At 46.2% G+C, this 115343-nt stretch carries 104 protein-coding genes, 1 tRNA gene and 4 pseudogenes (2 of these 109 running past the window's edge); 48 read left to right on the forward strand and 61 right to left on the reverse strand.

Annotated elements, in window-relative coordinates; all coding sequences use genetic code 11:
* The 5 genes from IPJ02_00745 to IPJ02_00765 form a co-directional block, all read left to right on the forward strand.
* On the forward strand, positions 1-2384 hold the 3' portion of the coding sequence (locus IPJ02_00745; GenBank protein ID MBK7374134.1) for a DPP IV N-terminal domain-containing protein. It extends 187 nt beyond the left edge of the window; only the last 2384 of its 2571 coding nucleotides appear in the window; the start codon falls outside the window, past its left edge; its stop codon occupies positions 2382-2384.
* 872 nt (positions 2385-3256) lie between these two features.
* Positions 3257-3700, forward strand: coding sequence for a hypothetical protein (locus IPJ02_00750; GenBank protein ID MBK7374135.1), 444 nt, complete (start codon positions 3257-3259; stop codon positions 3698-3700).
* Positions 3701-3770: 70 nt separating this feature from the next.
* Positions 3771-4601 (forward strand): DUF4062 domain-containing protein, encoded by an 831-nt coding sequence (locus IPJ02_00755; protein MBK7374136.1) that lies wholly within the window; start codon positions 3771-3773, stop codon positions 4599-4601.
* A gap of 624 nt (positions 4602-5225) precedes the next feature.
* Entirely contained in the window at positions 5226-7094 is a 1869-nt protein-coding gene (locus IPJ02_00760) for a DUF1800 family protein (protein ID MBK7374137.1), read from the forward strand.
* Between the two features lie 18 nt (positions 7095-7112).
* Positions 7113-8960 (forward strand): DUF1501 domain-containing protein, encoded by a 1848-nt coding sequence (locus tag IPJ02_00765; protein ID MBK7374138.1) that lies wholly within the window; start codon positions 7113-7115, stop codon positions 8958-8960.
* A gap of 68 nt (positions 8961-9028) precedes the next feature.
* Here IPJ02_00765 and IPJ02_00770 read toward each other — a convergent pair whose 3' ends face one another.
* From IPJ02_00770 to IPJ02_00780, 3 genes are all read right to left on the reverse strand, one after another.
* Positions 9029-9523, reverse strand: coding sequence for a DoxX family protein (locus IPJ02_00770; protein ID MBK7374139.1), 495 nt, complete (start codon positions 9521-9523; stop codon positions 9029-9031).
* Positions 9524-9632: 109 nt separating this feature from the next.
* On the reverse strand, positions 9633-10739 hold the full coding sequence (gene nagA, locus IPJ02_00775; GenBank protein ID MBK7374140.1) for an N-acetylglucosamine-6-phosphate deacetylase: 1107 nt from the start codon (positions 10737-10739) through the stop codon (positions 9633-9635).
* A gap of 21 nt (positions 10740-10760) precedes the next feature.
* Entirely contained in the window at positions 10761-11321 is a 561-nt protein-coding gene (locus IPJ02_00780; protein ID MBK7374141.1) for a hypothetical protein, read from the reverse strand.
* A 346-nt stretch (positions 11322-11667) separates the two neighbouring features.
* Between IPJ02_00780 and IPJ02_00785 the strand changes: the two genes are divergently transcribed.
* Positions 11668-12720, forward strand: a complete 1053-nt coding sequence (locus tag IPJ02_00785; GenBank protein ID MBK7374142.1) for an arginase family protein — start codon at positions 11668-11670, stop codon at positions 12718-12720.
* A 1-nt stretch (position 12721) separates the two neighbouring features.
* Here IPJ02_00785 and IPJ02_00790 read toward each other — a convergent pair whose 3' ends face one another.
* The 4 genes from IPJ02_00790 to IPJ02_00805 all read right to left on the reverse strand — a co-directional run bounded on the left by IPJ02_00790 (position 12722) and on the right by IPJ02_00805 (position 16008).
* Entirely contained in the window at positions 12722-13423 is a 702-nt protein-coding gene (locus IPJ02_00790; protein ID MBK7374143.1) for a thioredoxin fold domain-containing protein, read from the reverse strand.
* Between the two features lie 19 nt (positions 13424-13442).
* Positions 13443-14423, reverse strand: coding sequence for a DUF1028 domain-containing protein (locus tag IPJ02_00795; GenBank protein MBK7374144.1), 981 nt, complete (start codon positions 14421-14423; stop codon positions 13443-13445).
* Between the two features lie 109 nt (positions 14424-14532).
* A complete protein-coding gene (locus IPJ02_00800; GenBank protein MBK7374145.1) occupies positions 14533-15318 on the reverse strand; it encodes an SDR family oxidoreductase in 786 nt (261 codons plus the stop codon).
* 30 nt (positions 15319-15348) lie between these two features.
* Positions 15349-16008, reverse strand: coding sequence for a hypothetical protein (locus tag IPJ02_00805; protein MBK7374146.1), 660 nt, complete (start codon positions 16006-16008; stop codon positions 15349-15351).
* 322 nt (positions 16009-16330) lie between these two features.
* Here IPJ02_00805 and IPJ02_00810 point away from each other — a divergent pair, with 322 nt between their 5' ends.
* The 5 genes from IPJ02_00810 to IPJ02_00830 all read left to right on the forward strand — a co-directional run bounded on the left by IPJ02_00810 (position 16331) and on the right by IPJ02_00830 (position 23096).
* Entirely contained in the window at positions 16331-18223 is a 1893-nt protein-coding gene (locus IPJ02_00810) for a type IIA DNA topoisomerase subunit B (protein ID MBK7374147.1), read from the forward strand.
* A gap of 112 nt (positions 18224-18335) precedes the next feature.
* Positions 18336-19151: a DUF1835 domain-containing protein gene (locus IPJ02_00815; GenBank protein MBK7374148.1), complete on the forward strand. Its 816-nt coding sequence runs from the start codon at positions 18336-18338 to the stop codon at positions 19149-19151.
* 11 nt (positions 19152-19162) lie between these two features.
* Positions 19163-19528 carry a DUF4260 domain-containing protein gene (locus IPJ02_00820; GenBank protein MBK7374149.1) on the forward strand — a complete coding sequence of 122 codons (366 nt, stop codon included), beginning with the start codon at positions 19163-19165 and terminating at the stop codon, positions 19526-19528.
* A 118-nt stretch (positions 19529-19646) separates the two neighbouring features.
* Positions 19647-22163 carry a DNA gyrase/topoisomerase IV subunit A gene (locus IPJ02_00825; protein ID MBK7374150.1) on the forward strand — a complete coding sequence of 839 codons (2517 nt, stop codon included), beginning with the start codon at positions 19647-19649 and terminating at the stop codon, positions 22161-22163.
* A gap of 15 nt (positions 22164-22178) precedes the next feature.
* Positions 22179-23096 (forward strand): alpha/beta hydrolase, encoded by a 918-nt coding sequence (locus tag IPJ02_00830; GenBank protein ID MBK7374151.1) that lies wholly within the window; start codon positions 22179-22181, stop codon positions 23094-23096.
* On the opposite strand, the gene IPJ02_00835 is transcribed toward IPJ02_00830, so the two are convergent.
* The 4 genes from IPJ02_00835 to IPJ02_00850 form a co-directional block, all read right to left on the reverse strand.
* Positions 23088-23849, reverse strand: coding sequence for a 3-oxo-5-alpha-steroid 4-dehydrogenase (locus tag IPJ02_00835; protein MBK7374152.1), 762 nt, complete (start codon positions 23847-23849; stop codon positions 23088-23090). The genes IPJ02_00830 and IPJ02_00835 overlap by 9 nt on opposite strands.
* Positions 23850-23872: 23 nt before the next feature.
* Positions 23873-24859 carry an NAD-dependent epimerase/dehydratase family protein gene (locus IPJ02_00840; protein MBK7374153.1) on the reverse strand — a complete coding sequence of 329 codons (987 nt, stop codon included), beginning with the start codon at positions 24857-24859 and terminating at the stop codon, positions 23873-23875.
* 112 nt (positions 24860-24971) lie between these two features.
* Entirely contained in the window at positions 24972-25301 is a 330-nt protein-coding gene (locus IPJ02_00845; protein ID MBK7374154.1) for an RNA-binding protein, read from the reverse strand.
* A gap of 93 nt (positions 25302-25394) precedes the next feature.
* Positions 25395-25907: a GNAT family N-acetyltransferase gene (locus tag IPJ02_00850; GenBank protein ID MBK7374155.1), complete on the reverse strand. Its 513-nt coding sequence runs from the start codon at positions 25905-25907 to the stop codon at positions 25395-25397.
* Between the two features lie 101 nt (positions 25908-26008).
* Between IPJ02_00850 and IPJ02_00855 the strand changes: the two genes are divergently transcribed.
* From IPJ02_00855 to IPJ02_00865, 3 genes and pseudogenes are all read left to right on the forward strand, one after another.
* Positions 26009-28867 (forward strand): hypothetical protein, encoded by a 2859-nt coding sequence (locus tag IPJ02_00855; GenBank protein ID MBK7374156.1) that lies wholly within the window; start codon positions 26009-26011, stop codon positions 28865-28867.
* A gap of 155 nt (positions 28868-29022) precedes the next feature.
* Positions 29023-29349 (forward strand): hypothetical protein, encoded by a 327-nt coding sequence (locus IPJ02_00860; GenBank protein MBK7374157.1) that lies wholly within the window; start codon positions 29023-29025, stop codon positions 29347-29349.
* A gap of 112 nt (positions 29350-29461) precedes the next feature.
* A pseudogene (locus tag IPJ02_00865) lies at positions 29462-29982 on the forward strand (DUF2911 domain-containing protein).
* A gap of 6 nt (positions 29983-29988) precedes the next feature.
* Here the strand turns inward: IPJ02_00865 and IPJ02_00870 are convergent.
* From IPJ02_00870 to IPJ02_00880, 3 genes are all read right to left on the reverse strand, one after another.
* Positions 29989-30639 carry a YdcF family protein gene (locus tag IPJ02_00870; GenBank protein MBK7374158.1) on the reverse strand — a complete coding sequence of 217 codons (651 nt, stop codon included), beginning with the start codon at positions 30637-30639 and terminating at the stop codon, positions 29989-29991.
* Positions 30640-30716: 77 nt separating this feature from the next.
* Positions 30717-31094, reverse strand: a complete 378-nt coding sequence (locus IPJ02_00875) for a peptidylprolyl isomerase (protein ID MBK7374159.1) — start codon at positions 31092-31094, stop codon at positions 30717-30719.
* A 42-nt stretch (positions 31095-31136) separates the two neighbouring features.
* A complete protein-coding gene (locus IPJ02_00880) occupies positions 31137-31292 on the reverse strand; it encodes a peptidylprolyl isomerase (protein ID MBK7374160.1) in 156 nt (51 codons plus the stop codon).
* Between the two features lie 82 nt (positions 31293-31374).
* Between IPJ02_00880 and IPJ02_00885 the strand changes: the two genes are divergently transcribed.
* The 4 genes and pseudogenes from IPJ02_00885 (at position 31375) to IPJ02_00900 (ending at position 36803) form a co-directional block, all read left to right on the forward strand.
* A complete protein-coding gene (locus IPJ02_00885) occupies positions 31375-32058 on the forward strand; it encodes a hypothetical protein (GenBank protein MBK7374161.1) in 684 nt (227 codons plus the stop codon).
* Positions 32059-32300: 242 nt separating this feature from the next.
* Positions 32301-32996 (forward strand): DsrE family protein, encoded by a 696-nt coding sequence (locus tag IPJ02_00890; protein ID MBK7374162.1) that lies wholly within the window; start codon positions 32301-32303, stop codon positions 32994-32996.
* 161 nt (positions 32997-33157) lie between these two features.
* Positions 33158-33646 (forward strand): hypothetical protein, encoded by a 489-nt coding sequence (locus IPJ02_00895; GenBank protein MBK7374163.1) that lies wholly within the window; start codon positions 33158-33160, stop codon positions 33644-33646.
* A gap of 197 nt (positions 33647-33843) precedes the next feature.
* Positions 33844-36803: pseudogene (locus IPJ02_00900) on the forward strand (pre-peptidase C-terminal domain-containing protein).
* A 128-nt stretch (positions 36804-36931) separates the two neighbouring features.
* Here the strand turns inward: IPJ02_00900 and IPJ02_00905 are convergent.
* A complete protein-coding gene (locus tag IPJ02_00905; protein ID MBK7374164.1) occupies positions 36932-37816 on the reverse strand; it encodes a hypothetical protein in 885 nt (294 codons plus the stop codon).
* Between the two features lie 419 nt (positions 37817-38235).
* On the opposite strand from IPJ02_00905, the gene IPJ02_00910 reads away from it, so the two are divergent.
* Positions 38236-38724 (forward strand): hypothetical protein, encoded by a 489-nt coding sequence (locus tag IPJ02_00910; protein MBK7374165.1) that lies wholly within the window; start codon positions 38236-38238, stop codon positions 38722-38724.
* A 143-nt stretch (positions 38725-38867) separates the two neighbouring features.
* On the opposite strand, the gene IPJ02_00915 is transcribed toward IPJ02_00910, so the two are convergent.
* Positions 38868-40181, reverse strand: coding sequence for a hypothetical protein (locus IPJ02_00915; GenBank protein ID MBK7374166.1), 1314 nt, complete (start codon positions 40179-40181; stop codon positions 38868-38870).
* Between the two features lie 63 nt (positions 40182-40244).
* On the opposite strand from IPJ02_00915, the gene IPJ02_00920 reads away from it, so the two are divergent.
* Both IPJ02_00920 and IPJ02_00925 read left to right on the forward strand, forming a co-directional pair.
* On the forward strand, positions 40245-41423 hold the full coding sequence (locus tag IPJ02_00920; GenBank protein ID MBK7374167.1) for an acyltransferase: 1179 nt from the start codon (positions 40245-40247) through the stop codon (positions 41421-41423).
* Positions 41424-41534: 111 nt separating this feature from the next.
* Complete coding sequence (locus IPJ02_00925; protein MBK7374168.1) at positions 41535-42659, forward strand: sorbosone dehydrogenase family protein; 1125 nt, start codon at positions 41535-41537, stop codon at positions 42657-42659.
* A gap of 160 nt (positions 42660-42819) precedes the next feature.
* Here the strand turns inward: IPJ02_00925 and IPJ02_00930 are convergent, their stop codons facing one another.
* On the reverse strand, positions 42820-44280 hold the full coding sequence (locus IPJ02_00930; protein MBK7374169.1) for a PQQ-dependent sugar dehydrogenase: 1461 nt from the start codon (positions 44278-44280) through the stop codon (positions 42820-42822).
* Entirely contained in the window at positions 44211-45464 is a 1254-nt protein-coding gene (locus tag IPJ02_00935) for a fibronectin type III domain-containing protein (GenBank protein ID MBK7374170.1), read from the reverse strand. The genes IPJ02_00930 and IPJ02_00935 overlap by 70 nt, the downstream gene beginning before the upstream one ends.
* A 429-nt stretch (positions 45465-45893) precedes the next feature.
* On the opposite strand from IPJ02_00935, the gene IPJ02_00940 reads away from it, so the two are divergent.
* Entirely contained in the window at positions 45894-46658 is a 765-nt protein-coding gene (locus IPJ02_00940) for a hypothetical protein (GenBank protein ID MBK7374171.1), read from the forward strand.
* 134 nt (positions 46659-46792) lie between these two features.
* Here IPJ02_00940 and IPJ02_00945 read toward each other — a convergent pair whose 3' ends face one another.
* The 4 genes from IPJ02_00945 to IPJ02_00960 all read right to left on the reverse strand — a co-directional run bounded on the left by IPJ02_00945 (position 46793) and on the right by IPJ02_00960 (position 49193).
* Positions 46793-47215: a hydrogenase gene (locus IPJ02_00945; protein MBK7374172.1), complete on the reverse strand. Its 423-nt coding sequence runs from the start codon at positions 47213-47215 to the stop codon at positions 46793-46795.
* 267 nt (positions 47216-47482) lie between these two features.
* Positions 47483-47782, reverse strand: coding sequence for a hypothetical protein (locus IPJ02_00950; protein ID MBK7374173.1), 300 nt, complete (start codon positions 47780-47782; stop codon positions 47483-47485).
* A 59-nt stretch (positions 47783-47841) separates the two neighbouring features.
* A complete protein-coding gene (locus IPJ02_00955; protein MBK7374174.1) occupies positions 47842-48456 on the reverse strand; it encodes a CDP-alcohol phosphatidyltransferase family protein in 615 nt (204 codons plus the stop codon).
* A 245-nt stretch (positions 48457-48701) separates the two neighbouring features.
* Positions 48702-49193, reverse strand: coding sequence for a CAP domain-containing protein (locus IPJ02_00960; protein ID MBK7374175.1), 492 nt, complete (start codon positions 49191-49193; stop codon positions 48702-48704).
* Between the two features lie 191 nt (positions 49194-49384).
* On the opposite strand from IPJ02_00960, the pseudogene lepA reads away from it, so the two are divergent.
* The 4 genes and pseudogenes from lepA to IPJ02_00980 all read left to right on the forward strand — a co-directional run bounded on the left by lepA (position 49385) and on the right by IPJ02_00980 (position 54598).
* Positions 49385-51174, forward strand: a pseudogene (lepA, locus tag IPJ02_00965) (elongation factor 4).
* Positions 51175-51647: 473 nt separating this feature from the next.
* Positions 51648-53228 carry a glycosyltransferase family 39 protein gene (locus IPJ02_00970; GenBank protein MBK7374176.1) on the forward strand — a complete coding sequence of 527 codons (1581 nt, stop codon included), beginning with the start codon at positions 51648-51650 and terminating at the stop codon, positions 53226-53228.
* A 100-nt stretch (positions 53229-53328) separates the two neighbouring features.
* Positions 53329-54069, forward strand: a complete 741-nt coding sequence (locus tag IPJ02_00975; protein MBK7374177.1) for a glycosyltransferase family 2 protein — start codon at positions 53329-53331, stop codon at positions 54067-54069.
* Between the two features lie 91 nt (positions 54070-54160).
* Positions 54161-54598: a hypothetical protein gene (locus IPJ02_00980; protein ID MBK7374178.1), complete on the forward strand. Its 438-nt coding sequence runs from the start codon at positions 54161-54163 to the stop codon at positions 54596-54598.
* An 8-nt stretch (positions 54599-54606) separates the two neighbouring features.
* Here IPJ02_00980 and IPJ02_00985 read toward each other — a convergent pair whose 3' ends face one another.
* The 16 genes from IPJ02_00985 to IPJ02_01060 all read right to left on the reverse strand — a co-directional run bounded on the left by IPJ02_00985 (position 54607) and on the right by IPJ02_01060 (position 67880).
* Positions 54607-55578, reverse strand: coding sequence for a hypothetical protein (locus IPJ02_00985; GenBank protein ID MBK7374179.1), 972 nt, complete (start codon positions 55576-55578; stop codon positions 54607-54609).
* A 118-nt stretch (positions 55579-55696) separates the two neighbouring features.
* Positions 55697-56248, reverse strand: coding sequence for an HAD-IIIA family hydrolase (locus tag IPJ02_00990; GenBank protein ID MBK7374180.1), 552 nt, complete (start codon positions 56246-56248; stop codon positions 55697-55699).
* A gap of 47 nt (positions 56249-56295) precedes the next feature.
* Positions 56296-56997: a nucleotidyltransferase family protein gene (locus tag IPJ02_00995; protein ID MBK7374181.1), complete on the reverse strand. Its 702-nt coding sequence runs from the start codon at positions 56995-56997 to the stop codon at positions 56296-56298.
* A gap of 96 nt (positions 56998-57093) precedes the next feature.
* Entirely contained in the window at positions 57094-57678 is a 585-nt protein-coding gene (locus IPJ02_01000) for a D-sedoheptulose 7-phosphate isomerase (GenBank protein MBK7374182.1), read from the reverse strand.
* Positions 57679-57686: 8 nt separating this feature from the next.
* A complete protein-coding gene (locus IPJ02_01005) occupies positions 57687-58709 on the reverse strand; it encodes a dehydrogenase (protein MBK7374183.1) in 1023 nt (340 codons plus the stop codon).
* Between the two features lie 125 nt (positions 58710-58834).
* On the reverse strand, positions 58835-59935 hold the full coding sequence (locus tag IPJ02_01010) for a glycosyltransferase family 4 protein (GenBank protein ID MBK7374184.1): 1101 nt from the start codon (positions 59933-59935) through the stop codon (positions 58835-58837).
* Between the two features lie 148 nt (positions 59936-60083).
* Positions 60084-61025, reverse strand: coding sequence for a glycosyltransferase family 2 protein (locus IPJ02_01015; protein ID MBK7374185.1), 942 nt, complete (start codon positions 61023-61025; stop codon positions 60084-60086).
* Positions 61026-61035: 10 nt separating this feature from the next.
* On the reverse strand, positions 61036-61530 hold the full coding sequence (locus IPJ02_01020; protein MBK7374186.1) for a DUF4199 domain-containing protein: 495 nt from the start codon (positions 61528-61530) through the stop codon (positions 61036-61038).
* A gap of 1 nt (position 61531) precedes the next feature.
* Positions 61532-62791 carry a dihydroorotase gene (locus IPJ02_01025; protein MBK7374187.1) on the reverse strand — a complete coding sequence of 420 codons (1260 nt, stop codon included), beginning with the start codon at positions 62789-62791 and terminating at the stop codon, positions 61532-61534.
* A 150-nt stretch (positions 62792-62941) separates the two neighbouring features.
* Entirely contained in the window at positions 62942-63262 is a 321-nt protein-coding gene (locus IPJ02_01030; protein MBK7374188.1) for a DUF2807 domain-containing protein, read from the reverse strand.
* On the reverse strand, positions 63232-63438 hold the full coding sequence (locus tag IPJ02_01035; GenBank protein MBK7374189.1) for a hypothetical protein: 207 nt from the start codon (positions 63436-63438) through the stop codon (positions 63232-63234). Before IPJ02_01035 ends, IPJ02_01030 begins: the two co-directional genes overlap by 31 nt.
* A gap of 38 nt (positions 63439-63476) precedes the next feature.
* On the reverse strand, positions 63477-63776 hold the full coding sequence (locus IPJ02_01040) for a hypothetical protein (protein ID MBK7374190.1): 300 nt from the start codon (positions 63774-63776) through the stop codon (positions 63477-63479).
* Positions 63752-64156: a hypothetical protein gene (locus IPJ02_01045; protein MBK7374191.1), complete on the reverse strand. Its 405-nt coding sequence runs from the start codon at positions 64154-64156 to the stop codon at positions 63752-63754. Before IPJ02_01045 ends, IPJ02_01040 begins: the two co-directional genes overlap by 25 nt.
* Before the next feature lie 110 nt (positions 64157-64266).
* A complete protein-coding gene (locus IPJ02_01050; protein MBK7374192.1) occupies positions 64267-64887 on the reverse strand; it encodes a DinB family protein in 621 nt (206 codons plus the stop codon).
* Positions 64888-65148: 261 nt separating this feature from the next.
* A complete protein-coding gene (locus IPJ02_01055) occupies positions 65149-65730 on the reverse strand; it encodes a Crp/Fnr family transcriptional regulator (protein MBK7374193.1) in 582 nt (193 codons plus the stop codon).
* 32 nt (positions 65731-65762) lie between these two features.
* The gene (locus tag IPJ02_01060; protein ID MBK7374194.1) at positions 65763-67880 is read right to left on the reverse strand and encodes a hypothetical protein; all 2118 of its coding nucleotides are present in this window, start codon (positions 67878-67880) and stop codon (positions 65763-65765) included.
* A gap of 296 nt (positions 67881-68176) precedes the next feature.
* On the opposite strand from IPJ02_01060, the gene IPJ02_01065 reads away from it, so the two are divergent.
* Complete coding sequence (locus tag IPJ02_01065) at positions 68177-68920, forward strand: murein L,D-transpeptidase catalytic domain family protein (protein MBK7374195.1); 744 nt, start codon at positions 68177-68179, stop codon at positions 68918-68920.
* Positions 68921-69080: 160 nt separating this feature from the next.
* Here the strand turns inward: IPJ02_01065 and IPJ02_01070 are convergent, their stop codons facing one another.
* The 4 genes from IPJ02_01070 to IPJ02_01085 form a co-directional block, all read right to left on the reverse strand.
* On the reverse strand, positions 69081-69437 hold the full coding sequence (locus tag IPJ02_01070) for a helix-turn-helix domain-containing protein (protein MBK7374196.1): 357 nt from the start codon (positions 69435-69437) through the stop codon (positions 69081-69083).
* A gap of 3 nt (positions 69438-69440) precedes the next feature.
* Complete coding sequence (locus IPJ02_01075; GenBank protein MBK7374197.1) at positions 69441-69734, reverse strand: type II toxin-antitoxin system HigB family toxin; 294 nt, start codon at positions 69732-69734, stop codon at positions 69441-69443.
* A gap of 301 nt (positions 69735-70035) precedes the next feature.
* A tRNA-Pro gene (locus tag IPJ02_01080) sits at positions 70036-70109 on the reverse strand.
* Between the two features lie 265 nt (positions 70110-70374).
* Positions 70375-70866: a hypothetical protein gene (locus IPJ02_01085; protein MBK7374198.1), complete on the reverse strand. Its 492-nt coding sequence runs from the start codon at positions 70864-70866 to the stop codon at positions 70375-70377.
* A 142-nt stretch (positions 70867-71008) separates the two neighbouring features.
* Between IPJ02_01085 and IPJ02_01090 the strand changes: the two genes are divergently transcribed.
* From IPJ02_01090 to IPJ02_01105, 4 genes are all read left to right on the forward strand, one after another.
* A complete protein-coding gene (locus tag IPJ02_01090) occupies positions 71009-72172 on the forward strand; it encodes a sigma-54-dependent Fis family transcriptional regulator (GenBank protein ID MBK7374199.1) in 1164 nt (387 codons plus the stop codon).
* A gap of 101 nt (positions 72173-72273) precedes the next feature.
* Positions 72274-72921, forward strand: a complete 648-nt coding sequence (locus IPJ02_01095; GenBank protein ID MBK7374200.1) for an alpha/beta hydrolase — start codon at positions 72274-72276, stop codon at positions 72919-72921.
* 95 nt (positions 72922-73016) lie between these two features.
* On the forward strand, positions 73017-74537 hold the full coding sequence (lepB, locus tag IPJ02_01100) for a signal peptidase I (GenBank protein ID MBK7374201.1): 1521 nt from the start codon (positions 73017-73019) through the stop codon (positions 74535-74537).
* Positions 74538-74648: 111 nt separating this feature from the next.
* Positions 74649-75134 carry a cytidine deaminase gene (locus IPJ02_01105; protein ID MBK7374202.1) on the forward strand — a complete coding sequence of 162 codons (486 nt, stop codon included), beginning with the start codon at positions 74649-74651 and terminating at the stop codon, positions 75132-75134.
* 7 nt (positions 75135-75141) lie between these two features.
* On the opposite strand, the gene IPJ02_01110 is transcribed toward IPJ02_01105, so the two are convergent.
* The 5 genes from IPJ02_01110 to IPJ02_01130 form a co-directional block, all read right to left on the reverse strand.
* Positions 75142-75654, reverse strand: coding sequence for a methylated-DNA--[protein]-cysteine S-methyltransferase (locus IPJ02_01110; GenBank protein ID MBK7374203.1), 513 nt, complete (start codon positions 75652-75654; stop codon positions 75142-75144).
* A 206-nt stretch (positions 75655-75860) separates the two neighbouring features.
* A complete protein-coding gene (locus IPJ02_01115) occupies positions 75861-76190 on the reverse strand; it encodes a tRNA-binding protein (GenBank protein ID MBK7374204.1) in 330 nt (109 codons plus the stop codon).
* A 126-nt stretch (positions 76191-76316) separates the two neighbouring features.
* Positions 76317-76610 (reverse strand): DUF952 domain-containing protein, encoded by a 294-nt coding sequence (locus IPJ02_01120; protein ID MBK7374205.1) that lies wholly within the window; start codon positions 76608-76610, stop codon positions 76317-76319.
* Positions 76607-77476, reverse strand: a complete 870-nt coding sequence (locus tag IPJ02_01125) for a transglutaminase family protein (GenBank protein MBK7374206.1) — start codon at positions 77474-77476, stop codon at positions 76607-76609. Before IPJ02_01125 ends, IPJ02_01120 begins: the two co-directional genes overlap by 4 nt.
* 466 nt (positions 77477-77942) lie before the next feature.
* Entirely contained in the window at positions 77943-78233 is a 291-nt protein-coding gene (locus IPJ02_01130) for a hypothetical protein (GenBank protein MBK7374207.1), read from the reverse strand.
* Between the two features lie 186 nt (positions 78234-78419).
* Here IPJ02_01130 and IPJ02_01135 point away from each other — a divergent pair, with 186 nt between their 5' ends.
* A complete protein-coding gene (locus tag IPJ02_01135) occupies positions 78420-78779 on the forward strand; it encodes a hypothetical protein (protein ID MBK7374208.1) in 360 nt (119 codons plus the stop codon).
* 356 nt (positions 78780-79135) lie between these two features.
* On the opposite strand, the gene IPJ02_01140 is transcribed toward IPJ02_01135, so the two are convergent.
* From IPJ02_01140 to IPJ02_01155, 4 genes are all read right to left on the reverse strand, one after another.
* A complete protein-coding gene (locus IPJ02_01140) occupies positions 79136-79939 on the reverse strand; it encodes a methyltransferase domain-containing protein (GenBank protein ID MBK7374209.1) in 804 nt (267 codons plus the stop codon).
* A gap of 210 nt (positions 79940-80149) precedes the next feature.
* Positions 80150-80872, reverse strand: a complete 723-nt coding sequence (locus IPJ02_01145) for an endonuclease/exonuclease/phosphatase family protein (GenBank protein MBK7374210.1) — start codon at positions 80870-80872, stop codon at positions 80150-80152.
* Between the two features lie 307 nt (positions 80873-81179).
* Positions 81180-83762: a type I DNA topoisomerase gene (topA, locus tag IPJ02_01150; GenBank protein MBK7374211.1), complete on the reverse strand. Its 2583-nt coding sequence runs from the start codon at positions 83760-83762 to the stop codon at positions 81180-81182.
* A 188-nt stretch (positions 83763-83950) separates the two neighbouring features.
* Positions 83951-84790 carry an alpha/beta hydrolase gene (locus IPJ02_01155; protein ID MBK7374212.1) on the reverse strand — a complete coding sequence of 280 codons (840 nt, stop codon included), beginning with the start codon at positions 84788-84790 and terminating at the stop codon, positions 83951-83953.
* A gap of 18 nt (positions 84791-84808) precedes the next feature.
* Here IPJ02_01155 and IPJ02_01160 point away from each other — a divergent pair, with 18 nt between their 5' ends.
* The gene (locus IPJ02_01160) at positions 84809-85567 is read left to right on the forward strand and encodes a DUF2520 domain-containing protein (GenBank protein MBK7374213.1); all 759 of its coding nucleotides are present in this window, start codon (positions 84809-84811) and stop codon (positions 85565-85567) included.
* 236 nt (positions 85568-85803) lie between these two features.
* On the opposite strand, the gene IPJ02_01165 is transcribed toward IPJ02_01160, so the two are convergent.
* Positions 85804-86454 carry a GyrI-like domain-containing protein gene (locus tag IPJ02_01165; GenBank protein MBK7374214.1) on the reverse strand — a complete coding sequence of 217 codons (651 nt, stop codon included), beginning with the start codon at positions 86452-86454 and terminating at the stop codon, positions 85804-85806.
* A gap of 265 nt (positions 86455-86719) precedes the next feature.
* Between IPJ02_01165 and IPJ02_01170 the strand changes: the two genes are divergently transcribed.
* From IPJ02_01170 to IPJ02_01195, 6 genes are all read left to right on the forward strand, one after another.
* Entirely contained in the window at positions 86720-87055 is a 336-nt protein-coding gene (locus tag IPJ02_01170; GenBank protein ID MBK7374215.1) for a 2Fe-2S iron-sulfur cluster binding domain-containing protein, read from the forward strand.
* Positions 87056-87201: 146 nt separating this feature from the next.
* Complete coding sequence (gene iscX / locus IPJ02_01175; protein ID MBK7374216.1) at positions 87202-87456, forward strand: Fe-S cluster assembly protein IscX; 255 nt, start codon at positions 87202-87204, stop codon at positions 87454-87456.
* A 97-nt stretch (positions 87457-87553) separates the two neighbouring features.
* Entirely contained in the window at positions 87554-88075 is a 522-nt protein-coding gene (locus IPJ02_01180; protein MBK7374217.1) for a 3-deoxy-D-manno-octulosonate 8-phosphate phosphatase, read from the forward strand.
* Between the two features lie 48 nt (positions 88076-88123).
* Positions 88124-89071, forward strand: a complete 948-nt coding sequence (locus IPJ02_01185) for a geranylgeranylglycerol-phosphate geranylgeranyltransferase (GenBank protein ID MBK7374218.1) — start codon at positions 88124-88126, stop codon at positions 89069-89071.
* Positions 89072-89086: 15 nt separating this feature from the next.
* Positions 89087-89653, forward strand: coding sequence for a septum formation protein Maf (gene maf, locus IPJ02_01190; GenBank protein MBK7374219.1), 567 nt, complete (start codon positions 89087-89089; stop codon positions 89651-89653).
* Positions 89654-89821: 168 nt separating this feature from the next.
* The gene (locus IPJ02_01195; protein MBK7374220.1) at positions 89822-91078 is read left to right on the forward strand and encodes a DUF2851 family protein; all 1257 of its coding nucleotides are present in this window, start codon (positions 89822-89824) and stop codon (positions 91076-91078) included.
* A gap of 42 nt (positions 91079-91120) precedes the next feature.
* On the opposite strand, the gene IPJ02_01200 is transcribed toward IPJ02_01195, so the two are convergent.
* Entirely contained in the window at positions 91121-91528 is a 408-nt protein-coding gene (locus tag IPJ02_01200) for an OsmC family protein (GenBank protein MBK7374221.1), read from the reverse strand.
* Between the two features lie 122 nt (positions 91529-91650).
* Here IPJ02_01200 and IPJ02_01205 point away from each other — a divergent pair, with 122 nt between their 5' ends.
* The 5 genes and pseudogenes from IPJ02_01205 (at position 91651) to IPJ02_01225 (ending at position 96081) form a co-directional block, all read left to right on the forward strand.
* Positions 91651-92445 carry a hypothetical protein gene (locus IPJ02_01205; GenBank protein MBK7374222.1) on the forward strand — a complete coding sequence of 265 codons (795 nt, stop codon included), beginning with the start codon at positions 91651-91653 and terminating at the stop codon, positions 92443-92445.
* Between the two features lie 23 nt (positions 92446-92468).
* Positions 92469-93388: pseudogene (gene lipA, locus IPJ02_01210) on the forward strand (lipoyl synthase).
* Between the two features lie 54 nt (positions 93389-93442).
* Entirely contained in the window at positions 93443-94216 is a 774-nt protein-coding gene (locus IPJ02_01215) for a hypothetical protein (GenBank protein ID MBK7374223.1), read from the forward strand.
* Between the two features lie 53 nt (positions 94217-94269).
* A complete protein-coding gene (locus tag IPJ02_01220) occupies positions 94270-95310 on the forward strand; it encodes a phosphodiester glycosidase family protein (protein MBK7374224.1) in 1041 nt (346 codons plus the stop codon).
* A 234-nt stretch (positions 95311-95544) separates the two neighbouring features.
* Entirely contained in the window at positions 95545-96081 is a 537-nt protein-coding gene (locus IPJ02_01225) for a DUF4382 domain-containing protein (protein ID MBK7374225.1), read from the forward strand.
* 62 nt (positions 96082-96143) lie between these two features.
* Here IPJ02_01225 and IPJ02_01230 read toward each other — a convergent pair whose 3' ends face one another.
* Together IPJ02_01230 and IPJ02_01235 are read right to left on the reverse strand one after the other, a co-directional pair.
* Positions 96144-97115 (reverse strand): ROK family protein, encoded by a 972-nt coding sequence (locus IPJ02_01230; protein ID MBK7374226.1) that lies wholly within the window; start codon positions 97113-97115, stop codon positions 96144-96146.
* A 53-nt stretch (positions 97116-97168) separates the two neighbouring features.
* The gene (locus IPJ02_01235; protein MBK7374227.1) at positions 97169-98863 is read right to left on the reverse strand and encodes an MFS transporter; all 1695 of its coding nucleotides are present in this window, start codon (positions 98861-98863) and stop codon (positions 97169-97171) included.
* Between the two features lie 111 nt (positions 98864-98974).
* Here IPJ02_01235 and IPJ02_01240 point away from each other — a divergent pair, with 111 nt between their 5' ends.
* Both IPJ02_01240 and IPJ02_01245 read left to right on the forward strand, forming a co-directional pair.
* Positions 98975-100396 (forward strand): glycogen/starch synthase, encoded by a 1422-nt coding sequence (locus IPJ02_01240; protein ID MBK7374228.1) that lies wholly within the window; start codon positions 98975-98977, stop codon positions 100394-100396.
* Between the two features lie 8 nt (positions 100397-100404).
* Entirely contained in the window at positions 100405-101682 is a 1278-nt protein-coding gene (locus tag IPJ02_01245; protein MBK7374229.1) for a glucose-1-phosphate adenylyltransferase, read from the forward strand.
* A 10-nt stretch (positions 101683-101692) separates the two neighbouring features.
* Here the strand turns inward: IPJ02_01245 and IPJ02_01250 are convergent, their stop codons facing one another.
* Positions 101693-102418, reverse strand: a complete 726-nt coding sequence (locus IPJ02_01250) for a GLPGLI family protein (protein MBK7374230.1) — start codon at positions 102416-102418, stop codon at positions 101693-101695.
* A gap of 18 nt (positions 102419-102436) precedes the next feature.
* Entirely contained in the window at positions 102437-105214 is a 2778-nt protein-coding gene (locus IPJ02_01255) for an outer membrane beta-barrel protein (protein ID MBK7374231.1), read from the reverse strand.
* A 191-nt stretch (positions 105215-105405) separates the two neighbouring features.
* On the opposite strand from IPJ02_01255, the gene glgB reads away from it, so the two are divergent.
* Both glgB and IPJ02_01265 read left to right on the forward strand, forming a co-directional pair.
* A complete protein-coding gene (gene glgB, locus IPJ02_01260; protein ID MBK7374232.1) occupies positions 105406-107370 on the forward strand; it encodes a 1,4-alpha-glucan branching protein GlgB in 1965 nt (654 codons plus the stop codon).
* Positions 107371-107399: 29 nt separating this feature from the next.
* Positions 107400-108416, forward strand: a complete 1017-nt coding sequence (locus IPJ02_01265; GenBank protein MBK7374233.1) for a tetratricopeptide repeat protein — start codon at positions 107400-107402, stop codon at positions 108414-108416.
* Positions 108417-108518: 102 nt separating this feature from the next.
* Here IPJ02_01265 and IPJ02_01270 read toward each other — a convergent pair whose 3' ends face one another.
* The 4 genes from IPJ02_01270 to IPJ02_01285 form a co-directional block, all read right to left on the reverse strand.
* On the reverse strand, positions 108519-110753 hold the full coding sequence (locus tag IPJ02_01270; GenBank protein ID MBK7374234.1) for a tail fiber domain-containing protein: 2235 nt from the start codon (positions 110751-110753) through the stop codon (positions 108519-108521).
* 327 nt (positions 110754-111080) lie between these two features.
* Complete coding sequence (locus IPJ02_01275; GenBank protein ID MBK7374235.1) at positions 111081-113453, reverse strand: TonB-dependent receptor; 2373 nt, start codon at positions 113451-113453, stop codon at positions 111081-111083.
* Positions 113454-113752: 299 nt separating this feature from the next.
* On the reverse strand, positions 113753-114334 hold the full coding sequence (locus IPJ02_01280; GenBank protein ID MBK7374236.1) for a hypothetical protein: 582 nt from the start codon (positions 114332-114334) through the stop codon (positions 113753-113755).
* Positions 114335-114409: 75 nt separating this feature from the next.
* Positions 114410-115343, reverse strand: partial view of a DUF1684 domain-containing protein gene (locus IPJ02_01285; protein MBK7374237.1) — the 3' portion only. 575 nt of this gene lie beyond the right edge of the window; the window shows 934 of its 1509 coding nt (coding positions 576-1509); its start codon lies beyond the right edge, outside the window; its stop codon occupies positions 114410-114412.

Raw genomic sequence — 115343 nt, forward strand, 5'->3', positions numbered from 1 at the left:
GGTATTCTGTTTCTGTACCGGGGGGAGTGGAATTTGTTTTGATAAACCCGGCCGACGGCAGCCGTAAAACTGGCCCTGATAAAAAATCGATCCTGCCGGATGCTCCTGCTGCAGCAACTGCAGGTCGCCGCAGGGGCGGTGGAAATGAAAGTCTTTCGCCCGATGGCAAAAAAGCAGCTTTCATTAAAGACTGGAACCTGTGGGTAAGGGACCTGGAAACAAAAAAAGAAACCCAGCTAACCTTTGATGGGGTAAAAGATTATGGTTATGCAACCGACAATGCCGGCTGGACACACAGCGACCGGCCCATCATGCTCTGGAGCCCCGATTCAAAAAAGATCGCAACCTTTCGGCAGGATCAGCGTCATGTAAGTGATATGTATCTCGTTAAAACAAAAGTTGGGGCACCAGAACTGGAGCAATGGAAATACCCGCTGCCCGAAGATAAAAAAGTGATTCAGATAGAACGGGTGATCATAGAAGTGGATGTACCCAAACTGGTCCGTTTAAAGATACCTGCCGATGACCGGAGGGGAACCCTGAGTGATGATATCTCATCCGGTAGTCCCTATGATGATAATGAGTGGAATGCCGATGCATCTAAACTCTTTTTTGTTTCCACCAGCCGCGATCACAAAATAGAAAAAGTACGTATCGCCGATGCGGCCACCGGCGATGTAAAAGAGATCTTTGAAGAAAAAGTTGCCACGCAATATGAAAGCGGGCAGGGTACCATCAACAACCGTTTCCTGGATAAGAACAACGAGATCATCTGGTACAGCGAACGGGATGACTGGGGACATTTGTACCTGTACGATGCAACCACCGGCAAGCTCAAAAACCAAATTACCAAAGGTGCATTTGTAGTGACCCAATTATTAAAAATTGATGAAGAAAAACGGGTGTTGTATTTTATGGCGAATGGGCGTGAGCCGGGCCGTGATCCCTATTTTGCACATTTTTACAGCATAAATTTTGATGGCAGCAACCTCAAACTGCTCACACCCGAAGATGGCAATCACAATATAACCCTGTCGCCCGACGGGAAATATTTTACCGATAATTATTCGCAACCCCATGTGCCGCCGGTTTCTGTTTTACGGGATATGAAGGGTAAATTGATTACTGAGCTGGAGCGTACGGACATAAGCAAACTCCTTGCAACAGGCTGGAGGCCCCCCGAGCCCATCAAGGTAAGATCCAATGATGGCAAATGGGACCTCTACGGGCTCATGTTCAAACCCAGGGATTTTGATGCATCAAAAAAATATCCCATTGTCAATTATGTGTATCCCGGTCCGCAGGGCGGGGGAGTTGGTACCCGTAATTTTGGTCCCGCCCGTGGCGATCACCAGGCACTTGCCGATCTGGGTTTCATTGTTGTTATCATAGACGGAAGCTGCAACCCCGACCGGTCCAAATCTTTTCATGATGCCTGTTATGGTAATATGGGTGCCAATACACTCGACGACCAGGTGGCCGGTATAAAACAACTGGCAGCGGCCAGGCCCTATATGGATCTTGATAAAGTTGGTATCTGGGGCCACTCGGGTGGGGGATTTGCCACGGCCGATGCGATGTTCACTTTTCCTGATTTTTATAAAGTAGGTATCTCCGAATCAGGCAATCACGATAACCGCAACTACGAAGACGACTGGGGCGAACGATATATTGGCCTCGAAGAAAAAGGCCCCGACGGAACTACCAACTACGCCAAACAGGCCAACCAGATCAATGCCGGCAACCTGAAAGGCAAACTCCTGCTGGCACATGGTGGTATGGACGATAATGTACCCCCCTACAATACCTACCTGGTGGTGGAGGCTTTACAAAAAGCCAATAAGGATTTCGACCTGGTGGTATTCCCCAATGCCCGCCACGGCTATGGCGCTGATGCACTGTATATGACCCGCCGCCGCTGGGATTATTTTGGCAAGAACCTGATGGGTGCAGAAGTACCCAAAGAGTATAAGATAAATACAAACACAGGTGCTGCACCGGTAAAAAAAGAAGATGCTGTTACACCTAATGCCATGGGCCGTAAGAATACAGTAATAAAACGCATACCGGTATCTGTATCAAACATCACACTCAATATATTTGATAATGGCACGGTGGATGGAGATTCCATCAGTGTGTATTACAACAATAAATTACTGGTGGCCAACCGCGGCCTTACAGAAAAGGCCATTGTTGTAAACCTGGTACTTGATGAAAAAGCCCCGCAGCACGAAATTGTACTCTTTGCACATAACCTGGGCAGCATACCTCCCAATACGGCACTTATTGTGGTAAATGCCGGCGACCAGCGTTTTGAGCTGTCCTCCAGTGCCAGCCTTACGGAGAATGCGGTGCTGGTGTTTGAGTATAAGGGGAAGCAGTAAAAGAAAAAAAATCTCATACGCAAAGGCTGGTACATTTTGTTACCAGCTTTTGTTTTTTAGCAACATCGTTGTAGCTTGCCCCGTCTGCAAGCGGGGTCACTCATTTGTACTGCAAATCTTTAGGAAACTTTAAGTGAGGTCGAAATGGTTCGTGAAGACACGAACCAAGGCAATGGGATATGAGAATTTACAAAATCTACAAGAAGTGCGATACAATGTATCCAAGCGAAAGGCATTTGAGCAATTTTCTGAGAAGTTTCCTCCTTATAATAAATTTAAAAAATTTCTAGTTAGCGACGTGAAAGATAACTGGATCTAAATAAGTTTTATCGATCAAACTCCGATTTACAGAAAGATTTTACTCAACTAGAATACCCCATTGGCGCAAGTGTTCCCATCCCAAATCATTAAATCATAAACGTACAGCTCATGGGATCACTTGACGTCTTTTAATTCTGCCGGGTTACAACTGTAATTTTTAATAACAAATACTAAATAGCTCAAACTCATCTATTTACAACAATAAGTAATGTGCTTTAGTTATTTCATCAGGTAGAATATATTTAATTGGGTATTGATTTTTATTAAATCCTTAAAAGAAAAATTAATTTAGGGTAGGAATCCTCCATAATTTCATCTTGTCCTATCCATTACTCCTCTGAGTCCTCGAAAGTTTGAAAGCATAGAAATGAGTATTAAATCTTAATTGTTTTTATCATGAATGTACCCATGTTAATAGCCGAATACTTAATAATAGGATTCCAGGTTTTACTCTTCTTAACTCTCATCCTATTAAAAATTGAGCATGTCCCTTTAAAATTATTTTTGAATCTTTAAATAATTCCATCTTTAATAATCAATTTAATGTGCTTATGGGCGCAGCGATTTTGGGATTTACATATCTTTTGGGAATGCTGATGGATACAATATGGTATCGAGTTACTCATAAGTGGAGGAAAGGACTTGTAAAAAAGGATTTAAAATTTTATTTCACTAATAGGATTGAACAAGAAAAAACGAAAGAAGAGGACGAAATAAATCAGACACGTAAGTTTACAACTGATGACTTTTATTCCGTTGAAAATAAAATATACGGGCAGGATGGTTTGCGGGAGCGTATTTATCGGAGGAGAGGAAGAATTAGAATATTTAGATCGTCATTATTTCATATTCCATTAATAGTGTTTTCTTTGAGTTTGAATGTTTTTGAATGGTGGATAATTGTACTTGGGATTATACTTGAAATATTTCTATTCTATGCTTTTATGATTGTAAACAAAGAATATATAAAAATGATTGTCTTTTATAAAACATAATTGATAAGATATTTTAAACTTCTTATTATTAAACCAATCTGATTTTACCTTATTTCATAAATTAGTATTAATGAAGGATAAGAAATTACAAGTTTTTGTTTCTTCAACTTTTACGGACCTGATACTTGAGAGACAAGCGGCGGTCGAAGCAATTTTATTGTCTGGCCATATACCTGCTGGCATGGAACTTTTCTCAGCAGGCAATGAATCTCAAATGGAAGTAATAAAAAAATGGATCGATGAATCTGATGTATATCTTTTAATACTTGGTGGTCGATATGGTAGTGTAGATAAAAAGACAGGAAAGAGTTATATACAACTTGAATATGAATATGCAACTTCTAAAAAAAATATGCCTTTATTTTCTTTGGTAATATCTGAAAAGGGGCTTAGAGATAAAGTAAAAGTACTTGGAAAGACTGCAGTAGAGGTCTTTTATGGTAAAGAATTAAAAAAATTTACAAGCAAAGTATCAACTAAAGTTGTTAAATTCTGGGATGATGTTAAGGATATTAAACTTTTCATTTTTACAGCTTTATCTAATTTTAGTGATCGGAATGAACTTGTTGGTTGGATAAGAGCCGACAAACTTGGGAATACAGAATTATTGGCAGGAGAATTTGCGAAGATTTTGAAAGAGAATACGGAGTTAAGGAACAAATTAGAGGGGTTAGAAACAAATGCCAACAAAGAAAATCGATTTGAATTAAAATTTGTTGTTCGACATAATAAAAAGGATAAAATAAATGAGATAATTAAGGAAATCAAGAATTTGGAGGGAGTACAAGATGTAATCGAGGATGAGGGAATCACAGGCAGACGTTATTTGATCATAAAAATTTCAAATAATGCGAATCGCCAGTCTTTGGTTAATAATATCGGTAATATTTTGGATGATTAAAAAGGTACACCCACTGGCCCCCCAACTGGCGCAAGTGTACCTTCGCCGTCGTGGTTGTCCCCTTCCATTCGTAAGCCAACTGGTGCACCAGCACACGCCGCCGTCTGGTCTGCTACCAACGGTGCAAAGCCATGGCATAAAGCAATACCTTCAAAAAAATGTCAATGAGCTGCAGTATAAAATTATAAGCAGCACAATTAAAATCGCCGTTGGTCAGAGACCAGGCGGCAGCTCATGAGTTTAAAAGTGGGTGCAGGTAATGCAATTCTCTCGCCCGGGTTCCTGTCTCCACGAGCCGAAATTACGGGGTGTGGGGATCCGCCAAAAGCGTTTAAGATAAAGACAGGTTAATGGGCGTATCCTTAAAATTTATTTAAGAAATGCCATTGACAGAAGCCCTTTCCCTTTCAAATATTAATTTATTGCCGGTAAGCTAAAATAAGGCGTAAATATTTTTTGATATAACCGTAATTATTTTACCTTCATGGACCTTGATCGTTCAGGAGCAACCCTTATCCCCCCTTTGCCAACTTACCATTAGCATTAAACCCCAATCCCTGTAATGGATTTTAATGCCGGCCTTTACAGGCTGACCAAACATTCATACATATCAAACCATTGTTTATGCCGGAAGAGAAATTAAAGCGCAAAGATTTTCTGAAGAACATTGCAGGCCTTGCCAGGGATACAACAGCAGGCACCCCGGGCGAACCGCCACCGGATGGCCCCGATCCGTTATTCAAAAAATATGCACGGAAGAGCCTGGGCCCACGCCGCTACAGCCAGCGGATGGAAACACCTGTGCCAGGCGGACCGGTATTACTTGAAAGGGTAGGTAATGTTACCAGCGGGCTTAATCCCTATGCAGGGGCCTGGACAACCTGGGAAGTGGCACACCTGCTGCGCCGGGTTGGTTTTGGCGTTAAGAAAACAGAACTGGAAACCCTGCTTGCATTAACTCCATCGGCTGCGGTGGATGCCATGCTTACTCTCAGCGCCCCGGCAAATCCTTCCGCCACGCCTTTGAATCATTACAATAATACAGCAGTGGACAGCAGCGGGGTCTTATTGGGCAACAGCTGGACCACTACTAACCTTACCTATGCCGGTGGAAGCAACGATGGCACTGTTAATTCATATCGCCAGAACAGCCTGATTGACTGGAGCTGGGGATTATGTATCAATGAGAACACCACCATTCGTGAAAAGATGACCCTGTTCTGGTACCATTTCATCCCGGTGAATTTTGACGACGTACGGGGTATGCAGAATAACTCTGCCACCATGTGCAACGATTACATGAACCTGCTTCGTACCAATGCGCTGGGTAATTTCAAGACCCTCATCAAGGCCATTGCAAAAATGCCTGCCATGCTGGTTTACCTCAGCAATCAATACAGTACGGCTTCGGTGCCAAATGAGAACTTTGCCCGGGAATTAATGGAATTGTTCACGCTGGGAAAAGTACCTACGCAGAACTATACCGAACCGGATATCATTGCGGCATCAAAGGTCTTTTCCGGGTGGAGGGTTCCTGGTTTTGTAGCCGCGTACCCGTTCAATCCCGGTTTTAATTCGGCGTATCATAACCAGACCAACAAGACCTTCTCTGCCTTCTTTGGCAATACAACGATCAATAACCAGGCAGGCGCTGCCGGTGCCAATGAATTTGATATCTTCTTTGATATGCTGTTCACCCAGCAGCAGGATACGATCGCAAAGTATATCTGCCGCAGGCTTTACCGGTATTTTGTGTACTACGATATTGATGCAAACATTGAGGCGAATGTAATTGTTCCGCTGGCAGCATTCATGGTGAGCAGTAACTGGGAGATGGCCCCGGTGGTAAGCAAGCTCTTCAAGAGCGAACACTTTTTTGATGTGGCCAATAAGGGCGTGATGATAAAAAGCCCAATAGACTTCATAGCCGGCACCCTGCGGACACTGAATATCAATACAACCGCTGCTCCCGGCGCTTCCGAAGTGATAAACCAGTATGCCATCTGGCAATATTTTCACACCTACGCCAACAGTAACCTGGAGCAGGGTTATGGACTGGTGCCGAATGTATCCGGCTGGAAAGCCTATTACCAGGAACCGATGTTTTACCAGAACTGGATCAATTCCTACAGCATCCAGAAGCGGGCCTCTTTACTCACCAGTTTCATAACCGGGTTCACAACGGGCGGCACCAGCATCAAGATAGATGCCATTGCTTTTGTTCAGCAATTTCCCAGCGCTACCATCCAGGACCCGGATCTGCTGATCGACATCATCATTCAGTACCTGCTCCCGGTTGACCTGCCGGCAACGTATAAGACCGATACAAAGGTGCAGACATTGCTGGGCGGGCAGGTAACGAATAATTACTGGACGACCGCATGGAATAATTATGTGGCCAATCCAACCACCGCCAATACCAATACGGTAAAGACCCGGCTCAATTCCTTATTAACAACCCTGCTTCAACTGGCCGAATACCAGCTGATGTAGTAATAAAATATTCAGATCATGAACCGTAGAAAATTCTTAGGGAACACTGCACTTTTTTCTGTGCCGATGATGATCCAGGGGATCCCCGTCTTTGCGGGAGATGCCAACCTCCATCCGCTGCTGCAGGCGCTTTCCATGCCTACTGCCAATTGCGACCGGGTCTTTGTGATCATCCAGATGAATGGGGGGAATGACGGCCTGAACATGGTGGTTCCATTGGACAGGTATACCGAACTGACCAATGCACGACCCAACATTTTATTGCCGCAGGCATCTGTGTTGCCCCTTACCGGCACAACTACTACCGGGCTGCATCCGGCCATGACGGGATTGAAGAACCTGTTCGATGCAGGAAAGGTGAACCTGGTACAAGGTGTTACATACCCCAATCCCAATTTCAGCCATTTCCAGGCGCAGGATATATGGTTCACCGGTTCTACTACCATCCCTTCACCAAGCACGGGCTGGCTGGGCCGGCAACTGGATATGGCGTATCCTGGTTATCCCACGGGCTATCCCAATACAAACAGCCCCGATCCGCTGGCCATACAGATCGGTGGCGCATTGCCTTTGTCATTGGCCGGTCCTAATATAAACATGGGCTATAATGCACCCAACCCTTCTGCCCTGATCAATGTGGCAACGGGTACCCCTGGTCCGGCGCCATTGAGTGATTATGGAACAGAGTTAACTTTCCTGCGGCTCATGAAGGACCAGAGCAATGCATATACTACCCGTATTTCAACTGCTTACAATGCACAGGCAACACAATCCACCATGTATCCGGCCTCGGGCAATACCTTGGCAGACCAGCTGAAAATCGTGGCCAGGCTGGTAGGGGGCGGATTGAAGACACCCGTTTATATCGTGAATCACCCGAATAGTTTTGATACGCACGTTGACCAGGTAACGGCCGGTAATACGGTGGCTGGGTCCCATGCGGATATCCTTTCCAAGCTTTCCGTTGCCATTTCTGCATTCCAGGACGACATAACGCTGATGGGTAAGGCAACAAAAGTGACCGGCATGACCTTCAGTGAATTTGGCCGCCGGGTGATCAACAATACCAGCTACGGCACCGACCACGGTTCCGGCGCCCCGGTAATTTTCTTTGGCGCCATGCTGAATGGAGGAGTTACCGGCACATCCCCGGTGTTGCCAACCAATCCAACCGGCAGCACACAGGTTCCCTTGCAATACGATTACCGGCAACTGTATTCTACCGTAATGCAGAAGTGGCTCTGCACGTCGGAAACGGAGGCGGCCACCATCCTCAATGGAACTTTTCAGACCATTCCCATCTTCAACGAGATATTGCTGCCCCTGGAAGGAATTGAATTAAAGGCAGGCTGGGATGGCGGCTTTGCCAAACTGGAGTTTGAGGTTTATGAGAACGACCGCTTTGACCGCTTCTGCATTGAACGCTCTGAGAACGCAACCAGCTTTACAGAAATAAATACGGTGAGGAATACCAGCAACAGCACCCAGGAACGATATATTTACATGGATGAACGCATCAATGCCCCCGAGGTATATTACCGGGTGAAGGGTATCTCCAGGCAGGGAGCGCCCACCTACTCAAAGATCGTAAAACTGAAGAATACCGGCAGGCAGGATATACGGGTATTCCCGAATCCCGTGACCAACTTCACCATCAATGTGGAGTTCCTTACAAAAGTGAGCGGCCATGTGGAATTGACCATTTATGGAATGCTGGGCGAAAAATTATATTATAACCAGGTAAACCCGGCAGGCAACCGCACCATAAAATTCAAAGTGCCGAACCTGTTCAGTGTAAAGACCCTTTACATACTGAGTGTATCGTACGACGGAAACGTGGTGAATGAGAAAATAATATTTGAATAAGCGTTCCCATTCCAGGTACTCCTTCCATTTCTCTTCCTGCATTATTTTAAAGAAGGGATCCCCCTTCTTTATATCTCATGCCGGTCTTTTTTGATCCGGGTTATATAATCCTCGTGTTCCTTCTGGTGCTCTTCCGGCGGCATTTTTACAGACAGCGGCCCGTTGCCGATGATCAGGAAATAAATAAGTAACAGGAGGATGATGATGGAAAGGAACAGTTCGGAATAGGGGCTGAATGCATCTTTTGTTGCATTGATGTTGACGAAGACGATGGCTCCCATGAGCACCGGTATCTGGATCAGGCAGGCTGCACGGGTGAACATGCCGATGGTTAAAAAAAGCCCGCCTAAAATATGGGCAAAAGTTACATAGTGCCCGATCAGTATGATCATGAACTCACTGAAAGGGGAAGTATTCTTCATCAGGCTGATGAGCGAACTGGTGTTGCGGAGGAAGTCAACGCCTTTATAACAGAGAAAGATCCCTAAAGCAATGCGGATCAGGTCCAGCCATTTCGGGTGATGCCTGTCACCCCAGTATTCAAATTTTTCGATGAGGTTCATAACGGTTCAATTTAAACGTGAAAAGAAAGAACTGCTATAAATCTAAATCTTTTCGGGCAGAGATGCAAGAGACCGGCGGGTTGTTTTATGATTTTACCAATGATATTGGTCAGGAAAGGAGTTTCACGGCTGTGCTGCCGGGCAATTGCGGCAGCAAAACCATTTCAGCTTTATATCCTTTAGCGATCCTTCCAAGCTTATCATCCATATTCATCACCTGTGCCGGGTAAAGGCTGCACATGCGCAGCGCTTCATCCGGTTCAATACCGCAATGGTTCACCAGGTTCTGCAATGCCTTGTACATGGTCAGTGCCGAACCGCTGAGAATACCGTCTGCAGTAAATTTATCTCCTTCAGGCTTGTGCCGGTAATATCCTTCGGCAGTGGTTGTCACCGCATCGGTAATCGCAAAGAGTCGATGCTGCATTATCTTTTTGGCAATTTTTACGGCTGCAAAATCAACATGATGCCCATCGGGGATAATGCTTGCCATCACAGCCGGATGGTTGAATGCGGCGCCCACCAAACCGGGGCTGCGGTGCTGCAAGGGGCTCATGGCATTATACAGGTGGGTGACGGCCGTGATACCGTGATCAAAACTTTGCATGGCTTCTTCGTATGTTGCATTGCTGTGGCCTGCAAAGATCTTTATCCCGTATGAAAGAATAAGACCGATCACTTCCCGGCTGCAGACCTCCGGGGCGAGGGTGATGATCCTGATAACTCCTTTGCCGTATTTCAATAATGCTTCGGCTTCTTCTTTTGTGGGAGCGTGGATCAATGATTCAATATGGGCGCCTCTTTTAACCTGGTTTATCCAGGGGCCTTCGATATGCAATCCCAATATTCCTTCGCCGCCTTGTTCCCAGTATTCCCTTACCGCATCAATACATTGATAAAATATTTCCGGTTCATTAGTGGCAACAGTGGGCATGCAAAAAGCTGCGCCGCCTTTAGCACAATGATCATTTAATGATTGAAGGGATGCAGGGGTGGGATAGACGGCGAATAATCTTTCATGAGCCCCATATACCTGCAGGTCGATGAATGCAGGGGCCAGTATGCTGCCGGGAAATGCTTCGGCAGGGATATCTTTATCCAGGACATCAACAGGCAATACATCTCTTATCATGCCGTCCTCAACCAGCACGGCATGTGCTTTAAGAAATGTATCGCCTGTAAAGACAATATCCGGGATATACACTTTTGCTGCCATGGCAGCAAAAATAGGATAAGCTTATCTCAATTTGATGATTATACCGCCCTGTATTCGGGTAATATCGTACCCGGCTTCAATATTGAAACCAAATGAAGGAGTGACAAAGTAAGAAGCACCCACAAAGCCGCCAAATACCGGGATCACTTCATTCTGCTTTACATTCCCGTTCCTGTTGTACTCGTACCGGTGAAAACCCACGCCGGCAGAAAGGCCTGCATACGTGTCCAGGTTCCGTACGTTCCAGCCGTGGTGCCAGGCAGAACGGCCCCCAACGATCAGGGTACTTGTTTTGTAATTGTCGTAATAACCTCCGCTCGAAAAGGAAGCGCCGGCTTCAACACCCAGTGTTATTACTCCCGGGCCGGCCTGCCATAAACCGAACTCAAGAGCGCCCTTGGTGCCCAGTGCGGAATTGTAATAATCACTTTTGTATTCCGTGCCGGAACCTATGCCGGCATTAAATGTGATGCTGCCTTTTTGTACAGGCGAAAGGGTTCCCCGGTCTTGTGCAGCGGCTGCTGCAGATAAACTGATACCGAGGATCACTAAGATTGCGGAAATTCTGGTTTGTTTTTTCATACTCCGCACCAAACAAATATTATACCAACAGAATATATTGACAAGAAACAGGCCGTTAATATTATTAAAAAAGTAACCGGCATGAAATGCTGCCCTGTGTTGCCTTGAATACTGCCTGTTTGCTTACGAATCGGTAGTGTATCAGTTTGAAGATTTTGAACCACAAATCCTGTCAGGCTGTCCCGATAGCTATCGGGATGTCGAAGCTGATCGTACTGATAAATCGCCTTCGACACCCTTCGACAAACTCAGGATGACAAAGGCTGACATTTATTTTTTCTAACTGATACACTACCTGCGCATCCGGCGGGCCACCGGATAGTAAGATTTTCCCTAACTTTCCCGGATGAAACATTTTAAGTTTTACAGCAAGGAAGACATTTTATCGCTCACGCGGGTACGCCGTTTTGAAACAAAGATCGGGGAGCGGCTGCAGTACCTGAAAAACGGCGAAGAATGGCCCGAAGTGCTTCAGCAATCCGCTGCCCGCTATGTTGTACTGGGTATACCGGAAGATTTTGGCGTAAAGGCCAACTACGGCATCGGGGGAACCGATACGGCCTGGCTTTCCTTCCTGTCGGCATTTCTGAATGTACAAAGCAATGATCTTATGCCCGGCGAAAATATCCTGTTGCTGGGCCATTTTGATTTTGGCGATGTTAAATTCCTGATCGAGAACAATGCGTACAATGCGGAAGAAAAGATCAATGCCTACCGCCACGCCATTCATATCATTGATGAGGAGGTGGAGAACCTGCTGAAAGTGATCGCATCCCTTAAAAAGATACCCATTGTGATCGGCGGGGGACATAATAATGCCTATCCAATCATTAAAGGCGTGGCCAAGGGGCTGCACAAGGCCGAACTCATTCCGCTATCGCAGATCAATTGCATAAACCTGGACGCACATACCGATTACAATGCAGCCGATGGGCGTCACAGCGGCAATGGTTTCCGCTATGCCGAGGAAGACGGGTACCTGGGGAAGTATTGCATGATCGGGCTGCACGAAAATTATATCGCACAGAATGTGCTGATGGATATCCACAACAATCCATTCATTGACTATATCAGCTACGAGGACATTTTCATCCACGAACGGAAGAATTTCATACAGGCCGTGGCCCATGCAACCGGGTTTACCGAGGATACCTATACCGGCATCGAACTTGACCTCGACTGCGTGGAGAATACCCTCAGCAGCGCCCTCACGCCAACCGGCCTGGGTCCTTTGCATGCAAGGAAGTTCGTGACCTTTGCAGCCCAGGATGCCAAAGTTGCTTACCTGCATATCTGCGAAGGCGCCACCCAACTGGCCGATGGAAGAAAGAATGAATCAACCGGTAAACTGATCAGTTACCTCGTAAGTGATTTTATTAAAGAAAGGACACAGGAGTAGATCATTTTACCTGCTCAGCCAGTTCCTTCTCATCCGCCATGCCATCCCTGCGCCAAACCTGTTTTCCATCTTTAAAAATGATGAACACGGGCAGTGCCGTTACTTTATATTGCTGCAGGATATCCTGGTCGCGGCCTCCATCCACTTTAACCAGGGTGAATTTACCGGGGTTATTTGCCTCCAGGCTTTTCAGTACCGGTTCCATTTTCCGGCAGGGCGGGCACCACTCGGCGCCAAAATCAACCAACACGGTCTTTGAACTGCTGATGGCATAATTGAATTCCTCCCTGCTCATCTGCTTTTCATTGCTGCTGCCTTCCAGGGGTTTGCTGGCAGCTTTCCATGCATTGGTACCCCCGCTCAGTTCATACACATTCTCATAACCCATCTTCCGGAGTTTCCGGGCCGCCGCAGCGCTTCTTCCTCCCGAAAGGCAATATACATACACGGGTTTATTCTTATCAATGAAGGCGATCCTGCGTTCAAATTCTTTGGGGTCGTTCCAGTTGGCCTGTAAGGCATTCTTTATATGGCCGGAAAAAAATTCACCGGGTGTTCGTACATCCAGTATCTGTATGTTCTCTTTTGTGCTGATCTCTTTTTCAAATTCCTCTGCCGATAAACTGGTCTTTGATTGTGCAGTGCAGGAGGATAACAGTACAGAGAAGAGGATGGTTTTTACAAGGCGGAACAGGTCTTTCATTTCATTTTTTTTTGCAAAGTTATTTCAATAATTCCTTCAGGTCTGTTTCTGAAACGTTAAGGAGCTTCACCCTGGGCAGCCGGCGGGTAAGTTCCCGCCAGTTGGGATCCTTTTGATAGATCGCCTGCAGCATTTTTGAAGCTTCACCCACGTTCTTATTATTGGCCAGGGTGATGGCGGTCCAGTATCTCATTTCTAAATTCTCCGGGAACATCTTCATCGCAGTGCCGTATTCTTCCATGGCCAGTTTCATGTCATTCTTTTCCGTGGCCAGGTCGCCCTTGTCCATGTGCTCATAAGCCCGGTACAGCCTGAGCAGCCTGTCCAGTTCATCCAGCGGTGCAGTATCATCGTCAACACGCAGGTCGATCAACCGTTCATTCCATGGCTGGCCCGTGCTTTTGCCAGCCACCACCAGGATAGCGGCCGATTGTTTGCCCCGGATATCACCCCCAACAGCCTGGGCGGCATGCAGGGCAACCAGGATGCGTTCGGCCAGCGGCTTTCCTTCACTGCCTTCAAATGCTTTTGCCATGGCCTCATTCACTTTATCGGTAAGCATCATGTTGCTCTGGACCGAATAGTTCCTGCCAACGATATTACCCGCATGGTCGATACAGTTTTTGCCGGTAAAGGAATTCACATTCCCGTTTGCATCGATCATGGCCACCTGCCGCACTTCCCTTCCTTCATCAGCGGCCAGTAATTCCTTTAAAGCATCGGGGGCCGTTTTTCCCTGCTTCATCAACGCAAGCCCTTTGAGGCCATAACTTTTATTTACAAAAGACTGCGTTGCCACCACGCCCACGCCGGCTTCGCCCCAACTGACAGCCGTACCTACGCTGAACCAGTGCGTTTGCACACCCACGCCCATTTCACCCGTGACCGGGTCTCTTGCCACGATGGAAAATGTATGAGCCAGGCCGGCTTCTTTCTTATAAAAATGGGCGGAGATATCCGTATGGATGAACAGGACGGCAACGAGGAGGATGTATTTCATATTTGGAAGCAGGGTTTGAAGTTTGATGTTTGAAGTTTGAGGTTCATAGCCGGGGTAATCCAGGATCTTGTATCCGGCATCTGGTATCCCGTATCCGGCATCCCTTCCCTTACAGGCAACCCAGCCTTCCTCCGTCAACTGGCAGGTTGATCCCGTTGATATAAGCGGCGGCAGGGGAGCAGAGAAAAGCAACCGCAGCGCCAAATTCTTCGGGCTGCCCGATCCTTCCGGCAGGGATCTCAGCCACCAGGTCCTTCATCACTTCCTCTTCCGTTTTATTGGCGGCTTTTGCTTTGGAAGCGATCACATAATCGGCCCGGACGGTTTTGGTAAAACCCGGTAACACATTATTTACCGTGATGCCAAAGGGCCCCAGTTCGGTTGCCAGTGTTTTTGCCCAGTTGGCAACAGCGGCCCGTATGGTATTGCTTACGCCCAAACCGGCAATGGGACTTTTAACAGATGTGGAAATGATATTGATGATCCTGCCAAAGCCTGCATCTTTCATGCACGGCACTACGGCCTGGGTGAGGTTATGGTTATTGATGAGGTGGTTATTGAATGCAGCCAGGAATTCTTCGGGTTTTGCATTTAATGCAGTACCGCCCGGGGGGCCCCCGGTATTATTGACAAGTATATGAACCGTTGCCTTTTTCACAAAACCATCGATGGCAGTTTTTACGTTGGCGGTATCCGAAAAATCAGCCACCAGGTATTGGTGCTGCTGCCCTTTGGATGTATCCAGCGTTTTTACCGCCGCCCCCAGCTTCTCTTCATCACGGGCCATCAAAACAATATGGGCTCCCAGTAAAGCCAGTTCAGCAGCGCTGGCATAGCCCAGCCCCTGTGTGCTTCCGCAAACCACGGCGGTCTTTCCAGACAGATCAAGGTTCATGTAAATGATTTGGATAAAGCTACTACTATTTTAATTTTTACGCTGCTGTTTGTTATTATTCAGGTCAACGATCACTTTTTTCTTTTGCATATCCTCTATTATCTTAAGCCCGTTCTCGTGGGCCTGGCCGGATGCAGAAGTGGGGTCGAATGAGCGGGTGCGGACAGAATAGATGTGCTTGTCTGCACCCACTTCAAAGAAATTGCTTTCCCAGAAATATTTGGTGGTGGAAGTGTAGTAACCGGGCGTATAGATCTTATCAAACACGCTGGAATAATATTTATCAAACTGGTCATACGAATTGGCCGGTCTTTCCACTATTCTTGCTGGCACATAGATCTCTTCTTTTTCCATACTCAGCAAAACGATCGTTGCCACGGCATCCACACCGGTGTTCTTAAATTCATCCACGATCTCTTTTTCTGTGAATTTTTTAAATGCCCGGTTGCCATATACTTCCATGCTGGAAATGGCATGGTAACCTTTGCTGATGAGGTCATTCATAAGATGTGTTTCCATCTCCCTGCGCAGGGCGCTGTCTTTTTCGGTGAGGATGCCCCAGACCATGATATTGTGATATTCTTTTGTTACCGCATCTTCTGCCCTCCAGGAAGAAACGAGTTTGGTACTGCTGCAGGAAATAAAGAACAGGGCTGAAAAAATAGCAATGGAGCTTTTAATTCGTTTCATGATCATACTTTTCATAAAGGTAAGGCGGTACGCTTTACCCGGGTATGATTTAGCGCAACCGCCCATCAAATTTTTTGCACTCTGAATTTATTGCTGAACAGAACCAGCCTTTTTCTCACATTTAAGGACCCGATGTGGATAATTCGGTCAAAGCATAAGTCCCTGCATTCCGTTATATTCGCAGCCTTGAAGAACGTTATTGGTTAATTGGTTAATCCGTAAATCCGTAAAGCGGCATTTAGTTTTGAGGCTACATCTCCAACCAGTTAACAGATCAACAGATTAACGGATTAACAAATTAACAGATTAACGATCAATAATTATGGCCGAGAAAGATCTATTTGATTATACGGAGGAGTCCATAAAGAGCCTCGACTGGAAGGAGCATATCCGCCTGCGGCCCGGTATGTACATCGGCAAACTGGGCGATGGCAGCAGTCCAGATGACGGCATCTATGTATTGCTGAAAGAAGTGATCGATAACTGCATTGATGAACATACCATGGGATATGGCAAGCATGTGGATGTGGAGATAAAAGATAAAACGATCACCGTACGGGATTATGGCCGTGGCATCCCGTTGGGCAAAGTGGTGGATGTGGTAAGCAAAATAAATACCGGCGCCAAATACGACAGCAAGGCTTTTCAAAAAAGTGTGGGCCTGAACGGCGTAGGTACCAAGGCCGTAAATGCATTAAGCAATTATTTTAAAGTATCGGCTTTCCGGGAGGGCAAGGAAAAAACAGCCGAGTTTGAAAGGGGGGTGCTGATCAAAGAATATAAAGAAGTGAGATCATCGGAGGAGAACGGCACCCTGATAACGTTCATCCCCGATGAAAAGGTCTTCAAGAACTTTCATTTTGTACAGGAATACCTCGATAACCAGTTCTGGAATTACTGCTACCTGAATGCCGGGCTGGTGATGAACCTGAATGGCAAACGCTATGTAAGCAAGAATGGCCTGCTGGACCTGTTGCAGCGCAAGACCAACGAAGACGAGATCCGTTATCCCATCATTCATTTGACCGGCGATGACATTGAGATCGCCATCACACATGAGAATGATTACGGCGAAGAGTATTACAGTTTTGTGAACGGCCAGTTCACTACCCAGGGAGGTACCCACCTGGCGGCTTTCCGGGAAGCCTGTGTAAAGACCATCCGGGAGTTTTATAAAAAGGATTACGATGCGGCCGACATACGTGGAAGCATTTGTGCAGCGCTTAGCGTACGGGTACAGGAACCTGTTTTTGAAAGCCAGACCAAGACAAAGCTGGGCTCACAGGTTGTTTTTGAAGGCGGCCCGTCCATGCGGAATTTCATTGGCGATTTTTTGGGGAAGGAACTGGATAACTACCTGCACCGCAACCCGGAAACGGCGGATGCCCTTAAAAGGCGCATTGAACAGAACGAGCGGGAACGCAAGGATATGGCGGGCATTAAAAAACTTGCCAACGAACGGGCCAAAAAAGCGAACCTGCATAATAAGAAACTGCGGGATTGCAAGTTTCATTACAACGATGAAGCAACGGGCAAGGACAAAGACCGGATCTCGGAGAAACAAAAAGAAAGCACCATTTTCATCACCGAGGGAGACAGTGCCAGCGGAAGCATCACCAAGGCAAGGAATGTGGATACGCAGGCGGTGTTCAGTCTGCGGGGTAAGCCGCTCAACTGTTTCGGGCTGACCAAGAAAGTGGTTTATGAAAATGAGGAGTTCAACCTGTTGCAACATGCCCTCAACATTGAAGAAGGTTATGAAGGCCTCCGGTATAATAATATAGTGATCGCTACCGATGCCGATGTGGATGGTATGCACATCCGTTTGTTGCTGATGACCTTCTTCCTGCAGTTCTTCCCCGACCTGGTGAAGAACGGGCATGTATATATATTAGAGACCCCGTTGTTCCGGGTACGCAATAAGCAGGAAACCATTTACTGCTACAACGAAACAGAAAAGCAGGAAGCAACCCGGAAACTCGGCAATAAACCGGAGACAACCCGTTTTAAGGGTTTGGGTGAGATAAGCCCGGATGAATTTGCCCGGTTCATCGGGGATGATATGAAACTGCAGCCGGTGATGTTATTACCCGAAACGCATATCCAGCATTTACTGGAATATTACATGGGAAAGAATACGCCATCCCGGCAGGATTTTATAATAGAGAACCTAAAAGTAGAACTGGACCTGGCAGATGAAGTAATTAAGAATTAAGAATTATAAATTAAAAATTCTTTTATGACCAGGAATGATATAATGACAAAAGCATCTTTAAAATTGAGAACTGACCATTCTTAATTCTTCATTTTTAATTTTTAATTTTTATATGGTTCACATCGTTTTCCAGGAAGCAGATATTGCTGCATTAGAAAAGAGTTTTGAACTGGACGAAACACTACAGGCTGATATCATACAAATAAAGGATGACTTTGCAGTAGGTCCTTTGACAGGGATTTATACCGAAGCAGGGATCGGGAACCGCAGGCAATGGTGGCGGGATGTACTGGCCGGCGGCGATATGGATGGCCATGCGGATTCCGGTGAGGTGGATGATGTTAAAACGGTGGAAGACCTCAAAGCCCGGCTGGATGCCAATGCGGAAGAAACGATCTGGATATGGGCCGCACAGAACAAGCATGATGTTTGCGGGTATTACTGGCTGATGAGCCAGTTAAAGGATTACCCCGGCAGGATATTCATTCTCTACCTGAACAACCTTCCGTTCCTGAATGAAAAGGGAAATCTTTTTTACCCGGAGAACCTGTCTGAGATACCGGCGAAGGAATTTGTAAAAGCAAAAAAACTTGCCCGTGAAATAACCCTCAGCGAATTTGAAGTGGACCCGGATGAGTGGACAAGACTCTGCAACGAGAACAGGGGGATACGGCTGCTGGAAGGAGGGAAGAAACTGGTCCAGCAGGACTATGATCATTATGATGCCGAGTTAAAGAAGTTCATCACCAGCGACTGGCAGAAGGCATCCAGGATCATTCATCATTATTTGAGTAAGGCAAAACAGAAAACGGGGGATATGTATTTGCTGTGGCGCCTGAAAACGATGATCGCCATGGAACTCTTTGATGTGCAGGGAACGGTTGGGAAAATGAAGGACTTTGAAGTAAAGCTCCATACTGCCGGTTAAACTCATTTTGTATGAAGAATATCATCAAATTGGAAGAAATGGTCATGCTGTTGTTCAGTATTTCCAACCTCTATTTCTGGGGGGTGCCCTGGTGGTGTTATCTGTTGCTGGCACTGGGGCCCGATATCAGTATGCTGGGTTACCTGCTCGGAAACAAAGTGGGAGCGGTGTGTTACAATGTCTTTCATCACAAAGGGCTGGCATTGGCAATTTTTATGGCAGGCCTTTTTTATGCTCATGATCCATTCGCAATTGCAGGGGTCATAATGTTCGGGCATTCTTCCATGGACAGGATGTTAGGCTATGGATTAAAATTGGAGGAAGGCTTTAAATTCACCCACCTGGGTATGATCGGGAAAAATAAACATGTTCAATGAACCATATTCAATATTCAACGCTCAGGTCGGTCCGGGGAATCTGACGAGAATAAAAGCTGCTTCAACTGAACATTGCGTGTTGAACATTGCGTATTGAAAATTTGTATTTAAGACAGATATGGCGAAAAGTAAGAACAAAGAAGAATACGAGCACACCGACTCCGGTATCGGTGGCCAGTACAAGACCTGGTTCCTGGATTATGCCAGTTATGTGATCCTGGAAAGGGCGGTTCCTGCCATTGAAGACGGATTGAAACCGGTACAGCGCCGTATACTGCATGCCATGAAAGAAATGGATGATGGCAGGTTTAATAAAGTAGCCAACATCATCGGGCAAAGCATGCAATACCATCCGCATGGCGATGCTTCCATTGGCGATGCCCTGGTGAACCTGGGGCAAAAGGACCTGCTGATCGATACGCAGGGAAACTGGGGCGACGTACGCACCGGTGATGAAGCCGCCGCATCAAGGTATATTGAGGCCAGGCTGAGCAAATTTGCTTTGGAAGTGGCCTTCAATGCAAAAACAACCGAATGGGCGTTGAGTTACGACGGAAGAAAAAATGAACCGGTGACCCTGCCCATGAAATTTCCCTTGCTGCTGGCCCAGGGCGCTGAAGGCATTGCCGTAGGCCTGGCAACGAAGATACTTCCTCACAATTTCTGTGAACTGATAGATGCATCCATTAAATACCTGCGTGGCAAGCGCTTTGAATTACTGCCCGATTTCCAGACAGGCGGCACCATGGATGCCAGCAATTACAATGACGGTGTCCGGGGCGGAAAGATCAGGGTGAGGGCTATCATTGAAGAGCAGGATAAGAAAACACTGGTGATAAAAAGTGTTCCGTTCGGTGTTACCACCACCCAGTTGATGGAAAGCATTGTAAAAGCCAACGACCAGGGTAAGATAAAGATCCGGAAAGTGACCGATCATACTGCCGCAGAGGTGGAGATCATTGTGGAACTGGCCCAGGGCATTTCACCGGACATTACCATTGATGCCTTATATGCTTTTACCGATTGTGAAGTAAGCATCTCTCCCAACACCTGTGTAATTGAAAATGATAAGCCAAGGTTCTTAAAAGTAAGTGAACTCCTGAAAACCTCTGCCGATAATACCCGTGAGTTGCTGCGCCGGGAACTGGAAATACGGCTGGCCGAACTGCAGGAGAAATGGCACTATACATCGCTGGAGAAAATATTCTTTGAAGAAAAGATATACAAGGAGCTGGAGAAAAAACACGAGACCTGGGAAAAAGTGCTGGAAGCAATTGACAAGGCTTTCACTCCTTTCAAGAAACAACTGAAAAGGGCCATTACCCGGGAAGACATCATCAAGCTGACCGAAAAGCCGGTACGCCGCATCTACCGGCTGGATATTGATGAACTGAATGACCAGATAAAAGCGCTGGAGGCAGACATCAAACAGGTCAAACATGACCTGGCAAACCTTACCGATTATGCCGTGGCATATTATGAGAACCTCCTGAAAAAATACGGCAAAGGCAGGGAGCGCAAAACAGAGACCAGGTTATTTGATGTGATACAGGCCAAAACGGTTGCCATTGCCAATACAAAGCTGTATGCAAACTTTGCGGATGGTTTTATCGGTACCGGGCTCAAAAAAGACGAACTGGTTGCCGAGGTATCAGACTTTGATGACATCATCGCTTTTACCAAGGGCGGGATCATGAAGGTGGTGAAAGTATCCGATAAGGTATTCATCGGAAAGGACATCATTCATGTGGCCGTTTTCCAGAAGAATGACGAACGCACTACCTACAATATGGTCTATGTGGACAGCAAGACGGGCGTGAGTTTTGCCAAGCGGTTTAATGTTACCGGCATTACCAGGGATAAGGAATATGACCTGACGAAGGGATCCGAAAAAAGCAGGGTGCATTATTTTTCGGCCAATGCAAACGGCGAGGCCGAAGTAGTGAAAGTGATCCTGAGCCCCAACTGCAGCGCCCGGATAAAAGAATTTGATTTTTATTTTGAAGAACAGGACATCAAGGGCAGGGGAAGCATCGGCAACCAGGTTACCAAGTACCCGGTCAAATCCGTTAAGTTCAAAGAAGCTGGTAAATCCACACTGGATGCAAAGAAACTCTGGTTCGATAATAAGTTTGGCCGGCTCAATACCGAAGAGAAAGGGGAGTACCTGGGTAAGTTTGATGCCGAAGACCGGCTGCTGGTGATCTACAATGACGGCAATTATGAGATAACCGACCAGGAACTGACCCAGCGTTTTGATACCGAAAAGGTTTTGCTGCTTGAAAAATTCGACCCGGGAAAGATCATCACCGCCGTTTATTTCGATAAAGAAAAACTCCAGTACAGTGTAAAGCGGTTCAGGATAGAGACCTCTACCCTGCACAATAAATTCTTCTTCATCAAGGAAGGGGATGGCAATTATCTTGAAACGGTTACCACCGATGAAGAACCCATACTGGCCATGCAAAGCGGCAGGGGGGCACAGGTGCGTAAAGCAAAAGTTAAAATTACCAAAGTGGTGGAAGTGATGGGCTGGAAAGCGCTGGGCAACAAGCTTGCAGATTACAGCAAGTCAATTGAGATGGAATGGGAGCAGAAACACCCGAACAATTCACAGCCTGAGTTGTTTGAATAAACAGAAATTTATTTTATGAAGTACTTCATCCTGGCCCTCATCAGTTTTTCAACGCTGTGCGGGACTGCACAGGACAGTTTAAAATACACTAAAACGGAGCTCATTTATGGCCGCAAGGACGGCATGGCCCTGACCATGATGATGCTGGCACCCAGGCAGCATGCCAATGGCAAAGCGATCATCTACGTGCTCAGCGGCAACTGGGTCTCTTCCGAAAGGATGCTGGAAGCTTTCCCGGAAAGATCGGGCCTGTATATAGATGCCGGGTATACTGTATTTGGGGTAATGGTGGGTTGCCAGCCTCGCTATGCAATACCGGATGAAGTTACTGACCTGAAAAGGGCTGTGCGTTTTGTACGTTACAATGCAGCAAAATTCAAAATAGACGGGGAACGCATCGGTATCACCGGTTCTTCTTCCGGTGGCCATTTATCTTTAATGATCGCAACGGCCGATGAGGTTGCTGATACAAGGTCTTCAGACCCGGTTGACAAGATTTCTGCCCGCGTGCAGGCTGCTGCCGTGTTTTACCCGCCAACCGATTTCCTGAATTATGGCAAGCCCAATACTTTTTCCACCGTTAGCCAGGCAGGACTGGCACTGATGGGAGTTGCCGGCGCTTTCGATTTTAAAGTATGGAACGATACCACCCGTACTTATGTACCGGTAACCAGCCTGGAAAAGCGGATGCAGATCGCAAAAGAAAATTCCCCCATAAACTTTGTCAGCTCAGATGATCCCCCTGTACTCATCATTTACGGAAATAAAGACATCGTGGTTCCCATGCAGCAGTCAGAATCGTTCATAGCCAGGTTGAGGGAAGCAAAGGTTCCCTGCAACTACATCATTAAAGACGGCGGTGGCCACGGCTGGAGGAACAGGGACGTGGAAGAGAAGAATTTTATAGATTGGTTTGATACGTATCTAAAGTAAAAAAGGGATGACCGCTTTTCGGTCACCGGGATATTCTTCAAATTGTTCTTTGTACCATTTGTGATGGGCCAGTGCCCTGGGAATAAGATTGGCTGATGTCCAGATAAAAAAGGTAAGCGCCGGTAAATTCCAGCACAGTATTGCAAAACCCGCCCACTCGATCAGTTCACCAAACATATTCGGACAACTCACCTGGTTGAACAGCCAGCCCCGGGGTATCTTATAACCTGTTTCATCGGGCCTCCGCAGGTTGATAAGGATATTATCTGACCTCCAGTTTATCCATGCCCCCAGCATGAAGATCAGCATCCCGGCAATGAACCTCGTATCGGTGAGCCAGTCATTCTCATTGACTGCAAAATTGCTGAAATAGTACCCCAGGAGAAACGTATTGCAGAGATTAAAGAATATGCCGGAAGCCATGATGAGCACCGGCATTTTTTTTCCTTTGGTATGCAGCCGGAAAGGGAATATAAAACTGCGGTTGAAATAATGCAGGCAGTAAAGCCCGGTCATGATCCCGATGGCCATCGAATGGGTTGTCATATTCCTGATCAAAACATAGCTCATAACAACAAGCGCCGGGAATTCCATAAAGAACCAGCCGAAGCGGTTATCGATCTGTGGCCCCCAGTTGGCAGAACTATGTCTTCCATAAGGAGCAGTGATACGCAGGAGAAGGAAAAAGATGAAAACAGCGATGCCGATCCATGTATATATGATTGCCTGGTAAGTAGGGAAGGAGATCAGCATGGTAAAACAGTCAGCAGTTTATTTTAGTAACCAAGATAACCTTTATTCTTAAACCATTGTATAGTATCCTGAAGCGTTTCCTGGAGCGGACGGCTTGTGTAATTCAATGCTGTTTTTGCTTTATCACTGCTGATGCAGCGGTTTCCATTGAACAGGGCTTCCAGCGCTTCCCGGGTATAAAGCGGTTCTTTCCGTTGCAGGGAAGCCAGTGCTTTCACGAAAGGCAGGCCTGCTTTTGCAGCAGCGGCAGGCAAGGCAACCACGTTGATGTTTTTGGCAGATACGGCTGAGATCATCTGTACCAGTTGTTTCAGGCTGTGCCACTTTCCGCCCAGCAGGTATGATTCGCCGGGGCTTCCCAGGGTAGTTGCATTCAGGATGGCATTGGCAACATCCCTGCAATCGCAGAAATCAAATCCACCGTTGAAAATAAAGGGAAGCCGGCCCCTGTACAGGTCAATGATCACCTGTCCCATTAAGGAAGGTTTGAAATCATGCGGGCCTATGATGGAAGTGGGGTTAACAACGATCGTTTCCATGCCCCGCCCGTTGGCATCCAGTGCGATCTGCTGCCCGGCCAGTTTGGAACGGTCGTATGCAAAGGCATTTTCATCAACAGGGTCCCGCTGTTCATCTAAAATATGTGAAGAGGGTTGTTGCCGGTAAGCATGAATGGAACTGATGTGGATGCATCGTTTTACGCCGGCCTGCCTGGCAATGTCTATTACCGACCTTGTTCCTTCTACATTTGTCCGGTGAACGAGGCCCCTGGGATCTCCGTTCACAGAAATTACGGCCGCACTATGAATAAGAACATCACAATCCTGCATCAGTTTTTTTAATGAGCCCGTATCAAACAGGTCGCCCTTTACTATTTCAACCGGCAGGTCTTTAAGGGAGGCAGCTTTCTCATCCCGTGACAATGCATTGGCAGGAATATTTCTTTTGCAGATCTCCTGCAGCAGGGCCGAACCCAAATGGCCGCTTGCACCGGTCAACGCAATTCTCATGGAGGCTTTTTCTTTCGGTCAAGGTATTTATTTTTTCTGAACGGGGGCAAATAAAAAACAGCAGGATGGCTGCTGTTCAGTTAATATGATATGGTAAATGGTAATGCGGTGTTTAATACCGGTCGCGGTTATTGGTGAACCGGTTCCTGTTATTATTGAAACCGCCTTTTGCCCCGCCGCCTCCGCCAGATGGCGGACCGGATCTTTCTTCTGCTTCTTTTACAACCAGTGGTTTTTTACCCAGTGAGATATCTTTCAGGTTTTCAATGGCATCTCTTGCTTCTTCGCTGTTTGGCATGTCAACAAAACCAAACCCTTTGCTTTTGCCGGTCTCCCGGTCCATGGCAACTTTTGCGGAAGCGATCGTACCAAATTTTTCAAATATTTCTGTGAGTTCAGCATCATCCAGGTCGTATGGTAACCCGGCTACGAATAGTTTCATGCAGGTGATTTTTGACGAAAATACAAAACTTATTCAGGTATTTGCATTTTAACCGGTTTAATTATTGGGGTATGGGAATGACCGATCCGGGGCTTATCCGGCTGCTTTTTCAAACAGCCTGAGCTCATCCGCATCAACGGAAAGCCTTATCAGCTTTGTGAAATTAAAACCAAGCTTTTCCAGCAAAGCGATCGAGCTGATGTTTTCGGGAGAAGTAATGGCCAGTATGCGTTTCATGCCTAACACAGCATGGGCATGTTTTAATATGGCTTCGGCCGATTCAAAAGCATAGCCCTTCCCGGTGTACCCGGGTAAAAAAGCAAAGCCAATGTCTGCATGTTCCAGTGTATCACGTTGCAGCAGTCCGCACATGCCGATGGGCCTGCCGTCGGTTTTTAATTTAACTGCGTATAGTCCGAAACCAAGCCGGGCATAACTTTTTTGTGGGCCATTTTTGATATATTGCCTGGCATCTTCCAGGGTCCGTATATTCTTGTCGCCGATGTAGCGGATCCAGGATGGATCATTCAGCAACTCAAGGATGAAGGGGGCATCACCGGCTGTGAACCTGCAGATCAATAAGCGGTTGGTTTCAAAAACGGGCATAGTGCATCAACTGTAATAAAGATGAACGGGGTCTTCTATTGTATGTTGTCAAAGTTAATACGGTTTATATTTTCCAGCATTTCTTTTGTTAACTTTAATTTATGGTCTGGAAAAAAATCGTTTCGCTGGTTTTGTTTTTTGCTTTTTTTTCTTTCTGCTGCCAGGCACAGAACTTTGGCGGCAATCCTTCCTCCTTGAAATGGTACCAGGTGAATACGCCGGCTGTCCGGGTCATTTTTTCAAAAGAGCTCGACAGCCAGGCAAACCGCATTGCCAACGTGGTGAAATTACTGGGAGACAAAACCGCGGTAACCATCGGGGGCAAACAACGAAAATGGAATATCGTTCTGCAAAACCAGACCACTTTCCCGAATGCCTATGTACGGATGGCGCCGGTGATGAGTGAAATGTACATGACCCCTTCACAGGATAATTTTTCAAACGGAAGTATCCGCTGGGATGATAACCTCATCATTCATGAAGACAGGCATATACAGCAACTCAGCAATTTCAATAAGGGGTTCACTAAAGTATTTTCATTTATCCTGGGGCAGGAGGGGCAGTTGTTGGCCAACGGGATGACGGTGCCTGACTATTTTTTTGAAGGCGATGCTGTCTGGCAGGAAACAATGGTAAATTCCCACGGCCGGGGCCGCCTGCCTTCTTTTTACAACGATTTTAAATCCCTCTGGCTGGATAACCGGAAATATTCCTGGATGAAATTACGCAATGGTTCTTACAGGGATTTTACACCCGACCACTATAAGCTGGGTTACCTGTTAACGGCATACGGGTATGTGAAGTACGGGGAAGAATTCTGGAAGAAGGTAACGAATGATGCGGTGATGTTCAGGGGAGTTTTTTATCCTTTCAACCGTGCCATAGAAAGATATTCCGGTAAAACTTACCAGGCCTTCAGGGAAGATGCCATGAATTATTTTAAGGAGCAGGCCTTTCCCAGGAAGGTCATTTCTGCGCAGGTAATGAATTACCTGACACCGGCAGTAAAAAATAATGTAGTGAATTACCAGTTCCCGTATTATGTAAGTGACGACAGCATACTGGTGGTTAAAAGTTCGTACAGGCAGATCAATGCTTTTTACCTGCTGGCAGGCGGAAAAGAAAAGAAGATACTAGTGAGGGATCTCGTTCTGGATAATTATTACTCATACCGGAATGGGAAAGTCGTTTATTCGGCTTACCGGTCGGATCCCAGGTGGGGCAACCGGGATTTCAGTGTGATAAAACTGCTTGATATTAATACAGGAGAACAACGGCAGGTCAGTTTTCGGTCAAAATATTTTTCCCCGGATATAAATGCAGCAGGAACGGAGATCCTGGCTGTGCGTGTAAATAACGATGGCACCAATTACCTATGCAGGCTGAATGCAGGGGATGGTGAACTGGTACAAAAAATCCCCAACCCCAGAAACTACTTCTTCACGCAGACAAAATATATTGATGCCCATACGGCGGTATCGGCCGCAAGAAATCCCGAAGGGAATATGGTTTTGGCAAAGATTGACCTTACCACCGGAGCCATTGATAACCTTACCCCTTTCTCCTTCAATGTACTTGGCTATCCTTTTGTAAAAGGCGATATGGTTTATTTCTCCGCCATGCATAAAGATGCTGACAAGGTTTTTGCCGTAAACCTTATTACAAAAAAAATATACCAGGTAACCAATAATACAAACGGGGTTTATCACCCGGTGCTTAATTCAAAAGGAGAGATGCTTGTATCTGCTTTTACTTCATCCGGCTACCGGCTGGCAAGATCCGGTGCGGCTTCCCTGAAAGAGATATCTCCCCTGGATTTTATTACAAGCAATAGCAGCTATGAACCCGATTCGCTGCATACTATGACCGGGGCCGGTATTTTATATACCCTTAATGACAGCAGTTTTGAGCAAACCAGCACAGGGAGTATGAAAAATCCCGTTACCCGGTACAGGAAATCTTTCCGGCTCTTTAACTTTCACAGCTGGCGTCCCGTGATCAGCGATCCCGAATTTGGTTACGCAGTTTTCAGCGATAATGTACTCAGCAGTTTCAGCAACGTGATCAGTTATACCTACAACCGGAGCGATAAAAGCCATACCATCGGGTTTAACGGCGCTTATGCAGGCTGGTTCCCTGTTGTAAGCCTGGGCGCAGAAGAAAGTTTTAACCGTACCCTGGATACTGCAGTGGGAAGGTCAGTAAGTTTTAATTCAGCAAAATTAAATGCAGGCATTTCTGTTCCGCTTCGTTTTGTTGGCGGCCGCACAAATAAATTCTTATATGCCGGTGTTGATTATAATATCGAACAGTACTATTACCGGGGAGTCGGCAAAAATGTTTTCACAAACAATTCCATAAAATACATCAATGCCTTTTTACGCTTCAGTAATGTAAGCCAGCAGGCAAGGCAGCACATCAATCCCCGTTGGGCACAATCCGTTTCACTGAATTACCGGGATGCATTTAATTTCAGCAACAGCCATAAGTTTGTTGCAAACGGATCATTTTATTTTCCGGGATTCTTTGTTAACCACAGCCTGGTGGTCGATGCGGCCTGGCAAAAGCGGGATAGTTTACCAGACCTGTTCAGCAAGAATTTCTCTTATGCAAGGGGGTATGAGGCATTGTCTACGCGACGAATGTATAAACTGGGGGTGAATTATCATTTGCCCATTGCTTACCCCGATTGGGGTTTTGCCAATATCATCTTCTTCCAGCGTATCCGGGCCAATGCCTTTTATGACCATACCAATGCAAAGGCAAGGGTGAACGGCCTGCTTACCGAAATTAAGAACCGAAGTACCGGCGGGGAAGTCTATTTTGACACGAAGATCTGGAATGCATTTCCGCTAAGTTTTGGGCTGCGTTTCTCCCACTTGCTGGATACTGATCTTATCAATCCGCTCGTAAGAAACAGGTGGGAGATCATTGTACCGATCGGGTTTATACCGGATTGACGAGGTCATAGTTGGCTTTCTACATAAAATAAGCAAACGGTTAATTACCAGTAAAGTAATTTTAAATCTTAATGTGGAAATTACTAATATTTTAGGGTAGAATTACTTGTTTGTATCCTTTAACCCATATATTTGGTTACCGAAACCAGGTCAATATGGGAAATTTAGTCACTACCGAAATCGAGCTTACCGGCGAAAGTTTTGTTGAATCATGGCTGTCAGAAAACGGGTACAGTAATATCCAGAAGGAAGACCTGTTCCCAAAGGAAAGGGAAATGAGGGCAACCGGAAAACTGGGTACCATCATCATCCGGGTAAGGACATTCCTTCACCCCAGCCGCCCCTTCAAACTGAGTGAATACGAAGCCCATAAAATAATGCTCCGGGCATCCCGGCAAAAAGATTCAGCATATGCCGCTTACGTGGTCATTGATGAAAATAAGGACCTCGTAGGGGAGATCATCTGGGAGCGGCTTGGCTGATATGATTCTACCGGTAAGGAACTTTCATTTATCTTTATAAGGTATTCATACAGGTGATCCGGGATCATTGACCCTGGTACCTGTTTTTTTGTAACCCCCAAATTTTTACACCATGAAGTACCTGTTTTCTTTCAGTCTTTTCAGCATATTACTGCTGTCTTCACTTGTTTCCTGTGCTCAAAAAGATAAGTCAAGCCGCCCAAGTCCGCCGGCAACAGCCACCCAGAAAGTAGGGGAGGCGACCATCCGGATAGATTACAGCCAGCCATCCCTGAAAGGGAGGACCATTGGCAAGGACATTGAGCCGATGGAAGGAAAAGTATGGCGTACCGGTGCCAATGAAGCAACCGTTTTTGAAGTGGACAAGGATGTGATGGTTGAAGGGAAAGCATTGCCCAAAGGAAAATATGGTTTGTTTACCATTGCAAATGGTATGGACTGGACAATCATCTTCAACAAGACCTGGAACCAGTGGGGTGCTTTCAAATACCAGGAAGGCGATGATGTGCTGCGGGTGAATGTACGGTCAAAGAAAGCAGATACGGCCGCTGAAAAATGTCCTTCAGCATTTCTGCAGAAGGCACGGTCAGTTTGTTGTGGGGCGATATCAAAGTGGACTTTACCGTAAAATAACCGGCGCTATTTATAAGCGGTCTTATCTACATTCTTTCCCATTGTTCCCCTGAACCTTTTCCAGAATGATTCACGGGACGGAAGGGGAACAAAATCCTTGTTGTAGGCCTGCTGGTAATTTATATCCGGGTTGATCATCATTGGCCGCATGGCTTCCAGTGTGTCAAATAAGATGGGTATAAGCGCAACCTCCTTATTTACTTTGACCCTTGCATACCTTCTTAATTGTTTCGCCTGGAAAGGATCAGTGGAAAGGGCAATGCGGTTAAAGCCCAGCTTCCTTGATTTGTGGTAGGAGTAATACAGGTTCTCTGTACTGTGCTCGGCCCTGGTCTCTGAAAAAACATTTTCTTTGGGAATACCAAGGGCGATGGCATACAGGGCCATTACATGCCCCTCATAATAAGGTGAATAAACCGAAGACCCGGAATACATGATGTTTTTGGCAATACCCCGGTCGTAAAGATATTTTGACCAGTATACCCTGGCCTTCATCGTACTGTCCCATCCTTTTTCAGTAAAGGGAACACCGGGCACCACGATCACATCATAGGTATCCCCTTTTGCCTTTTCAAAATAGCGTTCGGAGGTTTTGGCAGAAAATGAACACGATGCGAGATAGATCGAAGCTGTCAAAAATAGAATGTACCTGGTCATGAAATTGCGATTGTATTCCATCATTAACAAAACCCCTGTGAAAAGGTTCAGCAGTAAGAATTCATTGACGGCGGAATTTACATTCTTGCTATTTTATTGATGACGATCTTTTCATCAAATTTATCTCCGTGGCTTTCTTGTCCCTGTATCTTTCTTACCACGGGCATTCCTTTAACCACTTTACCAAACGCGGCAAAGCCCAGTCCGTCTTCGGTTCCCCGGCGGCCCTGGTCAAGGGGGCTTTGGTCGCCGATGCAGATGAAAAACTCGGTGCCTGCGCTGCCGGGAGTGGTGCGGGCAAGGGATATGGTACCCGATTGGTGGGTTAGTCCCGATTCTCCGGTAGGCTCATGCCTGATACCCGGAATGGCCGGTTTTAACCCGGGTTTTGTTTGCCAGATACCTCCCTGTATGATCCCGGTATTGTTATCGCTGGGCAATTCTTCTGTTTTCAACACCCGATAAAAACTGCTGTTGTTGTAGAACCCGGAATCAACTTACGATAAAAAAGCAGCTACCGTGGCGGGTGCTTTTTCCGGGAAAAGTTCCACTTCTATATCGCCCAGTTGCGTTTCTATGAGTACATGTGGGTTCTTATATTTTTCCTGGCAGGAAAATAATATGACCGCCAGCAGTAAGAGTAGAAGCTTCATGCCTGCAAAATAAGCCCTTTTCCGGGTAGTGCAGAACGGGATTTATTTCTGTGTATCTTTATGGAACAAAATGTGGTGTTTTATGAAAAAGATCATCCTGGTTAACATGCTTTTGCTGACCGCTGCTGTTTGCTTTGGCCAGCATATTTCCAAAATAACCATTACGGGGAGCGGCCAGGTGGATGCTTTTTCCGTTGGACTGGATGAAAATGTGGAAGTATATGTCAGCCGGGACGGGAACATCAGCAAGTGGGGATATGATAAATACATCGGCTACCAGGAAAATTATACCGGTGTGCTGGAGCCCTATGTGGGCAGGGTGGAATATTACAACCAACTGGACGACGAATCGCTGCGGGGAAAAATAAAGTATATCGGTAAAACACTCATCACCTATTATGCCTCTTACGAAAACGAAATGCTGAAAGGCAAATTGAAGAGCATCGGCAATATCGGGTTCGATTATTATCTTTCGTACGAGGATGCGGCTTACCGGGGGCTGGTCAGGACCCTTGGCCAGAATAATCTTACCTGGTATGCATCCTATGAGAATGAGGCCCTGAAAGGTAAATTGAAATCTATGGGATCAAGCCAGTTCAGTTATTATGGTTCATTCGAGGACAAGGCTTTCCGGGGTAAAATAAAAAGCATTGACCGGTACAGCTTCACTTACTATTCTTCTTTTGAACAATACAGCGGCAGCATGAAAACCGGTATACAGGTCTTGAACATTAATGGGATAAAATACTACATCAGAAATCACTAGCAATTTTATTACCCGGGAGATCTTTCTTCCCTGTTCTTTTTCCTACATCTTGATCGCAGGTGATCGCCGTATTCAGGTACGGATAAAACTCCATTTGGTTTAGCAGCCTTTGTAATGGACCAGCCGGCATTTTTTACCAGCACCACCAGGCCGGTTTAGCCATGGATCGCAGATCAATATGAACCATATGCAGTATTGTAAATAATTCATTATATTACTCACTAAACCAAAACTAAAAATCAATGCGAAAGATCTCAACGCTCATTTTTGCCTGCATCGTCTGCCTGGCTGGTTTTTCTCAAACATCCAATTTAGACAGCATATTGGCTGTTCGAAAATTTCAAAAAGACAGTTCCCTGAAGGCGGCTATGCATGCAGATTCCATGAAGATCGAAAAAGAGTACAAGGAAAAGGAAAGGTGGGACAGGATAGAAGCCCGTGCCCAGTATCCTGTTTTAAAGGCAGGTGAATTCTCGGGTATCATACCGGTGAGCGATATAACCGAGTCGCCGGACCCAACCCTGGATTATAAGCTGTTGTTTGAGTTGACCGATCTCAACCCCGATTCTACGGCCAAAGAGGTGAACTACGGGATCAGTGAAGTGGCCCGGGTCATCAACCTGCATGTGGCTGCCGGCGTGCCGGTTAAAAAAATAACCCCGGTGCTGGTGGTGCACGCCGGTGCATTAAAAGCCTTTGGTACCAATGAATATTACCGGTCAAAGTTCAAAACAGATAACCCAAACCTGAAGGCGCTTGAAGAACTTAAAAAACTGGGCGCAAAGTTCATCATGTGCGGGCAAGCGATGACATTCCTGAATATTCAAAAAGAAGACCTGGTCCCCGAAGCAAAGGTTTCGCTTACGGCGCAAACGGTCATCTCATCTTACCAGTTGAAGGGTTATTTACTGTGGTGGGGTGGTGCAGGCAAGCATTAGTATTTATGCATCTTATGTAGTCCTGTTTTATTAACAGGGCGGGGATTTTAAACCCGCCCTGCTTTTTTAGCAGGGTATTTGCTGTATATTGGCTGGCCTTCCAGCATTCTGCGGATCCGGAGGTACTGTATCTCAATATCTGATCATTAAAACCACCCGATATGAAAAATCTTTTCCTGTTCATCATTCTTTCCCTGGCAACAATAGCCGGTAAATCACAATTGAAGCCGACAGCGGTATGCCCTCCCTTCCGGGTAGACGTAATGGACGGCAATGTCAATGAGTTGTATCCCCGTTCTGCCATTGAAGAAATAAAGACCAGGTTCCCCTGTGCCACCGAAGTGGTGGAGCAAAGTACGAACTCGGCCTGTGCCGGGGTATTTTTTAAGGACAAAGGCATTTTCTTTTATACCGAACGTAATTATATTGAGATAAACGAGCAGTTCAAAGGAAAGTTAACTCCAGCATTGATGGGAACAAGCCGAAGCAGCCTGTTCAGATTATTGGGCACTCCAAAACTGAAGGACGCCAACTGGGATGCTTTCCAGATGGGATACGGCACCCTGGTATTGTATTACAATAAGGCGGGTAAGATAAACAAACTGCAGATAAGCAGTAAAAATACCGAGGCATTGAAATTATGCGAATAACCTCCTGTCAGGGGATCTGAGCGGCAAAAGGAATAACCGGGGAAGGCCCGCCTGTAATTATTCATAATAAGAGGATAGTAAAGCCACAGATCTGCCATCGTTTATTTCCCCCGGGCAGCGGGTAGTTTTACTCTTTTTTTCTAAAAAAGCTTATTTTACATTTACCTTTTCAATCTTCAAATCAAAACCATTCCATTATGAAAAAAGGTTTACTACTGACGATCCTGCTGGCCTTGATAACTACCTTGGGATTTTCACAGGCAGATAAATTCTGGTCTGTGAATAATGACAGCCCGGGTAATATCATAACAGACAAAGCGGTTGCACGGTTATCCTACCCGAAAGAGTTCAGGTTATTCAACCTGAATATCGAACCCTTCAGGCAGGCACTGTTTTCCATTGTTGATAAAAGATCTTCAAATCAAACCACGGTTATCTCATTGCCGAATGCGGCAGGTAACCGGAGCAATTTGAAGTGTATGAGGCTTCCAATTTTGAACCCGGCTTGCAGGCCCGTTTCCCCGAGATCAGGGCTTTTTCCGGTAAAGGGATCACAGACAGGTATGCCACGCTAAAGCTGAGCATCTCTCCGCAGGGGATACAGACAATGGTCTTCAGAACCGATAAGAACAATGAGTTCATTGAACCGTATTCAAAAGACCATGCAGTGTATTCCGTTTACAGCTCACACAGGGATAAGGGGAAATTGCCCTGGACCTGTTCTACAGAGGAAAAACAATACGATGCAGATCTGAAATCGCAACTGCCTGTTTCTTCTGCTACCGGCAGTTCAAACGGTACAATAAAGACCATGCGGCTGGCTCAATCCTGTAACGGGGAGTATGCCAACTGGTTTGGCGCCACCAGTTCGGCCCAGGTGGGTCTGGTTCTGGCCGCTTACAATGCTACCCTTACCCGTTGCAACGGGGTTTATGAAAAAGACCTGGCATTGCACCTGAATCTTATTGCCAATACAACCTCTGTTATTTATTACAGCCCGTCAACGGATCCGTATTCAACCAATTTAAGCCAGTGGAACCTGCAACTGCAGCAAACACTTACTTCCGTAATTGGAAATGCGAACTATGATATTGGCCACATGTTTGGAGCATCAGGCGGAGGCGGCAATGCCGGATGTATCGGTTGCGTTTGTGTGAATCCTGCTACCAGTACTTCATTGGCCAAAGGTGCCGGCATTACTTCACCAGCCGATGGCATCCCGCAGGGAGATAATTTCGATATCGATTATGTGGCGCATGAAGTGGGGCACCAGTTGGGGGGAAATCATACTTTTTCCATGTCGCTGGAAGGTACGGGACAAAACAAGGAAGTTGGTTCCGGCATAACCATCATGGGGTATGCAGGCATAACATCCCAGGATGTGGCCCCACATTCCATAGATATATTTCATGAAACAACCATTTCACAGATACAGGCAAACCTGGCCACCAAAACCTGCCCGGTATCGGTGAATATGACGGCTAACCATGCCCCGGTCATTGCAGCGGTCAGCAACTATACCATTCCCATCAGTACGCCATTTGCATTAACCGGTTCTGCCACAGACCCGGAGAATGACCCGATCACGTATTGTTGGGAACAAAATGATAATTCCTCTACATCCGGAACAGGCAGTGTGGCATCGCCCACAAAGACAACGGGGCCCAACTGGTTATCATTTCCGGCAACTGCATCTCCAACCCGCAGCTTTCCACGATTATCGACCATCCTTTCCGGGTTGAATGTAACCCCGCCCTTACCAGGCGGTGATGCCGGTGCAAACATTGAAGCATTAAGTTCTGTTTCAAGGACCCTCAATTTCCGGGTAACGGTGCGGGATAACAATCCATATGAACCCGGCGTGAAAATTGGCCAGACAGCCTTTACCGATGCCGTGGTTACGGTAACGAATACGGCCGGGCCTTTTGCCGTAACGGCTCCAAACACTGCCGTAACCTGGGGTGCAGGAAGTGCTGCAACGGTTACCTGGAGTGTGAACGGAACCAATGCCGGATCCGTGAATTGTGCTACCGTGAATATTTTATTATCCACCGACGGCGGTAATACCTTCCCCACTGTTTTAGCAACAGCTACTGCCAATGATGGCTCGGAACTAATTACCGTTCCTGCTTCTCAAAGCACTACCTGCCGCATAAAAGTGGAAGCCGTTGGTAATATCTTCTTTGATATTTCCAATGCGAATTTCACCATCGGTGCGCCTGCTTTGTGTGGAGATGCAACCGGCTTAGCGGCATCCTCCATTACACAAACATCTGCCACAGTTAGCTGGGCTGCTGTGAGCGGTGCCAGCAGTTATGATGTGGATTATAAAGCAAATGCATCAGGCACCTGGATAAATGCGGCAACTGCTACCACTTCCACTTCCGTTAATTTAAGCGGCTTAAGTTCTGCTACTTTGTACGATTGGAGGGTAAGGGCAACCTGTCCTGCCGGTACCGGTAATTATGTACAGGCCCAGTTTACTACTGCTGCAGCACCGGTTGTTTGTCCCGGTCCGTATGATATAAGCACCAACGGCACAACAGCTGGTGCCGCAACCATCCCTTTGAATACAGATATTAAGGGATTGGTAAATCCTTCCCGGGATAATGACTATTATAAATTTGTCATCAGTACCGGAGGCACCATCACTATGACACTGACAACCCTGCCGGCCAACTACCATTTACGGTTATTGAACAGCAGCGGCAGCACATTGCAAACCTCCAGTAACAGCGGAACAACCAATGAGACCATCAACAGGACCGTTACTGCAGGCACTTATTATGCCAGGGTTTATCCAAGCAATAATAGTAACTGGAATGCAACCAACTGTTATACGCTGCGGGTGCAGACAGGAACTGCCTCCAGGGGCGATGGCGGGAACGTGCTGGAATTATCCGGCAATGAACTTACTGTATTCCCCAACCCCGTTGGCTATACGGTCAGCCTTGGTTTTAATGCCGATGTTGCCGGGAACGCCGTCATCAGCTTTATCAACCAGACCGGTGCCGTGGTATTGAGCAGGACGGTTGCAGTATCAGAAGGAATGAATAACCGCAAACTGGATGTAAGTACCCTGGCCAATGGCATGTATTTTATTAAAATGCAGAACGGGCCGGATGTTAAGATGGCTAAGATCATCATTAAGAAGTAAATAAGGTTTTGAATGATAAAGGGGCTGCAATTTTGCAGCCCCTTTATTATTGTACAACATCAGCATACTTTTAAAATGTATGGGGCGATTGAAGGGTTCTGCTGTTTGAAAAAAATCAACACCCTGCTTTACAGGATCTCCGCAATGTGCCGCTGTATATTCTGCGACAGGAGTTCCGTAGGCACATCGTTGGCATCGCCGCCAAACGGGTCTTCTATTTCCTCGGCAATAAGCTCCAGGCTTGCCAGAACATAGAAAACAAAGGCCACCACCGGGATGATGTAAAAGCCCAGTTGAAATACATACCCAAAGGGCAGGGTCATGATGTAGAAGAAAATGAATTTTTTGATGAACACGCTGTACGAGAAGGGGATGGGGGTGTTCTTTATCCGTTCGCAGGCGCCGCAGATGTCGGTAAAGGATTGCAGTTCGGCATTCAGGAATAACAATTGCTCACCGCTGATCTTGTTTTCCCTTTGCAATGCCTGTATGTGCTGGTACATGAGCAGGGCCAGCTGGTTGGGCACATGCTTTTTCTGGTCTATCTGCTGGAACACATGTTTGTGTTCTTCTTCTTCAAACAATTCCACCCTGGTCTTTTCCTTATGCAGGTGATTGTGGAGCGCATACGCGTATGCCGGAATTATTTTGCGGAAGAAAGAACGTTGTTCGGTATCCTCTTTGGGCAATATGCTGGCCAGCTTCATGGCCAGGTTGCGGCTGTTGTTAACCAGGCTGCCCCATAGTTTGCGGCCTTCCCACCAGCGGTCGTATGCGGTATTGGTGCGGAATACCAGCAGCATGGAGATGGCAAAGCCCAGCAGGGTGTGCATCACGGGTATATTGCGGACATAGCTTTCTTCAGACAGTTTCCAGTATTCGAGTTCAAGAAAAGCGATGATACCGGAGTACAGGCAAATGGCGAAGATCAGGGGCAGTAACTGCCGGAACGTATCGGCTTTATGAAAACGGAAGATGAATGTGAACCAGTCTTTGGGGTTATAAGAGATCATAAAGGGCTTCTTTGGTTTAAGTTACATCCTGTTCTTCATGCCAGGTTACCGGCGGCGGCTTTAAAGGTATATAAAACAGTTTTTATTGCAAACTTCCATACCTGCATTAAAGGGGTTATGGGCAGTGGCTGAAAAAAGGATGGTAACAGCAGGCGATAAAAAGAACCCATCTCATTTAAACTCCCCAAAGATGAAATGACAACCGGATCTTTGCCTGGCCGGAGATCCGCAGTTCATACGCATAATGATTCACTTCATCCACAAAGCCGGTCTTTGATAAGGGAATGGGCTGCATCTTTATAACGGAAATCAAAAAGTATAGCAATCATGAAAAAGATCTGCAGCCTTGCACTGGCAGTACTGATTTTGTCTGCCTGCAGAAAAGACCCCAGCCACAAACCCCGGTTGATCATCCGGTGATGCAGTACCTCAACCTGCAGGATGAGTCCATTACTTTCGGGAAAATAAAAAAGATCGACATCAACAGCGATGGTACGGATGATTTCCTTGTTAGCACCCTGCTGGTGGGCGACCCCATACTGAAAAGGGACCGCCGCCAATACTATGTCAGTTCAGGTACAGAGAGCCGTTTATTGAATGATTTTAATGATCAGTCTCCTGTATTGAATAAGGGTGACCAGGTAATGCTCCAGCACCCGGCTTACCTGTGGTTAGAGGTTTCATCGATCCTGCTTGCCGAAAAGATCATACCCGAGACAGGGGCTTCTTTCTGGCAGGGCGCCTGGAAACAGGCCATCCGGAAATACCTGCCTGTGCAGGTGAAGAAGAACGGAGATATTTACAATGGCTGGATTGAAATATCATTCGACATGGCATTGGAAAAGATCATTCTGCACAGGGCAGCTATTTCCACAGAGCCGGGTAAGACAGTTAAGGCAGGTTTTTAATTCACCTGTTTTGAATATTCTTCCTGGCAAAGGATGATGCGATGAATGTTTGAATGTCAGTCTGAGCTTGTCGAAGACGGGTCAGTACATCAATTAAGCCCTGTTTCGACAAGCTCAGACTGACATTCCTTTTTTATTTAGACTTAATGATTCTTAATGAACTCCCTGTAAACGGCGATTGGCACGAGGCCTGTCCATCCGCAAAAATCCGGCCTCGCCTCGTTTCCTTTACTCACTGCATCCGGCGCATAGTTCTCGAAAAAAGTCCCGGTTTGTTTATATACTTCTGCAACGGCCCAATAATATTGTTTAGCCAGGCGGCGGGCTGTTTTCTTTTTATTATAGCGCAGCAGTCCGCGTAAGACCATGTAATTGGTAGGCGCCCATACAGAACCCAGCCAGTAATTACCCTCCTTTGAATATCCTTCCTGGTTGGCGGGATAACTTGCCACCGGAATGGTTCTCCAGAATTCGGCCGGGTTGGTAAGATGTTTTATCATACCACGCAGCCTTTCTCCGGGAACGATGCCCGCCATCAATGTCCAGAACATGCCGATGTGTTTTCTCCGGATCTGTTTTCCATAACCCAGGTCGTAATAGAATGCATCGGTCTCGTTCCAGCAATGTTCATTGATGGCTTTTTTTGTTTCATCATAAATCCTGCGGTAATCAGCCACTTTATCTTCCTGCCGGATGATGGTTGCAATGCTGGCCAGGTTTTCTGCAAACAAAGCCATCTGTGCAGAAAAATCAACCGAACGGCCTTGTTTGTTCCACGCAGGGCTCAGCCCATCATAATTAAAGATATCGGGGTATAAATTGTGCAGCTTTATTCCGTTGCCGTCGTCCTGCCATCCATCCGGGTATCTGGGGATATTGTCCATTCCGGATCCGAGCCCGTCGCTGAAGAAAAGATGGTCGTCCATGCGGTAATGCTCAAGCAGGAACCGGAAGTGTTTTTGTAAGGACGGGTAAACCCGTTTCAACCTTCCTGCATCGTTAAGCTGGCCATACAATTCCAGTTCGGCAAAAGCCAGCAGGGGAGGGTTAATGCTCACGGGATGTTCTTTGGGCCACATGGTCCTTCCTTCCCGGGTATATTCCCGGCTGATGAATCCATCTTCATCCATGCGGTCGTAAAAATTATCCAGTGCATTGGCAACAGGAAGTTCTGTGGGATGGTATTTGGCATAGCAGGCAATGAAGCAGGTATCCCAGTAAAAAATGTTGGGAGAGAAAGCAGCATCCACAAAGGGTTTTTTATAAACCGGGTCAGCCGGCCCGCCGCGTATCTTGTTTTTGGCAATGGCAAGGGCTGCATCGTACATCTGTAACTGCAGGGCTTCCGGAACATCGTATGATTGCCCGGCCATCCGGGAAGAACTGCAGGAATTATTCAGTAATGAATACCCTGCGCCTGCAAGGATGCTGTTGTATAAAAATGAGCGGCGGTCCATTAATTCCTTTCCGGTGAAATTAGTTATTTAGCTGTGATTCCTCCCGGTGAGATCATTCTGCGAATGCACGTTTTTTTCACAGGTATTGTTTTTGTAACTATTATTGCAGCACCAACGGTACCTTCCATGTTATCTGCCTTTAACTCACAAAAATTCAGGTTCTGGTCTTTTGTATCCATGTTCTTACTGGTATTTGTGCATGGGTACAATCTTAACCTCAGTTATTTGCAGCCATGGACCATGCCCGGCGAACCGATGACCGTTACCGCATTTACAGAATACTGGCTGGCCAACGGGATCTTCCGTTTCCGCATACCGATGTTGTTCATCATATCGGGTTACCTGTTTGCACGAAGCGATCATACGCCGTATAAACAGCGGTCGGCCAAACGGGTAAAGACCTTACTGTATCCTTATTTGATATGGAGCGCCGTTGGTTTGTTGCTGACTTTTGTGCTGGAATTATTTCCTTACAGCAGGGATATTGTTGCCCGCACACACATGATGCAACTGGATGAGAACCGGGTCTTGCTACAGCAGTATCAGTGGTACGAAGTACTGGCCAGGTGGATATTTTTCCCCGTCTCTTACCAGTTATGGTTCATCCGGGTATTGCTCATTTATAACCTGGCATACCCTGCACTGCGATACTGTGTAACCCACCCCGTTGCCCGATGGATATTCTTTTCCATTGCCGTTCTGCTTTGGCTTTCCACGGCCGGTTTTATCATTGCCGAAGGAGAGGGATTGTTGTTCTTTTCCCTGGGCATATGGATGCAGAAGACCAATTTTGATATTGATGCTCCGGGTAAGTGGCTGCAGTTAAAATGGTGGTTTGTTGTTTTTACAGTTCTTTCCATTGCGAAAACAATACTGGCTTTCCAGGCGCCGTTCAACGGTATTGAGCTTGTATTGTTGCTGATGCATAAGCTGGTTGTATTAAGCGGGTTGATCTGTGCCTGGTATGGCTGCAATGCGCTGGTGAAATACTGCATGGGCAAAAGCTGGTTTGTATGGCTTTCTGCCTTCTCTTTTATGATATATGTATTGCATGCACCCGGGGTGGTATATGCCACGCAGGCTGTTTTTCTCCACGTCCGCGATTGGGCTGGATACCGGATGCTCACCTTTATTTTGTTGCCTTTATGTCTTATTGCCTTATCCGTGATCACCGGTGCCTTACTCCGGAAGTTCCTGCCCGGGCTTTACCGTTTTGTGACCGGCGGCAGGGGACTGGGTTGACCGATGAGCGGCTGCCACTTAAAAGATATCTTCCGGTCAATTTGAATTAATTTTACAATGCAGACGAACAGAAGTTTCTCAATTGTGTTATATCAGCTCTAAACCCCTGTTATGGTTCGCAAGAAATACAATGTTCTTTTTTTGTTCCTGGTGCTGCTGCAGTTCACCGCTGCCGGCCAGGAAACCAACCTCTTTAAAAAGTATGACCTGGACAAGATCACGTTGCCCCCCGGGTTCAGTATCTCTGTTTTTGCAGAAGTGCCAAATGCCCGGAGCATGTGCTGGGGTGAAAAAGGGACCTTGTTCGTAGGCAACCGGTCAAAAGATAAAGTGTATGCTGTACTTGATGACAATAAAGACGGCAAAGCAGAAAAGGTATTTGTTATTGATGACAGATTGAATATGCCGAATGGTGTGGCTTTCCGCAAGGGAAGCCTGTATGTGGCAGAAGTGAACCGCATACTGCGGTATGATGGTATTGAGAACAGGTTAGGCAACCCGCCGGAACCGGTTGTAGTGAATGATAAACTTCCTTCCGACAAACATCATGGCTGGAAATTCATTGCATTTGGTCCCGATGATAAATTATACGTACCTGTTGGCGCACCCTGCAATATCTGTGAAAAGGAAAATGAGATCTATGCGTCTCTGTCACGCATGAACCCGGATGGCAGCGGGCTTGAAGTGTATGCATCGGGCATCCGTAATACGGTGGGGTTTGACTGGCACCCGGCAACAAAAGAATTATGGTTCACGGAAAATGGCCGTGATAATATGGGGGATGATATGCCGGCCGAAGAGTTGAACCATGCACCAAAAAAAGGGATGCATTTTGGTTTTCCTTATTGCCACCAGGGCGATACACCCGATCCTGAATTTGGCAATAAGCGGAACTGTTCTGAATTTACCCCGCCGGCAAAAAAACTGATGCCGCATGCGGCTGCCCTGGGGATGCGCTTTTATACCGGGAAGATGTTCTTACCGGAATACAGGAACCAGGTCTTTATTGCGGAACATGGAAGCTGGAACCGCAGCGAAAAAAGCGGCTACCGGGTAACGATGATCCGGCTGGAAAATAATAAAGTGGTTCAGTATGTTCCTTTTGCTACGGGCTGGTTGAACAATAACGGAAAGGTAACGGGCCGCCCGGTTGACATTGAAATTGCTGCCGACGGCGCCATGCTGGTAAGCGATGATGCAAGAGGCGCCATTTACAGAATTGTATTCAGCAATTAGAATATCATTTTACTGCTGTAATTAATTTTTGGCAAGGTCCCGGAAAGAGACCATGCTTCTATTTAAAATTATCCCAACTTGTCCTATATCAGTAAAGACGCTCTGTTTATAAATGAAAAAGCCACTTTAGAAAAGTGGCTTTTAAGTAAGGTTGATTTTATTAATGCTGAATAATAACTTTTTCAGCGCGGATCATTTTGCCTTTATCGTCTGTTACCCGCAGGATATAAAGCCCATTGGGCAATAGGCTTGTTTCCATCCGGGTGGCCATGGCTGCTGATCTTTTCCGGGCAACGATCCTGCCATTCATGTCTGCCAGTTCGATCATCCGGCTGCCGGCATCTTTGTAATTGTATACAATGAAGTAGGTGCTTGCCGGGTTGGGATACACATCAATACTCCTGTCTTTCAGTTCTTCTTTAACCTGGTTCGTATAAAGCGGCGCAATAGGAGCAGGCGGTTCATACGTAAACTCAAGGATACTGCCCGGGTTCGCCGGCGTTGTTGTAACACCACCTGTTGGACCCGAAGTGGATCCGCTGGAATCACAGGCAACATATATTTTCATACCATCAGCCGATACAACCACATCCCTGAACCTGCCCAGTCCACGGAAATAATGGGTGGTATCGGAAATGATGCCCTGCCCGTCGTTGCTCAGTTTATACCTGGCCACGGTCCCTTTTTTCAGATTGGTTATGAGCAGGGAGTTTTGCCACCCGGGAATGGCATTGCTGCCGTAAAAATCTGCACCCGATGGCGCCACCGATGGCCACTGCATATTATCACCACCCGACGGGGGATTGCTGGAAGGGAATAAAGAACGTAATGGTTCTTTTGCATTCAGCGTTGCACAGTTGTTCTGTTCATTAACAATGGTATAGCCACCGGTCGTCCTTCCGTTATAGTTGCCATCACACCAGCCGATCACATTGGGCCATCCATAATTGCGCCCGGTTTCTATTATATTGATCTCGTCATCGCTGTAAGGGCCATGCTCATCACTGTACAGGATATTAGTACCGTTTACATTGCCCCAGACCAATCCCTGCGGATTGCGATGGCCAAATGAATAAACGGCATTGCCGTTCGGGTTATCGGTTGGTATAAATGAACCCAAACCATCCGCTTCGGTATTCAGCCTCAGGATCTTTCCTTCATAGATATTCAGGTTTTGTGCATTGTTCACCCGGCTAATATTATCAAACTGGCCGGCGCCCATGTCGCCAACAGAATAATATAATTTCTGGTCAGGTCCTATGGCGATGCGGGCAGAGTTGTGGTCGTTGCTGCCGGGAATATCCTGCAATACCGTCACAGGAGATTCCAGTACCTGCGTGGTTGAATTGTAGGTATACCTTGCAATTCTTGTTTTGCGTACGGTGCTGCTGAGAGATTGATAGGTGTAGGAAATATAAACATACGGCTTTCCGGTCATGAACTCCGGGTGCAGTGCAAGTCCCATCAGCCCATCCTGTCCACCAACCTGAACCATGGATGAACCCAATGTGAGTACCGTGGTCTTTACACTTGTTGCCGGGTTTACAAAACTTACTTTACCCGCAAATCTTTCGGTGAACCAGATATTATTATCGGGGCCATAAACCAGGTCATGCGGCATCCGCTGGTTAGCCGGATGGTACGCATGGTAAATGTTTCGGAGGGCGATTCAGAAATAAGGGTTGTCACCGGCAGGGCTGCACTTGCTGCGCTTTCGTTGCCGGCAGCATCTTTCGCCTTTACCGTCATGGAATACGTGGTGGCAGTGACAAGGCCCGATACATTGTAGGTGGTGGTGGTGATCAACGAAGCATTCAATTTCACTCCATCCCTGTACACATCATAACCCGCAACAGCGATGTTGTCTGTTGACGCTGTCCATTTCAGTGTAAAACTTGTTTGCGTAATGATCGATGACTGCAGGTTTGTTGGTTCAGATGGGGGAGTAAGATCCGGTGAACTTGTAGTAACATTCAAGGTACTGCTGTTGGCTGAAGCATTTCCTGCAGCATCTTTTGCCTTTACATAATAGCCATAGGTGGTGGCAGCTGTCAAACCGCTGACATTATACGAAGTGCCCGTAATGTTGGCTGCATTTATTTTCACACCATCCTGGTAAACATCATAACCGGTCACAGCCACATTATCTGTTGAAGCCGTCCAGGAAAGAGTAAAGGAATTTTGAGTGATAGCAGATGAAGCCAGGTTAGTAGGTGCTGTTGGCGCCTGGGTATCGGGTAACTGGGCAACCAGGCTTGATCCCGGGACCACCTGGCTTGGTGAACTGGTTGACTGGCCTGGCTTGGCCCATCCTACAGCAAGGTTATCGCTTCCGCTACTTTCTTTCATCAACGCTTCCACATAATACAACTGGCCGGCAGTAAGCGCAATAGCTACCGATTTTTGTGTACTGTATTTATTCCACTGCCTTGAATTGGTGGAGCTGGTGTTATAAGCCCTCCGCACTTTATTTGCCGAACTGCTGGTGGTGCTTATCCAGAGTTCACCACTTGCATCGCTGGCGATCCAGAAAATATAATTACCGGTGGTTGGCGGACAGATATATCCATACATCCGGATACCTAAATTACTTCCCTGGTTTGTAGGCATCTCTAACGTGGTTCTGGTTCCGGTGACAGACGGATTGTTCGGATAATTTACATTGGATGTAAGGTTTGAAACGGCAGAACCACTGATGTTATTCCAACGCTGGTAATTTATTCTGCCGGTTCCTGTACAGGTTTGTGCATTGGCATGAGACAATAAAAGAAAAAATGAAACCAATGAGGCGATGATCTTTTTCATAAACTTGGTTTTAGTTAGGGGAACAATGAGTCCGAAGGTATAAATATTCTTTAGCCAAATAAAGAAATGATTTTGATAATTTTATTATTTTTCCGTCTGGGGTAATGATTTGTAGCCAGAATAGAACAGCGCCTGTAGATTTTATTCTACTTGTTCCCGGTCATGTCATTGCCGGTTCAGCAAGGATATTGGCGTGAAAAGATCATTGCAAACATTCTTAAGTTGCTATTAGCCAGCACCTGCGATGAATTCCGCTGCATTAATTTATACGGATGCTTGCATTTTCATACTTTAATATATACTTTCATTAACATATTCTTTCAGCGGTGGTCATTACGGCCATGCCATAGAATATTGATCTGCCCTTGTTCCGCACCTGCACCCCCTCCCCGTGAAGCGTAATTATTTTTAACTTAAAACTAAAAAAAAATGAAGAAGACATTTTTTCTGTGGCTGTTCATTGCAGCCGCATTCATTGCAAACGGACAAGGCAAAACCCTTTACACCGTTAATTTCGTCAAACCAAAGGCAGGAATGAGATCTGCTTTTGAGGCCAGTTGGAAAACACACCTTGCAAAATTTCACCAGGCAGCCGACAAAAGAGATGTGTATGAAGTAGTGAGCGGCCCCAACATGGGTTATTACCATATTGTGGAGGGCCCCATTTCCTATGCAGATATGGACATGGCAAAACCCAATGCAAAAGAACATGCGCTGGACCTGGAAAAATCTTTTTTTCCCTTCCTCGACGAAAAAAGAATGAACGCCACTTACCGCTGGGATGATACGGCAAGTTTTAATGGTAAGGTGGTGGCAGAAAAATTCCTGGTTACCGTTACGCATATAAAATACGGGATGCAGGGAGAAACGATCCGGGAAGGCAGAAGGGGATCGTTGATCCAGTCTAAAATAAACCCGGCCAGCCGGTTTAGCGTTAATGTGTATACCCAGTTATGGTCAGGCTCCGACCCGGTCAGGGTGCAGGTAAGAAATCTAAAGGACGGGTTCAAGGAACTGGAAACAGATTATTATGGCCCCAGTGGGCTGCCGCCCAATGCATTTAAAGATGCGTATCTTAAAGAATACGGCCAGGATGCCTGGGATGCAAGGGGAAAAGTGTTGGATAACAATGCCAATGTACAGAGCCGGGAGCAGTCTCTCATGAAATTTCGTAAAGACCTGAGTTCACAATAAAGGGAAACAGGTAAATTAAAGATCCCGGGGTGAAATTACCCGGGATCTTTTATGGGAAACATGGTATGGGTTTATTCAGCGGGTCCTGCAGCCTGCACACTGGCCTGCACAGGTACCCGGTTGAGAAATACGAATCACACTTTGCCCCTTAGACCGTAAATGATCACTGCCAATGAAAATACCATTGTCAGCGCCACGGTTACCAGGCCCGCAGAAACCAGGTTCTCATTCAGTTCTGTTCCGGAGTACCCGGCTCCTGAAATGGGGGTCATCCGGGATGTTCCTAAAATGGCCGACAGCAATGTAAAAAGCCAGTTCACGAATGTGCCGTACAGCAAGGTCCAGAAAAGTATTTTCCTTAACCCTGCAGAAATCCTTAATTCATTCCACACAAAGCCTGCCACCACTAAAAATGTTCCGTTCATAACGCCTTCCAGGTGGGCCGCCAGGCCCATCCGGGTATTTTTCATTTCCATGATGAGTAGCCCGGTTAATAAACCAAGCAGGAATAAAAGCATGCCAAGCATTTTCAGCCTCCTGGAAGTTTGATCGTTCATACCTGTTTCGTTTTGGTGATCCTGAAATTAGTTTTAACAACGCAATCCGTAAATATAATGATGAACATTTGTTTTTCAAATGCTGTCTGTGTTGGCCAATAATGAAAACGATGGGCCAACTGCTGCTGCTGAGTACGCAGTATATGATGCTTTTGGATGATAGTGAGAATGGCGTTGGTTGGTGCCGGTTATCCAGCGGTTTGGCAGGAACCCGCCCTGAACCCGCAGGGGAAAGACAGGAACCGCAGCAGGAAGAGGTAAATTTTTCTATTCCGTATCCGCAGAGCTGTACCCGTTATTTTCCTCGTCTTCCGAGCCCGATTCCTCGGCTACATCATCCAGTTCGGAGCCGGGGATATCCAGGTCTTCACCGGTAAGGTCATGACTGGCTTCATTTACCAGGTCGCCATCTGCATCGGTGCTGTCCAGTACCGATCTTCTTAAATTGTTGTTATCAACCGACACGACATTATCCATGCTTTCGTCAAGTAACGATCTTTCAGCAGGGCTTATCTCCGCATCCATTTCCTCCCTTTCTGCCGGGGCTATCTTTTTATCCGTATTCATTGAATGTAATTTTGAATAAAGTTACCGATCCTGTTCCGTATTGCAACAAACAGGCCCGGTTATGAAGGGGCCGGGTTCCCTTTTCCTTCCTGCCTTTTCCTTTTCAGTACCCAGTAAATGCCTTTCACATTTATCTCCCAGGCAGGTAACAGGCGCACCAGGATGGTCTCTTCTGCTAATTCCAGTATGGTAATGATGGCTGCTGCATAAAATAAAAAAAGACTGGGTTCATCGGTAAAGAAAAAAAGTAACAGGAAAACACCCTGAACCAGGGCTGCGGCCTTGGCAAGGTATGTGTGAAAGCTGGTGATCTTTCCATAGCGGATAAGTGCATAGGTGGTTTGAACCAGGAAAAGGGAGAACATGATGATGAACAGAACTCTTTGCTGTTTAATGAATGTCCACTTCATATAAAATAAAGCGGTCATGGCAACCAGTATGGTCAGGTCATCACCAATGGAATCAAGTTTGGTGCCCAATACGCTGGCCACTTTGAATTTCCTGGCCAGGTAGCCATCTATCAGGTCTGTAAAAAAACTTACACCCAATAACCATTTGAATAAATTGTAATGACCCGTAAATAGCAAAACCAGTAAAAAAGGAGCGGCAACGATCCGGTACATCGTGATGCCATTTACCAGGTACCAGGCTTTTTTGTGTGCAGTTTTTTTCATATGAGAATTAGTGGCCCCGTATTTTTCTTACTTTTTTACTTGTCCATCGCTGCAGGTAGAAAAAGCCGGTAAAATTGTGGCAGTTGACAGCTTGTCGTATAGCCGGGTTTAAGATACAAATAGTTTTCGGGAAGGGTGGTATGACTGTTGGTAAATTATTACCCGCATCCGGGTCTGGTACCTGCAATATAAAGCCGTTGCATTGTACAACAAATATTGTATTCTGAAGTTCATTTTGGGAAAAATCAACCGGCATACAGCACGGTATAATATAAGCGGCCCTTGCGGTCTTTTGCTATACCAATGCCCATGTATTCATAGTTGCCCAGCATATTCTTCCGGTGATCTGCCGAGTTCTTCCACATGCTGACCACCCGGCTTGCCGTAGTTGGGCCATAGGCAACATTTTCGGCAAAAAAACCGGCAAGCCGTATTTTTTTCTTTGCCTGGGCAGTCCTTTTTGAAAAGCCGCTGTGCCCAAAATCTGCAAGGCCACGAGCCATGTCCGCACTGTGTTTTTGCGCCAGGACATTCAGTTCTTCTTTCATGATCAGTTCGGGCAGGCCGTTCGATCTCCTGAACCGGTTGGTTTCGTGTAAAACATCCCCGGCAAGTCCGGTTGTTTTAGGTTCCGAAAAAGAAAGGAGGCTGGTAAAAAGAGCCAGGCAGGCAAGAGGGGTAAAGAAATAATTGCGTTTTGCGTTCAGGTGGGTGTGCAGCATACTAATGAATGGCAAGATTTATGCCAGGGGAGCGTTAAAGAACAGATAATACTTTACGGGAACCAGGTACGTCCATTGTATATCCGTGTCCCTGTCAATTCACACATTCACCGGCTTTGTTCGAAATTATCTTAATCGCAGTTCGACTTCGCTCAGTGCCCAAAATACGCTACTTTTGCACCTCTTAAAACGAGGAACAGAAGTACATGAAGAACATCCGAAATTTTTGCATCATTGCCCATATTGACCACGGAAAGAGTACCCTTGCCGACCGCCTGCTGGAATTCACCCATACCATCGGCGAACGGGATATGCAGGCCCAGGTGCTGGATGATATGGACCTGGAAAGGGAGAAGGGCATCACCATCAAGAGCCACGCCATACAGATCAATTATAACTGGAAGGGAGAGGAATATGTGCTCAACCTGATCGATACCCCTGGTCACGTTGACTTCAGCTATGAAGTGAGCCGTGCACTGGCCGCTTGCGAGGGCGCCCTGCTTTTGGTGGATGCAAGCCAGGGTATACAGGCACAGACAATCAGCAACTTGTACCTTGCAATTGACAATAATTTAGAGATCATCCCGGTGATCAATAAGATCGATATGGATGGGGCCATGATACCCGAAGTGACCGACCAGATCGTAGAACTCATTGGCTGCAAACCTGAAGACATCTTACTGGCCAGCGGAAAAAGCGGCATCGGCATCGAAGAGATATTGACCGCCATCATCGAACGCATTCCTGCTCCCAAGGGTGACCCGGATGCCCCGCTGCAGGCCCTGATATTTGACAGCGTGTACAATAGCTTCCGGGGTATCATTGTGTACTACCGTGTTTTTAATGGCACACTAAAAAAGAACGACAAGATCAAGTTCAGCAATACCGGGCTGGAATACGGCGCCGATGAAGTGGGTATTTTAAAACTGGGCATGGAGCCTAAGAATGAAGTGCGGGCAGGCGATGTGGGTTATATCATCACCGGTATCAAGAATGCCAAGGAAGTAAAAGTGGGTGATACCATCACCACCACGGTGAACCCATGTAAAGAATCGATCAAAGGTTTTGAGGACGTGAAGCCGATGGTGTTTGCCGGCATCTTCCCGGTGGAGACCGATGCATTTGAAGAGTTGCGTGACTGCATGGACAAGTTGCAGCTAAACGATGCTTCGCTCACCTTTGAACTGGAGACATCACAGGCCCTGGGCTTTGGCTTCCGCTGCGGGTTCCTGGGTATGCTGCACATGGAGATCATACAGGAAAGGCTGGAGAGGGAATTCAACCAGACGGTGATCACCACGGTACCCAACGTAAGTTTTGTGGCCACCACGGTAAAGGGCGAAGTGATACGCATCAACAATCCCACTGAAATGCCCGACCCCACGAGGATCGACCATATTGATGAACCGTTCATCAAAGCACAGATCATCACCAAGCCCGAATACATCGGCAACATCATGACGCTTTGCATAACCAAGCGTGGTATCCTCATGCACCAGAGTTATCTGACCCCCACCCGGGTTGAACTGACCTTTGACATGCCGCTTACCGAGATCGTTTTGACTTTTATGATAAGCTCAAGAGCATGACCCGTGGTTATGCATCCTTTGATTATCACCCGATCGAATACCGGGAGAGTGATATTGTGAAGATGGATATCTTATTGAACGGAGACCGGGTGGATGCATTGAGTGCGTTGATCCACCGTGCCCGGGCACAGGAATTTGGCCGTAAGCTTTGCGAAAAACTGAAAGAATTATTGCCCCGCCAGCAGTTCCAGATCGCTATACAGGCTGCCATCGGGGCGAAAGTAGTGGCCCGGGAGAACATCAGTGCCATGCGCAAGGATGTTACCGCCAAATGTTATGGTGGCGATATAAGCCGTAAGCGTAAACTGCTGGAGAAACAGAAAGAAGGTAAGAAGCGGATGAAGCAGATCGGAAATGTGGAAGTGCCGCAGGAAGCCTTTTTGGCCGTATTAAAATTGAATGACTAACCCCTATCCCCGCCAGCCGGCGGGGGACTGATCATGGGAAGGACCAAGCAAAGATTGCTGCGAAGAAAACCATTATCAAACGGGATCTTATACAAATCGAAATCCAACTCCCTCTTCGCCAGCTGGCAGGGTGCTGATCACGGAGAAGAACCAAGCAAAGATTGCTGCGAAGAATATCATTATCAAACGGGATCTCATACAAATCGAAATCCATCTCCCTCTCCTTTGGAGAGGGTTGGGGTGAGGTCAAAGCAACAAGGAATTCTGAATATTGACCGGAAACCCATTTCGAAATTCAAAATTCCTTGTTCGATATTATTAAATACTCAATATACAACCCTCCATGTTCAATGTTCAGGGTGCTCCAATCACCTCATTTCTCAGCATAGTGTTTTTTGCTTAAGGACTGTTCCAATTGAATATTGAGCATTGAAAATTGTACATTGAATATTTGTCTTTGAATTTTATCTTTAGTGCTTACTACCGAAGTATTTCTATTGAATAAGAAGCACACCATCCTCCTTTCACTGCTTGTTCTGCTGTACCTGGTAAACGGTATCTGTTCCATCAATGCCCTATCCATTACGGCCGACGAGGGCTCTCACATGGCTTTTGGCATCAAGATGCTGAAAGGCGACCCTGCCCGTACCAATCCGGAGAAAGATAACAGCAAGATGCCGGTCACGGTGCTGAATGTGATGCCCAGGGCGGTGGAGCAGGTCTTGCATAAAAACCTTACCCGCAATGATTGGGGCACCACCGACACCATCCGGGGCCGGTATATCACCCTGTTTTTTTCGGTGCTGATCATCCTGCTTGTTTTTCACTGGAGCAGGAACTTATATGGGGTCAACGCCGGGCTGTTCTCCGCTTTTTTATTTGTATGCTGCCCCAATAATATGGCGCATGCGGTTTTGGTGACCACCGAAACCTATTCCGTCTTTTTTTTGCTGGCCACCATGTATTGCCTGTGGCGGTTCTGCAATACCGGCAGCAATAAACATTTCATCTGGTTTGCCCTAATGCTGGCGGCATCGCAACTGGTGAAGCAATCCCTCTTTCATTTGTATGTGCTGGCGCCGCTTTGCCTGCTGGTTTATGCCACAGTGATGAAAGAGAAAATAAAATGGTCACCCCTTTTTATAAAGACACTCATCGCAGCCGGTATCAGCTGGGTCGTCATCAATACCGGGTTTGTTTTCTGGCACATGAATACGCGGCTGGGGGATTATCATTTTATGAGTTCGCTGTTTCAAAAACTGCAGCAGTTGTTGCCGGGCCGGATGCCGGTCCCTTTGTCTGAATTGTTTGTTACCGGTCTTGACCAGGCCAAATATTACGACCAGCTGGGCGGTGGCCATCCAAACAGTTCCTTTGCCAATGTGACCATACTGGGCCAAAGCAGTACCGGCGGCAGTTTCTGGAATTATTATTTTGTAAGCATCTTTTTTAAAACGCCCATCCCGTATCTTATCCTTGCCGGATGGGCAACGTTCCTCTGCTTGCGCAATTCCCGCTTTACCGGTTTTATGCGGAATGAGTTCTTCTTGCTGGCACCGGTTGTTTACTTTCTCCTGCTGATGAGTTTTTTATACAATACACAGTGCGGCATCCGGCATCTTATTTTCCTGTACCCCCTGCTGTTTATTTTTTGCGGACTGGTTTATAAAAAGGCCGGAAAAAAAGGGGATCAGTTATTACTTCTTATGCTCAGCCTGTGGCTGCTGATGAGTGTGGGGCAGTACTTCAATAATTATTATCCCTATACCAATGAATTCATCGGGCATAAAAAGAATGCCTGGCAATACGTGGGCGCCAGTAATCTCAACATCACCCAGGCCGAATACCTGCTGGATGCCCATCTTAAAAAACACCCGGAAATAAAAAGGGCGCCGGAAGGACCGCAAACCGGGAAATTCGTACTCGTGGTCGACAGCTATCTTGATATCTGGAATACCGGCAAATACCAATGGATCCGGAAATTAAGACCGGTGGGGCACGTGGAGCATAGTTATTTGCTGTTTGAAGTGGGTGAGAAGGATATTGAAAAGTAAAGAAGAAATGGTTGAACCACATAGAAACATAGAATGATCTATGTTTTATCTATGTTACCTATGTCCTGTGTGGTTCAGAATAATAAAAAAAACTTTATTAATGCTCAAAGGAAAGAGAATAGTGGTGGTGATGCCGGCCTACAATGCAGCCAAAACATTGGAACAGACCTATGCCGACATTCCTTTCGACATCGTGGATGAAGTGATCCTGGTGGATGATGCCAGCACCGATGAAACCGTGCAGGTGGCCCGGGCATTGAACATCCGGCATGTCATTAAGCACGACAATAACAAAGGCTATGGTGGCAACCAGAAGACCTGTTATACCGGGGCGCTGGCATTGGGCGCAGATATCGTGATCATGCTGCACCCCGATTACCAGTACAATCCAAAGCTGATACTTCCTATGGCGGAGCTGATCGCCACCGATGTGTACCCCGTTGTGATCGGCAGCCGCATCCTTGGAAAGGATGCCATGCAGAATGGAATGCCGGGGTACAAATATTTTTTCAACCGTTGCCTTACGTTGTTCCAGAACATTTTACTGCGACAGAAATTATCGGAGTACCATACCGGCTACCGGGCATATTCCGCAGCAGTGCTGAGGGATATCAACTTTATGGCCAACTCCGATGATTTTGTTTTTGACAACCAGTTGTTGTTGCAGATCATCTATAAAAAATACATGATCGGGGAGATAAGCTGCCCGGCAAAATATTTTGCCGATGCCTCTTCCATAAACTTCCGCCGCAGTTGCCGCTATGGATGGGGTATTGTGGTGAATACTTTTGGATTTATACTGCATAAACTGAAACTGTTGAGGCTGAAGATATACGCTTAGTGCCCTTCATGCTGTATTTTCTTCGTGCCCTTTGTGGTTAATTTATCCTGGGAGAAGCAGAAGTATTACCACAGAGAGTACGAAGGTTTTCATGAAGGACGCAAAGAAATTATTCTATGCAGAATCATTTAACCGTAATTTTGATCTAAATACAAAGACCATGAGCAGTTTTTCCCTGAATCCCGATATGAATATTGAAGTGATGGCCCGCTTTATCGCCAAAGGCACGGATACCCCTTTGATCGGCGCTGATTACGAGATGCGGTTGTTTGAAAAAGACCTGATGGAAGATGATTACCTCGGAAGGAGTACGCTGGACGATAACGGCGTGGCAAAGATATCTTTCAAACACGGTGATTATAAGGATTTCCTGAACCCCGAAATAAACCCCGACCTGTATTTTGCCTTATACCGGGGAGAAGCCCTCATCTTTCAAAGTAAGGTAATGCGTGACCTGGACCTTGACAGTATGGAAAAATTCAAGTTGGGAGAAGGCGAAGTGGTTGACCTGGGAACATACCTGGTGTAAGAATGATATTATTCCTCTTCTCCCTTTCCTTTCTTTTTTCCCGGTTCAACTGGATTACCAGTGCCCAATTTATCTTCCATCAGATCTCCTGATTGATTACGGACAGGATTGGGCAGCGGCGCCTGTCCATCTGGTGTTACATAATTGAACACCTTCTCTACATGCACCCATTTGCCGTTCTTCCATTTAAAGCCTTCGTAATCCCCGTCGCCAACAAGTGTCCATTCCTTTTTCGGCTCATTGGATTCTGAAACCAGGTGTTCAACGATGATCATGTCCATATCAGTGTCGTAAGACAGGCGGGGGCCTGCATCTTTTTTAAATTCCATCACATAGCGGCTTTGGGATGACTTAAAAACACTGTCTTCCTCGTAACTGAAATAGCGGCCGCCAAACGTGGGCTCATCATTCAGGAAGTTGAGTACTTCAATGATCTTGCGGCTGCTGCGGATATTGTTCTCATCAAAACCCAGCAGGGTATAATAATTCTGGTTGGAACTTTTTTTCTGAATGATCTTGTAATAAATGGCGCCGATCCATCCGTAATTATTCCCGATGGTGTCTGCAATGCCGGTGGTCACGTCCGATTTATCGATGAGCGGGAATAATTTTAATGCGCCATCCCAGGTCTTCATCTGTATGGCCCCGTGCTGGCGGATGATATTATCGTTGATGATTAGTTGCCAGGTAAAAATGCGGAAACTGCTGTCGGGTGCATATAACCTGGATACCGTTTCCAGCGAATCGAACGGGAAATGGAATGAATGCGGTGTTTTAAGCGCCCTTACCAGCATGCGGGTGAACGTACTGTCGGCATTGAAACGGTCGTCTGCATTAATGCCTTGTATGATCTTCCGGGCAATCCCTTTTAACGAGTCTTCTTTTTGCTGCAGGAGCTTAAGATCGCTCCTGCCGGTACCCTGTGCAAAGGATGATTGGCAAAGAATGGATACCAGGAATAAACCCACTAGTTTCTTCATGCCTTAAAAATAGTTATTCCTTAAATATATTGGCTGCAAAATTACCGGCGCTGTTAAAAATTTAACTTAAGCTTAGAACAAGGCAGGGCATTACACGAAACCCAAGGGTAATTAAATATCAACGGATGGCTTTTGCAAACGATAAGAGAGAATCATACACAGCATCAATGCGTTCATCATCCAGGTCAACTTCCGGCCGGGTGGTTGGCAGGAAAATGGTCTTCAGGCCCATGTTGCGGCCAAACTGCATATCACTTAGTGTATTGCCGATCATGATGGCCTTTGCATTATCTATATCCGGGAAGTCTTTCAGCGCCCGCAATCCCATGCCATTGTTCGGCTTCCGGTCGGGACTGGTATCCTCCACATCCGGTGAAAAATAAACGGCATCGATCCTGCCACCGGCCTTTTCAATTTCTGCCTTCATGTTCTTATGGATCCGTTCCACATCCTCCATCCGGGTTACCCCCTTGCCGATGCCCCGCTGGTTTGTGATAACGATGATATGCCTGAACTTTTTTGCAAAAACAGCCATGGCTTCTTTAACACCTTTATAAAAACGAAACTCATCCCAGGTATGGATATAGTCCTTCTCCTTTTCATGGTTTATCACCCCGTCCCGGTCAAGGAACAGCGTCCAGCTATTATCTATTTTTGTCAGATCGATCATGGAATACACTAATTAATACGAATTACACGAATTGGTTGGATTCATTCTTAATTTTTAATTCTTAATTCTACCTGCGCTCTTTCATAGTCTTCCGGTATGCCGATATCAATGAAATATTCGTCCTGTACCAGGCCAACCATTTTTCTGCGGGTAAAGAACTGCTCCAGGTAATCTTTTTCGAAAGAGAATTTCTGAGGAAGGTCTTCCTGCAGAAATTTTTCCCTGTTCAGTGCATAAATACCCCCGTTGATGAATCCTTCTTCGTAATGGCTTTTTTCCCGGAAACTGGTAATGGAATGGTCATGGCTGATCTCCACCCCTCCATAGCGGTCAAAATCCTGCATCGGTTTCAACGAAAGGGTACAATCGGCATCCATGGTCTCATGAAATGCAGATAGCAGCTCCAGGTCAATATTGAAGAAAGTATCGCCGTTAAGTATCAACACATTTTTACCGGTTGCATGGCTGCAGGCCAGTTTAACAGCGCCCCCGGTCCCCAGTGGTTCGTCCTCAATAGAACATTGAATATTGAGCGTTGGATATTGTGCATGCAACCATTCTTCGATCAACTCATGTTTATACCCAAGAGAAAATATGAACCGGTTGATCCCCTGCCGTTTTAATTGTTCAATCACAAAATGAATAAATGGTTTGCCTGCGACCGGTGCCATACACTTGGGTATATCGGCAACAACAGAACGCAATCGTGTTCCCAACCCCCCGGCAAGTATGATGGCTTCGACCTCCAACCCCTTGTCCGTGGATGAGGGGGAGCTTTGGAGTTCAATATCTTTAGGTTCTTGCACTTAATAATAAGGTTTATTTTCTTAGAGTCTAAAGCCCCTTTAGGGGTTTGGGGCAGCAAAGTATTCTGCTTCTACCAACTGACAGATTATATGGCCGAGCATGATATGACTTTCCTGTATCCTTGGGGTATCGGTAGAAGGAACATTGATCAGGTGGTCGGGAAGCGCTTTCATGGTTCCGCCGGTAGCGCCGGTGAACGCAATGGTTGTCATCCCTTTTTCTTTTGCCACTTCAAACGCATTGTAAATATTCCTGCTGTTGCCGGAGGTACTCAGGCCGATCAGTACATCGCCTTTGTTGCCGATGCCTTTAATAAGCCTCGAATAGATCACATCATAGCTGTAGTCGTTGGCTACTGCTGTAAGATACGAGGTGTTGCAGTGCAGCGCTTCGGCAGGCAATGCATCCCGGTCGGTATAAAAACGGCCGCTGAACTCGGCAGCCAGGTGCTGTGCATCGGCAGCACTACCGCCATTGCCACAGAACAGGACCTTGTTGCCGTTCCGGAATGCCTTCACGATCACGGCAATGCAATCTTTTACGGTTTTCTGCAAGGTCTCATCTTTCAGCACATCCTGCTTCACGGTGATGGAAGCCTGGATGATATCCTTTATCTGGTTCATAGTTTTAGTTAAACAGCCCAGGTAGTTAACCCGTGCTTGGTGAACGAATAATCCCTGACCTGTCCGCCAAAATTATTCAATGTTTTAATAACCGCATGACGGGTGTTACCGGGACAATAAAAGATCATAAAACCACCCCCGCCGGCGCCGCTTATCTTTCCGCCGGTAGCACCGGCCTGTTTTGCAGCGGCATATACTTTTTCGATGGCATCATTACTGATATTGGCAGCCATGTTCCGCTTCTGTTCAAAACCATAATTAAGAATGACGCCGATCTCATCCAGCTTTCCCTGCAGCAATGCTTCCTTCATCATCTTTGCCTGTTCTTTCAGGTGGTGCATGGCTTCAATGCTCTTTTCGTTCTTCTCATTCACATTCTTTACCTGCTCTTTGATGATGGCGGCGCTTTCCCGGGAAGTGGAGGTGAAATACAGCACCAGGTTATTTTCCAGTTCATACAGGTATTGGGGCTTGATGCGAAGGGGATTTACGATCACTTTATCACCGGCATAGAACTCCATGAAGTTGACGCCGCCGAAAGTGGCTGCATACTGGTCTTGTTTACCGCCTGCTAATCCCAGGTCGTTCCGTTCTATATCGTAGGCATATTTTGCAATGGCGTATTCATCCATCTTTATTTTCAGCATTTCCAGGAATGCCCCGAGTACTGCTACCACAAGGGTAGAAGAGGTTCCCAGGCCTGAACCAGCCGGTGCATCCACAAAAGTAGAGAGCCGGAAACCCTTCAATGGCATGGGATGATCTTTCTGAACCCGGTTGTAAACACCTTTCAGCAGGTCAAGTGTTCCGTCAATGGGCAATTGTTCAGCCACATCAAATACCTGTTCTTCCTCCCTGTCAAATGCCCGGATGATGATCCTGTTTTCATCCATCGGTTCTATCGATGCATAGGCAGAGAGAGAAATGGTGCTGTTCAGGATGGCTCCGCCAAACTGGTCACTGTACGGGCTTACATCGGTGCCCCCCCCGGCGAGGCCAATTCTTAAAGGAGCTTTACTTCTGAAGATCATGTAGCTATTTAAGATCGCAATTTACTGTAAATAAGTTTAAAGGGTGGCCAGGTTAAAACGTTTAAAGGTTGAAGGGTTTAAGGGTTAGCCCCGGTCTCTTCAGGATGTATTCAACTCTTCAACCTTTAAACGTTCAGTATGCTTTCAACCATTTTTGTCCAGCTCAGCTTTTTCTTTTCTTCCAGCAGGCCGGGGATAAAATAATTTTCGCCTTTTTCAAAGTATGCGGTTATTTTTTCAGCCAGTGATTCTGCTGTGGGTTCAGCAACCAGCCCGGCTTTATTATCCGGCACCATGGATGGTAAGCCGCCCACATTGGTAACGATCATGGGAACCTCGAAATGATAGGCGAGGGGAGTAACGCCACTCTGTGTTGCATTGCGGTAAGGTTGCACCACCAGGTCAGCCGCACACATGAAATATCGTATTTCTTCATTACGGATAAATCTTGTTTGCATTATCAGACTGTCCCTGATACCCAAGCGGCTTATCAGCTCATCATAGGTTTTCCGGTCTTCATAAAATTCCCCGGCAATGAGGAGTTTAATGTTTGGGGTTTGAGGCCTGCCTGTCCGGTAGGCAGGTTTGCGGTTTTGGAGCAACTTCATGGCGTTCAGCAAAATGTCCAGGCCCTTGTATTTACGGATGAAGCCGAAGAACAGGATTATTAATTCTTCATTTTTAATTTTTAATTTTTCCCTGGCTTCTTCTTTCGTGATCTTCTCTCCAAAATTGTCATACAGCGGATGCGGAACAAGCTTTGCCGGTTTGGTGCTGGTAAATGAGCGCAGGTCGTTCATTACTTTTTCACTCATGGTTATGAATGCATCCACGGGTTTTATGAAATAACGGGTGAAGGGCTTGTCGCCGATCCGTTTTTCATGGGGAAGGATGTTGTCGGCAATGCAGATGATCCTGCTGTGCTTGTTTTTTTTGATGATGCGCAGGATGGTTCCCAGGCAGGGTCCCATGAACGGGAGCCAGTAACGTACTACCACAATATCGGGACCCAGCTTTTTGATCTCCCTGCCAACACGCAGCCAGTTAAAAGGATTGATCGAATTGATCCGGGTCCTTATGTCAAGGCCTGCAGGCGCCGGTTCATCCGTGAATTGTGTTTTGCCGGGAAATAAAAAACCGGGGTATTGTAAAGAGAAAGAATAAATGATTACCTGGTGACCTTCATCATGGAATTGTTTGGCCAGCCGTTCATTGAATGTCGTCATGCCACCGCCACGTAAAGGATGCGCCGGGCCGATGATGATTATTTTTTTATATAGAAACGCTGATGACACTGTTTAGGGTGGTTTTATTTTCTTCTGGGCCCAAAGGTTCGACCTTGGGCTTTGGTTTTCAGGTCACGTGTTTCTATCATTAAAACCCCGTTTTTTGTTCTATTAAGTAATTATTCCGCTCCGGTGAATTGCGGGAGATCAGTTCCCCGATGAACCCGGCCAGGAATAATTGCGAACCGATGATCATGGCCAGTATGGCAAAAAAGAACAAAGGCCGTTGTGTGAGACCGGTCTGGTCGAAAAAGAATTTTGAGACGGTAAGGTAAAGGAAAATGATCAGGCCAAAGAGGAAACATACCGTGCCCCACAGCCCGAAAAAGTGCATGGGCCTTTTCCCGAACTTGCCTACAAAAAAGATGGTCATCAGGTCGAGAAACCCGTTTACAAAACGGCTCCATCCGAATTTGGTAACGCCGTATTTCCTGGCCCGGTGCTCCACCACTTTCTCGCCTATTTTCCGGAAGCCGGACCATTTGGCCAGCACAGGTACATAGCGGTGCATTTCGCCATATATTTCAATACTCTTCACAACTTTTTTACTGTACGATTTAAGGCCACAGTTGAAATCATGGAGCTTTATCTTGCTCATTCCCCGGGCTGCGGCATTGAATAACTTGGAGGGGATATTCTTTGTCAGCGTATTATCATACCGTTTCTTTTTCCATCCGCTCACCATATCGTACCCGTCTTCCACGATCATTCTTCTCAGTTCGGGTATCTCATCGGGACTGTCCTGCATATCGGCATCCATGGTGATCACCACATCTCCCTGCGATGCCTTGAAGCCTTCATTCAGTGCAGCGCTTTTGCCATAGTTGCGCTGGAATTTTATCCCTTTGATATTGGTATTCTTATCCCGGAGACCTTCGATCACTTTCCAGGAGCCATCCGTACTTCCATCATCGATCATGATCACTTCATAGGAAAAATCATTCTCCCGCATCACCTTTTCTATCCATGCCGATAATTCCGGCAATGATTCTTCCTCGTTATAAAGCGGTATTACAATTGAAAGGTGCATGCTTGATCGTTTATTGTTTTCGTTGACTTAAAAAACCAGCGCCCACTGCTGTTACCAACGCTCCCAATACCAGGTATTTGAACGTGGTGATCCCGAGCATCATCGGCATAAATATCTTTCTCAGTTGCTGTGCATTACTTTCAATTTCAGCGGGAGTATGGTTCCCTTCCTGTAAAAGCAATTTATTATTTTCTGCAATACCCGATTCCCTGTAGGATGTATCAAAGCTAAAAAAGATAAAGGTAAAGACCACCATTAATAAAGTGGCTACAATGAATGTCTTAAAGCCCGTTGAAAAGTATTCCTTAAATGGTTTGTTCTCACCCTTCGCCTGCATGAATGCGAACAGGCTCCATATTATCCCGGCCAGGTAAATGCTGTAAATGACATACTGTTCCTTGCCATTAAGGGGATATTTCAATCCATAATAAAAGAACAATACCAGCCCTGCCATCAATAACCCGGTCAGCAATCCCTTTCTGGTAGCATTTATTTTCTGCAGCATATTATTGGTTCAACTGTATTTGTCCCTTATTGATTATACCCAGCACGGTCCCTTTCAGTTTCTTTCCGGGGAAAGCTGAATTCTTTGACCGTGACCGTATCATTCCTTCGGTGTAAGTAAATGCTGCACCCGGGTTGAATAAAGTGATACAGGCCATTTCTCCTTCTTTGATCTCCGGAACCGCCAGGCCAAATAGTTTCCGTGCATTCACCGTTTGCATCTGCACAAAATTTTCTACCGGCAAACCGGCCGTATGTACGGCGGCAAACATGGTCTCCAGGCTTATCATCCCGGGTTTTGCATATTCAAATTCACAGGCTTTACCGTCCCAATGCTGCGGCAGGTGGTGGGAGGCTATGCAGTCAATACTTCCGTCGAGCAGGGCTTTGCGGATGGCCATCATATCGGCCCGGTTCCGTACAGGCGGGTTCAGTTTCAGGTTGGTATCATACTGTTGCAGGTCCTCATCGCAAAAGAATACCTGGTAAGGAGTGATGGAGCAGCTGATTTTTATTCCTCCTTCCTTTGCCCGTTTAATATATTCCAGGCTTTTGGGGGATGAAACGCCGGAGAAATGGATATTACTGTCGGCATACCTTGCCAGTTTGATATCCCTTGCCACCATCAGTTCTTCGGCCATGGCCGGTTTGCCGGGCAAGCCCATCTGTGTGGAAATAAGTCCTTCATTCACCAGGCCGTTTGCACCGATGCTGGTATCATCCGGTACCTGTATCACGGTTCCGTCAACCGTTTTTACATACTGAAGCGCTTTCAGCAGCAGGCCCGAATTCTGAACCGGGTGTATCCCGTCGCTAAAAGCGATGGCCCCGGTCTGCTGCATATCGTACATCTCGGCCAGTTCTTTTCCTTCGGTCTTTTTGCTGATGGCAGCAATGGGATGTATATTTACAGCAAGTTGTTTTGCTTTTTGAATGATGTAATCAATTTGTGATTTGCTGTCGGCAACCGGGTTGGTATTCGGCACCAGCATCACATCCGTGAATCCACCTGCGGCTGCGGCTTTTGCTCCCGATTCAATGGTCTCCCTGTATTCAAAGCCCGGGTCGGCAAAATCGGCGAACAGGTCCATCCAGCCGATGCTTGTGCACAACCCGTCCTGTTCAACAACCTGGTCGGCATTTTCGGTGATCGAATCTGCGATCTTTGCGATCTGGCCGTTCGAAATTAAAATGTCTTTGATTTGTCCGTTAAAAGGAGAGGAGGGGGAAATGATCTGCGCTTGCTTTATTAATATCTTCATTATTTCAGGAGATTGGGCAAATATCCTAAAAAAAACTCAGGTTACGAAACCCGGCGGGAAATTTGTGCTTCAGCAAGCTTTGTGGCTGTAAAACTAAAAACAGGAGCTTTTAAAACCCCTGTTTCAACCCAAACACACTATGGATGCTTATTACCTGTTTTCGACCGTTACACCCGCTGTTTTGCGTAAGAAAACCAGTTCTGATTCATCCTCTGAGTAGATGAATATCAAACCGGTTGATACAAGGCTTGCCTTACTTCCGCCGGCGATGTATACATTTACCTTTTTAGATTGCAGTGTATTACCTGAAAAGACAAGGGCTTCCTTCTGAACCGTAAGTTTTTCCAGGTTTTTTACATGCACTTCCACGGTTAGTTTTGATTTGTAGTTCATGATCTTTTTAGCTGATATTCTCAACTCTTCATTTTTTACATCCAGGTTTAGGTCATCGAAAAGTCTGGCATCACCCACCAGGTAAATGACCCCGGGGTCATTGCCTCAACCAGCACCACTTCTATGGGAACGTCGATATTGACCTGGTTGAATACGGGAACCTGTGTTTTTTTGGTGTCTATTTTTTTCTCTGTTTGCGCAAAGGCTGTTGTGGTAACGAACAGTGCTGCGGCTAATAATGATCTTACTTTCATGGCTTTTGTTTTTTATGGTTATACGTATTGTTGTTTGTTCAGGCCAGCATGGCGCCTTCGGTTAGCGATTCCGTAACGATGCTGAAGCGTTGTTGTGATAATTCCGTCTCTGCCAGTTGCATCATGCCGTTGAATACGGCATCCGGCGCTGTATTCTTGATCTGTTTGAGCCAGTGGATGATCTCGTTGTTGCTGAGCCCACGCATCATCCAGAAGTTGAATGCATTCAGCAGGTCAACCGGTATCTGGGAGATGATCTGCATGGTGATGCCGTGCAATTCTTCATCAGAAAAATTATCCCACAGCAGCCGGTTCAGTTCCCTTTCTTCCTTGGCCATATGTTCCAGGTTAAATGCCACGAATTCGGTGAACGCCACCCGGAGGGCACTTCCCAGTTGTTCTTTTTCTGATCAAGGGTTGCGGCATGCAGCATATTCACCAGGGCAGTAAGGCGGTTGCTCAACTCATGATCTTTTACGTGTTCGGCTGCAAATAAACCGGCAACCGATGGTTCAAATGATTCAATCGTATTTAAAATATTGCTGTCTTCGGAATGGGCATGTTTGTCGAACAGCACCACCACCTCGCTGATGCATTCCGCAATGGTATTGGTTTCTTCTTCGTTGCTGAAATCGGTCTGCTGCAGCAGGATGGCTGTTTCGTAAAGCATGGCCCTTAATCCCTTGTGGACCTGGTAAAAAATGTTGTAACGCTTCATGGCTGTAATTTTAATGGTGATTGATGAAACAAAAATCCATATCCCCATGCTGTCAATCAACCGGATGCTGAATGAAATGGCGAACCGGTGGTATGAATTGCGGAATTTGGTTAAACAGGTACCCCGCTGTTCTTTACCGGGAGTATTGTTCCCTTTGCCGGCTGGTATCCTGCTGCCAGCATCGCACGTTCTGCCTGCAACAGGTGGCGCTGTATATGGGCCGTATAGAACAGGAGCACATCGCCTAATTTCAGCTTTATGAACGGGGCGATGGAGATGGGAACTTTTATCCGGTTCAGGTCCCGCTTTTGCGAACGGGTGATCAGTTGTTCCAGTTTTTCCAGCTGGCTGATGAATTCACTCAGCACCTGTGCCGTATTCAGTTGTTCGGCAGGCCGGTGGTCTTTGGGGGATCTCATCTTCTTCGTTGGGATGCCATTAGATCCGGGAAGCATCAGCTTATAAAAATAATTTCCCAGCAGGCCGCTTTTAAAGCAGGCATGATCAGCTTGCTGATCTTCTTTGCCGATGGCTTTTTCCATGGCAGGCAGGTAATAACGGCCATAGCTGTTTAAGTGTTCCAGGCATTGAACAGCGCTCCATTTGCCGGGGCCGGGTTGTGCTGTAAAAAATTCGGCGGGCATTTGCTGCCACCCGGTGACCGCTTTTGTGATGTGGGATTCTGTTTGTGTATACAAACCATCCAGGAGTGTTTTTGAAACATATTTCATGGTGATTAATTTTTATGACACAAAATTGCTGCGTACAGAAAAATTAATTATTGGTAAATACCAAGATTTTCGGTAGTGTCCTATTTTGAATATTTTGTGACCTGTCATGCTGAGCCTGCCTACCGGCAGGCAGGCTCAGGATGACAATCATTCAAAATAGGACACTACCAGAATTTCGGGTAATACCTGAACCACATGGGGACATAGAAATTGACACCTGACATCACCTTTGTGCTCTATGTTCCCAAGTGGTTTCTGTTTTCATAATCTTACTTTTCCCAAAAGCTTGCTGAAATTGGTGGCATCCATGCCCAGGTAATTGGCGATGTATTTGTGAGGCACCAGGTTTAAAATATGCGGACTCCGTTTCATCAGTGAGCGGAATTTTTCTTCTGCGGTAAAACATTGTACCTCTATCATTCTTTCCAGTACACCCGCAAAAGCATAATTGGTGGAAATGCGGATAAGGTGTTCAATGAGGTGATGCGCTTTCATCAATTCATCCAGTTGCCGGAAACTGGTCTTTAAGAAAGTGCTGGGTGTCAGTGTTTCCACAAAGAACCGGGATGGCGTTTGGGTAAGAAAGCTGTCGGCCACGCCGCCAAAGGAGGGGGCATAGGTAAACACGATGGTTGCTTCCCTGTCCTGCTCATCATAATAATAGACCCGTTGAATGCCTTCGGTGATGAAATAGAGGTTTCGTTCGGTTTCGCCGGCCCGGGTCAGTACAGATTTTCTTGGGGCAGAATCTTCCTGCCAGATCTTTAAGAATTTTTCCAAAGCAGCATCACCGGGATCATAAACCGATAATACAAAGCTTTTAAGTATTTCTGTCTGGCTCATATTGAATCGGCAGGCAGCTCCTGCATAGCAATTTAATAGTTAAATACTTCCCGGATGAATTTTACACCGATATATTTATTGGGCGGGATATAAGAAGAGAAAAGGTCCCTGGTCACTTTGGATTGAAATCTTGCGGTTAATTCCTGCCACAATACATTCCATTCGATATCCTTATTGCTGACCATCTCCCTGTTTATCCTGTCGAGCAACGGGTCATTGATCAGTTTGGACCCGATATTCCGTGTCACAATAACATTCACATCCGGGTTCAGCTGGAATACTTTTAAAACTTCGTTGTAGCCCCCGCAGGACCCCAGGAATACAAACTGGCCCGATGAGGTCATTTTATTTAAACTCTCATGCAAATAATAACTATGCCCCCGGTGAATAAAGGAAGTTGCTTCAAAACCTTCCTTTTCAATGGCAAACAGCATTTCATTCTGTGCAGAATCAAAACCAATTTGTGTGTTTGGCTTGTTCATATAAACCTTCATCGCATTGCCCGACCTGGAATGAAAGACAATGAAATTACCCCGGTCCGTCCTGTCCCAGGTTGCATTATCAAAAACCGCCGTGCTGTTGCTGAATGAACTGGCGGCGTCCTCATCATCATAAAAGAAACAGGCCTGGACAATCGTGTTGTTCTTTTGTAACCGTTTGATGGCAAGCACGTCGTAGGTATCATCGGTTTTATAGTTGATCTTATTCAGCAGGATGTCTTTGAATCCATTGTACATCCGCCGGTGCATAAAAAAATACTGCAGCCCGGGTTGTTGCAGGATCTCATCGATCTGCCTGACCAGGATGTCCCGGATGGTTGCGTGGTGCCTGATCTCGTAAAGTACTTCTGCCAGGGTCATTGCATTCAGGATGATCTCATTATCGGTAAGGCGCCTGTTGGTAAGCCCGGTCAGATAGTTCCCGATCAGCCCGGCAACTTTTTCTTCCTTCAGTCGGTTGACCAGGTCATCCACCAGGCCATAGCCCGAGATATTTGCCATCACATTATTGAACTGGTAATAGTCAATATCTTCAAAGAATTTATTCAATCCTTCTTTTTCCGTTTTCTCCAGGAATCTTTTATAAACATACATGAAGCTGGATGTATACAACTGGCCGCTGCCGCCGATCAATAAAAAATAAAGGTCCCTGGCTGTCAGGGTATTCAATACCTGGAAACGGGTCTTATCGGGAGCCTCGTGCAGCATATTTATTTCACGGATGAAATAAATATTCGACAGGGTCTTGTTCGTGTTCAGGATCGGTTGTTGTAAAAAAGCCTTTTTTTCAGGATCCGGGTTTTTATACAGCCATAAGGCTTCCTCGATGAACGCTTCATAATAATCCTGCGGACAGAGGATGAGTTCCCGGACCCTCTCCATGCTGATACGGTTTTCAAAGATCGCCAGGCTGAATGGCATGATCCGGTCATAATAATTATCCCTGCTCACCCCGCTGACGGCCTTAACGGTCGTGTTATTGCTCCTGTTCACCAGTTCAATGAACCGGGTGTCATTTTCGGCAAGTTTCCTGGTAAGGATATCGGGTGCGTCATTCGCCAGGAAATAAAGCAATGTGTCTTTAAAGCGTGCATAGCGGGGCAGGTGGATCCGGGTGGAAATGAAATAAGGATTATTCAGCATTTCCCGGAGGCCAACGATGGTCCGGATGCTGTCGCCCAGCAATAAACCGTCAAATGCAGACTGGAGAATGGCTGTTTGGGTAATACCGATCTCCCGGAATATATTCCGGAGGGGCTGTTTCTTATAGGTTTTTAGCGCCAAAAGGAAATTATGGTTCAAGGAAGGTATGCGCAGGAAAGTGATGGACCTGCTGTTGAGTTTGTCCTCGCAGGAACGGAACAGGTTCAGGAGGATATCAATTATTGGTTTGTCCTCTACAAGTACATATTTTTTGATCAGTGAGTCACAGGTTGTATAGTAGAAATGATCGATGGCCTGTGTAAAGGTCTTGTCGATCTCCCTGCTCTTTAATGTCTTTACCAGGCTTTCCCTTGTCTTTACATAGGCAGAAAAGTCCTGTGCGAATAAACGGGATGAAAGCGAAACCTGTACCAGGCAGACCAGGGAAACGTATAATGCCAGGCCTGGCCTGTAGAATACCTTTCTGCCATTTGTTCTGTTTTTCATATTTGTTATCTCCACGGATAAGTGAAACATACACATATGCCTGTTGCATATATACCATCGCTGAACAGGGTATTTCTTATAGATGGGATATTAGTCATATGCAGCATTCATTGGCCTCAATTTCTGCACTATAAAAATAAACTTTAAAGGTCACGAATAGAAAACTATTCAGTGGCGGGTTTAGGTGCATGTTAAGGGTTTACTAAATATGGCCGGGAAACAGGTCTTAACAGGACATTTTTACTTAAATCGGTAGTTTTGCACGGGATTTGAGCTATCCCAATCAAATTATAGTAATGAGAAGGGTAATAAGATATTGTTTGTCGTTTGTATTACTTAATGCAGCATTCTATGGGAGTGTTTTTGCCATGCAGCAGCCAGCTGACGGCCTGGCAAAAGCAACTTCGTATGACAACCCGTCTTCTTACAACACGGTGAAAAATGAGGCTTCTGTTGTGAAAGACACGAAGACCGCAAATGTGGCTGAAGATTCTTCCTTAAATCATATCGATACCAGGTACAATGCTGCTGTAGCCCGGTTAAAGCAACGGGCAACGGAACTGGAGACCTACATCAAAGCGAATAATTTTAATGCGGAGTATTGTTTCCTTGTTGATATGTCGCTGCCTTCCGGAAAGAACCGTTTTTTCATTTATAATTTGAAAACAGGATCTTTGGAAGCTTCCTCCATGGTTTCGCATGGACTTGGTTCTTATAAAATAGGTTGCAACGACGTACTGGAGTTTTCCAATTTACCATCAAGCTATAAAACATCCTTAGGAAGATACAAAATAGGAAGTGCTTATAATGGTACATACGGGTTAGCCTATAAATTGTACGGACTGGACAGTACCAATGACAGGGCTTTTGAGCGGGCTATTGTGCTGCATGCCGATAAGCGTGTTCCCGAAACCGAGGTCTTTCCCTACCATATTTTCCACAGTGCCGGTTGCCCTACAGTAGCCCCCGCATTCCTTACCACGTTGACCAAGTATATCAAGGCATCAAAGAAGCCCATATTGATGTGGATCTATGCTTAGTTCCCTTTCTGAATGATATCCAGTTAACTTCTATTCTCAGCAACGTCTCTCCTGTGATTTGTGTGCTGGCTGAGGGCGTTGTGTAAGTTAAAACAAATTACGTTGACGCAACGTCCCTTTACAGGAGACGTTGCCGGGAAGAGGTTGTGTTTATGTGCGACTAGTAAGTTTGAATTAATACGTCGGTTGGGATTCGAAGCGTACTGTGCAAATTGCGAATCATTTCTAGAGTTAACTTACGTTTTCTGTTCAGTATTTCACTTGCTCTGCTTTTAAGCCCTACTACATTTGCCAGGTCCGATTGCGTATACCCCAACTGATCCATTCTGAATTTAATGGCTTCTACTGGATCAGGGAAGTCGATGGGATAGTGGTCTTGTTCGTATTTTTCAATAAGAAATCCTAACATTTCAAGTTCATCCCCTTGTGGTGTGTTAGGTTTTGCATCAAAAATCACTTCAAGCCTGTCCAAAGCAGCCTGATAATCCTTCTTTGTTTTTAATAATTTCAGTGTCATATTTTAAATTTTTGTTGCATCGGTTTTGTCATATTGACTATGCGTACCAATGAAGCGAATCCATACCATTTGATAGTGATAATTGATCCTAACAATTAATCTGTAGTCATTGTGCTTTATATTAAAAGCAACTCTATTGTCACCCAAAATGCTTGCGGAAGGATAGTCTTTTTTAAGCTGATTTGAGTTTTTCCATTGAGCGTTTTGCGCTTCCTTATACCAAGACTTAAGCTGTTGTTCACAGTCTGGATGTTTTACCCAGAACTCCCTTAATATCTTTCGTGCAATTACTCTCAAAAAATTGCCTTTTAGCAAATGTACTAAAAGGTTCCCATAATGGGAAATTTATTTTTAAATAGAATATCTCTGTTCTCAGCAACGTTTCTCCTGTGATTTGTGTGCTGGCTGAGGACGTTGTGTAAGTTAAAACAAATTTCGTTGACACAAAGTCCCTTGGCAGGAGACGTTGCTGGGAAGAATTAATGAGTTGTTTAAAAAGCAATTCCACTATAGTATTTATGATCTTTCAGGCTTAGCAATAGGTAAACGTAATGGGGCATAAAAAAATCCCTATCCTTAAAAGTAGAGATTTTAAAAGTCGGGACGACTGGATTCGAACCAGCGACCACACGCCCCCCAGACGTGTGCGCTACCGGGCTGCGCTACGTCCCGAACATTTTTTATTTTCAGCCCCGGGTGAGTGTCCCGCCAATGGCGGCGGCTACGTCCCGAAACCGGTGGCAAAAGTAACGGCAAAAATCAACATTTCAAAAACCGTTTACCATCCGGTAGTGTCCTATTTTGAATATTTTCTGACCTGTCATGCTGAGGAACGAAGCATCTCAGGTTAAGCAAACGATTCTGATCAGGAGATCCTTCGTACCCTGCCTACCGGCAGGCAGGCTCAGGATGAAAATCATTCAAAACAGGACACTACCTACCATCTCCTCAACTCTTCTTTTGTAAAACGGTATTCCGGGGTTTCTATCAGCCTGCTTTCGGAAACGGCATACCAGGGCGAAAGGTTTTCACTGGCCGGATTGATCAAAACATGAATGTCCTGTGCCGGCATATAACCCTGGGCAAGCAGGTATATCTTTTGTCCGCTTTTGTTTATGGCCGCATCCATTACTATAACTGCATGTCCGGGAAAACCGCCACGGATGATCACATCTCCGGGCATTACCTGGCTAAAGCTTTCAACCCGGTTTAATTGTTTGGCCAGCGAGGCCGTACCGCACATACCAAAGACCCTTTCCAGGTATGCCGGGAAATGATCCCTTGTATAAGGGGGTGAAAATTTATAAGCAGTCTTTGCATTATCATAAAACAGGATCCTGTCAAATTCTTTCTGCGCAAAAAGGAATTCAGCCCTTATCCAAATGGATTTTCTCCGGGAGAGGTCACCGTGATTTCGCTTCGGGCAGATGACCCTGCGTTATTATGGCAGGCAAGGGAACACAGCAGGATAAATATAAACAGTGATTTGTACCCCATAATTGGTTATTTTTGACTAACTGCTATTTGATGCAGTTTAGCATTCAGTCCACATAAAAGATTTGTTAATACCCATGGCCAATATTTTGATCATTGATGATGAAAAAGCGATCCGTAAGACCCTGACCGAGATACTCAGTTACGAAGGATACAAGATCGATGAAGCCGGTGACGGGGAAGAAGGATTGAAGAAATTCTCTGAAAAAGCATACGACCTGGTGCTCTGCGATATCAAGATGCCCAAACTGGACGGCATTGAATTCCTGGAAAAAGCAAAAACCGTTAATCCGGATATCCCGGTCATTATGATCAGCGGCCACGGCAATATCGATACCGCTGTGGAAGCCGTTAAAAAAGGCGCTTTTGACTATATCAGCAAACCGCCTGACCTGAACCGCCTGCTCATCACCCTGCGCAATGCCCTCGACAAGCAGAACCTGGTAACCGAGACCAAAGTGCTGAAACGCAAAGTTGGCAAAGTGCTGGAAATGGTGGGCAACAGTGCCCCGATCCAGAAAATAAAAGACACCATTGAGAAAGTGGCTCCCACAGATGCCCGGGTTTTGATAACCGGCGAGAACGGGGTAGGCAAGGAACTGGTGGCAAGGTGGATACATGAAAAAAGCAACCGCAACACGGCCCCATTGGTGGAGGTAAATTGTGCGGCAATCCCCAGCGAACTCATCGAGAGTGAATTGTTCGGTCATGAGAAAGGCTCTTTTACTTCGGCAGTAAAACAGCGCATCGGAAAGTTTGAAACGGCCAATGGCGGCACATTGTTCCTGGATGAGATCGGCGATATGAGCCTCACCGCCCAGGCAAAAGTATTGCGTGCCCTGCAGGAGGGTAAGATCACCCGGGTGGGGGGTGAAAAAGATATTTCGGTGGATGTGCGGGTGGTTGCCGCAACCAATAAAGACCTGCTGAAGGAAGTGGATGAAAAGAATTTCCGGCTCGACCTTTACCACCGGCTGGGGGTCATCATCATTCATGTACCATCGCTCAACGAACGAAGGGATGATATCCCCCTGCTGGTTGATTATTTCCTCGACATCATCGCAGTTGAATACGGCCAGCCCAAAAAATCGGTTGATAAAAATGCCATGGATGCACTGCAGGCATATAACTGGACAGGTAATATCCGGGAATTGAGGAATGTGGTGGAAAGACTGGTGATCCTCTCCGGCAAGACCATCACCCTGGAAGATGTGGAGAGCTATGTGCTGCCGAAGAAGTAGTGGTCAATGGACAATAGGCAATGGACAATAAGCAATGGACAATATACATAGGGGTGAAATAATTGCAAAAAACAAATCTTAATTCCCTTTAGGGATGGGGTATGAAAACGATCTATTGCATCAGTGGTTTGGGGGCAGATGAACGGGCATTTTCAAAACTGCGGGTGAAGGGATATGAATTAAAAGTGATCCCCTGGCTTATTCCCGGGCAAAATGAGACCATACAGGAATACGCGGCAAGAATGCGGGCCGGTATCAAAGATGAACAGCCCATCCTGATGGGTCTTTCCTTCGGCGGGATGATCTGTACCGAAATTGCCAAACAGGTACCGGTTAAAAAACTCATCCTCATTTCCAGCATAAAGTCATCTGACGAACTGCCAACCTGGATGAAGGTTGTTGCCAGATTAAGGTTACATAAGATCGTTCCGCTACGATCATCCCGGCTTACCGAGCCGATACAGAATATCATGCTGGGGGCGGGTTCGGAGGAGGAAAAGATGATCGCATCTGAATACCGGAAGAAAGTGGATATCAGTTATACCAACTGGGCAGTGAACGAGGCCATCAACTGGAAGAACAACTGGAAACACCCGGAGACCATTCATATTCACGGCGACAATGACCGGATGTTCCCAATAAAAAATATCAAGCCAACGTTTACCATAAAAAACGGGGGGCACTTCATGATCATGAACAAGGCCGCAGCTATAAGCCGGTGCATCAATGAAATATTGCAGGAGGACTGACCGGGGTATGTTAAACATTTTAAAACATTGTTTCTGTAAATCATTGCCAACCGGTTAATTATGGTATTTTTGGCACGCAAAAAATTTTACACTAAATGGATTCAAGTCAGATAACGGTACTCTTGCTGATTGCGCTTTTACTGGTAATACTTCCTTCGGTCGGACTTTATAAATTATTCATCCGGGCGGGACGTCCCGGGTGGAAGGCTTTCATCCCTTTTTACAATACCTGGGTGATGCTGGAAGTGGCCAAAAAACCCAAGTGGTGGTTCTTTGCCCAGATCATTCCCATTGCCGGGTGGTTCTTTACACTGGTGATCCTGATCGAGTTCATCAAGTGTTTTGATAAGTTCAGGTTCTACCAGCACGCGGCCACCGTTTTCAGTGCGGGCATTTACCCGGCCTATGTTGGTTTCAGCAGCAAGACCAGGTATATCGGTCCGGAAGGAGTGAAGCACTATAAGAAATCAACATTACGGGAATGGGTGGATGCGGCTGTATTTGCCGTAGTAGCTGCCACCCTCATCCGAACCTTTGTTTTTGAAGCATATACCATTCCCACGCCATCCATGGAGAAAACATTGCTGGTGAACGACTTTTTGTTTGTGAGCAAATCAACCTATGGCCCCCGCTTACCCAACACACCGGTTGCCATGCCTTTTGTGCATCATACCATCCCGGGGCTGAATGTAAAATCCTATGTGGAGTGGGTGCATATCCCTTATACCCGCTGGTTTGCCAGCCCGGTAAAAAGGAATGATGCCGTGGTATTCAACTTCCCGGTAAATGATACGCTGATCAATGATGAATTGAATTTCGGAAGCCGTGTCACTTATTATGAAGCGGTTCGGAAAGAAGGAAGGGATAAGATATGGCAGGATTACGGCGACATCATCATCACCCGGCCGGTGGATAAACGGGAGAATTTCATAAAACGTTGTGTGGGCATCGCCGGCGACAGTATACAGATCATAAACGGCAAACTGTATGTGAACGGGAAACCCGGCGAGGAGTTTCCGCAGGCCCAGCGTTACTATTTGCTGCAGGTGCCGGATGGAGATTACCTGGATAAAGAAAAACTGCACAACTTCGGCATCGACGTTCGGGAAGAACAGAATGATTTCGGGCAGATAAAGAATAACCTTTACCAGCTGAACATCACCAATGCCGAAAAAGCAAAACTCAGTTTACCCAAGGGATATATCCTTACCGACTTTTACATGGATCATCAAAATGACCTGTTCCCTTATTATAATGATTCCACCGGCCGTACCTGGTCGGGGGATAATTACGGCCCCCTGTGGATACCGAAGAAAGGGGCAAGCATTCCGCTTACGCACGATAACCTCATCCGTTACCAGCGTTGCATCCAGGTATATGAGGGCAATGAGTTTGAAGAGCGCAATGGAAAATATTTCATCAACGGAACAGAAGCGACCAGCTATACGTTTAAAATGGATTATTACTGGCTGATGGGCGATAACCGCCACAATTCACTCGACAGCCGTTACTGGGGCTTTGTTCCCGAAGACCATGTGGTAGGTAAGGCATCCCTCATCTGGTTCAGTTGGGAAAAAGGCCCACGCTGGAACCGGCTCTTCCGCTGGATCAAATAAATTCAGCTTTTTGAATATAAATGTTTATTTTTAAGATACAGATGGGTCCTCGCTGCAGCAGTGCAGGGAGGACTTTTTGTCTGCACCCTGAAAATTCAAACAAGTAGTATCATGAATAAAGAAGAATACCAGTTCAGCTATGAAGTGTATGATTCTGCGGATGATCTTGAGAAACAGGATGCCTGGCTGGTGAACGAAGCCCGGGAAGTTACAGATACGGCCTATGCCCCGTACTCCAATTTCAATGTGGGCGCTGTTGCCAAACTGGTCAACGGGGAGATCGTTGCCGGAACCAACCAGGAGAATGCTTCTTACCCGGTAGGACTTTGTGCCGAAAGGGTATTGCTTTCATCGGCAGCAACCCTGTATCCCGGTGTGGCCATCGAAAGCATCGCCATCAGCTACCATAATAATAACGGGGAGAGCAACCATCCCATTTCTCCCTGTGGCATATGCCGCCAGAGCCTGGTGGAATATGAAGAGCGGACCAAACATCCCATTCGCCTTATCTTAAGCGGAATGGAAGGGAAGGTCTTTATCATAAAAACCGCAGGATTACTTTTGCCGCTTTCTTTTGGCAGTGCTGACCTGAAATAAAGGGGAATTAAAAAAGGGTCAGTACGCCATTGGCTATTTTGTTCTCATGCTCCAGCAGCCATTTCTTTCTCCAAAGGTCGCCGCCATAACCTACTAATTCGCCATTGCTGCCAATGACCCGGTGACAGGGAACAATGATGCAGATGCTGTTATTGCCGTTTGCCGTTCCCACTGCCCGGATCGCTTTTACATTCCCAATGCGTTTGCTGAGTTCCATGTAACTGATCGTACGGCCATAAGGTATCTTACAAAGCTCAGTCCACACCTGTTGCTGGAAATCCGTTCCAACCTGTGCAATATGTACGGTGAATTCGGTCCGCTTGCCGGCAAAGTATTCATCCAATTGTTTAAAGCAGCTTTTTATGATGGCCGATTTCGGTTTAACAAAACTCAGCTCTGCTTCATTGATCTTTGCGCCCTTCCAGGAGTTCACAAAAAGTATCTCGGATATAGCGCTGCCCGTGCTCCGAATCTCAAGAGCACCCAGGGGAGACTGGTAATAGGCAATTTCGACGTTCATTGGTATACCAAATGTACAGGGAATATGGAAGAAGAAGCAAGATACGGGATACAGGATACCAGATGCCAGATGCAGGATACAATATACAAGATCGGGGCTATTGGATCTTGTATCAGGAAATCAAACATATATCCAGTAACCAGCATCCTGTATCCTGCATCCGGTATCCTGCATCCTGTATCCTGTATCCGGGATCGGCTTTTCGTTCACCCGATCTTACTCCCGTTCTTAACAGGCAAGGAAGGCTGCAACAGCACTACGTCGTTATTCTCATTGTAAACACCCAGCACCAGGCATTCGCTGAAGAAATTAGCAATTTGCTTAACCGGGAAATTGACCACGGCGATCACCTGCCTGCCTATGAGCTCTTCTTTTTTGTAGAGGGCCGTTATTTGTGCCGATGATCTTTTGATGCCCAGCTCTCCAAAATCGATGCTAAGCTGGTAAGCCGGTTTTTTGGCCCCGGGAAAATCGGTTGCTTCCAGGATGGTACCCGAACGGATATCAATTTTTTCAAAATCATTCCAGGAGATCATATCGTTTAAGTCGTTAAATCATTTAAATCGCTTAAATCGTTTAAGTCGTTTAAGGTTGATCATTTAATAAACGAATTAAACGACTTAAACCTTTGACGGAACTGGTTTGCTGCCCAGCGGGCCGGGTTATAACTCTTCCACTTTACAAACGGCATCTAAATTAAGCGGGCCATAAATATGCGGGAACTCTTCATTCACCGAAGGCGCCAGTTCATAGGTGAACGGAGACGTGAGTTTGTGTTCATCAATGTGTAACACCAACAGCCCTTCCTGGCCTTTATAATAACGTTCCAGCACCCCAGCCACCTGGTTTATCTTACTGGCATGTATAAAACCTTCTGTTGCCAGCGATTCCGCTTCATAAAAACCCCGGGCGGCAGCCTTTTGCCAACTTGCCTTATGCACTACGTGGTAGATCATTCTTCCAGGAGGTTTGCCAGCAAAAGCAGTTCGTCCATTTTGTAGCGGTTGCGGTCATTGTCGAAGCACTTGCTTAGTTCTTCCAGCAGGTACTGGATGATGCGCTTATTGCTCATTGGCCTGAAATAGGAAGGAACCGGCGGAACGGAAATGCGCTTGAAATAAGCTTCCACATCCTTGTGACTGTACATCTGCCCGTTCAGCGGGTCGATGTAAAAATTTATTTTTTCAGACGCATGGCCTACCGGGTTGAGGATGTCGTGCTGCGGATCAAAATAGGCAAGGATGAACTGGCGGGGGATGTTGATGGCCTTCACCGGTATATCCAGCAGTTCGCAAAGCGCCAGGTAAATGATGCCGTTGCTGAGGGCATTGCCTTTTTTACTGTCGAGCGTTTTATTGATGAGGTAGTCATCGGGATTGTTGTAGGCAAATTCCACCCCCTTTTGCTTGTAGTAATTATAAAAGATACCTGTCACCACATTGATCTGCTCAATGGGAGTGAGGTAGTTGTTCAGTTCCAGCCAGGTGTTCCGGCGCAGTTTTTCAATTTCCTGGTGAACCAGCGTATTATCCATTTCGGGATAATGATACCGGGCAACCAATAATGCGCCCTGCAAAAGGCCGGTGTCTTCTGCGGCCCATTCGGTAAAGTCGTCGGTGAGGTCACGGAAGTGTAAGCGGTGGATGAGCAGTTCGATCCTTTCCTGTACCTCTTCGCTGCTGGTGTTTTCCCACAGGTGTTCCAGGTTGGGGATGATGTCTTTGCCGAAGGAGATGATCCGGTCGCTTACGGTGCTGTAAACGTCTTCATCCGGGTCATCGATCAGGTGAAGCAGGGCGGTTATTTCTTTGTTTTCTTTCAAGTGGTAAACGATTTGAGACCAATCTCGTGAAATGAACGTAAACCGGAAAGTTAAAATTTTCCACAGGTGTTATTAAACTAAAACCGGCAGGGTTAATTGCCGGTCGTACTGTTAATAGGTTTACTATTTACTGGCTATGTATCTTTTATCAGCCTGATGTTTTGAACCACATAGGACATAGGACACATAGACTTTAGATTTCCCGGGTTTCTATGTTCTCTACTGTGGCCTATGTGCTTGAGTTGAAAACCGGACCATTGCATCCCGGTCAGAGACCGGGACGAGTTTGGAGTTATTAAAGTAAGACCGGCTGGCCTATTTGCCGGCCGTTATACAAATAGTTTTACCGTAGCTGGCTATTGATTATTAAATAGTCTGCTTTTTTGAACCACATAGGGCACAAAGGGTTTAGATTTCCTGGATTTCTATGTTCTCTACTGTGCCTATGTGGTTCAGTTATAAAAAATCATTTCTTGTTCATCGCACCTTTTATTAGACCCACAATGGCCATCAATATACCACCTCCGGCACCGCCGCCTGCAATGCTGGTGATGATACTGGTCACATCCATGCTTCCGGCTGCCGCATCGCCGCCGATGCCGAGCATGCCAAGCAACTGTCCGCCCAACCCGCCGCCTACAATACCGGCAATTGAATTCCCAACGGTGCCCAGTGATTGCTTAGGCATTAATTTACCCGCTGCATTGCCCCCGATAGCGCCGGAAGCCAACTGAATGATCAATGGTAGAATTTCCATAAAAGTTGTTTTAGGTTAATGAATAATGCAGATAAGGTACAAAAACTAATTAAGGAAAAGAAGAAAGTTGGCGGGGTTTGACAGGAACCGGGCCGGGAAAATACCCGGCAGTACGTATAACAGTGATATTGAGTTTTGTAACTTTACCCATCCACATCATTTAATAAAAACATACGATGAAAAAGAATGATTGTTTTGTTTGTAGCCGCATTCCTGGCTGGCCAGCATACAAAGGCACAGGTAAAAGATACCCTGCCTTGTCCAACTATTGTATTAACTGTACCTGCCGGCGCTAAGGTCACGGAAGGGAAGAAGGCTGTTTTCAGCATTAAGCCACTGGGTAAGGCCTATGATAAATATGATGTTACCTATAACTGGATGGTGAGCAATGGTACCATTACAGGTGGACAAGGCACGGCTGCCATCCAGGTAGATACCAGGGGCCTGAAGAACGAGTCTATAACCGCAACCGTTGAAGTTGGCGGGCTGCGGTATAACTGTTCCAGTATTAAATCGGCATCGATCGATGTGGTAGAGAAAAACTAAAAGGGGTTACTGTTATTATCTGGCTGGACTTAGTCGGCACAGATACATAGCGCCTGAGGCCTTCGTGTCACATGAACCCCGCGTTGTGAAAAGATGTAAGCAACCGGATCCCTTTGCGCTCTTTGCAAAAAAACTCAGCGTTCTTTGCGGTTATTTTTTTACCGCAGAGAACGCAAATAAAATGCAGCGCAAAGTACACAAAGAACTTTTTTTGTCCTCGTGATTCGCCTTGGTTACTGTCTCGAAACACTTGTTTCATTTTACGTGGTTCCTGTCGGTGTGAAAGCAACCAGGGAGTTAAAAACTCTGGGCCATTGCATCCCGGTCAGAGACCTGGACGAGTGCGAGATCATTCTTCATTTAAATGCTTCCCCCACCCAGGCGTTCAGTTCAGAACGAACCGGGTCTTTACTCACCTCCTCATTGATCTTTGCAGCAACTGCCTGCTTGATGGTCTCTAATAGTTCAGGGCCTTCTTTCAGAATTTCATGTACGATGGCATTGCCTTCCACGAAACCGGTGGCGACGTCCATGGCCGAAGGACTTTCTCCTTGCAAACTGATCTTTTCAATGGTTGCTTTTGTAAATCCTGCATCTGCCAGATGTTTCTGCAGCTCAACGGGGTCGTACATAGTATAAGGCTTTCCATAAAAAGAGGGTGGTGGAGTTTTTAAAAATTGCAGAACTGTCTGGTGGCTGATATGGTAAGTGATATTGTTTTCGGGTTTATCCCAGGTAACAAATAAGAACTGGCCGCCGGGTCTTAAAACACGCCATGCTTCATTGAAACCTTTTTGTCTTTCGGGCAGGAACATATACCCGAACTGGCAGATCACACAATCAAAACTGTTATCCGGAAAAGGCAGTTCCTCTGCATCGGCCTCCCGGAATTCCACATTGGATGCATCTACCTGCTGCCGGGCAATATTAAGCATACCGGGATTCAGATCAGTAGCTGTAAGCGTTGCCGATTTACCGATGCGTTCGGCAATATGCCGGGTAACCCGTCCCGTGCCGGATGCTATTTCCAGCACTTGTTGCGGGGAGCCTTTTATCCGGCTGCTGACATACACAGCGTAGGGCTCAAAAATATATGGCCCCAGGTACTGTTCATATATGCCAGGTATCGTTCGGTCAAAAGGAAAAATGGTTTGCTCCATTTCAAATGTTTTGGCAGCTAAAGTAACTAAAATAAAGCAGGGCTGTGGGGTGGGAGGTAAGCGGAACACTTACCAGTGAAGGTTATTGTTCCAACGCAAGTTGGTTGAGTTGAAAACTCTGGACCATTGCATCCCGGTCAGAGACCGGGACGAGTTTGGTTTACTTCCACCTGCCCGGCTTGCATAAATGCATTTGTTGACTGAAGATCATTAGATAAACTCACTGTTGAAAGTTATTGATAACGGCTTATGATCACTATATTTTTTCCATTCTTCATAAACACCAACTTCTACATTAATTAATTTTTTTATGAAATTGGAAGAGGCAAAACAATAATCAATATGATAGGGTTTGTTTTTGTGATGGTACATGAAGAAAGTTGGTTGAGTTTCTTTTCCTTGCAATTCCTCTAAATGATGATGGTAGGTGCTGTGTATATCAAAAGATTTAAGTTTTTCAACAACCATAGAATGATTGCTTTTTCGATTTAATTTGTCCCACAAAACATTACTATTAAAGTCGCCAATGAGAATTACGCTTTGTTTCTTAAGAATTTTTTCATAAAAAATTAAAGCTTTCCAAACTTGGCCTGTGTAATTATAATTTCTGTCTAATGGATTGTAAGCCCATATGGCAAAAAGTATAAAGTCAAAATTTCCTCCAGAAACTTTTATAGGTAATATTGTTTTGATTTCTGAATTGTGATTTTTAAGAAGTTTAAGTTTATACTTTCCATATGAAAAAACGCCAAGCCCCTTATTTTGATTTCTACCATGCCATAAAGTGCTTGCCGGTTTTGGAAGATCTTTAGGAAAATTTAATTTATCTGGATGTTCGCATTCTGGTATTATTAAAATGTCAGGCTTGTTTTTTAGGATAAAATACATTTTTTTCCTAAATGCCATTTTGCAATTCCAGGTTATTAACTTCAATTGGTACAGTGTATTTTTAGAGTTTCTGCAAACATTTGTATTGCAACAATTCCCTGTTCCATCTTATATTCATCCCAAATACAAAACAGCACAAGACTCATTGCTATAAGTACAATGTAAAAAAAATAATTGATTAATGAAATGCCTGGTGCTAGTTCTTCTTCCCATGGTTGGAGAGGACAGCAACCAGGAAAGGAATGACTTGCTGAATGAGTGTTCCGGTCGGTGGGGACACCGACCGGGGTGGGAGGGGACACCGACCGGGGTGGGAGGGCTGTGAAAATAATTGCTCAATAAAATACCGGGGCTACTTCTTCTTCGCCGCAGATCTTTTGGGCGCAGCATTGGCAGCCACGGCCGCTTTTTTCTTTGCCGGCGCTTTCTTTCCCATCTTGTCAAATGCCTTGGGGTCCTGCGCCAGGATGATCTTCTTTACATCTTCCAGCTCCAGGGCAGCTAAATCATCGGGAGTATATTTTGCTCCATTGCTGTTGAGGCCGGGCTTGTAGGTATTCTTGCCGAATTTGATGATGGCGCCCCAGCGTGCATTTTCAATGGATATCTTTTCTTCGGGCCACTGTTTGATATAGCGGTTGGCTTCTTTCTCCATTTTCTTTGCGATCAGTTCATCGCAATCCTTCTGCGTGAGGAGATCAAAATTATATGCACGGGGCACATTGATGAACATATTGTTCCACTTGATGAAGGGACCAAAACGGCCCTTGCCCTTGGTGATCGGCTTCTCATCATAAAAACCAATGGGGGCGTCTTCTATCTTCTTTGCTTCAATGATCTGAATGGCTCTTTCCAGGTCAACATCATTGGGCTCTTCACCCCGGGGAATGGAAATGAACTGGTCGCCCCATTTTACATAGGGTCCGAAACGGCCGATATTCACCGACACTTCCTGCTCTTCATATTCACCCAGGGGAGCCCCCAGTTTAAAAAGCTCCATGGCTTCTTCCAGGCTGATGGTCTCAATACTCTGTGTTGGCCTCAGTTTGGCAAACCTTGGTTTCTCCTCATCATCCAGCACGCCGATCTGCACCATCGGGCCATAGCGTCCCATGCGGGCAATGACGGGTTTGCCCGTTGCAGCATCGTTGCCCAGTGCACGTTCGCCCACCGCCCGCTCGGCATTCTCCAGCGTGTGTTCCACCCCTTCATGAAAGGGCGTGTAAAAATCACCCACCATCTTGTTCCATTTCATCTTGCCGTCGGCTATCTCGTCAAACTCTTTTTCAATTTCGGCGGTGAAGGAATAATCCATCACTTTATCAAAATGCTGGTTCAAAAAATCGGTTACCACCAAACCAAGATCGGTAGGGAAGAGCTTTGATTTCTCAGCGCCGGTATTTTCCTGTTCGGTGATCTTCGTTACACTGTCGTGCTGCAGTTTTAAAATACGGAAATCCCTTTTAACAGGTTCCTTGTCTTTTTTCTCTACATAATTACGTTTAATAATGGTGGAGATAGTAGGAGCGTAGGTACTCGGCCTGCCAATACCCAGTTCTTCCAGTTTCTTTACCAGCGAGGCTTCTGTATACCTTGCAGCGTGCTTGCTGAAACGTTCCGTAGCGGTCATGCTTTGAAAATCCAGTACCTGTCCAACCCTCAGATCGGGTAGACGGCTTTCGTCGCTTCCTTCATTCTCATCATCATCTGTTCCTTCGAAGTATACTTTTAAAAAGCCATCGAATTTCAATACTTCACCGGTGGCGGTCAGGTCCTCGTTGTTGGTGCTGATATTTATTTTAGCTGTTGTCTTCTCCAGTTCGGCATCACTCATCTGCGATGCGATGGTGCGTTTCCATATCAGTTCATACAGGCGGTTCAGGTCGGGGTCGCCCACCGATTTGTTCTCCATGTAGGTAGGACGGATGGCTTCGTGGGCCTCCTGGGCGCTCTCGTTCTTGTTCTTGTACCTGCGTACCTGTAAATAGTGTTCTCCATAACTCCGCCTGATCTCTGCAGTGATGGCATCCATGGCTGTTGCTCCCAGGTTCACACTGTCGGTACGCATATACGTGATCTTACCGCTTTCATAGAGTTTTTGTGCAAGCAGCATGGTCTTGCTAACGCCATAACCCAGTTTCCGGCTGGCTTCCTGCTGTAAGGTGGATGTTGTGAAAGGCGCTGCCGGCGTACGTTTTCCCGGGCGTACCTGGATGTCTTTTACGGTATATTGAGCGCCGATACAGCTCTGCAGGAATTTTGCAGCATCGTCTTCCTGGTCAAATTTGTTCCCTTCGGCTTTAAAGGAAACCGTTCTTTTATTCAGGTCGGTGGCTGCTAAAAAAGCTTCCACCCTGAAACTGCTTACGGGAACGAACTGGTTGATCTCCCTTTCTTTCTCTACGATCAATTTAACCGCCACGCTCTGAACCCTTCCGGCGCTTAGTCCACCGGTCATACCGATCTTACGCCACAGCACCGGGCTCAGTTCAAAACCCACGATGCGGTCCACCACCCTCCGTGCCTGTTGTGCATCCACGAGGTTCATGTCAATGGTACGAGGATTTTCCACAGCGCTTTGAATGGCCGGTTTGGTGATCTCGTGAAAGACGATCCGCTTGGTCGTTTTCGGATCCAGGCCCAGTACTTCCGCCAGGTGCCAGCTGATGCTTTCTCCTTCCCGGTCCTCATCCGATGCCAGCCAGACCTCCTTGCTTTTTTTGGCAAGGCTCTTTAATTCGTTCACCACTTTTTGTTTTTCGGGAGATACTATATAAGTAGGCTGGAAATTATTCTTGATATCGATGCCCATATCGTTCTTTTCCAGGTCACGGATATGCCCGAAGCAGCTCTTCACTTCAAAGTCTTTCCCCAGTATGCCCTCGATGGTCCTGGCTTTTGCCGGCGACTCCACAATTAACAGGTTTTTAGCCATAATCAGGTTTTATATCTACGCTGCAATACGCTGTGGTACGGTGTTTCAGCATCATTGCATCAACAGTATTTACAATAGTATCTGGTGTTCCAAACTGCATTCAACCGGCAGCATGTTCCGGTGCAATATTACTTTAAAATTGAAAAATCAAAATAAATCGTGTAAACCGTAACAGTATTTTATCATCCTCACATGAACTCAATTACCTTATTTTTTATTGCAGGATCGTGATAAATCTTGCGGTGGCCAAGGCCTTTTGTAATAACGAAATGAATGTTCGGATGGTTGTCTTCTTTCACTTTTTGTGCATCGGCCCAGGGCGTTACCCCGTCGTCCTCGTCATGTATCCACAGCACCTGTGCTTTGATATGGTGCATGGCCCTGCGCATGGAGAACCAGGTGGTCTCTTTTCCGCTCAGCCGTAAAACGATGGCATCAAATTCCTTCCGTACGGCTGCATTTTTTATTTTCAGCATATCAAAGGCGATGTCAACGGCGGTGGTGGTTTCGGTGGCCGGGGCGATCAGTACCACCCTCGTGTTCTCATTGTGCGGCATATTTTCCAGCGCCAGGCTTAATGCGATCCCGCCAAATGAATGTGCCAGGAAACTTTTTATGGGGCCGAAATCAGCCATCACTTTCTTTATCATTTCGCTGTATTCAACTGCATTGGTCGTTTCCCCCTCGCTGCTGCCATGGGCGGGGGCATCAAAAGCAAGTACTTCATATCCTTTTTCGGCCAGCGGTATGGCATAGTGTTCAAATTTATGGGCAGCCGAGCCAAAGCCATGAAGGATCAATGCTTTTTCCGGCCGGGGATGGTTCCAGCGGAAGCCCGTGACCTGTAAACCATTCAGTGTAAAACGGATGGATTCTGCATGTAGCGGATGTATTTGCTTTTTTGTCTTTAAATAAGGAGTGCTGAATAACCGGAAAGCTGCTGCTGCTGCCTTTTTTTTGGACAACAGGGTCAGCAACTTAAATTTGGTTTGTATATAACCAATGGTTAATCTTTGTGAGAGTTTCATAAAAATCAAAGATATGTCATGCGGGTTGTAATCATCGGTTCGGGCAATGTGGCTTCTGTGATGGGCCGCCTTATCAACAAAAACAATCACCAGGTTGTTCAGGTGCTGAACCGGAATATTGACCATGCAAAAGTACTGGCGGAAGAACTGCATTGTGCTTACTCCGGAAGCAATGATGACGTGGATAAAAGCGCCGATGTGTATATCCTGGCGGTAAGTGACGGCGCTTTGTACGAACTGAACAAGTCTTTTCATCTCGGAAATAAACTCATCCTGCATACGGCCGGTTCGGTGCCCATGGATATATTGAAGGATATTTCGGTGAATTACGGTGTCCTTTATCCCTTGCAAAGCCTGCGCAAGGAAATGGACTATACAGAGGATATTCCCTTACTCATTGATGGCAATTCCGAAGAGACCATTACGCTGATCGGGGATTTTGCCCGAACCATTTCCGGTAAAGTTGCCAGGGCATCAGATGAAGAACGCCTTAAGCTGCACGTAGCTGCTGTGATCGTAAGCAATTTTACCAATCACCTGTATACACTGGCCGAAGAATTCTGCGAAAAGGAAAAAATTGATTTCAAACTGCTTGCCCCGCTTATAAAAGAAACAGCGGTTCGTGTGCAGGATCATTCCCCGGCAAAAGTGCAGACGGGCCCGGCCATCCGCAACGACGTATTTACCCTGGATAAACACCTCCGCCTGCTGGCAAATTATCCCCGGCTCAAATATATTTACCTGAAGCTTACCGACAGTATCATGAAGGGATCATAGGCGTGATCTCAAAAGGATTCCAATTCCTGTCATCCAGAGGTACGAGGGATCTGCCCTTTTTATGTTAATGACCGGGAAATCATAGGACTCAAAGTTTTCAAAAGTACTTCTATGTTTTCTATGTTCCTATGTGGTTCAATCTTGTTGAATGTTGTTGAATATTGTTGAATGCCGTTTTTATGTTTTTTCCATGTGTCCTATGTTCCTATGTGGTTCATTTTTTTTTTAGACTTTGCCTATTTGATCGGGAATACAATATCGGTTTGTACCTTATGGGGATCGACCGGCTTGCCGTTCTTATCAATGGGGTCGGTCACATAGATCTCAAAAGGAGCGCCGGCAGAGACTTTTTTATTGTCCTTCATATATTCTTTGATCGCATCATAGCCTTGCTTCAACTGGTCGTAGGGGCCGTAAAAATGGGCCAGTACTACTTTCCCTGCAGGCAATTCCCTTACCTGAACACCGGGAGATAATTTACCCGGCCGTTTGTTCACCTGCAGCCCGGCTTCAAAAAAGAACGGGGCCCTGGTTGTTTTATACCAGGCAAGCGGGGCGCCTGCCAGCTTGAGATTATTCTTTTTAATTGTCTCGGCCAGTTTTGTTCCGTAGAGTTTGGCCAGTTTCATACCTATACGTTCATAGGTCCTTGCACTGTCGCGGGCATAAATGATGATCCTTTTCGGGCCAAGGGTATCTACTATATTAATGATGGGAGGGCGCTGGAATTTACCTTCCGGGACATCAACCTTTTCGGTCTTTTTTACCGGTACGATCAACGTGTCCTTCGGCGGGGCCGCTGGTTCTTTTTTTCCTTTGTTTTTACAGGAAAACAGCACGACAAGGGCTGCCAGGGGTACGAATAAAAGGATGCGACTTGTTTTCATCAGTGATTGAATGGTGATTTATACCGGAAAGTAAAATAGTAAAACCTTTTTACTTTGCAAACAGAAAACAGCGGTATCGTAATTTGAACCATCCCGATGGCTATTGGGAGTACATAGCACACATAGGTCAACTACAGAGCTATATGTATTTTCTATGTTTCCTATGATCCTATGTGGTTCCATAACCCTTCTTTCATCAAACTAAATCTATATTTTCCTTAATTAGTAATATTAAAGTAGGTTTGCACCCCGAAATTTGCGGATTATGTACAGTATAACGTTTAAGTTTGAACAGAAGGGTCTTGAGCCGGTTACCCTGACCGGTATTGAACCCGACCAGTCCATACTGGAAGTAGCTTTGAAGAATGACATCGAACTTCATCATAACTGCGGCGGCGTTTGTGCCTGCAGTACCTGCCACCTGTATGTTGACCAGGGCGAAGCTTTCCTGGAAGAACTGAGTGATAAGGAAGAAGATTTTATTGACCGGGCCGTCAATCCCAGGCTGAATTCAAGACTGGGATGCCAGTGTGTGTTGCTGGATGGGGTTGGAGAAGTTTCTGTTACTTTGCCTGACCAGACTCAATTCCTGGGCGAATAGGGAATGTGGATCCGTTAATCCGTTAATCCGGTAATCCGTTGATCCGGTAATTGGTTTAAACGGATCAATAAGTTAACCGACTAACTAATTAACCATTTAACGGATTAACCAATTAACTATTTAACCGATTAACCAATTAACATACCATGACTTTTGAACCCCCCATTCACTGGAACGATTATGAAGACATTGCCATGAAGCTGTATGAACGCTTCGGGGATGCGTTTGGCGAAAGCCAGATATACCGTATCCGTTTCACCGACCTGCATAAATGGGTGATGGAAATACCCAACTTTGCCGGTAAGGCCGAACAAAGCAACGAAGGCCACCTGGAGATGATACAAAGCACCTGGGTGTATGAATGGAGGGATAACCAACCCCCAACCCCTAAAGGGGGGTAATTCTCGTTTTATTATTTGCGGCACACTCTTATAATTCTATTTTTGCCTGAATTAAATTATTCACTTCAAATTTAAGTTCCCCTTTAGGGGACAGGGTATGAACATCCTCGAAAAATTCAAGACCATAAAAACATTTGTTTTTGATGTGGATGGTGTGCTCACCGACGGCAGCCTGCTGATACTGGCCGACGGGCAGATGGCGAGGCAGATGAACATAAAAGACGGGTATGCACTTCAACTGGCAATAAAGAAAGGATACCGGGTTGTGATAATTTCCGGCGGAACCTCGGAAGCCGTTGCAGAACGATTGTACAGGCTGGGAGTGAAGGATTGCTTCTTAAAAGTGGAGAACAAAAAGGATAAACTCATTGAATACGTCACCCAAAATGAGCTCAACTGGACTGAGGTATTGTTCATGGGTGATGACATACCTGATCATAGTTCCATGCAGCTTACCGGCTTACCCTGCTGTCCTGCTGATTCGGCGCCCGAGATAAAACAAATATGCCATTATATCTCACCACTGGAAGGAGGAAAGGGCTGTGCCAGGGATGTGATCGAAAAAGTGCTGAAGCTGAATGACCATTGGGACCTTGATACCACGGTCTCGTCTAAGTAGATTCAGCATTTAGGGTTTCAATGCTTATTTTCGCTGCATAAACGGTTCATGAAATTAATAGCTGCCTTTTTAAGACTGGTTCGCTGGCAAAACCTGGCCTTCATAGCCATCACGCAGGTATTGTTCTACTTCTCCCTGGTTCAACCCTTATTCAGCAAAGGCATTTACACCCAATTCAGCAGCACGCATTTCCTGCTTCTTATTACAGCATCTGTGTTCATTGCGGCAGCCGGTTATATCATCAACGATTATTTTGACCTGAACATTGACCAGGTGAATAAACCCGAGCGGACCGTAATTGACAAGGCGATCAAGCGGCGATGGGCCATTGTTCAGCACATCCTAATTTCACTGGCCGGTATCATCATCAGTGTGTACATTGACCTGACCACAAGAACATTCTGGCTTGGTATATCAAACTTCGCCTGCGTGATGCTGCTGTTCGGTTATTCCATTTCGTTGAAAAAGAAACTGCTTATCGGCAATATCCTGATCTCAGCATTGACAGCCTGGGTGATCATTGTCGTGTTCCTTTGCTATTACCGTACCTTTTACTGTGCCGGCTGCGATCCTGCCTACTACGATATATATGTTCACCGATTCATACGCATATCCATCCTGTATGCCGGCTTTGCATTCATCATCTCCCTTATCCGGGAAGTGGTGAAGGACCTGGAAGATATGGAAGGGGATGCCCGCTATGGCTGCAGGACCATGCCCATCGTGTGGGGTATTCCGGCCAGTAAACTGTTTGTGGCAGTATGGCTGGTGGTCCTTATCAGCATAATCTGTGTGGTGCAGGTGTACGTGATGCAGTTCGGCTGGTGGTGGAGTGCTTTGTATTCTTTCCTGCTGCTCATCATTCCGCTGATATGGGTGATCTTTAAGCTTCGTGCCGCACAAACCCCAGCCGATTACCACCGGTTAAGTGCTGCCATCAAATATGTGATGATGGCCGGCATCCTTTCCATGTTCATTTTCAGGATATATTCATAAACTTTCTGCTGCCACATGCAAAAGATCATCTTAGCTTCCCAATCTCCCCGCCGCAAACAATTACTGGAATGGGCCGAAGTGCCTTTTGAAGTGCTGGTGAAAGAAACCGATGAATCCTACCCGGAGCATTTGCCGATCGAAGAAATTGCCATACACATCGCCCGCAATAAAGCCCTTGCCGTATGGGATATGACAGCTGCAGGCAAGCCTGTTCTTGCAGCAGATACCATTGTTGTGTTGCAGAACGGGATCATTGGTAAACCCAAAGACAGGAATGATGCCATCTCTATTTTATCCCGCCTGTCCGGTAAGATGCACCAGGTGATAACGGGCGTTGTTCTGCTTACGGAAGAAAAAGAAATTGCTTTTGCCGAGACCACGAAAGTGGAATTTCATGACCTCACCCCGGCACAAATTGAATTCTACGTTGACCAGTACAGGCCCTACGATAAAGCAGGGGCCTATGCCATCCAGGAATGGATCGGTGTGGTAGGCATCCGGTCTGTTACCGGCGATTTTTATAACGTGATGGGATTGCCGGTGAGCAGGGTTGTTAAAGCGTTGCAGGGTTTGAACGTTTAAATCGTTGCAGGGTTTCAATGTTTAAATCGTTGCAGGGTTTTAACGTTTAAATCGTTGCAGGGTTTAAGGGTGAAAAAAACAGAAGAACAGGTTTATTTGCACATAGGAGATCCCTTTTGGCCGCATAACTTTAAACGATTTAAACCCTTAATCGTTTAAAACGTTCCCATGACCGAACGGTTGCTGCAATACATCTGGCAGTTTCAATACTTCAATGCCAAAGAACTATTTACCTCCGAAGCGGAGTTGTTGCAGGTGATACACCCGGGAATGTATAATACCAACCAGGGGCCTGATTTTACTGATGCAAAGATCAACATAGAAGGAACGGTATGGGCCGGCAGCATTGAATTGCATATCAATAGTTCCGACTGGAAGAACCATAAGCACAGCAGTGATAAGAATTATAAGAATGTGATCCTGCACGTGGTCTGGCAGCATGATGTTGACCTGCACCTCCCGTTCTCAACCCTGGTGCTGCAGGATAAAGTGCCCAAAATATTACTGCACAGGTACGATGAACTGATGCGGGCAGACTCCTTTATCCCCTGCGAAAGAAATATTCATTCCGCCAGTGCCATAACCTGGACATCGTGGAAGGAGCGGCTGCTGGTGGAAAGGCTGCAGTTGAAAACAGGGTTTATTTCAGGCTTTCTGCAAAAAAATAATTTCCATTGGGAGGAAACCCTCTGGTGGTTGATGGCAAGGAATTTTGGTTCCAGGCTAAACAGTGAAGCATTTGAGATCATCGCACGATCAATTCCGGTAAGCATCCTGGCAAAACACAAGAACCAGGTCCAGGAGGTAGAGGCCCTCTTGTTTGGCCAGGCCGGGTTGCTGGATGCAGCATTCACCGAAGAGTATCCCAAACTGCTGCAACGGGAATACCGGTTCCTGAAAAAGAAATATAGACTGACAGGCCCGGGACCAAACCTGCTTTTTCTCCGTATGCGTCCTTCCAATTTTCCCACGGTAAGGCTGGCACAATTGGCCATATTGGTACATGAGCGGCTGCACCTGTTCTCCCGGATAAAAGAAAGCGCGGGGCTGAAAGAAATAATGGAATTGCTGCAGGTAACCGCCAATGATTACTGGCACTATCACTATGTGTTTGACGAGATCTCCGCATTTAAAAAGAAAAAACTGGGGGCACAGATGACCGGTAATATCCTGGTCAATACCGTGATCCCGATCCTGTTTGCTTACGGTCATCATCAAAATGAAAATGGGTATAAGGACAAAGCGCTCAGGTGGCTGGAAGAGATCGCTGCAGAGAAGAACGAGATCACCCGTGGCTTCTCATCCCTGCAACTGCCGAATAGAACGGCTTTCGATTCGCAGGCTTTCATCCAGCTTAAGAATGCGTATTGCAATAAAAAACGCTGCCTCGACTGTGCTATAGGGAATAAACTGCTAAGAAGCTGATCTTATCACTGGCCCGGCCATCTGCAATGTTCCCGTAATGGATCATCCCCAGTGGTACTCCACATTTGTCTGCAGGTCGGGGTGCAGGCTTTTCATCACCGGGCAGTTGTCGCCGGTCCGTTGCAGCACGATCCTGTCTTTTTCATCCAGGTTCAGCGTTGCAGGGAAATTCAATATAACGTCGATCCTGCCAATGCGCCTGGGGTCATTCAGCATGTGTTTGGTGACCGAAATGGAAGTATTCACGAGGTCAATATTCATGTCATTTGCCTTAATGCCCATGGTGGTGATGATGCAGGTGGCCAGGGCAACACAAACCGTATCGGTAGGGCTGAAGCGCTCGCCCTTGCCCCGGTTATCAGTAGGGGCATCGGTCTCGATGACCGTGCCGCTTTGCAGGTGGGTGCATTCACAGCGCAAATGGCCTTTGTAAACGATCGAAGCAGTCATTTGTTAAAAATTTATTTTTTAGGAAGTTTATGGGCCAAAATGCAGCGGTTCTTACTCCAAATGTATCATCTTTACTGACGGCACTGTATTTTTGCATAAATTTACGACTGTAAAAAGTTTACATGAAACGATTAGTGATCTTTATTGCCTTCATAGGTCTTTCGGCAGCCATTTTTGCACAGGAGACCAATAAGTCACCACGCAAGAAGAGCCGGAAGGAAGAAAAACGGGAAAAGATAAATGCCATGATCCGGCTGGAAGAAGAAGGTGTGATCGCCTACAAAAAACACTTTTTGTTTGGGGTGAAACTGATATCGGATGGCTACGGGATATTCTTTGAGAAAGGTTATTCCAGGTCCATACGCAGGTCTACCTTGTACCAGATTGAGATAAGCGAACGCAAACACCAGAAAGAAGAAAAACAAAGTAACCCGCTGGCATCCACTGCCCCGCTTATTTATGGTAAGATCAATTATTTTTACCCGGTAAAACTGGGCGTACAGAAACAGTTCCTGCTCGGTAATAAAAGCAATAAGAACGGCGTAAGCATTACTGCAAATGTGGGAGGAGGTATTACCCTTGGTGTGCTGCGGGCCTATGAAGTGGAAGTGGACAAGGCAGGAGAACATACCTATGTGCGGTATGATTCTCCTGATAGTTTACTGTTCATCAATGGCCCCTACTATGGCGGGCCGAATTTGGGCAGGGGCTGGAATCATTTGAAGTTAACACCCGGGCTCTATGTAAAACCGGCGCTTCGTTTTGATTACGGCCGTTACAACGATCTTGTTTCGGCTATTGAAACAGGTGTGGTAGCTGAATTTTATTCAAAGAAGGTCCCGCAGATGCTCTATAACAAACAAAAACAATTTTTCTTTACCGCTTATGTTGCCTTTGAGTTCGGAAGGAGAAAATAAGATATTACCCAGAATTTACTTTCATGACAGAGTTGCCCGTGATTGACGGAATCGTTGAACAAAAACCAAAGAAGCCAAACTGGCTAAGGGTCAAGTTGCCTATTGGCGAAGAATACCGCCACGTAAGGAATTTAGTGGATACCCATAAACTGCACACCATTTGTGAAAGCGGCAATTGCCCCAATATGGGCGAATGCTGGGGCGAAGGCACCGCAACTTTCATGATACTGGGCAATATCTGTACCCGTAGTTGTGGCTTTTGCAATGTAGCTACCGGCCGGCCCCTGGAAGTGGATTGGGATGAACCGCAACGGGTGGCGGAAGCCATCAACCTGATGAAGGTTAAACATGCGGTCATTACGTCGGTCGACCGGGATGAACTGCAGGATGGTGGTTCCATCATCTGGTACAATACCATTAAAGCAGTAAAGGCATTAAACCCGGAAACAACGCTGGAAACACTCATTCCTGATTTTAAAGCCGAGCGGGAGAATATTCAACGCATCATTGAAGCAGCACCGGAAGTGGTGAGCCATAATATTGAGACCACAGAAAGACTGACACGCCAGGTACGTATCCAGGCTAAGTATTGGCGGAGCATGGAAACGCTGCGTACACTTAAAGAAGGTGGTATGCGGACCAAGAGCGGTATCATGCTCGGATTGGGTGAAACAAAAGAAGAAGTGATCCGGACGCTGAAAGACCTGAAGGAAAACCAGGTGGATGTAGTGACCATCGGCCAGTATCTTCAGCCAACCAGAAACATTTACCGGTTGCCCGTTTTGTTCATCCCGATGAATTTGCTGAATTCAGGGAGATAGGATACGAACTTGGGTTTGATTATGTGGAAAGCGGGCCGCTGGTGCGTTCTTCGTACCATAGTGAAAAGCACGTGATACCCGGCTATGGCCGTAGTAAATGGCAGGAGGAAAAAATCAACTAGCTACACCTTATATTTGAAGCCGGATTTACTCCGGCTTTTTTTTTAAATCTGCTTATGAAATATTCACTTTTGTACAATACGGATGCCTGGATACTCTGCAGTATTCTTTTTGTTTTGATGGTGGGTATGGTTTATTTCGGCCTGTTACTCCGGCATAAGGCCATTACCAGAGCCGAAGGGCTGGGGCCTGTTGAAGCATCGTTATTCGGCCTGCTTGCCCTGATGCTGGCATTTACTTTTGGTGAAGCGGATTCACGTTTTGATGCAAGAAGAAAGATCATCATTACGGAAGCAAACAATATTGGCACAGCCATACTGCGGGCAGATATGTATGGCGACAGTGAACGGCTTGCTTTCAGGAAAGATTTTACCGCCTATGTGGAAGCCAGGATAAATTATTATGAGGTAAAAAGGGATAAGGCAAAGATCACTGTTGCGAAAGAACAGGCAGGCAGGTATGCGGCTTTACTCTGGAAGAGAGCTGCCGGTCTGTCGAAGGATCCTGCAAATCTTGCTGCCAGCAACCAGATGATGCCTGCATTGAATGCCATGATCGATATTGCCACTGAGAGAGAAGCTGCATCCGTGGCAACGGTTCCTGAATCGGTGCTTATATTGTTATTTATAATTTCGCTTTGCTGCAGCTTTTTTATCGGCTACTGCCTGGAACCCGGCAAGCGGCTCAACCAACTGGCTGTGGCTGGGTTTATCTTTCTTACCACTGTTGTTATTTATGTGATCATTGATCTCGACAGACCAAGGCGGGGCATCATTACCATGGACAATAACCAGCAGTACATTAAAGACCTCCGTGAAATGGTAAAGTAGCAACTACCGGTTAGATTTGCTGCAATGGCCAATCAATGTATATACATATGATCATGATAAAATGCAAAGAGATGCGGAAAAGATGGAGGGACCGGTTATCAGTATTCACATGTAAATGGCCGGGTATTTATTACCGGGTTGTTATATACCTGTTCTTTTTATTATTAAATCAGCCAGTATCTTTTGCCCAGGTCAAATGGGTAAATGTTGATTCTTTGTATGCCCCCTTGCCGTCTTCGGTACAGGTTTTTAAAACAACCGATCCGCTGGACGGGAACCCATTCATTGCGTATTATGTAAAGGCAAAACTGAAGGACAGAAACCTCAATTTTACTGTAGATACCACGCTTGGCAGAAGGTTGACCCCCGCTAAATTTTATGAGAAGAACGGCCAGCCGCTCCTGGTGGTGAATTGTACATTCTTCAATTTTGATAAGAACCAGAACCTGAATACAGTGATCAAGGAAGGAAAACTGGTTGGGTATAACAACCATTCTCTTCCCATGCGGGGAAAGGATACCTTTCAATACAGGCACCCATTGGCAAGTGCTTTTGGAATTGACCGGAAACGGAATGCGGATATTGCATGGACATTGACTGATTCTTCCAGGAAATTTGCTTATGCCAGCCAGGTACCAGGTATGAAACCGGTCAAGGACTCCGTTTCAAGACCTTCGTTCCAATACCTTCTCCATAACTATTCCTATTTGAGCTATAAAAAGTGGAAGATGAGAACTGCCATTGGCGGTGGCCCCGTGATCGTGCAGAACGGGCAGGTGAAGATCAGCAATGAAGAGGAATTGAAATTTGCCGGTAAGGCAATCAACGATAAACATCCCCGTACCTGCATTGGGTATACAAATAACGGCCATCTCATCATCCTGGTCATCCAGGGCCGTTTTCCCGGCCTTGCCGAAGGTGCTACCCTTGAACAGGAAGCCAAACTGCTGATAGACCTTGGCTGCGTGGAAGCCCTGAACCTCGATGGCGGCGGCAGCAGCTGCATGCTCATTAATGGCAAAGAGACCATTGAACCCAGTGATAAGGGAGGCCAGCGACCGGTTCCTGCTGTCTTCATCATCTCAAAGAACTGAGTGCCGGGTTAACGAAACCCTTAATTTTCCACCAATACTGCTTTTCCGCATAATGCCTGAATACTGGCACGATTTTTCGTTACAATTAATTAACAAACAAACATTTTATGAAAAAACTGATCTTTTATTATCCATATCCCTGGTTGCTGTGGTGGTAGCTATCATACATAATAGCTGATCACACCTGGCAATTTTCCGGGTTCATTCTTTGGTAAATAAATTCAATTAAATTTTATGAAAAAGCTGACTTTAGGCTTGTCACTGGCATTGGCAGCCGTAGTATTTGCTGTGATCTCCTGCCAAAAGGAGAGTAGTAATAATTCAGGTACTTCAACCCTTAATATACGGTTGACAGATGCGCCCACGCATTTTGATGAAGTGAATGTTGACATCCGGGAGGTGCGGGTGAAATTTTCCGACGATACACTCAGCACCGGTGGATGGGTAACATTGAATACCTATCCCGGCATCTACAACCTGCTGGATTATCAGAACGGGGTAGACACGTTGCTGGCTACCGGGGCATTCCCCACCGAAGTGGTAAAAGAGATCCGGTTCATACTGGGACCCAATAATACCATCGTTGATACACTCGGGGTTGTTCATGCGCTGACCATACCCAGTGGCGCCGAATCGGGACTAAAGATCAAAGTAAATAAGAGACTCCAGGAAACCCTTGAAACGATCATTATTGATTTTGATGCTGCCCTGTCTGTTAAACAGGAGGGAAACGGCGATTACAAGTTAAGACCCGTTTTAAGAGTCAGATAATTCTATGTGAACTGATTAGAAACAGCCCTCATTTGAGGGCTGTTTTATTTTAAGGGATCTTATCAATCATTCATCTCCCAAACCAGGGCACTGGCCCCCAATATCGCGGCATCTGCTTCCTTTAATTCACTAAACAGCAGCTTCACCTTATTCTGGAAAATGGGCAGCAGGTTCATCTCCATGTGCTTACGGGTCGGGTTCAGCAGCAGGTTGCCCGCCTTGGTCAGTCCGCCAAACAATACAATGGCCGCAGGGGAGGAGAACATGATGAAATTGGCCAGCGATTCTCCCAGAATCTGCCCGGTGAATTCAAAAATGCTGTTGGCAATATTATCACCCTGCATGGCACATTCATATACCGATTCACTGGTAAGGTCGTTGATGCTGTAGTTGCGCAGCAGGCTTGGCTCTTCGGGGTGCTTGGTAAGCATTTCGATGGCTGTTTCCCTTACACCGGTGGCCGATGCATAGGATTCCAGGCTGCCCCGCATGCCCGTACTCTTGTGTAACCTGCCGCCCGGCCGGATGATGGTATGGCCCAGTTCACCGGCAAAGCCATCATGCCCCACCACGATCTTCCCGTCTATAACGATCCCGCTTCCCACACCGGTTCCCAGGGTGATGGTGATGAAGTGCCGCATATTCCTGCAGGCGCCATACATCATTTCGCCCACGGCAGCAGCGTTGGCGTCGTTGGTGAGCCTCGCCTGCAGCCCGAATTTTTTATGAACCAGTTCTGCCAGGGGTATGATACCCTTCCATTTCAGGTTGGGAGCGTATTCGATGGTACCTGTATAAATATTCCCATTGGGGGCGCCGATGCCAATGCCTGCAAAATTCTTAATGCCGCCCGACTTATCGATCATGGGCATTAATTTGTTGTACAGGTCCTCTATAAAATCCTCCACTACCTCGTGTTCATTGCTGGCGATGCGGTCCTGTTCCAGTATTTCGCCTTTATTATTTACGATACCAAACTTGGTGGTGGTGCCGCCTATGTCGATGCCTATCGCATAATCTTTCCTGGTTGCCATATTAACTGCAATTAGTGATGAATAAGATACCGGGTATGTTTTGCATACCGGGATTAATGTCCGCCTCCTTCAACCTGTGCATCGTAGTCAATGCCCTGGCGCTTCAGGATGCCTTTTACTGCAAAGGCAAAGAAAGCCAGGTACGCAAAACAAACAACGGCTACCCAGTATGACTGATGAATACCTATTACGTCAGCGATCTTCCCCTGGATAGGCGGAATGATACCACCTCCCAATATCATCATGATGAGGAAGGCAGATCCTTCCGTAGTGTATTTTCCCAATCCTGCAATGGACAACGTAAAAATACAGGGCCACATGATGGAACAGAATAACCCGCCGCTTAAAAAGGCATAGACAGAGATCGTGCCGGTTGTTAAGGTACCTATGATCATGGCTGCAACACCCAATACCCCAAAGATCATTAAGGTTCTGGCTGGTTTGTCTTTGCTGAAGTAAAAAGCAGCTATCTGGATCAATACACAGACTACATAGAAATACAATTTTTGCATATCATACTTTGCCAGTGTATTCACTCCGATGATGACCCCGAAGGCAATTAACGGTACAATGATCTGCAGCAGGATCTTTGCATTGTTTGATAATTTAAATGCACTAACAGCCCCTGCCCAGCGCCCGATCATTAAACTTCCCCAATACATGGAAATATAGGGCGCTGCTTCCGAGGACTGAAATCCACCGAATTCAGGTTGCTTGAGCAGTTCACTTAAATTACTTCCTATGGAGACTTCCACACCTACGTACACAAAAATGGCCAGCATGCCCAGCACCAGTTGCGGGTATTTCATGGCGCCCCATCCCACGGCATTTTTCTTAGCACTCATATTGGCAGCCAGCAGGCCGATCACTACCACGGCCAGGGCACCCAGCAGCCAGTTCAGCCGGTAAGCTTCCAATGCATGTTTCTCGGCATCGGTTGCATTGCTGAGATCTGTTTTGTAACTGCTGAATACGGGTACGAACATGATTATTAAAAGCCCGGTCATGATAAGTAAGGTGTACAGGGCCTTGGTGCCGCTTTCCACTCTTTCGAGCGAAATTCCTGCGGGAACTTTTTTGGAGAAATAGAACAATGCCGCAGCGCCGATGAACAAGGCGCCTACACAGGTGTACAGGATGATCACTTTGCTTAAACTGAGACTGGCAATCTTCTCATCAGTAATGGCAGCCGTTGATCCAAAGAGCGCAATGGCCACCACAATGGGCCCGATCGTTGTTCCGAATGAATTGATGCCTCCCCCGAGATTCACCCGGCTGGTACCGGTGGAAGGATCGCCCAGTGAGATCGCAAAGGGCTGGGCGGCGGTTTGCTGTAAAGAAAATCCAAGTGCCACTATGAACAGTCCAACCAACATGCCTGCAAACGTGTTGGCATTTACTGCGATGATCATGGCGGCTGCACCCAGTGCAGAGAAAAGCAATCCATACACAATGCTTTTTTTATACCCCCATTTACCCACCAGGTCTTTACCTCCGAATGCACCGTATGCAAAAAGCATCAGGGCGCCGATGTAATAGGCGGTGTAAAATGCAAAGTCAATCAACTGGCTTTGAAACTGGTCTAAATGGAAGTAATGTTTGCAGAATGGAATAAACACGCTGTTGCCAGCTGCAATGAATCCCCAAAAGAAAAAAACGGTGACCAGGGTGCTTAGTGCACCATAGTTGGTTTCTTTCAGCGCCGGGCCGTTTTTGGGGGTGATCAGATCTTGTTGTTCTGTTTGCATGTCGTTAAAAATTTTATGGCTGAAAGTAAAATAAATTGGGCAGCATGAAAAATTTAATTTAATTGGTTTGAAACAAAATGATTGCTAAATTGACCTGTATAAATCAGCAGCATGGAGATCGTTCACGTCAGTGCAGAAAGTTACCCCTACGCCAAGGTCGGAGGCCTTGCTGATGTGGTGGGAACCCTGCCGAAGTACCAGCAGCAATCCGGGCATATCGCCAAAGTAGTGGTGCCCATGCACCGCACAAAATTCCTCTACGATAATGAATGGAACGTAGAACACAAGGGCAGCTTCATGATGGGCAGCCGGTACCTGGATTATACCATCATAAAAGAAAAATCAAACAAACTCAGTTTCGACCTTTATTGTGTGGATATATACGGGCTGCTCGACCGGGAGAATGTGTATACCTATGACGACGATACAGAACGGTTCACTGCCTTCCAGATCGCGGTGGTTGACTGGATAAGCCATTGGGAACACCGTCCCGGTGTGGTGCATGTACATGATCATCATACGGCGCTGGTGCCATTCATGATGCGGCATTGTTTTGCATACAAACAGCTTTCTGCCGTGCCCACTGTTCTTACCATTCACAATGCCCAGTACCAGGGATGGATGGGGTGGGACAAAAGCGATTATATCCCTTCCTGGGATACCTGGCAGTGGGGACTGCTGGACTGGAACAATACCATAAACCCATTGGCCTGCGGGGTAAAGTGTGCCGACCGGGTGACCACGGTAAGCCCAAGCTATATGGAGGAACTTACCCGGCATGCAAACGGGCTGGAACAGTTGTTTGTGACAGAACATGCAAAATGTACCGGCATATTGAACGGGATCGATACCCATGTGTGGAACCCGGAAACGGATACATACATCCTCGATAATTATTCCATGGAGGATTCCGGGGCGGGCAAGCAGCTTAACAAGAAGAAGCTGTGCAAGGATTTTAAGCTTGACATTAAAAAGCCATTGTTTGTATATATTGGCAGGATGGTGGGAGAGAAAGCAGCCGATCTTTTACCCCAGGCAATAAATGATGCCTTCAGCCATATCGGAACTAAAATGAATTTTTTAATTTTAGGAAGCGGTGACCCTGCCGTGGAATCGCAGTTAAGCGCTTTGAACAACGGGTATGTGGGTTATTACAATTCACAGATCGGCTATAATGAAAAGTTATCGCACCAGATGTATGCCGGCGCCGACTTTTTACTCATGCCGAGCCGGGTGGAGCCCTGCGGCCTCAACCAGATGTATGCTTTGCGCTACGGCACCATTCCCATTGTTCGCCGCACGGGCGGGTTAAAGGACACCGTCATTGATTTTGGTGAACCAAATGGCTATGGGATTTGTTTTAATGCAGCCACCGTCTGGGATATCACCTATTCCATTCACCGGGCGGTGGAACTTTACGAGGATAAGGAAAAGATGGAGGAGATCCGGGAATACATCATGAAGATCGACAACAGCTGGGAGACCAGTTGTGAAAAATACATCAACCTATATAATTCCATACGTCAAATCTAAACCAATATATGATCAGCAAATCAGTAGTTGCCGTTATCCTTGGCGGCGGCGCAGGCAGTCGTTTATACCCGTTGACATCCACAAGAAGCAAACCGGCCGTACCCATTGCCGGTAAATACCGGTTGGTTGACATTCCCATTTCAAACTGCATCAATTCGAACATCAACCGCATGTTTGTATTGACCCAATATAATTCTGCTTCACTCAACAAGCACATAAAGAACACCTACCAGTTCAGTGCCTTCAGCAGCGGCTTTGTGGATATCCTGGCAGCGGAACAAACGCCCGACAGCCTCGGTTGGTTCCAGGGAACCGCTGATGCGGTACGCCAGTCATTAAAGCACATCGGTAACAATGAATTTGAATACCTGCTCATACTCAGTGGCGACCAGCTGTACCAGATGGATTTTGGTGATATGCTGGAAGCCCATATCAGCAAAGGCGCCGACATCAGCATTGCCACCATCCCGGTTCCGGAAAGGGAAGCATCTGAATTCGGGATTTTAAAAGCCAATGCGGATAATTATATTACGTCGTTCATTGAAAAACCTGCCAGGGAACTACTGCCCGACTGGACCAGTGATACCGGGCCGGAAATGCAGGTGCTCGGCCGCAACTACCTTGCCTCCATGGGCATCTACATCTTCAACCGGAAATTGCTGTTCGACCAGTTGCTGGTAGACAAAAAAGATGCAACCGATTTTGGTAAAGAGATCATCCCGTCCTCCATTGATAAATACAAAGTGCTGAGTTACCAGTACGACGGTTACTGGACAGATATCGGGAATATCTATTCATTCTATGAGGCAAACCTGGCATTAACGATGGAGATACCTCCATTCAATTTATTCGACAACACCAAGGCCATTTACAGCCGTGCCCGTATGCTGCCGCCCATGAAAGTGGCCGGTACATTGATCGAAAGCAGTATCCTGGCGGAGGGCTGCATCATCCGTGCCTCCCGGATATCAAACAGCGTGATCGGCATCCGTACCCGGATCGGGAAGGAAACAGAAATAGACAGTACGTATATAATGGGCAGTGATTATTATGAGACGATACCCGAAATGGCTTACTCACTGGAGAAAGGGATCCCTAAGCTGGGGATCGGGGAACGTTGTAAAATAAAGAATGCCATCGTGGATAAGGATTGCCGCATCGGTAATGATGTAAGCATAACAGGCGGCGCTCATTTGCCCGACAGTGACCATGCTTTATTCACGGTGAAGGACGGGATCGTGGTGGTCAAAAAAGGCGCCATCCTGCCGGATGGATTTGTGATCTGAGCACACGACCCTACAAGAATATATTCCATACGGCCTGCTGCCCCCAGTTGCCCCAATCCTTTGTGGCGCTCACTACGGTTTGCTGCAGTTCTTTCGCTTTTTTCTTTTTGCCCTTTGTGGGGGCGGCTATTTTGCTGTAGTTCACACCGTTCACTTCCAGTTTGGTGGCCACCCAGCTGCAGAACATGCGGGGTATGGTAATGCCCATGATCATGCCCGGTAACCCATGCAGGCTCATCGGCCCGCCGCTTACGGTGATCTCATCGGTATAAAAGGCAAACACATATACACTGTCGAATAATTTGCCCACCGCCTTGCGGCAATTGAACCCGGCGATCTCCCTTGACTCATTGGTCATCTTCCAGTTGATGTGAATAAGGCTGTCGGTTAGGATATACGTATCGCCGAATACCGACTTTTGCTGGACGAAGTTCTCCTGTGCATAGTCATTGTACCAGATATTATCTTCCGCACCATCATTGCCCCAGGGAGTTTTTGTCTTTTCATCCTTCCGGTCGAACAGATAAATGCTTTTGTCTGCATCAAACGTGAGCTTGTAATAATTGGTGGAGAGTTTGGGGATCTTATCCCTGATCATCTCTGCCCAGGTACCTTCCCCCAGGGCTTTGTGGTTATTCAGCACCACCTGGTATTCGATCATACCCTTATTAATGAACACCTGTGCCTGCAGGGTACAGGAGAAAACAGAAAACAGGATGAATAATATGTATCGCATATGAATCAGTTGATCGGTTTAAAAATTCTTTGGCGCCGCCCCGTTCTTCGAAAAGTTCCAGGTGATGGAAACCATCCAGAAACGCTTCAGGGTGTTGTAAAAGGTCTCTGTGTACTGGTTGTTGTAAAAGTTCCTGTCGTAGCCACGGTTCTCATTCAGTATGTCGTTGACTGACAGGGATGCTTCGAATTTATCCTTGTAAAAACTGCGTTTGAGGGAAGCATTCCACAGCGTGAATTCATTCTTTGCAGGGAAACGGGGATCTTTCTGTTTTGCCTGGAACTGAACCTCTGATTCCAGCCTGAATTTTTTCAGGAAGGTAACTTCCCCGTCAACTTCAACCCTGAACTGCCAGTAGTTGGCAGAAGCGGTACTGTTGACCGAATTCCTGCTGCGCACCCAGCTCATGCTCGGGTCAATGGAGAATTCGTACTTATTCTCTTTCTGTTTACGCAGGCCGGCGCTGATGCCATAGGTCTGGTTTTTGTTTGCAGCCCTTTGCAATACACCGTTGGTGATGATGTACGATATGTTCTGCGAAACAGATGCGTTTGGCCCGAAGGATATATTGATGTTCGGCTTCTTCCACTTGAAATTGTAGTTGGAATAGAGGTTGAAATAATAATTACCGTTTGTGTTCACCGTCTGCCGCACTGTTTTTCCGCCGGAAAAGTATTCTGTCTGGTTCACAAACGCATTTTGCGTGATGCTGCCGTAAATGCCCGACCACATGCCCTTTTCCTTCAGTACATTGTAAAAACTGTAGTTCAGGTTCAGCGAATGATTAAAGGATTGATCCAGGCCGGGATTGCCGATGTATTGGTTCAGCGGATCGGAATTATCGGTAATGGGCTGCAACTGGTCGAGGCTGGGGGCCTTGGTTGAACCGTTGTAGTTGATACGGATGCCGCCATAACCGCTTAACTTTTTATAGAAAGACGCGTTGGGGAAAAAATTGGTGAAATTGTATTTGCGTAAAAGTTTTGTGGTACGGTTGTCCTGTTCAAAATGGCTTACCGAAATGTCGCCGCCAATGCTGAAATTATATTTCTTCTTTGCCACCCGTAAACTGATCCCCGGCTTGTTCACCGTTTGTTTGAAAACATAGGAGTTGCTCAGCGAATCTATGATGGACGTATACTTGCCATTCAGGTCCTTTGAATAACTGAAGCGGTCATTGGTATTTCCGATGCGGCTGAACGAATAACTGGCGGAAAGAAAAATGTCCTTGCCAAGCGGTTCGGTATAGGTGAGGGTGGTTGAAAATGTGTTGGTACGGTTATCCCGTTTATTTTCCTGGTCAGTGGTATCCTGCTGGTAAAGGATGCCGCCGGAATAATATTCGTTATCCGAAAAAAGATTGCTCTTTGTATTTGAACTGCTGTAGTTGTAGTTCATGTTCACGGTGAGCGTGCGGGCAAGTTTTTTGAACTTATGCTTCCACAATAGGGTGCTGTTCAATGCTTCATTATCGGTATTGCTGATCGTTTTCCGGCTGCTGCGGTTAAGCAGCAGGGATTTGCTGTCACGCGAAACCAGGTCAAAAAAACTGTTTGACCGGGTATTGTTCAGGTTGCCCCTTGCCGTGAACTTCAGGGAGTTGGCTGAATCAATATTGGTCTCAAAAGTGATATTAAGGCTTTGCTTTAATTTAGAAGTAGCGGCATCCGTTATGCGGCTTGATGAGAATGAAGAGTCGCCGACAAAGTTGGTGGTATAATTCCTTTCACCGCTGGGGCTGTTCACCTTGCTTATTTTATAGCCGCTGTTGAGCGACTGTTTCCCGTTATTGAATTTGTTGCTGTAGTGCAGCCCGCCATTCCAGTTTTTGGGAATACCCCCCCGGCCGTTCCAGTAATTGTCTCCGTCACCCTCACTCGTAATCATGATGCCGCCACCATCCATCATTTCCATATTCGTATTATCTGAGCCGCCATAATTCTGGTTGTCCTGCCAGTCGAGGTTGGTTTGCCCCGTATTGCTCATGATGCCATAGCCGGCCAGTTTACGCTTGCCCCGGAAGGCATTGGCCATGATGCTGTTGTTGTAGTAATTATTGAAATCGGTACCGGCTTCTGCCTTGCCAAAATAGCCTTTTTTGGCATTGTCTTTCAACTTCAGGTTGATGGTCTTATCCTTTACCCCGTCGTCAATTCCCGTAAAAGCTGCCTGGTCGCTCTTTTTATCAAATACTTCCACTTCTTTCACCGCGTCTGCCCGCAGGTTCTTGGTGGCAATGCCCGGGTCATCACCAAAAAATTCTTCGCCATCCACCAGCACTTTTTTTACCTGTTCGCCCATGGCGGTTATTTTTCCGCTCTTGTCCACCTGTATCCCAGGAAGTTTTTTCAGCAACTCTTCTACATTGGCCCCGGGCCTTACCTTAAAACTGTCGGCTGTGTAAACAGTGGTATCGCCTTTGATACGTATGGGCGAACCGCTTTTTACGATCACTTCGGCAAGTAATTTGGATTTTGAAGTGAGGGCGGTTATGGGGACGATTGTTTCGTTTTCTTTCAATTCAATATCGCTGACCATGTCGGCAAAATAGGGGTGGGTAGTCATCATTACATAACTGCCCGGCTGGATATTCCTGAACGAATACCTGCCATTGGCATCTGTACGGGTAAATTTGTAGAGGACGGAATCTTTGGCAGTGAGCAGTGCTACCACTGCATTCTGGATCGCTTTTCTTTCGGCGGTGTCGGCCACAGAACCGGTCACCGTAATGTTCTGGGCATTTGCCTTAATAGCAAAGAACAGGATGGCTATCAACAGGGCAGATAGTTTGGGCATATACTTTGGCTTTGTTTTTCAGTACGAAACTAAAATCTTAGTTAAAGATGTATATTTTAATTGTCATTAACTAAAAGCGTCTTCTTAAATTTACGTTAAAACGAATTTCTATATTTTACTGATGCTTTTTCAATTCAATTCCACAAATGGCAACAACTAGAAGACAACCGGTAAAAAAGAAAACCAGGACCATGCTTGTATCACCGGTTCAGCCACAGGTAAAATATGAGGAAGAACATTTTGTGGATACCGAGAAACCGGTATGGAATTATTCGCTCTTTACGGATGAAGACATCAACAACTTTAAGAACGGGACGCTCTACAATGGTTATGAAAAATTCGGCAGTCATTTTATCAATGTCCTGGATACTGATGGTTTTTATTTTGCGGTATGGGCGCCCAATGCCACTAAGGTTTCGGTGGTGGGTGATTTCAACGGATGGAAGCGGCAACTGCACCCACTGTTTGTACGGCTTGATAAATCGGGAATATGGGAAGGCTTTGTACCCCATATTAAAAAAGGAGATAACTACAAATTTTATATCAGGGGCTATAAAGGGGTTGAGCTGATGAAAGCAGATCCCTATGGCCAATACGCAGAGCTAAGGCCTGCCACGTCATCCATAAGCTGGCATTCCGGTTTTACATGGAACGATGCTTCCTGGATGAAGAAAAGAAAAAAGAACAATGCCCTCAGTGCCCCCTGGAGTGTGTATGAAGTGCACCTGGGAAGCTGGATGCGGCCGGTGCGTTCGGATGAAGAAAGTTTCAACAGTTATGTTCAGCTTATTGAACACCTGGTGCCCTATGTAAAAAAAATGGGTTTTACCCATGTGGAACTGATGCCCATTATGGAATTCCCTTTCGACGGAAGCTGGGGATACCAGGGTACGGGCTATTTTGCCGCCACCTCCCGGTTTGGAACACCCGATGAATTCAAAGCGCTGGTGGATGCTTTTCACAACCAGGATATCGGGGTGATCCTCGATTGGGTGCCTTCGCATTTTCCATATGATGCCCATGGCCTTTTCATGTTTGATGGCACTCATACCTACGAGTACGGAGATATGCGGAAAGGATATCACCCGGATTGGAACAGCTACATCTTTAATTACAAAAGGGCAGAAGTACGTTCCTTTCTCATCAGCAGCGCCCGTTTCTGGCTCGATGAATTTCACATTGATGGATTGCGGGTGGATGCCGTGAACTCCATCCTCCGGCTTGATTATTCCCGGAAAGAAGGGGAGTGGGAACCCAACGAATTTGGCGGCAACGGAAACCTGGAAGCCATTGAATTTGTAAAGCAGTTCAATGAAACGGTCTACCGCGACTTCCCCGATATTCAGACCATTGCCGAAGAAGCATCCGACTGGCCAAACGTATCCAAACCTACCACGTCAGGCGGACTTGGTTTTGGCATGAAGTGGATGATGGGCTGGATGCATGATACACTGGATTATTTCAAGATGGACCCGCTGATGCGGCAGTTTCACCAGGATAAATTCTCCTTCAGCATCATGTACTATTATGATGAGAACTTCATGCTTCCCTTCAGTCATGATGAAGTGGTGCATGGAAAAAGTCCGATGCTTTATAAAATGCCGGGCGATGAATGGCAGAAATTTGCCAACCTGCGCCTGCTTTACACGTATATGTTTACACACCCGGGTGCCAAGCTTTTGTTCATGGGCAACGAGTTTGCACAAACAGCCGAATGGAATTACAAAAGTGAACTGAACTGGGATTTACTCCGGTTCGATTGCCATAAAATGATGCAGGAGTGTGTGAAAGACCTGAACTTTCTTTACCAGGACGAGCCCGCCCTGCATAAACTTCAGTTTGACCCCAAAGGTTTTGAATGGGTTGACCTTGATCACCGGCAGGAATCGGTAGTGGCCTACCTGCGTAAGGCACGCAGCCGAAAGGATGATATGCTGGTAGTATTGAATATGACCCCCGTGGTGAGGCAGGACTGGAAGATCCGTGTAAAGGGAAAAGCAGGGTGGAAAGAAGTGTTCAACAGCGACAGTAAAAAATACTGGGGAACCGGCAATGTGTTCAATCCGGAGCCCACCGTGAAATTAGTTGATAAAAAGGCCCGGATATATGAAATAAACATCCATCTTCCTGCGTTAGGAGGGGTGATATTCCGTTAAACAGGAACGATATTTGTGCACCTACCCATATGAAAAACGTCCTCACCATCATTTTAGTATCTTTTTACCCGGCATTGTTCGCACAATCGCAAGACAGTTCATCCTATTATTTCAATAAAGGTGTTGAGGAAAAGAATGCCAGGCGTTACAAAGTAGCCAGCAAATATTTTGATGAAGCGATCCAGTTGAACCCAAACTTTGCCGTGGCATATGTTGAAAATGGCTATGCCAACCTGGAGATGCGTAAAATAGACGAGGCCAAACAGAATTTTACCCGTGCCTATGAGATAGACCCGGCCAATGATGTTGTCCTCCGGGAATTGATCGAGCTGAATTATAATTACCGTCATTTTCAAAAAACGATCGACCTGGCAGAGCATTGCAAAACCTGCCCGGATGCCGACCGGCTGATCGCCCTTTCATATTTTCAACTGGAAGATTATGCAAAGGCAGAGAAAAAACTGCTGCCGCTTGTTGAAAAAGACCCGAACGACGCAGAGCTGACCTACACCCTTGCCCGGAATTATCTGGAGATGGGGTATGAGGACAAAGCGATCCCGTATTATGTTAAGGCCGTTCAGCTGAATGATAACAAGAGCAACTGGTTGTTTGAACTGGGACTGCTTTATTACAACAACAATAATTTTAAGAACGCTGTGTTGTATTTCAACAAGGCTGTTGAAAAAGGATATGTAGCCAGCAATGACTTTAACGAGAACCTTGGTTTTGCATACCTCTATAGTGGTGAATATGAAAAAGGCGAGAAGCTGTTGCTTGAAATATATGAACGCCGGCCCGGGGATAAAGATATATTACGGGATATGGCGCAGGCTTATTATGACAGCAGGAAGTACGATAAGTCGCTGGAGCTTTGCCAGAAACTGCTGGAAGCAGATAAGAACGACGGCAAGGCCCTTTACCAGGCAGGTATGTGTTTCCAGAAGAAGGGACAGGTTGAACGAGGCCAGAAGATGTGCGACCGTGCCATTGAACTGGATCCATCCCTGAATAAATTACGCCAGAAAAAAATGACCATGGGACTTTAAATTATACCACCGCTTTTGCGATTGATGTTTAGTTTGTAGCCGGGAGGAGACTCCCGGTTTTTTTGTTGTCCACCCGGTGAGGACACCGGCAGGCCGGGAAGCTTAATTATTTATTTTCTTCTCCACCAATGTAAGGCGTTTCAGCAGGTCTGAAATAATGGCTTTCTGTTCTTCTATCTGTACCTGTTGTTCCTTCACGGCGTTTATAAGCAGGAAAGTATAGGCCTGGTTGTTCACTTCACGCAGGTCATTGTACTTTTCATATTTTTTTTGAGAGACCATGTAGGGTGCGATCTTTTCCAGTTCCTGTGCCAGCACTCCGACCTGTTCTCCCGGCGCATGGAAAGGGGCATCATTGCTGTACCGGAATTTTACAGGGCGTATTTGTTTGATGACATTAAGACCATCAGTAAAATCCGTTGAGGCATCTTTGATCCGGGCATCTGAAAATACACCCCAGGCACCGGTAGTATTATTAGCCGTTCCATTCACCGATAGTTTTGCAGTTGGCGCCATGGTAGCGATACCAACATCTCCGGCAACAGTTATTGCAAAACGATAAAAGGAATTATCACCAATACTAAAACCGTCTGCCGGGGTGGCGGTTCCTGCAGCCCCGGTACGGAGGATCCAGTTATTGGTTGATGCTGTATTGCTGATCCGGATGGCTGCTGCTTCACCGTTGACTGATGTTTCATTGCCGGCTACATGCAGTTTTGTTACCGGGTCTATTCCGATACCCACATTCCCATTTCCCTTGAACCGTACTTTTTCTGTAAACGCACCGCTGTTGCCATATCCAAAAGCAATATCATCATTGAGTGTTGCAGAATATAATTGCATGGTAAATGCCTGGATACCTAATCCATAATGATTGGTGCCGTTCCCCCACAGGGCTATTTTATTTCCAAGGGTGGATGTGAAATTCAAGGGTACTGCCGGGTTAAGTTCACCGATGCCGATATTGCCATTCTGCAGGATGGTAAGTGCATTGCTGCGGGCATTATCTGCCGTGCCATTGCCTACCTGGAAGATCCGGTTAAGGCTGTTGATGGCCAGCGGATTTGCAGCATTGGTACTGTCGTTATACAAACCGGTTACTGTTCCGCCGAAGGATTTGGATTTCAAATAAGAGCCTGCTGCAATGGCTAAGGTTCCGCTTGCGATATTAGAGCTACCCAGTGCTGTTGCGCTGTTACCGGTTACCGTATTAAATGATCCCCAAGCATTGCCAAAAGAACCATTCACGGTATTAAATTGTCCAATAGAAACGGAATAATCCCCATTGGCAACCGATGTGCCCATGGCTATTGCACCTTCCCCGCTGGCTGTTGAATATTCCAGTGCAATAGAATAATCACCGCTGGCAATGCTTCGATACCCCATGGCAATTCCGTTGATACCGGAAGCTGAATTGCGATAGCCAGCCGCAATGGAATAGGTGCCGGAAGCAATGTTATGTGAGCCCATTGAAAATGCCGCTGCACCCGTTGCAGCAGAACTGTCACCAAATGCTACCGCCTGGTTACCCAGCGCACGACAGGAGTCTCCGAATGAAAATGCCTGATTGCCGGAAGCTATGGAATATTCTCCTCCGGCAAAAGATGCAGCACCAGAAGAAATCGTGGCATATCCAATGGCAAAAGCATCGATGGAGCCGCTGGCCTGCGTTGCAGCACCAAGCGAAAAACTACGCTGACCGCTTGCAGTTCCGGAACCAAATGAAATACTTTGTAAGTTAGATGCGACTGCGCCACTGCCTATGGCGATTGATTGCGCCCCGGAGGCACGCACATTAAACCCGGCTGCAAACGATATGAATCCGATATTAGCCGCGTCCCACTCTGTACCTGTTACCCGCCCGGCTCTCAAGGATCCCCTTTCGGGTATCCACATCATCCGCGTGCCGATCCCGCTAACCGGGGTAGCGCCAATGGTACTGTCAAATAATACCGCTCCTCCTTTTACATGCAACAGGCTCTGCGGACCTGATATACCAACACCCACTTTCCCGGTATTGGCATTATAGATATCATTGCCATTTTTCCTCCATAATTTATTGCTGTCGGCAAATAACTCCAGCCAGTTTGCGCCGTCGTGGTAATAGAAATTATTAAGAGTACTGTCATAAACCAGCAGGCCTTTTCCGGGCGATGCAATGGCAGTACGCTGTGCCGTTGTAAGCCGGGGGATCAGGATCCCCCTGTTGTTGCTTTTTACATCCAGCATGGCACTGCCATGTGCAGCAGAACCATCTGTATTGATACTGAAAGACTGGGCCTGAAGGTTATATACAGGTAAAAAAAGAAGTGCAGCGTACAAGAGTATGCGTTTCATACACATAAGGTTTTTCCAAATTTAAATAATTGTTTTGGTCGAGCATACTGCGGCATTGCAAAGCTTGTACACATTCCGGAAACATAATTCAGGTAATTGCTGCTGCCGGAGACAGTGGGCGGCGGTTTAACCCGGTATGTATATGGACTTGCGGATAGGAGGGAGCAGCTGAAGTGTTAGGGGTGCCTCCGGTTTTTAATTTATTTATCCGGAGATGGAACCAGCCTTGGTTCAGTTATTGATTTTGGTCGGTGAGGACACCGACCGGGGCGAATACAAAAAATTGCCCGGACAACCCGGGCAATTTAATGAGTATACGCCTCAAACTTAAAACTCTACACGATAGCTGACCGTTGGGAAGATACCTGTTTGATTGACCTTCCGCACTTTCTGACGATCCCGGTCATAGTATGAATAAAATTCGTTCTTATGATTGCTGATATTCTGGATATCAAACAGGAGGGTTTGGGTGATCCTTCTGCTGTTTATTTTATAAGAGAACCCGATATCGAAACGGTAGTAAGGGGATCCTTTCAATGTGTAATACTGATCCTGTACATACACCACATCACCTTTCTGTTTTGATTTTTCCACGTCGATGGGAGAGTCCCGCAGTGAACCGCTGGCAACAATTTTTGCATTCACGCCAAGCAGTTGATTTTTCTTGGGCTTCCATTCTTTACCCGCCACCAGGTTGAACTGGTAATCCCTGGCATAACGGGTATTGAATTCTTTACCACTGTATGTTGTGTAGGTGGACCTGAAAACAGAGCTGGCAAAAAGAAAATAAAAATTATTGGCAAATGGTTTTTCCAGGCTCAGGTCGATCCCATAGTTCTTTCCTTTACCCTTGCTCACCAGTGAAGAATCAACACTCACCAAACCATATACATCACTGGCATTCAGTATGGAGAATTCACTCTCCTTGTCTTTCTCAACAGGAACTTTATAAAGATGCTGGTAATACGCTTCCGCCTTTACACGGATATTCCGGAAAATGATCCGGTCATATGCAAGAACAAAGTGGGCGGCCCTTACTAAATCCAGCGATTTGTTGATGTCGCCCGCATTGGTGGATGCATCGGTATTTTTAAAGTAGTAAGTAGACAGGTGCTCTGGTTTGCTGTGCAGCCCTCCGGAAATGGTCAGTGACTGGCCGGGCTTCACCTGGTATGATAAAGAAGCACGGGGTTCCAGGCTCTTGCTGTCATTCAGGTCAAAGAAAGAGCCATGTAATCCTGTATTTACCGTCCATTTGTTATTCAACCTCCATTTCCACTGGGCATAAGCCTGGTAGTACATGGCATTTCCTTTTCCGTTGATGAAACTTTTCCAGGATCCATCTGTTTCATCATAGTATTCACTGTTATAATCGAACCCAAGCCGGCTTGCAATGATGCCGGCCCGCAGCAGGTGCTGCGTATTGAGTTTATTGTTGTACAACACGCTGGCCCGGTAAGCCGTATTGATGAATCTGGTTCGCACAACATCCACCCTGGAATAATTCTCTGCCGGGTTCAGTGTATCGGTCTTTAGATCATACCGGTCGCCCGTAACACTGAGTACGGTCTTCAGGTATGAATTTGCTGTCAGGAAATACTGGTGAGATAACCCGGTCACGCCGAGTTTTCCTTTTCCGCTGTAATTCACATTCTCATTATCCTCATCCCATTTTGTGTTATCCTTCTCCACATCACGCTCTGCCTTGTTGGTACCGCCAATGCCAAACAGCGAGAATGTTCCCGCTTTTTTGGAAGGAAAATCCAGTTTGAAAGAAAGGTCCTGGTATTCCGGCACCACGCCGCCATCGAGGTCAAGGAAACCTTTTAACAGGGCCAGGGTGGAATACCGGTAATTGAAAAGATAGGACGCCTTGCTTTTCTTTGAGAAAGGCCCTTCGGCGGATGCTTCAATGCCTAAAGCGCCGATGGAAAATGTACGTTCCATCTTATCCTTGTTCCCGTTGCGGAAGTTCAGGTCAAATGCACCGGATAGTGCATTGCCGAATTCAGCAGGGAAAGCGCCGGTATAAAAATCGCTGTTGCCCAGCATACTGCTGCTGAGCATGCTGATGGCGCCACCCGATGAACCCAGTCCGCCAAAGTGGTTGGGGCTTGGTATCTCAATACCCTCCAACCGCCACAATACCCCTTTGGGCGAATTGCCACGTACCACGATGGAGTTATCCATGTCGCCGTTATTGCTTACCCCGGCAAAGTTTTGCGCCATCCGGCCCGGGTCAGAAACAGAAGCGGCGTATCGCCTGGTATCCTCCACCGAAAAGGAACGGGCACTCACGGTGGCGAATTCATTGGTGGCCCTGAGCTTGTTCTTACGGGCAGCAACTTTTACTTCATCCAATAGCTTGATCCTTTCGGTCAGTGCAACATTGAGAAAGATCTCTTTCCCGGAACTGACCAATACTTCCGGAACGATCTTCTGTTCATAGCCCATCCGTGTTATGAGCAGTGTCTGCCGGCCTACCGGGATATCGGGGATGGTAAAATTTCCCAGCGAATCCGTAACCGTGCCTTTGCTGATACCGCTGATGGTTACGGTAGCTTCGGGCAGGGGTCTCTTTGACTCTGCATCGGTGACTGTTCCTTTGACCGACTGGGTGAATAGGGTGTTTTGGGCTTTCAGGGTCGTGCAGGTACAGGTAAGTACCAGGGCCATAGCCCAGAAGAATTTTGTGTTCATGGCTGTTGTTTTTCGGGTTGAATTAAAATATCGAAACCGGAGCGAATTTATTGAGACGGATCGTACAGCGCTTACCGGCAGTGTATGAATTGTTGTATAGGCATGATGAAATGTATATCTGTATCCGGGAAAAGAATTCCTGTCGTTCTTCAGTTAGCCTGCTTCAAAGAAGAGTTCGTCTAAGCCGATGGGGTTATAATCGCCCCATGGGTATTACTTGTGGAAGGGAATGAAATTTTTTATTTGGGATATGTGCCGAACGGCATTCCTTTATTATAAGTACGCCAGCTAGATAACTTCTATTCCTTTGATAGCTTAATAAAATTGAATAAATGGTCAATAAGATCGATTTGTTTGATCTGGATTTCAACTTTGACAGGTAGTTTCTGATCAGTGTAGTATTTCATTTTTGTAAAAGCGTTTATTTTTTCTTTTGATAGGTGATGCTCTATTTTTTCAATAAGAGCATTTTTTTTACTGAGATCCTTATAAGACTCTTCCCTGTCATTTTGCATCTCTTTCCATAGTGCAAAGTATTCGTTTTTCCAGTCATCCAGGCTAAATGGATTCTCAAAAAACTGATAGCTATCACATTTTATCGTTATAATTTCTTCATATTCTCCGTTTACTTGTAAAGTGTCTTCATTCACGGCATCTATGTCAATTGTATCATCTATTAGACCTTTAAGTGTAGAAACCACTGATGAAATATTCCTGGCATTTTGAATATTCAATTTTGCTGAGATGAATATTTGTTGTTGAAATTCAGCTAAAGTGTCAGCAGGTAATTGCTCAAAGCTAATATCTAAGATAATTTCATTGTCTACTTGATTGATCTTTTTTAGAAAAGCCCATTTATTACTGGTTAGTGATTTCCCCATAAAATTAGTTGATGTATAAATTTACTTTACCTTACTGCTACAGGCAATTCTTTTTACATAATCTTATGAATCAGCCTAAAATTTCCTCCCAAAAAACAGCTCTGCCATCATACACCTGGCGCTGCCGCCCCCGGCGGTTTCAATCGTATCCAAAGAAGAATGAATGATACGGTTATGCTTTTGCAGCATTTCAACCTGGGTAGTGGTAAGAGAATTATAAGCCTGTGCCGACATCACCAATAACAGGTTGCCATTAACATCCTTCACCTGCAGCATGTTTCCGGCAAAATGGTTCAGTTGGTCTGAAGTAATATCAACGATCTCCTTGTTTGTTCTTTGCAAAGAGGAAACAACCATTTTTCTTTCTTCCGCATTCCGGATGGATGCAAGGCATATAACGGCAAAGGTCTTTGCAATGCACATCATCACATTGGTATGGTAAATGGCAATTCCTCCGCCATCCGTTGAAGTAAACGTTACCGGGGAATATCCAAGGATCCTGCAGAATTCATTCAGCAGCTTCTCATCCGTTCGGGGCGAAAGACAGGCATAGGCGATCCTGTTCTCCCTGTCCAGTACCATGCTGCCGGTTCCTTCCAGGAAAATATTTTCTGCTTCGTATTTGCCCAGGTCAACAACTTCTGAAACTGCGAACCTGTGTTTAATGGCATCCAGCACATGCGCTTTTCTTTCCTGCCGGCGATTGGGTGCAAACATGGGGTACAGGAACAGCCGGCCATCCTCATGAAAAGAGATCCAGTTGTTGGGGAAAATGGAATCGGGGGTGGAGGGATCGGCAGTATCTTCAATCACCAGTACATCCAGGTGGTTTTTCCGGAGCAGGTCCACCATTGCATCAAACTCCTGCAGGGCCTTTTGCTGAATATTACCCGCTATGTTTTTTTGAAAAGTATTATTAACGGCTGTTTCGGCATTGAAACCAAAATTTACCGGCCTGATCATTAACAGTTGGTGGGTATTCTGCTCCATATCAATGGGGTTTGGCAAA

This window comes from Chitinophagaceae bacterium (assembly GCA_016710165.1).
Classification (GTDB): Bacteria; Bacteroidota; Bacteroidia; order Chitinophagales; family Chitinophagaceae; genus Ferruginibacter.

What these genes read in the sequence shown, in the direction of transcription:
- IPJ02_01015 (MBK7374185.1), bottom strand. Translation starts at nt 61,025, where the DNA reads ATGCACCTTTCAATTGTAATACCGCTTTATAACGAGGAAGAATCATTG.
- IPJ02_00760 (MBK7374137.1), top strand. Translation starts at nt 5,226, where the DNA reads ATGCCGGAAGAGAAATTAAAGCGCAAAGATTTTCTGAAGAACATTGCA.
- IPJ02_00880 (MBK7374160.1), bottom strand. Translation starts at nt 31,292, where the DNA reads ATGAAGCTTCTACTCTTACTGCTGGCGGTCATATTATTTTCCTGCCAG.
- IPJ02_01010 (MBK7374184.1), bottom strand. Translation starts at nt 59,935, where the DNA reads ATGACGACATTCAATGAACGGCTGGCCAAACAATTCCATGATGAAGGT.
- IPJ02_01050 (MBK7374192.1), bottom strand. Translation starts at nt 64,887, where the DNA reads ATGAAATATGTTTCAAAAACACTCCTGGATGGTTTGTATACACAAACA.
- IPJ02_00935 (MBK7374170.1), bottom strand. Translation starts at nt 45,464, where the DNA reads ATGAAAAAGATCATCGCCTCATTGGTTTCATTTTTTCTTTTATTGTCT.
- glgB (MBK7374232.1), top strand. Translation starts at nt 105,406, where the DNA reads ATGCTTGTATCACCGGTTCAGCCACAGGTAAAATATGAGGAAGAACAT.
- IPJ02_00825 (MBK7374150.1), top strand. Translation starts at nt 19,647, where the DNA reads ATGGCGAAAAGTAAGAACAAAGAAGAATACGAGCACACCGACTCCGGT.
- IPJ02_00795 (MBK7374144.1), bottom strand. Translation starts at nt 14,423, where the DNA reads ATGAAATACATCCTCCTCGTTGCCGTCCTGTTCATCCATACGGATATC.
- IPJ02_01020 (MBK7374186.1), bottom strand. Translation starts at nt 61,530, where the DNA reads ATGCTGCAGAAAATAAATGCTACCAGAAAGGGATTGCTGACCGGGTTA.
- IPJ02_00990 (MBK7374180.1), bottom strand. Translation starts at nt 56,248, where the DNA reads ATGATCGATCTGACAAAAATAGATAATAGCTGGACGCTGTTCCTTGAC.
- IPJ02_00975 (MBK7374177.1), top strand. Translation starts at nt 53,329, where the DNA reads ATGCTCAAAGGAAAGAGAATAGTGGTGGTGATGCCGGCCTACAATGCA.
- IPJ02_01230 (MBK7374226.1), bottom strand. Translation starts at nt 97,115, where the DNA reads ATGGCAACCAGGAAAGATTATGCGATAGGCATCGACATAGGCGGCACC.
- IPJ02_00930 (MBK7374169.1), bottom strand. Translation starts at nt 44,280, where the DNA reads ATGCCGCATGACCTGGTTTATGGCCCCGATAATAATATCTGGTTCACC.
- IPJ02_00980 (MBK7374178.1), top strand. Translation starts at nt 54,161, where the DNA reads ATGAAGGACGCAAAGAAATTATTCTATGCAGAATCATTTAACCGTAAT.
- IPJ02_00895 (MBK7374163.1), top strand. Translation starts at nt 33,158, where the DNA reads ATGAAAAATCTTTTCCTGTTCATCATTCTTTCCCTGGCAACAATAGCC.
- IPJ02_01255 (MBK7374231.1), bottom strand. Translation starts at nt 105,214, where the DNA reads ATGCCCAAACTATCTGCCCTGTTGATAGCCATCCTGTTCTTTGCTATT.
- lepB (MBK7374201.1), top strand. Translation starts at nt 73,017, where the DNA reads ATGGATTCAAGTCAGATAACGGTACTCTTGCTGATTGCGCTTTTACTG.
- IPJ02_01040 (MBK7374190.1), bottom strand. Translation starts at nt 63,776, where the DNA reads ATGGCCAAGGAAGAAAGGGAACTGAACCGGCTGCTGTGGGATAATTTT.
- IPJ02_00810 (MBK7374147.1), top strand. Translation starts at nt 16,331, where the DNA reads ATGGCCGAGAAAGATCTATTTGATTATACGGAGGAGTCCATAAAGAGC.
- IPJ02_01090 (MBK7374199.1), top strand. Translation starts at nt 71,009, where the DNA reads ATGGCCAATATTTTGATCATTGATGATGAAAAAGCGATCCGTAAGACC.
- IPJ02_01180 (MBK7374217.1), top strand. Translation starts at nt 87,554, where the DNA reads ATGAACATCCTCGAAAAATTCAAGACCATAAAAACATTTGTTTTTGAT.
- IPJ02_01060 (MBK7374194.1), bottom strand. Translation starts at nt 67,880, where the DNA reads ATGAAAAACAGAACAAATGGCAGAAAGGTATTCTACAGGCCAGGCCTG.
- IPJ02_00800 (MBK7374145.1), bottom strand. Translation starts at nt 15,318, where the DNA reads ATGAACCTTGATCTGTCTGGAAAGACCGCCGTGGTTTGCGGAAGCACA.
- IPJ02_01135 (MBK7374208.1), top strand. Translation starts at nt 78,420, where the DNA reads ATGATTGTTTTGTTTGTAGCCGCATTCCTGGCTGGCCAGCATACAAAG.
- IPJ02_01240 (MBK7374228.1), top strand. Translation starts at nt 98,975, where the DNA reads ATGGAGATCGTTCACGTCAGTGCAGAAAGTTACCCCTACGCCAAGGTC.
- IPJ02_01195 (MBK7374220.1), top strand. Translation starts at nt 89,822, where the DNA reads ATGACCGAACGGTTGCTGCAATACATCTGGCAGTTTCAATACTTCAAT.
- IPJ02_01160 (MBK7374213.1), top strand. Translation starts at nt 84,809, where the DNA reads ATGCGGGTTGTAATCATCGGTTCGGGCAATGTGGCTTCTGTGATGGGC.
- IPJ02_00950 (MBK7374173.1), bottom strand. Translation starts at nt 47,782, where the DNA reads ATGAATACGGATAAAAAGATAGCCCCGGCAGAAAGGGAGGAAATGGAT.
- IPJ02_00925 (MBK7374168.1), top strand. Translation starts at nt 41,535, where the DNA reads ATGGTTCGCAAGAAATACAATGTTCTTTTTTTGTTCCTGGTGCTGCTG.
- IPJ02_01120 (MBK7374205.1), bottom strand. Translation starts at nt 76,610, where the DNA reads ATGATCTACCACGTAGTGCATAAGGCAAGTTGGCAAAAGGCTGCCGCC.
- IPJ02_00910 (MBK7374165.1), top strand. Translation starts at nt 38,236, where the DNA reads ATGCAGTACCTCAACCTGCAGGATGAGTCCATTACTTTCGGGAAAATA.
- IPJ02_01045 (MBK7374191.1), bottom strand. Translation starts at nt 64,156, where the DNA reads ATGAAGCGTTACAACATTTTTTACCAGGTCCACAAGGGATTAAGGGCC.
- nagA (MBK7374140.1), bottom strand. Translation starts at nt 10,739, where the DNA reads ATGGCAGCAAAAGTGTATATCCCGGATATTGTCTTTACAGGCGATACA.
- IPJ02_01225 (MBK7374225.1), top strand. Translation starts at nt 95,545, where the DNA reads ATGAAAAAGCTGACTTTAGGCTTGTCACTGGCATTGGCAGCCGTAGTA.
- IPJ02_00815 (MBK7374148.1), top strand. Translation starts at nt 18,336, where the DNA reads ATGGTTCACATCGTTTTCCAGGAAGCAGATATTGCTGCATTAGAAAAG.
- IPJ02_01105 (MBK7374202.1), top strand. Translation starts at nt 74,649, where the DNA reads ATGAATAAAGAAGAATACCAGTTCAGCTATGAAGTGTATGATTCTGCG.
- IPJ02_00785 (MBK7374142.1), top strand. Translation starts at nt 11,668, where the DNA reads ATGAAACATTTTAAGTTTTACAGCAAGGAAGACATTTTATCGCTCACG.
- IPJ02_00940 (MBK7374171.1), top strand. Translation starts at nt 45,894, where the DNA reads ATGAAGAAGACATTTTTTCTGTGGCTGTTCATTGCAGCCGCATTCATT.
- IPJ02_00770 (MBK7374139.1), bottom strand. Translation starts at nt 9,523, where the DNA reads ATGAACCTCATCGAAAAATTTGAATACTGGGGTGACAGGCATCACCCG.
- iscX (MBK7374216.1), top strand. Translation starts at nt 87,202, where the DNA reads ATGACTTTTGAACCCCCCATTCACTGGAACGATTATGAAGACATTGCC.
- IPJ02_01130 (MBK7374207.1), bottom strand. Translation starts at nt 78,233, where the DNA reads ATGGAAATTCTACCATTGATCATTCAGTTGGCTTCCGGCGCTATCGGG.
- IPJ02_00840 (MBK7374153.1), bottom strand. Translation starts at nt 24,859, where the DNA reads ATGAGAATTGCGTTGACCGGTGCAAGCGGCCATTTGGGTTCGGCCCTG.
- IPJ02_01250 (MBK7374230.1), bottom strand. Translation starts at nt 102,418, where the DNA reads ATGCGATACATATTATTCATCCTGTTTTCTGTTTTCTCCTGTACCCTG.
- IPJ02_00920 (MBK7374167.1), top strand. Translation starts at nt 40,245, where the DNA reads ATGCACGTTTTTTTCACAGGTATTGTTTTTGTAACTATTATTGCAGCA.
- IPJ02_00890 (MBK7374162.1), top strand. Translation starts at nt 32,301, where the DNA reads ATGCGAAAGATCTCAACGCTCATTTTTGCCTGCATCGTCTGCCTGGCT.
- IPJ02_01005 (MBK7374183.1), bottom strand. Translation starts at nt 58,709, where the DNA reads ATGATCTTCAGAAGTAAAGCTCCTTTAAGAATTGGCCTCGCCGGGGGG.
- IPJ02_01095 (MBK7374200.1), top strand. Translation starts at nt 72,274, where the DNA reads ATGAAAACGATCTATTGCATCAGTGGTTTGGGGGCAGATGAACGGGCA.
- IPJ02_01245 (MBK7374229.1), top strand. Translation starts at nt 100,405, where the DNA reads ATGATCAGCAAATCAGTAGTTGCCGTTATCCTTGGCGGCGGCGCAGGC.
- IPJ02_00850 (MBK7374155.1), bottom strand. Translation starts at nt 25,907, where the DNA reads ATGCCCGTTTTTGAAACCAACCGCTTATTGATCTGCAGGTTCACAGCC.
- IPJ02_00790 (MBK7374143.1), bottom strand. Translation starts at nt 13,423, where the DNA reads ATGAAAGACCTGTTCCGCCTTGTAAAAACCATCCTCTTCTCTGTACTG.
- IPJ02_00845 (MBK7374154.1), bottom strand. Translation starts at nt 25,301, where the DNA reads ATGAAACTATTCGTAGCCGGGTTACCATACGACCTGGATGATGCTGAA.
- IPJ02_00750 (MBK7374135.1), top strand. Translation starts at nt 3,257, where the DNA reads ATGGGCGCAGCGATTTTGGGATTTACATATCTTTTGGGAATGCTGATG.
- IPJ02_00830 (MBK7374151.1), top strand. Translation starts at nt 22,179, where the DNA reads ATGAAGTACTTCATCCTGGCCCTCATCAGTTTTTCAACGCTGTGCGGG.
- IPJ02_01055 (MBK7374193.1), bottom strand. Translation starts at nt 65,730, where the DNA reads ATGAGCCAGACAGAAATACTTAAAAGCTTTGTATTATCGGTTTATGAT.
- IPJ02_00805 (MBK7374146.1), bottom strand. Translation starts at nt 16,008, where the DNA reads ATGAAACGAATTAAAAGCTCCATTGCTATTTTTTCAGCCCTGTTCTTT.
- IPJ02_00945 (MBK7374172.1), bottom strand. Translation starts at nt 47,215, where the DNA reads ATGAACGATCAAACTTCCAGGAGGCTGAAAATGCTTGGCATGCTTTTA.
- IPJ02_01110 (MBK7374203.1), bottom strand. Translation starts at nt 75,654, where the DNA reads ATGAACGTCGAAATTGCCTATTACCAGTCTCCCCTGGGTGCTCTTGAG.
- IPJ02_00780 (MBK7374141.1), bottom strand. Translation starts at nt 11,321, where the DNA reads ATGAAAAAACAAACCAGAATTTCCGCAATCTTAGTGATCCTCGGTATC.
- IPJ02_00755 (MBK7374136.1), top strand. Translation starts at nt 3,771, where the DNA reads ATGAAGGATAAGAAATTACAAGTTTTTGTTTCTTCAACTTTTACGGAC.
- IPJ02_00820 (MBK7374149.1), top strand. Translation starts at nt 19,163, where the DNA reads ATGAAGAATATCATCAAATTGGAAGAAATGGTCATGCTGTTGTTCAGT.
- IPJ02_01025 (MBK7374187.1), bottom strand. Translation starts at nt 62,791, where the DNA reads ATGAAGATATTAATAAAGCAAGCGCAGATCATTTCCCCCTCCTCTCCT.
- IPJ02_01155 (MBK7374212.1), bottom strand. Translation starts at nt 84,790, where the DNA reads ATGAAACTCTCACAAAGATTAACCATTGGTTATATACAAACCAAATTT.
- IPJ02_01205 (MBK7374222.1), top strand. Translation starts at nt 91,651, where the DNA reads ATGAAACGATTAGTGATCTTTATTGCCTTCATAGGTCTTTCGGCAGCC.
- IPJ02_01200 (MBK7374221.1), bottom strand. Translation starts at nt 91,528, where the DNA reads ATGACTGCTTCGATCGTTTACAAAGGCCATTTGCGCTGTGAATGCACC.
- IPJ02_00860 (MBK7374157.1), top strand. Translation starts at nt 29,023, where the DNA reads ATGGGAAATTTAGTCACTACCGAAATCGAGCTTACCGGCGAAAGTTTT.
- IPJ02_00955 (MBK7374174.1), bottom strand. Translation starts at nt 48,456, where the DNA reads ATGAAAAAAACTGCACACAAAAAAGCCTGGTACCTGGTAAATGGCATC.
- IPJ02_01170 (MBK7374215.1), top strand. Translation starts at nt 86,720, where the DNA reads ATGTACAGTATAACGTTTAAGTTTGAACAGAAGGGTCTTGAGCCGGTT.
- IPJ02_00885 (MBK7374161.1), top strand. Translation starts at nt 31,375, where the DNA reads ATGAAAAAGATCATCCTGGTTAACATGCTTTTGCTGACCGCTGCTGTT.
- IPJ02_01165 (MBK7374214.1), bottom strand. Translation starts at nt 86,454, where the DNA reads ATGAAAACAAGTCGCATCCTTTTATTCGTACCCCTGGCAGCCCTTGTC.
- IPJ02_01275 (MBK7374235.1), bottom strand. Translation starts at nt 113,453, where the DNA reads ATGAACACAAAATTCTTCTGGGCTATGGCCCTGGTACTTACCTGTACC.
- IPJ02_01220 (MBK7374224.1), top strand. Translation starts at nt 94,270, where the DNA reads ATGATAAAATGCAAAGAGATGCGGAAAAGATGGAGGGACCGGTTATCA.
- IPJ02_01065 (MBK7374195.1), top strand. Translation starts at nt 68,177, where the DNA reads ATGAGAAGGGTAATAAGATATTGTTTGTCGTTTGTATTACTTAATGCA.
- IPJ02_01185 (MBK7374218.1), top strand. Translation starts at nt 88,124, where the DNA reads ATGAAATTAATAGCTGCCTTTTTAAGACTGGTTCGCTGGCAAAACCTG.
- IPJ02_01115 (MBK7374204.1), bottom strand. Translation starts at nt 76,190, where the DNA reads ATGATCTCCTGGAATGATTTTGAAAAAATTGATATCCGTTCGGGTACC.
- IPJ02_01270 (MBK7374234.1), bottom strand. Translation starts at nt 110,753, where the DNA reads ATGAAACGCATACTCTTGTACGCTGCACTTCTTTTTTTACCTGTATAT.
- IPJ02_01140 (MBK7374209.1), bottom strand. Translation starts at nt 79,939, where the DNA reads ATGGAGCAAACCATTTTTCCTTTTGACCGAACGATACCTGGCATATAT.
- IPJ02_00905 (MBK7374164.1), bottom strand. Translation starts at nt 37,816, where the DNA reads ATGATCTCTTATAACCCCAAAGACTGGTTCACATTCATCTTCCGTTTT.
- IPJ02_01280 (MBK7374236.1), bottom strand. Translation starts at nt 114,334, where the DNA reads ATGGGGAAATCACTAACCAGTAATAAATGGGCTTTTCTAAAAAAGATC.
- IPJ02_00985 (MBK7374179.1), bottom strand. Translation starts at nt 55,578, where the DNA reads ATGAAGAAACTAGTGGGTTTATTCCTGGTATCCATTCTTTGCCAATCA.
- IPJ02_01035 (MBK7374189.1), bottom strand. Translation starts at nt 63,438, where the DNA reads ATGAAAGTAAGATCATTATTAGCCGCAGCACTGTTCGTTACCACAACA.
- IPJ02_00915 (MBK7374166.1), bottom strand. Translation starts at nt 40,181, where the DNA reads ATGGACCGCCGCTCATTTTTATACAACAGCATCCTTGCAGGCGCAGGG.
- IPJ02_00870 (MBK7374158.1), bottom strand. Translation starts at nt 30,639, where the DNA reads ATGACCAGGTACATTCTATTTTTGACAGCTTCGATCTATCTCGCATCG.
- IPJ02_01000 (MBK7374182.1), bottom strand. Translation starts at nt 57,678, where the DNA reads ATGAACCAGATAAAGGATATCATCCAGGCTTCCATCACCGTGAAGCAG.
- IPJ02_01070 (MBK7374196.1), bottom strand. Translation starts at nt 69,437, where the DNA reads ATGACACTGAAATTATTAAAAACAAAGAAGGATTATCAGGCTGCTTTG.
- IPJ02_00765 (MBK7374138.1), top strand. Translation starts at nt 7,113, where the DNA reads ATGAACCGTAGAAAATTCTTAGGGAACACTGCACTTTTTTCTGTGCCG.
- IPJ02_00855 (MBK7374156.1), top strand. Translation starts at nt 26,009, where the DNA reads ATGGTCTGGAAAAAAATCGTTTCGCTGGTTTTGTTTTTTGCTTTTTTT.
- topA (MBK7374211.1), bottom strand. Translation starts at nt 83,762, where the DNA reads ATGGCTAAAAACCTGTTAATTGTGGAGTCGCCGGCAAAAGCCAGGACC.
- maf (MBK7374219.1), top strand. Translation starts at nt 89,087, where the DNA reads ATGCAAAAGATCATCTTAGCTTCCCAATCTCCCCGCCGCAAACAATTA.
- IPJ02_00835 (MBK7374152.1), bottom strand. Translation starts at nt 23,849, where the DNA reads ATGCTGATCTCCTTCCCTACTTACCAGGCAATCATATATACATGGATC.
- IPJ02_01235 (MBK7374227.1), bottom strand. Translation starts at nt 98,863, where the DNA reads ATGCAAACAGAACAACAAGATCTGATCACCCCCAAAAACGGCCCGGCG.
- IPJ02_01215 (MBK7374223.1), top strand. Translation starts at nt 93,443, where the DNA reads ATGAAATATTCACTTTTGTACAATACGGATGCCTGGATACTCTGCAGT.
- IPJ02_01265 (MBK7374233.1), top strand. Translation starts at nt 107,400, where the DNA reads ATGAAAAACGTCCTCACCATCATTTTAGTATCTTTTTACCCGGCATTG.